This is a genomic window from Pseudomonas sp. Irchel s3b2 (assembly GCF_900187445.1).
Classification (GTDB): Bacteria; Pseudomonadota; Gammaproteobacteria; order Pseudomonadales; family Pseudomonadaceae; genus Aquipseudomonas.
Genome location: NZ_FYEB01000009.1, coordinates 57672 through 171955 on the forward strand (window position 1 = coordinate 57672; position 114284 = coordinate 171955).

Here is a 114284-nt window from a genome sequence, read left to right on the forward strand (position 1 = left end):
TGATGAGTCCGAACAATCCTTCCGTTCGGACGCGGCAAAAGAGCTGAATGAGAAACGCACCGACCTGTCGAAAATAACCGCGACGAGCATCGCCATCGATGACCGCGTGACGCGCACCACCGTGGTGTCGCCGGTTCACGGCATCATCAAAGTGCTGAAGGTCAACACCATCGGCGGCGTGGTCCAGCCGGGCAACGACATGGTGGAAATCGTGCCGCTGGAAGACAACCTGCTGATCGAAGCCAAGGTCCGCCCTCAAGACGTAGCGTTCCTGCACCCGGGCCAGAAAGCCATGGTCAAGTTCAGCGCTTATGACTACACGATTTACGGGGGGCTGAGTGCCAAGCTGGAGCTGATCGGGGCGGACACCATCACCGATGACAAGGGCAACAGTTTTTATCTGATTCAGGTAAGGACCGATAAAAATCACTTGGGCGGGGATGTGAAACCGCTGCTGATCATTCCGGGGATGGTGGCGACGGTGGACATTATTACCGGGGAGAAAACGGTGCTGGATTATTTGCTTAAACCGGTGTTGAAAGCCCGGACCGAGGCGATGCGGGAGCGGTAGTCATTCTCCGAAGGAGTGATCGTTCCCACGCTCCGCGTGGGAATGCCGCCCGGGACGCTCCGCGTCCCTTCCCGGATGTGACGCAGAGCGTCACTGGATTCATTCCCACGCAGAGCATGGGAACGATCATCGCCCGTGATTCTTCTGATAGGTCTCCTCCCCCATCGCCGCAATCTGCCCCTCGATCAACGCCTCGAATGGCTTCAACAACGGCTCAAAACTGGCGGGTGACTCAAGCGTCTGCAACGCCTGCACAATCGCCTCCACCGTCGACAACGCCCCCGGCCCCGGAGCCTTGCGCAAGCGATATCGGGACACCCCGCCCTCGGCCAATGTCACTCTGGGCAACGCCGCCAGCAACGGATTGAGGTGCAACATTTTACGCGCCTTGCGCCAGGTGCCGTCCGGAACCACCAGCAGCAGCGGCTCATCATTCGCGGTGTAGGCCTGCATCGGCTGCGCCTCCTCACCGGGAAACAGCAACCGTGCCTGATAGCCCGGCTGATTCAACAGCGTCGGCAAATCCTCGAACACCTCGCCCACAATCAACTCGGCATTCTTCAACCCCAACGCCGCCAACCGCGCGGTGTTCAGCGCGTGGTTCACTTCGCTTGGATGCTGAAGCAGCAACACTCGAGTGCGGCTGTCGAGGCTCGGAATCAGCGGGCACAGACAATGGGTTTGCGGTCGCAGACAGCGTGGGCATTGGATTCTGGACATTTTCTTAAGCCTGATTGAGCTGCGCTTTGAGCAGGTCGCGGAAAGTCTGGATCAGCGGTTCGCGGCTGCGGCCACGGCGCACGATCATCGAGAACGGTGCCTGATAACCGAACGTCGCTGGCAGCAGCACGCGCAAATCACCTTTGTCGGCCCAGGCCTGGGCGTAGTGTTCCGGCAGGTAACCGATGTAGGCACCGGACAGCACCAGAATCAGCTGAGCTTCCATACTTTCCACCGTCGCCGCGCTGTGTTTGAAACCGTGGCGGGCCAGTTCGGCCTGGCTCCAATAGCCGCGACCGACCATGCGCTGTTGGGTGATGACTTGCTCGGGAATACGCCGCTCGCTAAACAGCGGGTGGCGGCTGCTGCAATACAGCCAGTGCTGCTCGCGGTAGAGCGGCATGTAGACCAGACCGCTCATGCGCGTGGAAAAGGCACCGATGGCCAGGTCGAGGCGGTTGTCCTGCACGCCGAGTTGCAGTTCGTAGGGGCTCATGACCGACAGATGCAAATGCACCGCCGGGTGTTCCTGACTGTAGGCACCGATGGCTTCGGCGAACGGCAAGGCTTTGTCGCTGACGGTGGAGTCGATCACGCCCAGGTTCAAGGTGCCGCGCAACTCGCCTTTGAGGGCGGCGGCGTATTGTTCGAAACCTTCGAGTTCGCCCAATAGACGCAAGGTTTCCTGATGGAACAGCTCGCCCTTGCTGGTCAGGCTGAAACCACCGCGACCGCGATGGCAAAGCACCAGGCCCAGAGCCGCTTCGAGCTGGCTCATGTAAGTGCTGATGGCCGAGGTCGAGAGGTTGAGCTCTTGCTGGGCGTTGGCGAACCCTTGATGGCGGACCACGCTGACGAAAATGCGCAATAGTTTCAGGTCGGGTAAAGCGTTGGCCATGGGGGACTCCAAGCACCTAGATCGTTCCCACGCTCTGCGTGGGAATGCAGCCCGTGACGCTCTGCGTCACATGCAGGAAACAGCTGGACGCGGAGCGTCCGTGGATGCATTCCCACGCAGAGCGTGGGAACGATCACGCGAAAGAGTCTATCGCTGCCCTCGCCATTAGTTTAGAAAAATCTGAACTAAGTATTTGCCCGTAGCGATTCTTCCCGGCCACTACATTTCGCAGAATCGGCCCACAGCGGTGCCCGTCTCTCCCCGAGCGTGCAACCGACATAAATAAAACAACGACGATGAGGCCTTACCCGTGGACAAGATTCTTCACCAACCACTGGGCGGCAACGAAATGCCGCGCTTCGGCGGCATCGCCACCATGCTGCGACTCCCCCATTTGCCATCCGCTGCCGGCCTGGATGCTGCCTTTATCGGCATCCCGCTGGACATCGGCACGTCCCTGCGCCCCGGCACCCGTTTCGGACCACGTGAAATCCGCGCTGAATCAGTGATGATCCGCCCGTACAACATGGCCACCGGCGCCGCGCCGTTCGATTCGCTGTCGGTTGCCGACATCGGTGACGTGGCGATCAACACGTTCAACCTGCTGGACGCCGTGCGGATCATCGAAGAGGCCTACGACAATATCCTCGAACATGATGTGATCCCCCTGACCCTCGGCGGCGATCACACCATCACCCTGCCGATCCTGCGTGCCATCCATAAAAAACACGGCAAGGTCGGCCTGGTGCACATCGATGCTCATGCCGATGTGAACGATCACATGTTCGGCGAGAAAATCGCCCACGGCACCACCTTCCGTCGCGCTGTAGAAGAAGGCCTTCTGGATTGCGACCGCGTGGTGCAAATTGGCCTGCGCGCTCAGGGTTACACCGCCGATGACTTCAACTGGAGCCGCAATCAAGGCTTCCGTGTGGTTCAAGCTGAAGAATGCTGGCACAAATCCCTGGCACCGCTGATGGCCGAAGTTCGCGAGAAAGTCGGCGGCGGTCCGGTGTACCTGAGTTTCGATATCGACGGTATCGACCCGGCTTGGGCACCCGGCACGGGCACCCCGGAAATCGGCGGTCTGACGACCATTCAGGCGATCGAAATCGTGCGCGGCTGCCAAGGCCTCGATCTGGTCGGCTGCGATCTGGTAGAAGTCTCGCCAGCGTACGACACCACCGGTAATACCTCGCTGTTGGGCGCCAACCTGCTGTACGAAATGCTCTGCGTACTGCCAGGCGTGGTCCATCGCTGAGGATCGGTCATGAACGAACGTGATCAGGTACTCAACGCCGCCGCGGAGCTGGTATCGGCCTTTGCCCGTAACGATCGCGAAGCCTACTTCGGTGCATTCAGCGTTGATGCCAGCTTCGTGTTCTACACCCTCGAGCAGCCCCTGCTGTCGCGCGATGCCTATCAGGCGTTGTGGGACACCTGGCGCGCCGAGGACGGCTTCGAGGTGCTGTCGTGTACCTCGAGCAACGCCTTCGTCAGCCTGCAGGGTGACGTGGCGATTTTCATCCATGACGTGGCCACCGAGCTGCGCATGCAAGGGGAGCAACACTTCAGCCAGGAGCGCGAGACGATTGTTTTCAAGAAACAGACGTCTGGCCAAGAACAACAAGGCCTATGGCTGGCCTGCCACGAACATTTGTCCGCAATGCCGGAAGGGCTGCCACCCTCTTAGCCAAACAGGTGACGCTCACGCACGATGAGCGCGCCTTTATGATCGGAGCAGATCATGAATAACAACAACAAAGAAAAAAGCCTTAGCAGCATCGAAACGAACGGGGTCGAACAGATCCCGGACAATGAACGCGACGCCCGGCCCAGCGACCTGTTTCGCCTGATCTTCGGCGGTGCCAATACTTTTGCCACCGCCGTGCTTGGCAGCTTCCCGGTACTGTTCGGCCTGTCCTTTCAGGCAGGCGTCTGGGCAATTGTGCTGGGCGTTGTACTCGGTGCGCTGATCCTGGCACCGATGGGCCTGTTCGGGCCGATCAACGGCACCAACAATGCCGTGTCATCCGGTGCGCACTTCGGCGTGCATGGACGAATCGTCGGCTCATTCCTGTCACTGTTGACCGCTATCGCATTCTTCTCGCTCTCCGTCTGGAGTTCGGGCGATGCGCTGGTGGGTGGCGCCAAACGCCTGATCAATCTACCGGAAACCGATCTCACCCTGGGCCTGGCCTACGGTCTGTTCGCGCTGCTGGTATTGACGGTGTGCATCTACGGCTTCCGCTTCATGCTGTGGGTCAACCGCATTGCGGTGTGGGCCGCCAGCCTGTTGTTTCTGCTCGGTATCTTCGCCTTCGCCCCGGCATTCGACAGTCAATACGCCGGCAGCGTGGCCCTGGGTCAGGCGGGGTTCTGGGCGGCGTTCATCGGCGCCGCGCTGGTGGCCATGAGCAACCCGATTTCCTTCGGCGCGTTCCTCGGCGACTGGTCGCGCTACATCCCGCGTGATACGCCCAAAGGCCGGATCATGCTGTCGGTGATCGCCGCACAACTGGCCACGCTGATTCCGTTCCTGTTCGGCCTCGCCACCGCCACCATCGTGGCGATCAAGGCACCCGATTACATCGCGGCGAACAACTACGTCGGCGGTCTGTTGGCGGTGTCGCCGAGCTGGTTCTTCCTGCCGGTGTGCCTGATTGCGGTGATCGGCGGCATGTCCACCGGCACCACCTCGCTGTATGGCACCGGGCTGGACATGTCCAGCGTGTTCCCACGGGTGCTGTCGCGGGTCAAGGCAACATTGCTGATCGGCGTGATGTCGATTGCCTTCATCTTCATCGGGCGCTTTGCGGCGAATCTGGTGCAGAGCGTGTCGACCTTCGCCGTGCTGATCATCACCTGCACCACCCCTTGGATGGTGATCATGATCATCGGCCTGCTGGTGCGTCGTGGCTTCTACTGCCCGGATGACCTGCAAGTGTTCACCCGTGGCGAGACAGGTGGCCGCTACTGGTTCACCCACGGCTGGAACTGGCGTGGCCTGGGTGCCTGGATCCCAAGCGCGCTGGTGGGTTTGTGCTTCGTGAACCTGCCGGGGCAGTTTGTCGGGCCACTCGGGGATCTGGCGGGAGGGATCGACATCAGCCTGCCGGTGACCCTCGGCCTGGCCTCGCTGGTGTACCTGACGCTGCTGAGCCTGTTCCCGGAACCGGCTACGGTGTTCGGCCCCAGTGATCCACGCAGCAAGGGCACGGATTCGCTCGGTAAACCGGCGATGCGACAAACGGCCTGATTCAACGCATTACCTGTGGTCAACGCATTACCCGTAGGAGCGAGGCTTGCCCGCGAAGAACGATGACGCGGTCTGCCTGCGGACCGCGGTGCTCCCTTCGCGGGCAAGCCTCGCTCCTACGGGGGTCGATTTTCCACAAAGATTGATTTTCGCCTCACCATAAAAAAGACAATCGGAGACACGCCATCATGGCTTTGGATTTATTCGTCGTTCTCATTTACGCCGCCGCGATGCTGGTGCTCGGCTACTACGGCATGCGCAAGGCCAAGACCCACGAAGACTATTTGGTCGCCGGTCGCAACCTCGGTCCGGGTCTCTACATGGGCACCATGGCCGCTACCGTTCTGGGTGGCGCGTCCACCGTTGGCACCGTGCGCCTGGGCTATGTTCATGGCATTTCCGGCTTCTGGCTATGTGCCGCACTGGGCTGCGGGATCGTGGCGCTGAACCTGTTCCTCGCCAAGCCGCTGCTGAAGCTGAAGGTATTCACCGTTACCCAAGTGCTGGAAAAGCGCTATAACCCAATGGCTCGTACGGCGAGCGCGACCATCATGCTCGCCTATGCACTGATGATCGGCGTGACCTCGATCCTGGCGATCGGCACCGTGCTGCAAGTGCTGTTCGGCCTGCCGTTCTGGCTCTCGGTGCTGCTTGGTGGCGGTATAGTGGTGATTTACTCGACCATCGGTGGCATGTGGTCCCTGACCCTGACCGACATCGTCCAGTTCGGTATCCAGACCGTCGGCCTGATGTTCCTGTTGCTGCCGATCTGCCTGTACCGGGTCGGTGGCTGGGATCAACTGGTTGCCCAATTGCCGGCCGCCAGCTTCAACTTCACCAGCATCGGCTGGGACACGATCATCACCTACTTCCTGATCTACTTCTTTGGCATCCTGATCGGTCAAGACATCTGGCAACGGGTATTCACCGCACGAAGCGAGAAAGTCGCCAAATACGCCGGTACGTCTGCCGGGATCTACTGCATTGTCTATGGTCTGGTTTGTGCGCTGATCGGCATGGCCGCTCATGTGCTGATTCCGGATCTGGACAACGTCAACAATGCCTTTGCCGCCATCGTCAAAGTGTCCCTGCCGGACGGTATCCGTGGCCTGGTGATCGCAGCTGCACTGGCGGCCATGATGTCCACCGCCAGCGCCGGCCTGCTCGCCGCATCCACCACCCTGACCGAAGACCTATTGCCGAAACTGCGTGGCGGCAAACAATCGAACGTGAGCGTTAACCGCCTTTTTACCCTGCTGACTGGCATCGCGGTATTGGGCATCGCACTGGTGGTCAATGATGTGATCAGCGCACTGACCCTGGCTTACAACCTGTTGGTGGGCGGCATGCTGATCCCGCTGATGGGGGCCATCTACTGGAAACGCGCCACGACGGCCGGTGCGATCACCAGCATGGCACTGGGCTTCGTCACCGCGCTGGTGTTCATGTTCAAGGACGGTATGGACGCCAACACCCCGATCTACTACAGCCTCGGCGTGGGCCTGGTGAGTTTCGTGGTGGTCAGCTTGCTGTCCCGTCGCCCGGCAGTGGTGGCGAGCGCTGTCTAAGCTGATGTTGTAGCAACAGTTTCTTCGACGGGCGTGGCGTCGGTTGCCACACCCGTTTTTTTTCGTCTGAAGGAAACTGCTATTTACGCACGATGATTGACGAGTGGCAGCGCCGACACGCCTGAAGCCTGCTGTACTCAGCACCAGGGACAACAACAATAACGCCCTCGAAGAACAACCATGACAAGAGCCGACGTTCATACAGCCGTGCATCGCTTCATCCGCCGCCTGCTGGAAAATCAGGATGACTTTGATGACAACACTTGCCTGGCGCAGTTGGGATTGGATAAAGAGGATATTGAAGAGCTGCTCTTCCATCTGGAAGATCAGCTGGGATTGACGGCATTTACCGCCGAAGAAGACCGGATGCTCAAGACCGCGACGACCGTCGACGACTTGAGCCGGTTTTTGATTGAGATTGGGCGGTATTGAGACCGATCGTCAAATACACCCGATGCGACGAATAAACCTCTGTGGCAAGGGAGCTTGCTCCCGCTCGATTGCGCAGCAATCGCAAGCTGGATCCGCGTTCAACCTGCCCTCCCTGATGACGATGAATGGGGCCGCTGCGCGCCCCAGTGGGAGCAAGCTCCCTCGCCACAGGTGATGTGCCAGGCTTACCTGCGGCGCTGCTGTTGGCGGCGACGTTGTTCGTCGTCAGTGCGAACAGGCACGGGTTGCAGAGGCGGTTCGATCAAACCGAGTGCGACACCCAGGTCATGCAGCCAGTTTTGGATTTTCTCTTTCATGATGCCCCCCTTCAGGGTATGCCGAGCGGCCGAAGTTCTGTAGCCCCTTCGCACTGATAATAGTCCGAAGTCCTACGCAATGCTCGCCCAAGATCGCAATGATCTGTTACTGAATTGATCAGATCCCTGACCGTTGGTTTGTTTTGCCGTGGGTTGGCTCAGCGGGCCATTGCTCGCGGCGCTGAGCAGTCACTTCAACGGTGAATTGCAACTCGCGCTGTGATCGTCGGTAACGATTTGCTGCATCCGATCAGGGTTGTCCAAGTGCTTTGCGCAAACGGCGGCGGACCCACTGTTCTGCGCTCACAAAAGTGATCCCGAGCAAAACCAGCACCGCGCCGATCACGAAGTTGAGGCTCAGTTCTTCGCCCAGCAGCACCACGCCGAACGTGACGCCAAACAGTGGCGTCATGAACGAAAATACCGCCAGGTTCGCCGCCAGATAACGACGCAGCAGCCAAAACCAGGTCAGGTAACTGAAGAACGACACCACCAATCCCTGGAACAGCACGCTGGCCACGGCAATAGTGGTCAGGCTGACATGGGTGACCTGCCCGCTGAGGATCGCGATCAACAGCAGGCCGACGAAGCCGACGATCAGTTGATAAAACAGCGTCAGGGTCACCGGCGCCTCCGATAGACGCGAGGCACGCACCACCACGGTGGTCGCGCCCCATGACGCGCCGGCCAGCACGCCCAACGCATCGCCCATCAACATGCGGCGATCGAGGTTGTCCCACGACACACCACCGGCAAACGCAATGGCAATGCCGACGAAGGCGAGAACAATCCCCAGCCACTGCACCGGTCTTAAACGCTCACTCGGCAGCAGCCAATGCACGCCCAACGCGGTGAAGATCGGCGCGGTATAGAGGAACACTGACATGTGCGCCGCCGTGGTCAGTTGCAGGCCTTCGGAAATGAAGTAGAACTCCAGGCCAAACAACGCACCCGCCAGCAAGCCGCCGCGCCAGGTAGTGCCGACCTGATCCCAGCCGCCCTTCCAGCAGATCAACAATCCTACGAGTAACGCAGAAATACCCGACCGCCCCGCCGCCTGCATGACCGGCGCGATGTCGGGCGCGGCCCATTTGATCATCACCTGCTGCACGCCCCAGATCAGGCACAGCCCGACCATCACTTGCAGGGCAAACCCATCGGCACTACGCCGGGTGGCGCTCACCGGAACACCTCGACAACACAATCCATGGCAGTGACTCGACAGTAAAAATAAAGCCCCGGCCTCCTCTTGCTGAACAAAGGGTGCCGGGGCAAAAAATGATGCTGCCGATTATTAACCAGATGGACAGAAAAAGGTGTCTGCAAAAGACCTTTAAATCGCCGCTTGCGTCATAGGGCCAATCAAAAGAGTCACTGCAGCGGCCGGCGTCAGGTCAGCTGAGTTCGATACGATCAGCGTGAATGACGATCTGGCCGTTCTTGTACAGCGCGCCGATGGCCTTTTTGAAGTTGCCCTTGCTGACGCCGAACATACTGCTGATCAGCGTCGGGTCGCTCTTGTCGCTGACGGGCAGCGTGCCGTTATTGTCGCGCAACTTGGCGAGAATCTTCGAGTTCAGACTGGTGGCCGCTTCTTCGCCCACCGGTTGCAGGCTCAGGCTGATCTTGCCGTCGGTGCGGACTTCTTTGATAAAGCCCTTCTCTTCTTTACCGGCGCGCATGAACTTAAAGATTTCGTTCTTGTGGATCAGGCCCCAGTGCTTGTTGTTGATGATTGCCTTGAAGCCCATATCGGTCGCTTCGGCCACCAGCAAATCAACTTCCTGGCCTGGACTGTAGTTAGCCGGAGTCTTGTCCAGGTAGCGGTCCAGACGTGCTGTCGCGGTAATGCGTCGAGTATGCTTGTCGAGATAAACATGCACCACGACATACTCACCGGCCGTCATCTGGCGCTTTTCTTCGGAGTACGGCAACAGCAGATCCTTCGGCAACCCCCAATCCAGGAACACGCCGATGCTGTTGACTTCAACGACTTTCAAACTGGCGAATTCACCGACCTGAACTTTCGGTTTTTCGGTCGTGGCGATAAGTTTGTCATCGCTGTCCAGATAAATAAAAACGTTGAGCCAGTCTTCATCTTCGCTGGGAATATCTTTGGGGATATAACGATTAGGCAGAAGGATTTCGCCATCCGCGCCACCGTCCAGATATAAACCGAAGTTAGTGTGTTTAACCACTTGCAAACTGTTGTAACGCCCGACTAAAGCCATGTCCAATACCCTCATTGCGTGGGCGGCATTCTACCCGGTTTTGCGGACGGTGTTCGGCGGCCAGCCCGGTGGCGCAAGAAAATCCGCGCAAGGCCTTAATTTTCCTGGGTTTGGCCATGGTCATTTGGCCGCTCGTCAGACCGTTCGGGTGTTCCGTTCTCTTGCCAGCCCATCCGAAAAGCGCTTTTTCTCCAGCAGGGTTCTTAGTTAAAACAGCAGCTTAGGGGAACATTGCAAATAATAACTTGCGATAAATTGCGTTTCTCCAAGGTGTATTTCGGGAGGATATTTACCAAGCAATTGTCAAGTATTTCCTGTACGATGCCTGGCCAAGTTAATTTCTACAGGTTAATGGCCGCCATGCGTGTAAAAGCATCCAACAGCAAAGCAAAGCCAGCTCCAGCCGTTGAAACCAGCGAATCGATCAACAACCAGATCGCTGCGTTCCTCAAGTCCGGCGGAGAGATCCAGCAAATTGCCAAAGGCGTCAGCGGCCAGACGTTCGGCCCGTCCAAGCAGATCACGCTAGGCAAGAAGTAATTTCCCCTGCGTTAACTGGTCCATAAGCGCTTTGAGCTTCGAAGCGCTTGGACTGGAACCCTCCCGCAATACCCCATCAAACAAATCAATATTTCAAAAATCGACGAACGGCCCTTGATGCCGAACATTCGCCGGTATGCTTGCACGTGTCTGGATCAAGCGTTTCAGTAGGTTTTCAGGACCTGCACCTCGCTGCTCATGGAGTGACGCATGTTCAAGCCCTCTCTTTTCCTGCTCGGCAGTCTGCTGTGGTGTTCGGACGTCCATGCGCAAGTCTTCCAGCGCGAACTGGGCGACTTCGATCTCAAACTCGCCACCACCCCGAGTCGCAGCATGGCCCAAGGACTGGTCAAACCCTCGACGACCGGCTCGTTCCACGGTGGCCTCGACTTGAGCCACGACAGTGGCTTCTATGTGGGTCAATGGTCCCCCAGCATGGGGCTGAGCCCGTCGAGTAACCTTGAAGTGGATTCCTACATGGGCTTTAAACAGCCTTTCGATCAATCCCTCGGTTACGAAGTGGGCATGATCCGTTACAGCTACCCGAAAATGGAAACCCTCGACAGCCAAGAGCTGTTCGGCGGCCTGACCCTGCTGGGCAGCCGCTTCGGCGCGGCCTTCAGCAACGACCCGGACAAACAGAACAGCACCCTGTTCGCCGACCTCAGTGGCAATCAGCCCTTCGGCATCGGGATCAGCCTGAAATACACCACCCACCAACTCAACACACCGGTGTCCGTTGATGATGGGTATGTAGGCAGCTTTACCGACTGGTCAGTGAAATTGTCCCGGCCGTTCATGGGCATCGATCTGGACTTGATCTACAGTGACTCAAGCCTGAGCGGCAGCAACTGCTCCGCCTATTCCGGCCACAATAGCGAGTGCGACGGCCTGGTTACGCTCAAGGCTGCGCACAGCTTCTATTAATCGGCTGAACTGCCGGGTTAATCCTGCGATCACATAAAAGAACCCTTTAAAGAAACCAGGTCTTCGCAAGGACTCGCCATGTCGCACTGGTGGAAACAGATCAGTGTCATCATCACCCTCAGCCTCACTGTCGCCGCATGCAGCCGCGTGGGCCTGGCTTATCGCAACCTGGACGTGATCATTCCCTGGACGCTCAGCGACTACCTGGAGATGAACCACGAGCAAAAAGACTGGTTCAACGAGCGCCTCAAAGAACACCTGAGCTGGCACTGCACCACGCAATTGCCCGGTTACCTCGACTGGCTGGATCGTTTACAGGCCATGGTCGAGGCCAACCAGATCACCGACGCCGCACTGCAAACCCGTACCCAGGAAGCCAAACAGGCCATCGCCGAAACCGCCCGGGAAATCACTCCATCGGCCATCGAGTTGTTGCAAGGGCTGGATGACAAGCAAGTCGCGGAAATGAACGACGCCTTCGCCAAGGACCAGCGCAAACGCCAAGAGGCCTACCTCAAGCCGTCTCTGGAGCAACAGATCAGAGAGCGGAGCAAGCGCATGGAGAAACGCCTGAATGTCTGGTTCGGCCCGCTAAGCCCGAGCCAACAGCAACGGGTAGTGGCCTGGTCGAATGCCTTGGGTGATCAGAACAAACAATGGATTGCCAACCGCGCCCATTGGCAGCAGCAATTCAGCGCGGCAGTCGCGCAACGGCAGAGTCCAGAATTCCCACAGCGAATCGAGACACTTCTGGTGAATCGCGAGAGTTTGTGGACGTCGGCTTACCGCGAGGCCTACGCCAATACCGAAACCCAGGCTCGGGCGTTGCTGGTGGATATAATGACCGAGAGCACGCCGGTTCAGCGTGAACGGTTGCTGATGAAGATTGAAGGCGTGCGCAAGGATTTCACTGATTTGCAATGCCTGAAAGCGGCGCGACAGGGCTAGGTTCTGGTTCTATAGATAAAAAAGCTTCGCGGGCAAGCCTCGCTCCTACGGGTTTGGTGTTGCTCACAAAATGTGTGAACAACGCTTACCTGTAGGAGCGAGGCTTGCCCGCGAAGCTTTTTACGGTATCAGGCAATCTGCGCCTTCGACGCCACCTCATCAAACGTCAGCTCAGCCAACGCATCCTCCTGTTCATCCAGCACCTGCCGCGGATGCTCATTACCCGGAATGCTGCTGTCGATCAGGCTCAACAATCTCGAGCCCCGGGGCGTCAAAATGTAATTCTCGCCATTACCACCCTGGTCCTCCGGCCGAGGCTCGATATAACCCCGCAGCAGCAGTAACTTTTCGTACTCACCAGCCACGGTTTTCAGTTGATCCAGGTTCTCAAACGGCTCGCCCGCGTTGGCTTTCGCCGCCGCATACTGCTCGGCATAAGGCCGTGGGGTGAAACTGTGGCCGGCGCCGTTCTGCACTTCATGCAGCAAGCGTTCAATCAAATCCCAGTTATAAGTCATCCTGATCAACCTCCAGTGCCCGCGAGTGAGATGGCCTTCATAGGTTGTGACCGACAGGGACGGCGGCCGTTCAGCCGAGGTATTCCGCCCTACCGACCGGCGGTATGTCGAAAAGGGCACAGGCCAAACGACTAGGCTATGTAAGACGGTTTACCCCTCTGCGCGGATCGACTTTCGCCAAAGCATGCAGGAGAAATCACCATGAACATTCAGAATCATCCGGTCGTGTCCCGAGAAGAATGGCTCGCCGCTCGCAAACAACACCTGGCCCACGAAAAAGCCTTCACCAAGGAACGCGACAAACTCAGCGCAGAACGCCGCGCCCTGCCCTGGGTAAAAATCGACAAACCCTATCGCTTCCAAGGCCCAAACGGCGAACTGAGCCTGGCCGATCTGTTCGGCGGCCGTAGCCAATTGATCATTTATCACTTCATGTTCGCCGCTGGCTGGGATGAAGGCTGCCCGGGTTGCTCGTTCCTGTCCGACCACATCGACGGCGCCAACCAACACCTGGCTCACCACGACGTTGCGGTGGTAGCGGTTTCCCACGCACCGTTCGCCGAATTCCAGCCCTTCAAACGCCGTATGGGCTGGAAATTCGACTGGGTCTCGTCAGAAGGCTGCGATTTCAACTATGACTTTGGCGTCTCAGCCCGAGCCGAAGACGTCGCCGCCGGAAAAGCTACTTACAACTACGAAAAATCCGACGGCGCTGAAGAAGAACTTCCCGGTCTCAGCGTGTTTTATCGCAATGAAGCGGGGGAGATTTTCCACACCTATTCCACTTATGCTCGCGGCCTGGATCTGCTGGTCGGCGCCTACAACTACCTTGACCTCACGCCCAAGGGGCGTAATGAAGAGGAAATCATGGATTGGGTGAGGCATCACGATCGGTATGAGGACAAGGCACCGGGCAGTTGCTGCCATGGGGGATAGACCGCAGCCATCGCGGGCATTGGGCCAGGTTGAACACAACATCCATGAACACCACTAATCCCCTGTGGGAACGAGCCTGCTCGCGATGACTGACTGACATTCAACATTGATGTCGACTGATACACCGCTTTCGCGAGCAAGCTCGCTCCTACAAGGTTGCGTGGTGTTCTGTAGATCGCGTGCGTTTACCTGCGCCCTACACCAACCTCGGAATCAGGCGACCTGTGGGTCACCCGTTTCTGTCACTGAACTTTTTCCGCCCTTCAGCCCTCAACCGGATAACTCGCCTTTACCGGAACCGAGGCCCGTCTCCATGAAAAGTCTGCTAAAAGTCACCCTCGCTGCCACTCTCGCCTGCGCCCTCCCCGTATGGGCCTGCCCTCCCGATGAAGCCACCGTCAAGCGCGAACAACTGGCCAGGGAGGTCGCCAAGATCACTGAGCAGAACCCGGCCAAGGCCAAGGAGATCAATGACGAGTTGCAGAAGATGGACCTGGAGACGGCCAGCAAGGATTTGCCGGACAAGTGCCAGTTGATCGATCAGCGTCTCAAGGAGTTGCAGTCGGCGGAGAAGAAAGCCGAGAGCTGAAGGCGAGATCAAAAGATCGCAGCCTTCGGCAGCTCCTACACCGGTTTGAGCGTGCAACTGTAAGAGCTGCTGCGATTTTTAGACGTAAAAAAACCCGGACACTGTCCGGGTTTTTTATTGGATCGCTACCGTGCTTTACTCAGCAGCCGGCGCTTCCGGCTTGCGGCGCTTGAGCGGGGCCATGCCGTCTTTGCTGACCAGCGACAGGGCGTCGGTCTTCGGGCGGTTGGCGATCTTGCGCTTGGTCGGAGCCTTGGCGCCGGTTTTCTTCTTGTCGCCTTTGGCGTCGACCTTTTTCTTCTTCACGCCAACGGCTTTGCCCGAGGCCTTGACCTTTTTCGGTCCGCCGTAGGTGCCTTTGACTTCCTTGATGGTGCGGCGCTCGAAGCTCTGCTTGAGGTAGCGCTCGACGCTCGACATCAGGTTCCAGTCGCCATGGCAGATCAGCGAGATGGCCAGGCCATCGTTGCCGGCGCGGCCGGTGCGACCGATGCGGTGAACGTATTCGTCGCCGCTGCGCGGCATGTCGAAGTTGATCACCAGGTCCAGGCCTTCCACGTCCAGGCCACGGGCAGCGACGTCAGTGGCCACGAGGATCTTCACGCCGCCCTGCTTCAGACGGTCGATAGCCAGTTTGCGGTCTTTCTGGTCTTTGTCACCGTGCAGCACGAACGCTTTGTATTCCTGCGCCACCAGACGGCCGTAAATACGATCGGCCATGGCCCGGGTGTTGGTGAACACGATGGCCTTCTGATAGGTCTCGTTGGCCAGCAGCCAGTTCACGATCTGTTCTTTGTGCTGATTGTGGTCGGCGGTGATGATCTGCTGACGAGTGGTGGCGTTCAGATCGCTGACGTTGTTCAGCTGCAAGTGTTCAGGGTTGTTCAGCACCTTGGCGACCATCTCGCGCAGGCCCGAACCGCCGGTGGTGGCGGAGAACAGCATGGTCTGCTGACGGTTGGTGCACTCTTCCACCAGACGCTGCACGTCTTCGGCGAAGCCCATGTCGAGCATGCGGTCGGCTTCGTCGAGCACCAGCACTTCGACTTCTTTGAGGTCGAGGTTGCCGGCGTTCAGTTGCTCGATCATCCGGCCCGGCGTACCGATCAGGATGTCCGGCACCTTGCGCAGCATGGCGGCCTGGACCTTGAAGTCTTCACCGCCGGTGATCAGGCCGGACTTGATGAAGGTGAACTGAGCGAAGCGCTCGACTTCCTTGATGGTCTGCTGGGCCAGCTCGCGGGTCGGCAGCAGGATCAGGGTCTTGATGCTGACGCGGATTTTGGCCGGGCCGATCAAGCGGTTGAGGATCGGCAAAACGAAGGCGGCGGTTTTGCCGCTACCAGTTTGCGCTGTCACCCGCAGGTCACGCCCCTGGAGCGCCAGCGGGATAGCCGCTGCTTGCACAGGCGTTGGCTCGACAAATTTAAGCTCGGCCACGGCTTTGAGCAGGCGTTCGTGCAGGGCGAATTGGGAAAACACGGGTGCTACCTCGAAGAAATACAAAAAACAGCTGCATAGGGTAACGGTTTCGAGCGCGAAGGCCGAGTTTCTTTATACAAACGGCTGCAAACAGTGGTTTTTTTGTTGCCTGTTTTGTCTCAAAACGTCATCCGGAAGGTCTTAAATGCTCTAATCGCCCCGTCGCGTCCTATAGAAGAACCGTTTTTAACCATGGATATCAAACAGCTCTGGCTCAACGCCCAAGACCTCTGGGGTGCCCTCGATCAGCACCCGCTCCTGCATTCCACGCTCGCACTGATGTTGCTGCTGGTGGTGGCGCTGGTGCTCGGACGAGTGGCGCGTTACCTCATTCTTCATGTGACCAAAATACTCGGCCGCCAGCCGTCGCTGCACTGGATCACCGATTTTCGCCACAACAAAGTGTTTCATCGCCTGGCGCAGATGACGCCCTCGCTGATGATCCAGTTCGGCCTGCACCTGGTGCCGGACTTGAGCAAGACCAGCCTGAACTTCCTCGGCAACGTGGCGCTGTCGTTCACCATTCTGTTCCTGGTGCTGGCTGTCAGCGCACTGCTCAATGCCCTGCTGGACATCTATGCCCGCACCGAACACGCCCGCACCCGCTCGATCAAGGGTTACGTGCAACTGGCGAAAATGGTGTTGTTCGTGTTTGGCGCGATCATCATCGTCGCCACGTTGATCGACCGTTCGCCGCTGTTGCTGCTGTCGGGTCTGGGTGCCATGTCGGCGGTGATTCTGTTGGTCTACAAGGACACCCTGTTGTCATTCGTCGCCAGCGTGCAACTGACCAGCAACGACATGCTGCGGGTCGGCGACTGGATCGAGATGCCGCAAGTCGGTGCCGATGGTGATGTGGTGGACATCACCCTGCATACGGTCAAGGTGCAGAACTTCGACAAGACCATTGTGTCGATCCCGACCTGGCGCCTGATGTCCGAATCGTTCAAGAACTGGCGCGGCATGCAGCAGTCCGGCGGACGACGGATCAAACGCAGCCTGTTTATCGATGCCAGCGGTGTGCGTTTCATCCGCGATGACGAAGAGCAAAAGCTGTCCCAGGTACACCTGCTGACTGACTACATGAGCCGCAAGAAAGCCGAGCTCAAGGCCTGGAACGAAGCCCAGGGCAACGTCGCGGCGATGTCGGCCAACCGTCGACGGATGACCAACATCGGCACCTTCCGCGCCTATGCGCTGGCGTATCTGAAGAGTCACCCGGAGATTCAGCCGAACATGACCTGCATGGTTCGCCAGATGCAGACCACCTCTCAGGGCATTCCGCTGGAAATCTACTGCTTCACCCGCACCACCGTGTGGGCTGATTACGAGCGGATTCAGGGGGATATTTTCGATTACCTGCTGGCGGTGCTGCCGGAGTTTGGCTTGAGCCTGTATCAGCAGCCGAGCGGGGGTGATCTGCGGTCGGGATTACTTCCGGCAGTGCTCGGCGCGAGCCACATTCCCGAGCCCGAAAAACACGTGATGTAGCACCACCTCCTCTTGTAGGAGCGAGGCTTGCCCGCGAAGGCGGTGTATCAGCCAACGTCAATGTTGCCTGACACACCGCCTTCGCGGGCAAGCCTCGCTCCTACGAAGAGCGGATTGCGGTCGGCCTGATACCCAACCGACTAATCCACACCGCCATCAGAATCACCATCCCGCCGAACAACAACCGCCCCAACTCTTCATGCTGATTCCAGATCAGCAGATTGATCAGCAACCCCACCGGCACATGCAGGTTGTTCATCACCGCCAACGTCCCGCCGTTGACCAGGCACGCGCCCTTGTTCCACCAATACAAACCCAGCGCGGTCGAGACCAGGCCGAGGAACAACAACACGCCCCATTGCAGCGGCGCTTCGGGCAGGAAGTTCTGTTTGCCAAACAGCAGAAACGCCGGCAACGCCACCGCCAACGCGCCCAGGTAGAAGTAGCCGAAACGCCGGTAATGCGGCAAATCGCTTGGATGGCGGGCCACCAGATGTTTATAAAGCACCTGTCCGGCGGCGTAGGTGAAATTGGCCAGTTGCAGCAATAGAAAACCCATGAAGAAATCCGGGTTGATCCGATCAAAGCGAATCACTGCCGCGCCCGCCACCGCCACCAATGCCGCGATCAAGGCCCACGGATTGAAACGCCGGTTCAGCGCGTCTTCGATCAGGGTCACGTGCAGCGGCGTGAGTATGGTGAATAGCAACACTTCCGGTACCGTCAACACCCGGAAGCTCAAATACAAACAGACGTAAGTCACGCCGAACTGCAACGCGCCGATCAGCAACATACCCCGCATGAACGCTGGCTCGACCTGACGCCAGCGCGTCAGCGGAATGAACACCAAGCCCGCCAGCAGCACCCGCACCAGCACCGCGAAGTAACTGTCGACATGCCCGGCCAGGTATTCGCCGATCAAACTGAAGGAAAACGCCTGGATCAGCGTGACAAAAAGTAGATAGCCCATGGTCGCCTCGTTTCGAATGGCGGCGACGATAGCGGGTTTTGCCCTTCATCGCGAACAGTCAGCCAATACACAACCCCTGTAGGAGCGGGCTTGCCCGCGAAAGCGGTGTGTCAGTCGACGTCAATGCGCCTGACATACCGCTTTCGCGGGTAGCCCGCTCCTAGAAGGGTTGTGTGCTCATTCACTAAATTCCAGGCAAAAAAAAGCCCGATCTCGCTAATGCGTTCAATCGGGCTAGAGCACTCAGGAGCAACAAGTGCAAAGGGAGGTTCGATGCGCGTACAGGCTTGAAGGGTTGCGCCAGGTCACTAGACCCTCCAGCGATTATCTGGCGATTAACGGCTCAGGCAACCTGAGAAAGTTTGGCGTTGGCCTGGTTCAAGCCTTTCTCCTGGAAGCCGCCGCCCAGGTTCATGCCTTCGGCGTGGATGAACGTCACGTCGTGGATGCCGATGAAAGCCATGACCTGACGCAGGTACGGTTCCTGGTGATCAGAGGCGGCTCCGGCATGGATACCACCGCGCGCTGTCAGCACGTACGCACGCTTGCCGTTGAGCAAACCCTGGGGACCGGTTTCGGTGTACTTGAAGGTCACGCCAGCACGCAGAACGTGGTCGAGCCAGGCTTTAAGGGTGCTCGGAATGGCGAAGTTGTACATCGGTGCAGCCATCACCAGTACGTCGGCGGCCAGCAGTTCGTCGGTCAACTGGTTGGAGCGTTCCAGCGAGGCCTGCTCGATGTCGTTGCGTTGTTCGGCAGGTTTCATCCAGCCGCCCAACAAGTTGATGTCCAGGTGTGGCACCGGGTTGGCGGCTACGTCACGGACAGTGATCTGGTCGTTCGGGTGTGCGGCTTGCCACTGGCTGATGAACGTCTGGGTCAACTGACGGGAAACCGAGTCTTGCTGACGGGCGCTGCTTTCGATGATCAGAACGCGGGACATGGGATGTAGCCTCCATCTGAGAATGCTGTAGGTCGATGGAGTGAAGGTTAAACAGAGTCATATCGATGAAAAAGCGCAAATAACTGCTATAAAGCATCGATAAATTCGTTTATAAGCGGAGCATGCCCAAGCCGGCATGCTCTCCGCTCGATGTCATTTCGGGGTGCAGGTCAGGTTGATACGCATCTTGATAATGGTCCGGGTGAACTTTGCGGTGGCGTTTTTGTGTTTACCGGCAGGCACTTCGATTGTGCGGTTACGCGGCGCTTCTGGACCATTGTTGAAAACCACTTTGCAGATCGCATCGGTGCTGCCGTAGTTGTTCACCTGAATGGAGGCGATATCGGCATCTGTATCAAAGGCGTTGTAGTCGATGCTCAAGCCGTTCAATTGCTTTTGAACGTCGATCGGATAAGCAAATGCAGTCAGCGGCAGCATCGCCAACACCGCACAACCCGCCATCACACAACACAGTTTTTTCATTCGGCAGTCTCCAATAAGGACTGCCAGCTTAGGACAAGAGGAGCTCAACATGAAAGCGCCCCGCGTGACCCTTGATCAATGGCGAACGTTACAGGCCGTGGTCGATCACGGCGGTTTCGCCCAGGCCGCCGAAGCGCTGCACCGCTCGCAATCGTCGGTCAGCTACACCGTAGCGCGCATGCAGGACCAGCTCGGTGTGCCGCTGTTACGTATCGACGGCCGCAAAGCGGTGCTCACCGAAGCCGGCGGCGTGTTGCTGCGCCGTTCCCGGCAACTGGTGAAACAGGCCAGCCAACTGGAAGACCTGGCCCATCACATGGAGCAAGGCTGGGAAGCGGAAGTGCGGCTGGTGGTCGACGCCGCCTACCCCAGCGCCCGCCTCGTTCGCGCCCTGACCGCGTTCATGCCTCAAAGTCGTGGCTGCCGGGTACGTCTGCGCGAAGAAGTGTTGTCGGGTGTCGAGGAAGTGTTGCTTGAAGGCGTGGCCGATCTGGCCATTACCGGTTTCAGCATTCCCGGGTATCTGGGCGCAGAATTGAGCGACGTCGAATTCATCGCGGTCGCCCACCCCGAGCATTCGCTGCATCGCCTGAACCGCGAACTGAACTTCCAGGACCTGGAAAGCCAGATGCAAGTGGTGATCCGCGACTCCGGCCGTCAGCAACCGCGAGACGTCGGTTGGCTCGGCGCCGAACAGCGCTGGACCGTCGGCAGCCTGGCCACCGCCGCGACCTTCGTCAGCAGCGGCCTGGGCTTCGCCTGGCTGCCCCGGCACATGATCGAGCGCGAACTCAAGGAAGGGACGCTCAAAGTGCTACCGTTGGACCAGGGTGGCAGCCGCAACCCTAGCTTCTATCTGTATTCAAACAAGGACAAACCCTTGGGCCCGGCCACGCAGATTCTCATCGAACTGCTGCGCACCTTCGATACCGCGCCGCTGGATGCGCCCTTCGCCGCCCCTGAACAAGCCTGACACGGAGTGTACCCATGGCTTATTTCGAACATGAAGGTTGTAACCTGCACTATGAGGAATATGGCCACGGCACCCCGTTGCTACTGGTTCACGGGTTGGGTTCCAGCACCCTGGACTGGGAAATGCAGATCCCGGCGCTCTCGGCCCACTATCGGGTGATCGTCCCGGATGTGCGCGGCCACGGGCGCTCCGACAAGCCCCGCGAGCGCTACAGCATCGCCGGGTTCAGCGCCGACCTGATCGCGCTGATCGAGCACTTGAACCTCGGCCCTACACATCTTGTCGGACTTTCGATGGGCGGCATGATCGCCTTTCAACTGGCGGTGGATCAGCCGCAACTGCTCAAGAGCCTGTGCATCGTCAACAGCGCGCCCGAGGTCAAACGGCGCAGCCGCAACGATGACTGGCAGTGGTTCAAACGCTGGAGCCTGATGCACGTGCTGAGCATGGGCACCATTGGCAAGGCCCTCGGCGCCAAGCTGTTCCCCAGGCCCGAACAAGCTTCGTTACGACAAAAAATAGCGGCGCGCTGGGCAAAAAACGACAAACATGCTTATCTCGCCAGTTTCAATGCCATCGTTGGCTGGGGGGTTCAGGAACGACTTTCCCGGGTGTCCTGTCCAACCCTCATCGTCAGCGCCGACCGTGACTACACCCCGGTCACGCTGAAAGAAACCTATGTAAAACTGCTGCCCGATGCGCGGCTGGTGGTGATCGCCGACTCGCGCCACGCCACCCCGCTGGATCAACCCGAACGCTTCAACCAAACGCTGCTCGAGTTTCTCACCGCAGTCGACACCACCACTCAGGATCACTGACCCATGCTGAAAAAAATCGCCCTCGTCGCCGGCTCCGTTCTGTTTGCCGCCAACCTGATGGCCGCCACGCCCGCCAAGGCGCCGCACGTGCTGCTGGAAACCACCAATGGCCAGATCGAAATCGAACTGGACCCGGTCAAGGCGCCGATCAGTACCAAGAACTTTCTTGAGTACGTCGACAGCGGCTTCTACAACAACACGATTTTTCACCGTGTGATTCCTGGCTTTATGGTCCAGGGCGGCGGTTTCACTCAACAAATGCAGCAAAAAGAAACCAAGGCGCCGATCAAGAACGAATCCAAAAACGGCCTGCATAACGTGCGTGGCACGCTGTCCATGGCCCGTACTTCCGTCCCGGATTCGGCCACCAGCCAGTTCTTCGTCAACGTCAAAGACAACGACTTCCTCGATCAGGGCGACGGTTACGCGGTGTTTGGCAAAGTGGTCAAGGGCATGGACGTGGTGGACATCATCGTCAATTCGCCAACCACCACCCGTGGTGGCATGAAAGACGTGCCGGCCGACCCTGTGTTCATCAAGTCGGCCAAGCGCATCGACTGAGAGTAAGCTGAACAGGGAGTTTTGAGCGGCCGCCGGTGCTTCCGGCGCCGCTCATATCGTTTAAAGGAGAGCCCGTGCGCGGGCGGAGAACTGATGCTTTATCGCCGTTTTGAAAAACTGATCGATATCTTCCGCGATGCACCGACGGCGGCTCCGCCGGATCGGGTTCTCCCCTTCTATACCTATTACCTGAAGCAGGTCTGGCCGAGTTTCGCGGCCCTCCTGATCATCGGCCTGATCGGTGCGCTGATCGAGGTGGCGCTGTTCAGCTACCTGAGCCGCATCATCGATCTCGCCCAGGGCACGCCCAACGTCAACTTTTTCCAGGATCACGGTCTCGAATTGGCCTGGATGGCGGTGGTTGCGCTGGTCCTGCGCCCCATATTTGTTGGCCTGCATGACTTGCTGGTGCATCAGACCTTGAGCCCCAGCCTGACCAGCCTGATCCGCTGGCAGAACCACAGTTATGTGCTCAAACAGAGCCTCAATTTCTTCCAGAATGACTTCGCCGGGCGCATCGCCCAACGCATCATGCAGACCGGCAACTCGTTGCGCGATTCGGCTGTGCAAGCGGTGGATGCGCTATGGCACGTGCTGATCTACGCGATCAGTTCACTCGTGCTGTTCGCCGAAGCCGACTGGCGCCTGATGATCCCGCTGTTGACCTGGATCGCCGCCTTCATCGGCGCCCTCTACTACTTCGTGCCACGGGTCAAGGAACGCTCGGTGGTGTCTTCCGATGCACGTTCCAAACTCATGGGGCGGATCGTCGATGGCTACACCAACATCACCACCTTGAAGCTGTTCGCCCACACCAACTTCGAGCAGCAATACGCCCGCGAAGCGATCAAGGAGCAAACCGAAAAAGCCCAACTGGCCGGCCGTGTGGTGACCAGCATGGACGTGGCCATCACCAGCATGAACGGCCTGCTGATCGTCAGCACCACTGGCCTCGCGCTGTGGTTGTGGACGCAATCGATGATCTCAGTGGGTGCAATTGCCTTGGCCACGGGCCTGGTGATCCGCATCGTCAATATGTCTGGCTGGATCATGTGGGTGGTCACTGGCATTTTCGAAAACATCGGCATGGTTCAGGACGGTTTGCAGACCATTTCCCAGCCGGTCAGCATCACCGACCGTGAGCAGGCCAAGCCTTTGAATGTGGCGCGTGGCGAGGTGCGTTTCGAGCACGTCGATTTCCACTATGGCAAGAAGAGCGGGATCATCGGCGACCTCAACCTGACCATCAAACCCGGCGAGAAAATCGGCCTGATCGGCCCTTCCGGTGCTGGTAAATCGACGTTGGTCAATCTGCTGCTGCGCCTCTATGACGTGCAGGGCGGGCGGATCCTCATCGACGGCCAGAACATCGCCGAAGTCAGCCAGGAAAGCCTGCGTGAACGCATCGGCATGATCACCCAGGACACCTCGTTGCTGCACCGCTCTATCCGCGACAATTTACTGTATGGCAAACCCGACGCCACCGATGCCGAACTCTGGGAAGCGGTGCACAAGGCTCGCGCCGACGAATTCATCCCGTTGCTGTCGGACTCTGAAGGCCGCACCGGTTTCGATGCTCACGTCGGTGAACGTGGGGTGAAACTCTCCGGTGGTCAGCGTCAGCGGATTGCGATTGCCCGGGTGCTGCTCAAGAACGCGCCGATCTTGATCATGGACGAAGCCACTTCGGCACTGGACTCGGAAGTCGAAGCAGCAATCCAGGAAAGCCTCGAAACCCTGATGGAGGGCAAAACCGTGATCGCCATCGCCCACCGCCTCTCGACCATCGCGCGGATGGATCGCCTGGTGGTGCTGGAAAACGGCAAGATCGCCGAAACCGGCAGCCACGCCGAACTGCTGGCCCGTGGCGGCTTGTATGCGCGGTTGTGGCAGCACCAGACCGGAGGGTTTGTCGGCATCGATTGAGGCTTGTGATCAGCACCGGCCCGCACTGGATCTGGGCCGGCCCGCGGGTTACAGCATCAACACCATCTCATGCCACGCCATCCCGCCATGGTCCGACGCCGAAGGCTTTATGTAGGCAAAACCAAAACCGGCGTAGAGCGCAATGTGCCGCTCTTTGCACATCAGATGGATGCTGGCCTTGTTCAGTGCGCGCATGCGCTGGATGAACTCACCCAGCAAGCGTTTCGCCAGGCCCTGCCCTTGGTAGTCCGGATGCACCACCACCGACATGATCACCACATGCGGGCCGGCCGGATCGTGGCCGATCAGCTCCTTGAACGCCTCGTCCGACATCTCCACCTGAAAGGCCGCACCTGAATTGATGAAACCGGCTACAACGCCATCCACTTCGGCGACGATGAAGCCCTCGGGCCAGGTGGCGATGCGGGTGGCGATTTTCTCGCGGGTCGCGGCTTCGTCGCCTTCGTAGGCAACGGTCTCGATGGCGTAGCAACGGTCCAGGTCAGCGGGGATGACGTGGCGGATGACGGTGTTCATGGCAGCTCGGAATCGGCACGGGAAAGGTTGGGGATCATAAATCAGCATCAACACGACATCGAGAGGCGGATCACCGATCCGCCGCTCGACTCGCTCATTACGCTTTGAGCGGCAGCCAGATTTCCATCGTGCCGGTGTTGAGCTTCGGGTTGAAATCGTCGCTGTAGCGTTCGAACTCCGGAGCGTCCGCAGCTTCATGCCCGGACTTCGGCAACCAGGTTTTCCAGATGTATTGAAAGGTCTGGGGCAAGGTATCCAGCGAGCCCTGGTGTTCGAAAACTGCATACTTCTGAGGCTGAACTTCGATCCAGCGGTACTTCTCGGGCAGGTCGTCGAGCTTGCTGATTTCGACACCGGCGATGTATTCGAAACCACCCTTGCCATCCGGATTACAGCAGATGCCGTAGGTTACTTCGCTTTTCTGACCGGGAATTTTGCCAATCTCGGGAATGAATTTCTCCCAAAGGTCGGGGATTGCCTTGGTCGTATCCGCAGTAAATCGTCCACCAAGCCCCGCTATGAGCATGAAGTGCCCGTTTTCGAAGCGTGGCTCGGCCGTTTCGACGCCTGTTTGCTCATCCATGACTCAACTCCTGGTACTGAAAGGTGGGTTCGGCTGGGAGTATAGAAGCCAAACCCGATTCGCCCAATTACAGTGCGTGCAACTGTTCGATGGTGCTTGGACCGATGAACTCGTTATAACCCGATAGGATCACGTAGACCGCGAAATAGCAGAAGATCGCTGCCGATGCCATGTAGGAGTAACGCAGTAGTTTGTCGCCGAGCAATTTGCCGCCGTGGCTTGCAGCGAAGCACAGACCGACACACCAGAGCACCCCGGCGCACAAGAAACCGCCGAGAAACAACGCCGAGCTGATCGCACCACTGCCGCCGGAACGGGCGATCAGCGTGCCGCCCACCGCAGCAAACCAGAGAATTGCACTGGGCGATGACATGGCGAGAAAAATCCCGCGAAAAAACTCCTTGCGGTGGGAGTTATGACCGACTTCAGCGGTTTGCGCCAACAGCGCTTCATGGTGAATCGCCGAATAAATCATCTTCGCCGCGAAGTACACCAGCAATACCGACCCACCGATCCATAACACCCACCGCACGGTTTCGTACTGCAGCAATACGGTCATGCCGGCCAATGCCAGCACCGCGTAAATCAGGTCGCCGACACACGTCCCCAGGCCCAGGGCAAAGCCTTGAAAGTAGCCGCGCTGCATCGCCAGCGTGATCATCGCGATATTGGCCACGCCGATGTCCAGGCATAGCGAAAGGCTCAACAAGAAGCCACTGGTAAATTCCATCGACCATATCCTTGGGGAAAATTTATTGATGCGCAGGCTAGACAGTTTGCCACGACTGCCCTTACATTCCGCCACAGGCCACCGCAGTGGCCAGCGTCGCTCGGACGGTTCCGGGCGCTTACGTTATCCGAGGCAACAATGGCCGAACAAGGTTCGCCGCGCCGCTTTGCGCGCATAGATCGACTCCCTCCTTACGTTTTCAACATCACTGCCGAGCTGAAGATGGCCGCCCGTCGTCGTGGCGAAGACATCATCGACTTGAGCATGGGCAACCCCGACGGTGCTACGCCGCCGCACATTGTCGAAAAACTGGTCACCGTCGCCCAACGCGAAGACACCCACGGCTACTCCACATCCAAAGGGATTCCGCGCCTGCGCCGGGCGATTTCCAATTGGTACAAGGATCGCTATGAAGTTGATATCGACCCGGAAAGCGAAGCCATCGTCACCATCGGTTCCAAGGAAGGCCTGGCGCATTTGATGCTGGCCACCCTCGACCAGGGCGACACCGTGCTGGTGCCTAACCCGAGCTACCCCATTCACATCTACGGTGCCGTGATTGCCGGCGCCCAAGTGCGGTCGGTGCCGCTGATTCCTGGCGTGGACTTCTTCGCCGAGCTGGAACGGGCGATTCGCGGCTCGATCCCGAAACCGAAGATGATGATCCTCGGCTTCCCGTCCAACCCCACCGCCCAATGCGTGGAGCTGGATTTCTTCGAGCGGGTGATCGCCCTCGCCAAGCAGTACGATGTTTTGGTGGTGCACGACCTGGCCTACGCCGACATCGTCTACGATGGCTGGAAAGCCCCGTCGATCATGCAGGTGCCCGGCGCCAAGGACATCGCTGTGGAGTTTTTCACCTTGTCCAAGAGCTACAACATGGCTGGCTGGCGCATCGGTTTTATGGTCGGCAACCCGGAGCTGGTCAACGCCCTGGCGCGGATCAAGAGCTACCACGACTACGGCACGTTCACCCCGCTGCAAGTCGCGGCCATCGCGGCGCTGGAAGGCGATCAGCAGTGCGTCAAAGACATTGCCGATCAGTATCGGCAGCGGCGCAACGTGCTGGTCAAAGGCCTGCATGAACTGGGCTGGATGGTCGAAAACCCGAAAGCCTCGATGTATGTCTGGGCCAAGATTCCCGAGGCTTACGCACACATGGGCTCGCTGGAATTCGCCAAGAAACTGCTGGCCGAGGCCAAGGTTTGCGTCTCGCCGGGTGTGGGATTTGGCGAGTATGGGGATGATCATGTGCGCTTCGCGCTGATCGAAAACCAGGACCGGATTCGTCAGGCCGTGCGCGGGATTCGCGGGATGTTCCGTGCGGATGGCCTAGTGACCAAAACCAACGCCTGACATGATCGTTCCCACGCTCTGCGTGGGAACGATCATCACCCACAAAAAAACCGCATCGCTGCGGTTTTTTTGTGTTTGCCAATCGTGTCAGACGAACAACGACAACAGCAGGATAAAGCCCAGGCCTACCACCGACAGGATGGTTTCCATCGCGGTCCAGGTCTTGAAGGTTTCCGCCACGGTCATGTTGAAGTACTGCTTCACCAGCCAGAAACCAGCGTCGTTGACGTGAGACAGGATCAACGAACCGGCACCGGTGGCCAGCACCAGCAGCTCACGATTCACGCCCGGAATCATCCCCACCACCGGCACCACGATGCCTGCGCCAGTAATAGTCGCCACGGTTGCCGAACCGGTCGCGATACGGATCACCGCCGCCACCAGCCACGCCAGAAGGATTGGCGAGATCTGCGCTTCCACCGCCATGTTGCCGATGACATTACCCACACCGCTGGTCACCAGCATCTGTTTGAAGCCGCCACCGGCACCGATGATCAGGATGATCGCGGCGGTTGGTGCAAGGCTCGCGTCCAGCCATTTGAGCATCTGTTGCGAACCGATGCCCTGCTTGTAGCCGAAGGTGTACAGCGACAGCAGCAATGCCAGCAGCAGCGCCGAGATCGGGTGACCGATCAGGTCCATGAAGGTGCGGAAGAAGTTGCCGTCCGGCAGCGCCACATCGGCAAAGGTCTTGAGCAGCATCAGGAACACGGGCGACAGCACGGTGACCAAGGTAATGCCGAAGCTAGGCAGATCGCCTGCATCCTCATCGCGCACCAGTTGATCCACCAGTTCCTGATTCGGATGACCAGGAATGTGCTTGGCAATGAACGTACCGAAGATCGGGCCGGCAATAATGGCCGTTGGCAGCGCAACGATCAGGCCGTAAAGGATGGTTTTACCGATGTCGGCACCAAACACGCCGATGGCCAGCAACGGACCCGGGTGCGGCGGAACCAGACCGTGCACGGCGGACAGACCGGCCAGCAGCGGGATACCGATCTTGATGATCGACACGCCGGTGCGACGGGCGACGATGAACACCAGCGGGATCAGCAGCACGAAGCCGATTTCGAAGAACAGCGGGATGCCGACCAGGAAGGCCGCGAACATCATGGCCCACTGCACCTTGTCCTTACCGAAGGCTCGAATCAGGGTCTGGGCGATCTGGTCCGCCCCGCCCGACTCGGCCATCATTTTGCCGAGCATGGTGCCCAGCGCCAGAATGATCCCGACAAAACCGAGCACCCCACCGAAGCCGTCCTGGAACGCCTTGATAATGGTGCCGATCGGCATGCCGGAGGTCAGCCCGAGAAAGGCTGCGGCAATGATCAGGGCGATGAAGGGGTGAAACTTGAACTTGGTGATCAGGACGATAAGTCCGATCACCGTGACCACTGCATCAAGCAGCAGAAAGGTCTCGTGGGACATGCCAAACATAAGGGGGTGTCTCCTGTTTGTTGTTGTTATAAAAGCGATTATTCAAAAGCCGTCAGGACAGCGCTATCTCTTGGAGCAAAACTCAACTGGCGAGTTTCAAGCCATGATCGAGCCACCAACGGTGGGCCAGAGCGGCCAATTCATCGACACTGTGACTTGAAGCATCCAGAGCCAGGGTCAGGGGCTCACCAACGGGCGATTCAAGGGTTGCGAACTGGCTGTCGATCAAGGTCGATGGCATGAAGTGGCCCGGCCGATGAGACACACGATCGGCGGCGACTTCGGGGGTCAGCTCAAGGAAAACGAAGCCCAGGCCCGGCAAGGCACTGCGCAAGCGTTCGCGGTAACTGTGTTTGAGGGCCGAGCACGTCAGCACCGGGCGCTCGCCCTTGGCATCGATGCGGCGCAGTTCATCGCACAGGCTGTCGAGCCAGCCGGCACGGTCTTCATCGTTCAGGGGGATACCCGCGCTCATCTTTTCGATATTGGCAGCGGGGTGAAAAGTGTCGCCTTCAATGGCGGTCGCGCCGCTGAGCTGGCACAGGGCCTGGCTGACGCACGTCTTGCCGCAACCGGCAACGCCCATGATGACCAGGGCGGTGATGGGATGATTCATGTAACACCTCAGCGCGCAGACAGCGCTACCTTTGCTACGTAGGACTCAAGTGCAAAAGCAGAAGTTGCCGACGCCTTCTTGTCATTTTTGTGGGTTGCAGCATGTTCGTTCTCGATGCCAAAAAGCGAGGATCAGGCAAGACCCGCTCATGCATTTGCAGCCGCCTCGAGACAGCGCTACCTTAGTGCCTTGAATTTTGTTTGGCAAGCCGTCCGATGATTACCCCTAAAAACGATAAAAATACTCGCACCACTGGCCGCCCTACCCTCAACGAAGTCGCGCGCCTGGCCGGTGTCAGCCCGATTACCGCCTCCCGCGCCCTGCGCGGCGTGAGCACGGTGGCCACCGAACTGGTGGAAAAAGTCCAGAAGGCCGCCCTCGAACTGAACTACGTGGTCAACCCCGCAGCCCGTGCCCTGGCCTCGGCCCAGAGCCATTCCGTGGTGGTTTTGGTGCCGTCGCTGTCCAACCTGCTGTTCATCGACACGCTGGAAGCCATTCATCAGGTTTTGCGACCAAAGGGCTTCGAAGTGCTGATCGGTAACTTCCATTACTCGCGCGATGAAGAAGAAAACCTGCTGCGCAATTACATGGCCTATCAGCCTCGCGGCTTGTTGCTGACCGGTTTCGACCGCACCGAAAGTTCGCGGCGAATGATTGAGGCCAGCAACATTCCCAGCGTCTACATGATGGAACTGGACAGTGCAGCCGGGCTCAATTGCGTCGGTTTTTCTCAAGTCGCTGCCGGCGAAACCGCGGCTGAGCATTTGCTCTCCCGCGGTCGCAAACGCCTGGCCTACATCGGCGCGCAACTGGACCAGCGCACGCTGCTGCGTGGCGAAGGTTTCCGCCGCGCGCTGCAAAAGGCCGGCTTGTATGATCCAGCCCTGGAAGTGCTGACCCCGCGCGCCTCCTCCGTGGGGTTGGGTGGTGAACTGTTCCTGCAACTGCTCGCCAATCATCCCGACGTCGATGCGATCTTCTTCGGCAACGACGACCTGGCCCAGGGCGCATTGCTCGAAGCCCTGCGCTGTGGCATCAAGATCCCCGAACAGGTGGCGATCCTCGGCTTCAACGACCTGCCGGCCTCGGCCCACATGGTCCCGCGCCTGAGCAGCATCAGTACCCCACGCGAGGCCATTGGCCGTCGCTCCGCGGAACTGATGCTGACGTTGATGGCCGGCAATTCAGTGGCCAAACCGGTGCAGGATATGGGGTTTGAATTGAAGGTGCGCGAGAGCACCTGACGCACGACCATTCCCACGCTCCGCGTGCTAGATTCCCGATACCTGGAACAGCAAACGGAGAAGCTCAATGGGACATGCGCTGAAAATTTTGGGTCGAGCGTCGTCAATCAACGTCAGAAAAGTCCTTTGGGCCTGCGACGAACTGGGCGTTTCCTACGAACGCGAAGACTGGGGCAACGGTTTCGCATCGACCCAGAGCCCGGATTTTCTCCAGCTCAACCCCAACGCACAAGTGCCGGTGCTCATCGATGAAGCCGGCGTGCTGTGGGAGTCCAATACCATTTGCCGCTATCTGGCCGGTAAATATCAAAACACTGACCTGTTGCCCATCGAACCGGCAGCCCGCGCTCGCGTAGAGCAGTGGATGGACTGGCAAGCCACCGAACTCAATCCGTCCTGGGGCTATGCATTTTTTGCCTTGGTCAGGCAATCGCCGGACTTTCAGGATTCGCAACGGATTGCCGATGGCGTTCGTGGCTGGAACGCGAAAATGGGCATCCTCGAACAGCAACTCACGGCGACCGGCGCCTATGTCGCGGGGTCACACTTCACACTGGCCGATATCCTCATCGGGCTATCGGTCAACCGCTGGCGGATGACCCCGATGGAGCGCCCGGACTATCCCGCCGTCGACGCCTATTGCCAACGACTGGCGCTGCGGCCGGGGTTCATGGAACACGCCTGTAATGGCGTGCCTTGATTTAGCAAGTGAGCATACCCAACAACGCCCGTACCGCCGCCGAAGGTTCTTTGTCGGGTGCAACCACCAAGGCAAATTCGCGATTGATACGTGGCGTCACGGGCACTACCCGCAAGCCTTGGCGATGGGTCGGCAGGGTCATTTCCGGCACCAGGGTCACGCCGATGTTTTCCCGCACCAGGGTGAACGCACTGCTCCACTCCCGCACCTCGGCCCGCACATCCAACAGTTGCAGCCCGGCGTCGATGGTCAGGCTGCGGGCATTGGTCGAACAACCGCCCGTGGCCAACACAAAGGGTTGCTCCGCCAGTTCCGCCAGTGAGACGCCCTCCTCATTCGAGCGGCGCGCCAAGGGATGGCCACCGGGCAAAACCGCCACCCAGGCATCATGCCCCAAACGACCGGCACTACGCTCGGGGGTCGGGTTCAGTACCACACCGACATCCACCAGTCCGGCGCCGAGCAGGGTTTCCACTTCATCGTCGCTGACCTCCAGCGCCACCACTTGAATGCCGGGATACAGCCGATTGAACTGGCGCAGCAGCGGCGGCAGAAAGGTCGCCAGTACCATGGGAAAACTCGCCAGGCGAATCGTCCCGCGCTGGATATCCTTGGCGGCATCGACGGTACTGCGAATGTTCTCGAGAGCACCGAGCATGGTTCGCGCCTGTTCGATCACAGGCATGCCGATGGCAGTCGGCAGGGTCTGACGGTTTTCCCGGCTGAACAGCTGAACGCCCAGGGTTTCTTCGATCAGTGCCAGCGCCTGACTGGCACCGGACTGGGTCATTCCAACCCGCTCGGCGGCCCGGGTAATGTTGCCGGTATCGGCCACCGCCACCACCATTCGCCAGTGCATCAAATTCATCATGGCAGTAGCTTTCCTAATGGCAGTTTTCTGAAAGATTAATTTTACCGAGCGTGCTGCGCACTATGACACTGGCGCAAACCCGCAACCAGAGCCCTGCCCATGAAGTTGTATTACGCCCCGCAAGCCTGCTCATTGGCGCCGCACATTGTGCTGCGCGAACTGGATTTGCCGTTCGAGTTGGTCCGCGTCGACAACAGCACCAAACAAACCGTCACTGGCGAGGACTTCCTCGCCATCAACCCCAAAGGCTACGTCGCGGCGTTGCAGCTGGAAAACGGCGATGTGCTGACCGAAGGCCCGGCGATCCTGCAATACCTGGCGGATCTACGTTCAGAGGCGAACCTGGCACCGACAAACGGGACGTTCGAGCGGGTGCGTTTGCAGGAATGGCTGAATTTCGTTTCGACCGAGATTCATGGCGGGCTGGGTTGGCTGTTCAACTCACAGTTTCCGGATGATGTGAAAGCGCTCATCAAAGAGAAGCTGTTCAAGCGATTTGTCGTGTTGAGTCAGACGCTGGAGCGGCAGGATTATTTGATGGCTGGCGGATTCAGTATTGCTGATGCGTATCTGTTTACCGTGTTGCGCTGGACTCAGGTGTTTGGCATCGATTTGAATCAGTGGCCGGCGTTGATGCGGTTTCAGGTACGGATTGATCAGCGGCCAAGCGTGAAAGCGGCGTTGGCTGCGGAGGCATAAAAAAAAAGGAGCCCGAAGACTCGGGCTCCTTTTGACGCGGGATCAGTGGCCGAACACACCCACCTTCTTGGCTTTCTTGTCCGCACGCTTCTCAATCGCGGTTTTCGCCGGCTTTTTCTTCGCCGCTTTCTTTGAATCCATACCTTTGGACATGATACGTACTCCACTCAGACCGGATGTGAGATCAGGTATACACCTATCCCCGCGCGCGTGTTCTTTTATAATCACCCGCTTTGCATACCGACTGTCCGAGCCCATGCCCAACACCCAATACACCTTGCTCGACGAGCCGTTATGGCCGTTGATGAACAAGTTTTACCGCGCCCACCAATCGTCGATGAAAGCTGTGCGCGATGCTCAATTGTGGGTGGCGCGCCGCGAGGAGATTGTCGCCGCACTGTGCCTGCGTCCGGTATCTGGCGGGCATTGGCTGACGGGGCTGTTTGTCGATCCGGCGTGCCGTGAACAGGGTGTCGCTGCAGCGTTGATCGCTGAAGCGGTGAAGCGTTTGGAAGCGCCGGTGTGGTTGTTCTGCCATCCGGATTTACGCGGCTTTTATGAGCGCCGCGGTTTTACGTTCGACCCACCCCTGCCCTACGCCATGGCTGAACGTTTGAGCCGTTATGCGCGCAGCAAGCCGATGATTGCCATGGGGCTGGAACCGCGTTCTGCCTGAACAACAGAGATCCTGTAGGAGCGGGCTTGCCCGCGATAGCAATCTGTCTGACAGCAATGATGCTGGATGTGCCGGCCTCTTCGCGGGCAAGCCCGCTCCCACAGTGTTCGGCGGTGACGCAAAGATCAGTCGTCCACTGTGGGATCGAGGTCCGGAAACATCACCTCGGTAAATCCGAATTTGCTGAAATCATTGATGCGCGACGGGTATAACCGGCCGATCAGGTGATCGCATTCATGCTGCACCACCCGCGCATGGAATCCCGAGGCAATGCGCACGATCGGCTCGCCCTTGGGATCGAAACCTTCATAGCGAATCTGCTGATAGCGATCTACCGCACCACGCAGGCCCGGCACCGACAGGCAGCCTTCAAAACCCTCTTCGAGGGTCGGGCTCAAGGGCGTGATCAGCGGATTGATCAGAATCGTCTGCGGCACCGCTTCGGCGTCCGGATAGCGTTCGCTGTGTTCGAAACCAAAGATCACCAGTTGCAGGTCGACACCGATCTGCGGCGCGGCCAGACCAACTCCGCCGACGCTTTCCATGGTCTGGAACATGTCGTCGATCAGTTGCCACAACTCAGGGCTGTCGAACATTTCTGCCGGCACCGGCGGGGCAATGCGCAGCAGGCGCTCATCGCCCATTTTCAGAATTTCACGGATCATTTTATGGCTTCGTCAGTGGTCGGTTTGATCGAGTGGTCCCGTCCCAGTCCTGAAACGTGGTGTTTGGGTTCTTCGGGCACCTGTTCGCCAGGATGCTTGCCTTCGGATGACATGTGCTCGATCACCGCGTTCATTTCCGCGCCGAGCAACAGCACCGCGGCGGAAATATAGAAGTACAGCAACAACACGATGATCGCGCCGATACTGCCATACATGGCGTTGTAGTTGGCGAAGGCTTTGACATAAAGACCGAAGCCCAGCGAAGCGACGATCCAGACCACCACGGCCAGCACCGAACCCGGGGTGATGAAGCGAAACTCTTGCCTGACGTCGGGCATGACGTAGTAAATCAGCGCCACCGCCATCATCAGCAAAATCACGATCACCGGCCAGCGCACAATGGTCCAGACGGTCACGATGAAATCTTCGAGGCCGACTTGCGCGGCGATCCAGCCCATCACCTGCGGCCCGAGCACCATCAGCGCGGCGGCGATCAGCAGCATGCCGGCGATACCGATGGTGTAGAAAATCGACAGAGGAAAACGCTTCCAGACCGGACGGCCTTCGACCACGTCATATGCGGCATTCATAGCGCTCATCATCAACCGCACACCGGCGGACGCGGTCCACAGGGCGATCACGATACCTACCGACAATAACCCCCCCTTGGATTGCTGGAGCTGGTCGATCACCGGGTTCACCTGCTCCAGCGCTTGGGGCGGCAAAACCAGTTCTGATTGCAGGCGCAGCCAGGAAAAGAAATCCGGCAAGTGCAGAAAGCCGATCAGGGCGATCAGGAACAGAATGAAAGGGAATAGCGAGAACAGCATCTGATAGGCCAGCGCCGAGGCATAGGTCGACATCTCGTCGGCGACAAACTCGGTGACCGTGCGCATCATCACCCGATGCAGGGGCAAACCTTTCATGGTCGGAAAAAACATTAGCGTCTCCTTTCGCCGCAAAAAGGTTGAAGACAAGGCGACTCAGGGGCCGTTTTCTACAACAAAGTAGCCTACTTGGCGACTTTGAAACAATTTCCTTGCTCAAGTTCAAGCTGACACAGAAACGGCCATCCGCGGATGGCCGTTTCTATTACTCGTCAAAGCCCGGGTTACGCCTTGTCGATACCTTTTTTAAGAGCATCCTTGGCTTTGCCGATCGCTTGCTGGGTTTCGCCTTTCCTCTCCTGCGCCACGCCTTCGGAGCGCAGTCTTTCGTTGCCGGTGGCCTTGCCGACGCCTTGCTTGACGTTGCCGGCCGCTTCGTTTGCCATGCCTTTAACTTTATCGCCTGTGCTGCTCATGGTATTTCTCCTGTGAACATTTCAACGGGAAAAGTGGTTACACAAGGATTGACCGAGGGCCTTTGCGCGGAGTTTCATTTATTTATTAACCGGACATTTCGCAGATCAGGCTTTATGTTTGCAGGCTTTGCCCCGAGAATGCGCAACGTATTCAGGCCATGGCGCTGAAGATCCAATCCCGTAGGAACGTTATGAAACTCGATAAAAAGCTGGCCATTGCCCGCAGAAACCAGGAACTCGGCGGTGCTGTGCTTGGCGTCAACAACTGCCATTTCACCGAATTGAACCGCAACCGCAATATCTTCTGGTTCGATATTCCGGTCGCGCGCCTGGCCGTTGGTCAGTACGAATGGATTCACTTGCTGATGCACACCCCGGATACCGACGAACTGCTGCACCTGAAAGTGCCGACGGTGTTCCTGCGCGAGAAACTCGAAGGCCTGGTGGTGCGCAACCAAGGCAAGCGCAAGGCAGCCCTGAGTCTGGAACTGAGCGCCGACAAGGACTCCTACCTGCAGGACATGCGCCCGGCCGGTACCAACGTTGATTTCGCGCAGTTCCGGCAGTAACCCCCCGTTGATCGTTACCACGCAGAGCGTGGGAACGATCAGTCCTGGCAAGAAACCAAAAGCCCCGCATCTGCGGGGCTTTTGTTTGACTAGGCGCTGACTTTCTTCACGCCCAGTTTCTTCAACTCTTCGTCACGCAGTTCGCGGCGCAGGATCTTGCCGACGTTGGTGGTCGGCAGCGCGTTGCGGAACTCCACGGCTTTGGGCACTTTGTAGCCGGTAACGTTGGCGCGCATGTGCTCCATCACCTGTTCCTTGGTCAGGGTCACACCCGGTTTGGCGACGATGAAGATCTTGATCGCCTCGCCGGACTTCTCGTCCGGTATACCGATGGCCGCGCATTGCAGCACGCCCGGCAGGGTCGCCAGCACGTCTTCAAGCTCATTGGGGTACACGTTGAAACCGGAGACCAGGATCATGTCTTTCTTGCGATCGACAATGCGCATGTAACCGTCTGGCTGGATCAGCGCGATGTCACCGGTTTTCAACCAGCCTTCGCTGTTGAGTATTTCATCGGTGGCGTCCTGACGCTGCCAGTAACCCTTCATGACTTGCGGACCTTTCACACACAGTTCACCGATAGCGCCCAACGGCTGTTCAACACCGGCATCATCGATGATTTTGCACAGGGTCGATGGCACTGGAATACCGATGGTGCCGATCTGGATGTTCTGGCTCGGGTTCACCGTGGCCACCGGGCTGGTTTCGGTCATGCCGTAACCTTCGCAGATCGGGCAACCGGTGACCGCTTTCCAGCGCTCGGCCGCGGCCAGTTGCAAGGCCATGCCGCCGGACAGGGTGATTTTCAGACTGGAGAAATCCAGCTTGCGGAACGCTTCGTTGTTGCACAGCGCGACGAACAGCGTGTTCAGGCCGACGAAGCCGCTGAACTTCCACTTCGACAGTTCCTTGACCATCGCCGTCAGGTCGCGCGGGTTGCTGATCAGGATATTGTGGTTGCCGATCAGCATCATCGCCATGCAATGAAAGGTGAAAGCATAGATGTGGTACAGCGGCAGCGGCGTGATCAGAACCTCACAACCTTCGTTAAGGTTGGAGCCCATCAGCGCCTTGCACTGCAGCATGTTCGCCACCAGGTTGCGGTGGGTCAGCATTGCGCCCTTGGCCACGCCGGTAGTGCCGCCGGTGTATTGCAGCACGGCAACGTCGCTGCTGGCGGGGTTGGCTTCAGCCACTGGCTGACCATGGCCCTTGCTCAGCACGTCATTGAATTTGATGGCCTTGGGCAAGTGATACGCCGGGACCATTTTCTTCACGTACTTGATGACACTGTTGACCAGCAGACGCTTGAGCGGCGGCAGCAGGTCGGCCACCTCAGTGACGATCACGTGCTTGACGCCGGTTTTCGGCACGACGGCCTCGGCCAGATGCGCCATGTTGGCCAGGCAGACCAAAGCCTTGGCACCGGAATCGTTGAATTGGTGTTCCATCTCCCGCGCGGTGTACAGCGGGTTGGTGTTGACCACGATCAGCCCGGCGCGGATCGCACCGAAGACGGCGATCGGGTACTGCAACACATTGGGCAGTTGCACGGCGATTCGATCACCGGGTTGCAAATCGGTATGCTGTTGCAGGTAAGCGGCAAAGGCACCGGACAATTCGTACAGCTCACCGTAGGTGATTGTCTTGCCCAGGTTGCTGAATGCCGGTTTGTCAGCGAAGCGTTGGCAGGATTGCTTCAACACTGCCTGAATATTCGGATACTCGTCTGGATTGATCTCGGCAGCAATTCCAGCTGGGTACTTATCCTTCCAAAAGTCTTCGATCATGGAAGCCCACTCCTCAGCAACGCGAATTCAAATACCGCATTTGATGCGATTATTATTGATGTTTGATTATTGGTGAGTCTGGCTTTTTTCAAGGCCGAGAAGTCACAAAGCGCGCCGAGAGTAGCAGCTTTGCCAAGGGGCTACCAGAGCCTAAATCGGCCTCTGCGGTCACATTTATGACTCTTGAATATTCAATAGTCACTTTTAGAGCAAAAATTCTATAGAGCCTTGGAAGCCCCTGGAACCGGGGTTTCTGCCTCTTAAAAGCTTCGCGGGCAAGCCTCGCTCCTACAGGGTTCGCGTCGTTCACTGCTATGTGAACAGCACTGGACCTGTAGGAGCGAGGCTTGCCCGCGAACCGTGCGAAGCGCGGCCATTCAGCGATCAGGCGATCTCTCGCAACTCCCGCCGCAGAATCTTGCCCACAGGCGTCATCGGCAATGACTCACGCAAGACAATGTGCTTGGGCACTTTGTACGCCGTGAAGTTTTCCTTGCAGTAAGCCTTCAGCTCTTCAAGGCTGACCCCGGATTCGCGGGCCACCACAAACAACTTCACCGCCTCCCCCGAACGCTCGTCCGGCACGCCGATCACCGCGCAGTTGGCGACTTTCGGGTGGGCCATCACCACGTCTTCGATTTCGTTCGGGTACACGTTGAAGCCCGAAACGATGATCATGTCTTTTTTACGATCGACGATGCGTACGAAACCGTCCGGGTCGATCACCGCAATGTCGCCCGACTTGAACCAGCCGTCGGCGTCCAGCACTTCGGCGGTGGCTTCGGGCTTCTGCCAGTAGCCCTTCATGATCTGCGGACCCTTGATGCACAGTTCGCCACGCTCGCCCAGCGGCTGCTCGACACCTTCATCGTTGATCACTTTCAGGGTGGTGCCCGGTACCGGCAGGCCGACCGTGCCGATGCGCGACTTGTCGCCATAGGGGTTGGTGCAGGCCACCGGCGAGGTTTCGGTCAGGCCGTAACCCTCGGTGATCCGGCAGCCGGTGAGCTGTTGCCAGCGCTCGGCTGTGGCCTTGACCAGCGCAGTGCCACCGGAGTTGGTGAGTTTGAGACTGGAAAAATCCAGGGTCTTGAAGTCCGGATGGTCCATCAGCGCGACGAACAGTGTGTTGAGCCCCAGAAGCATCGAGAACCGCCAGTTCTTCAGCTCTTTGATGAAGGCGCCAATGTCCCGTGGATTGGTGATCAATACGTTGTGGTTGCCGGTCACCATCATGCACATGCAATTCGCCGTGAATGCATAGATGTGATACAGCGGCAGCGGCGCGATCATCACTTCCTGCCCTTCGCGCAGCAGCGGCTGACCGTCGGGACCAAATTGCCCCAGGCAGGCACGCACTTGCTGCATGTTCGCCACCAGGTTGCCGTGGGTCAGCATGGCGCCCTTGGCCAGCCCGGTGGTGCCGCCGGTGTATTGCAGCACGGCGATGTCATCGAGGCCGACGTTCAATGGTTTGATGCCCAGGCCCCGGCCCAGACGTAGCGCGCTCTTGAAGGAAATAGCCTGCGGCAACGAATACGCCGGGACCATTTTCTTGACCTTGTCGACCACGGTATTGATCAGCCAGCCCTTGGCAGTGGGCATCAGGTCGCCCATCTTCGTTTCGATCAGGTACTGGATGTCGGTATCGGGCAGCACTTCCTGGACCTTCTGTCCGAACACGTTCAGGTAGACCAGCGCCCGGGCACCGGAGTCCTTGAACTGATGACGCATCTCCCGCGCGGTGTACAACGGGTTGGTGTTGACCACGATCAGCCCGGCGCGCAAGGCACCGAACACGGCAATCGGGTAATGCAGGACATTGGGCATCTGCACCGCAATGCGATCCCCCGGCACCAGGTCGGTATGGGCTTGCAGGTAACCGGCGAACGCGGCGCTGTAGCGTTCCAGTTCGGCGTAGGTCAGGGTCACGCCCATGTTGCTGAACGCCGGGCGATCAGCAAATTTCTTGCAGGAACGCTCGAACACCTCGAGCACCGACTTATAAGTTCCAAGGTCAATATCCAGGGGCACGCCGGCCGGGCGTTTGTCATTCCAGAAATCAGGTTGCATTATTCTTGTCCTCTTTACCTGAGCCATCCGGGGCCGCTTTTCTGTTCTTCTCTCTCATTCCATAAAAAGCAGGAAGCGAAAAACGGTGCTTCCCGGACACTAGCAGCTATGGTGAATCAGGCAAATATGCGCACGGGCGTCATAGATCGCGTGAATCTTGCTGCCCCGCCGTGGCCTGATCAGACGGCACGCGAAGGATGCGCTATACAATGCAGCGGGGCTGTTTCCCACCCGGCAGCTCAACGCAAAGGAACCGCCATGATCCACGACACTTTCTGGCTGACCGCGAGTGACCGCAGCCGCCTTTTCGTCAACCAGTGGCTGCCGTCCGCGCCGCTCAAGGCGGTGATCCTGCTGGCCCATGGCATGGCAGAACACAGCGGTCGCTACGCCCGTCTGGCGCAAGCATGCTGTGATCAGGATTACGGCGTTTATGCGCCGGACCTGCGTGGACATGGCAAAACTGCCGAAAACGGTACGCTGGGCCATTTCGCCGATGACGATGGCTGGTGCAAAGTGGTCGGCGACCTGGCCAGCCTTAACCAACACATCGGCCAACAGCATCCCGGCGTGCCGATCGTGTTGCTGGGCCACAGCATGGGCAGCTACATCGCCCAGGCTTATTTGCTGCACCACAGCGCCAGCCTGCACGGGGCGATTCTCAGCGGCTCAAACTTCCAGCCCGTGGCGCTCTATCGCGCCGCGCGACAGATTGCTCGCCTCGAACGCCTGCGTCAGGGCCCCAAGGGGCGCAGCGCGCTGATCGAATGGCTGTCATTCGGCTCGTTCAACAAGAAGTTCAAACCGGCACGCACGCCGTTCGATTGGCTGAGCCGCGACCCGGCCGAAGTCGACAAATACGCCAATGACCCGCTCTGTGGCTTTCGCTGCACCAATCAACTGTGGATCGACTTGCTCGGCGGCTTGCAGCAGATCAGCAAAGCGTCCAATCTCGCCCAGATCGATCCGGGCCTGCCGCTGCTGGTGATTGGCGGCGAATGTGATCCGGTGAGCGAAGGCAAACGTCTGAAAGATCTGGCCCACGCCCTGCGCGACGCTGGCTGCCAGAGCCTGCAGCTGACGATTTACCCGCAGGCTCGGCATGAACTGTTCAACGAGAGCAACCGCGACGAAGTGACGGCCGATGTGCTGAACTGGATCGCTCAGGCCTTGAGCGCTCGCCGGCCACCCAGAACCGAATAGTTTTTTTGTGTGTTTTTTAATTCGTCACAGGAATCGAGACAGATGACCCAGGTTACCAACACCCCTTACGAAGCCCTCGAAATCGGCCAGACCGCCAGCTATAGCAAGACCGTCGAAGAGCGCGACATTCAGTTGTTCGCCGCGATGTCCGGCGACCACAACCCGGTGCACCTGGACGCCGAATTCGCCGCCGCCAGCATGTTCAAGGAGCGTATCGCCCACGGCATGTTCAGCGGCGCGTTGATCAGCGCGGCGGTGGCTTGCGAGTTGCCTGGGCCGGGGACTATTTATATCGGTCAGACGATGAGCTTTCAGAAACCGGTGAAAATTGGCGACACCCTGACCGTACGCCTGGAGATTCTCGAAAAACTGCCGAAGTTTCGTGTGCGTATCGCCACGCGGGTGTTCAACCAGCGCGACGAGTTGGTGGTGGACGGCGAGGCGGAGATTCTGGCGCCGCGCAAGCAACAGACCGTGACATTGCCGACGTTGCCGGCGATCAGCATCGGCTGATTCCAAGCTCCCTCGCCACAGCAAGCCCATCCTGACCACAGTTGGGCAATCCCGAACACAAAAAAAACGCCAGATTAACTGGCGTTTTTGACAGACAACGAACGCTTACGAGCGTGCGCGAGCCTGATTACGTAGCGCTTTCACCTGATCGTGGTTGCGTTGCACGCCGTGATACTGGCGTTCAACGATGTCACGAATGCTCACCAGATTGTTCTTGTTGATTTTTTCCAGTGCTTCCCTGTAAGACTTCAGCGCATGGTCTTCACCGCGTTCGGCCTCGTTCAGCACCGCCTCTTCATCCTTGCCGGTGAACATCGCCTTCACGTCGACCCACCGACGATGCATATCGCCGCTGACACTGGTGGAAGTTTCCGGATCACCGCCCAGGGAACGCACAGTCGCCTGCAGTTCAGCAGCGGCAGAGGCGCAGTCGGCGGAGCGCTGAATGAACAGGGTTTTGATTTCTGGATTTTTGAGGTCTTCAGCGCAAGTCTTGAACCCTTCCTGACCGTCTTTACAGGTTTCAATCAGGTCGTTGAGTACAGAGATCGCTTCTTTATTAATGTCGGTCATTTTTCAATTCCTTGCGGTTGATGAAAGATGCAATGAGTAGTTGCACCCTGCATGCCAGCTTTGAATTGACGTATTTTTACTTATATTTCAATCAGTTGGCGTTTAAGGCGAAATCTGTATCCGCTTTTTTTGCATGATCTGTCATTTGGCCTGCATGCAGAATGCCTGTATTTTCCAGACTGTTTTGAATCAAGACGACCGACGATGAATCCCGAAAAGCTCGAACTGCTGATTACCCGCCAAATGCCCTTCGGCAAATACAAGGGCCGCATCATCGCTGACCTGCCCGGCCAGTACCTGAACTGGTTCGCTCGCGAAGGTTTCCCCCATGGTGAACTCGGCGGTTTGCTGGCCTTGATGCAGGAAATCGACCATAACGGCTTGTCGGAGCTGCTCGAACCGCTGCGCGCCAAACACGGCAAACCCGCCCCTCGCCACTGATCCGCCCTACCTTACCGAGTTGCTCATGCCCGATAACACCCGCCGTTCCCGCGATGAAGCCTTTTGGCTGACCTTTGCCGACCGCTATGCTGTCGAGCCCGGCCCTCTGAACCTGGAGAACGGTTACTTCGGGCGCATGTCGCGCACCGTGGTCGAGGAGTATCAGCGCAACATCGAACTGATCAACCGCGGCAACTCGGTGCATGTGCGCCAGCGCTTCGAACAGGGCGAAAGCGTCAAGATTCGTGGGCAGCTGGCCGAGCTGATCGGTGCCCCCGCCGAAGCCGTCGCCCTCACCCGTAACGCCTCGGACGGCCTGCAATCGCTGATCCGCAACTACAACCGCCTGGAACCGGGCGATCAGGTGCTGATAGGCGATCTGGAGTACGACACGGTCAAGAGCGCGATGCGTTGGCTGACCCGCTATCGAGGCGTGGAAGTGATCGAGATCGAACACCGCCACCCCGCGAGTTTCGATAGTTTACTGGCCACTTACCGCGAAGCTTTCATGCGTTATCCGCGTCTGAAGTTGATGGCCCTGACCCACGTCACCCATCGCACCGGGTTGGTGATGCCAGTACAGGCGATTGCCGCTGCCGCCAGGGAATACGGCATCGACGTGATCCTCGACGGCGCCCATGCCCTCGGCCAGATCGAGTTCAATCTCGATGAGCTGGGCATCGCCTTTGCCGGCTACAACCTGCACAAATGGATCGGTGCGCCGCTGACCCTCGGTTTCATTTACATTGCGCCCGAGCGCTTGGCCGATATCGACCCGGACATGGGCGAGATGCATTTCCCGGTCACCGACATTCGCGCCCGCACGCCCTACAGCACGCCCAATATTCCGGCCCTGCTGACCCTGCCGCTGGTGTTCGAAGAACATCGCGCCATGGGCGGTTCCGTCGCCAAGGGCATGCGGCTCAATTACCTGCGCAACCGATGGGTCAATGCCGTTCGGGCGTTACCGGGGATCGAAGTCATGACCCCGGATGACCCGCGCCTGTATTGCGGCATCACCTCGATGCGCTTTACCCGACATGCCGACCAACAGGCGATGGTCGAGCGACTACTCAACGACTACAACCTGTTTACCGTGACACGCAGCGGCGCAGCGTGTGGCCCGTGCATCCGCATTACGCCGGGGCTCACCACCACCGCAGCGGACATGGATCTGCTGGCCCGGGCGCTGAGCGAACTGTGCTGACGTCACACGGTGTACTTGTCGAAGTCCTCGGGCTTGATTTGCGATGACACCGCAAACGTGTCGACACCGATGGTCATGTGCCCGAAAAAGCCGTCTTCATTCGAGTCTCGACCGATGGCGTGAACGTTCAGGGTCGAGGCTTCACCCCCCATGGTTTCATAGAAAAAATCTTGATCGTTGGTCAGCGGTGAGACGGCTCGACCACTGTACTCACGGGCGTTAAGCACCGACCTTGATGCGATCTCGGGAAAATAAAGCTGCCCGACCCAAGCGACATGTCGCTCTTCCAGATAGTTGTTGCCGGCCGTGATACGGACAGCGACGTGGATGTGCACGGCGCGTCCGGCGTAATACCCCGGATAAATGGTGGTAAAACGCACGATGCCTTTTTTGTCCGTGAATTGCCCGCCGCGCAGGTAAGTGTCGTCATCGGTACGCGGGATCGAGCCGATATCACCGACGTCGACCTCCTTGTCCGGGTCGACCTTGCTCCAGCCCGAATACGCCCCGCGCGCGTTGCAATGCCAGATATCGACCACCGCCCCCGTGACCGGTTGATCGGTCATCGCATCGACGATCGTCAGCCGCAGCACCAAGGGGATGCCATCCATGCCTTCGCTGATGTTTCGCCTGATCAGTTTCGGGTTTCGAAAATACGGGCCGGCGATCTGTTCGGGTGACAGTTGGCACACCGGTGGTGGGGATGTAATTGCAGTGTTGTCGTCCATGACGTTCTCTCTTCCATAAGATGAACGCAGGTTAACGCTGGACGAGCGGCGAGATGCGGTAACTATGTATCGCCTGATGTCGATCTAACCTCTGCAAAAAGGCTGCTTTCGCCAGCTGCTACAAAACGCGAGTCGACAGTCATAAGGGTTTTATTTCAGGCAAAAAAAACGGTGCACCGACCAAGTGCACCGTAAAGCCGTAGAACACACAACGAAGTGTTTGGTAAAAATCCGGTGAATCAGTCCAGCAGGGCCAATGCCTCGGCGGTGCACTCCTGGATGCGGGCCCAGTCGCCGTTCTTGATCCACTCGGGGTCAAGCATCCAGCTACCGCCCACGCACATCACGTTTTTCAACGCCATGTAGCTCTTGATGTTGGCCGGGCTGACGCCGCCGGTCGGGCAGAATTTTACTTCGCCGAACGGGCCGCCCAGCGCCTTGATGGCCGCGACGCCGCCACTGACTTCCGCCGGGAACAGCTTGAAGCGGCGATAACCCAGGCTATAGCCTTCCATGATGCCGGAGGCGTTGCTGATGCCCGGCAACAGCGGGATCGGGCTGCCGACACTGGCTTCAAGCAGGTCACGGGTGATGCCCGGCGTCACGATGAATTGCGAACCGGCCGCTTCAGCCGCGGCCAGCATGCTGCGATCAAGCACGGTGCCGGCACCGGTCACCAGTTCCGGACGCTGCTCGCGCAGGATCTGGATCGCCCTGAGACCGAACTGCGAACGCAGGGTCACTTCCAGCGCCGTCAGGCCACCGGCCGCCAGGGCGTCGGCCAATGGCAGCACGTCCTGTTCACGAGCGATGGTGATCACCGGCAGGATCCGCGCCTTGGCGCAGAGGCTGTCGATCAGGGCAACTTTGTCCGCCATGGAAACGGTCGGGGATGTGTTTGTCATAGCGGCTGATCCTTGGTTCATGGGCACCAGTAAATCTCTAACGTAGGTTGCAGAAACGCCCGAATCGGCATGGCAGCGACATCGTCACCGGCCAGTGCGGCATTCAGGGTAGTCAGCTTGGACTGACCGGAAATCGATAGAACAGTGTGCTTCGCCGAGGCCAGCAACGCGCGACTCATGGTCAGGCGTTGACGGGGCACGGTCGGCGCCAGCATTGGCCAGCAGCGACGGGTACCGTCGACTTTCAAGGCATCGGCCAGGTTCGGGCTGTTGGGGAACAGCGACGCGGTATGACCGTCGTCACCCATGCCCAATACCAGTACGTCGATCGGCGGCAATTCGGCGAGCAAGCGATCAGCCTGTTCGGCGGCCTGCTCCAGATTGGCGGTGGCACTGTAGAGGCTCAGGAACTGAGCTTTGGCCGCCGGGCCTTGCAACAGGTAACGCTTGAGCAAACCGGCATTGCTGTCGGCATGTTCCACCGGCACCCAGCGCTCGTCAGCCAGGCTGACAACCACTTTCGACCAGTCCAGCGCTTGCTTGGCCAGGTGCTGGAAAAACGCCACCGGGCTACGTCCGCCAGACACCACCAGCGTCGCGGCGCCTTGTGCGGCAATCGCGTCGCTCAGTTGTTTGGCCACCGCCAATGCCAGGCCTTCGGCCAGCAGCACCGGGCTTTTGAACTCATGGGCGCTGACGCCCTGAGGCAGTTTCAATTCAGATATCGCCATACCACGACCTCCCGTCCCGCGTAATCAGTGCAATGGAGCTCATCGGCCCCCAGGACCCGGCCGCGTACGGCTTGGGCGCATCACCGGATTTTTTCCACCCGGCGATCAACTGGTCACACCACTTCCACGCGGCTTCGATTTCATCTTTACGGACAAACAAATTCTGATTGCCACGCATTACTTCCAACAACAACCGCTCGTAGGCGTCGGGAATCCGCGCGCTGCGATAAGTGTCGGAAAAATTCAGCTGCAACGGACCGCTACGCAGCTGCATGCCCTTGTCCAGGCCTTGTTCTTTGGTCATCACGCGCAAGGAAATGCCTTCGTCCGGTTGCAGGCGGATGATCAGTTTGTTGCTGATCTGCAAACGCTGCTCGGGGGCGAAGATGTAATGCGACGGCTCCTTGAAGTGGATGACGATCTGCGACAGCTTCTGCGGCATGCGCTTACCGGTGCGCAGATAGAACGGCACACCGGCCCAGCGCCAGTTGCGAATGTCGGCACGCAGGGCGACGAAGGTTTCGGTGTCGCTCTGGGTGTTGGAATTAGGCTCTTCCAGATACCCGGGCACCGATTTGCCTTCGCTGTGGCCGGCGATGTACTGGCCGCGCACCACTTGAGTGGTCAGGCCTTCCGGGCTGATCGGCGCCAGTGCCTTGAGGACTTTGACTTTCTCGTCGCGGATGCTGTCGGCGGACAGGTCGGCCGGCGGGTCCATGGCGATCAGGCAGAGCAATTGCAGCAGGTGATTCTGGATCATGTCCCGCAGCTGCCCGGCCTTGTCGAAATAGCCCCAACGGCCCTCGATCCCGACCTGCTCGGCCACGGTGATTTCCACGTGGGAAATGTAATTCTGGTTCCACTGGGTTTCGAACAGGCTGTTGGCGAAACGCAGGGCGATCAGGTTTTGTACGGTCTCTTTACCCAGGTAGTGGTCGATGCGGTAGGTGCGGTTCTCCGGGAAGAACTGCGCCACGGCGTCGTTGACCTTGCGCGAGGATTCAAGGTCCGAACCGATGGGTTTTTCCAGCACCACGCGGGTGTTTTCGCTCAGGCCGACCTTCGACAGGTTCTCGCAAATAGCGCCATAAACCGCCGCCGGGGTGGCGAAGTAGGCAATCACCCGCTGGGCGCTGCCAGCCTGCTCGGCCAGGGCGACGTAATCGTCAGCCTTGAGGAAGTCGACGTGCAGGTAGCTCAAACGGGCCAGGAAGCGCTCGAGCACGGCGTCATCCAGCTCTTTGGCGCCCACGTAACGGCGCAGCTCAGTGGCGATGAATGCCAGATGCTGTTGCTCGCTGCCGGGTTCACGGGCCAGCGCGATAATGCGCGTATCCTCATGAAGCAGGCCGGCACCATCGAGTTGATAGAGGGCAGGAAACAGCTTGCGCAAGGCCAGATCGCCGAGAGCGCCGAACAAGGCAAAGGTGCAAGGTTCAACCGTAATCGAAGGCATGATGTTTGTTCTTTTATCAAGTTAAGCTACAAATACCTTTTTTCAAGGCATCACTCAAGGGAAAATGTAGTAATAACCACAACATTTTCGCAAAATATAGATTCCGAGTGGTGGTCGGTCGGAGCCATCAGTAGGATAGGCCACCGTTATGGGCCGTATCAAAGGCCCAATTTGCATTAGCCGAACGCTTATTTGCGCTGCTGACCTAAGGAACATGAAATGGACCGCGTGCGAAATTTACTGGAACAGATCCAGAATCGCCTTGAAGACCTGAACAAGGCAGAACGCAAAGTCGCCGAAGTGATCCTGCTCAACCCGCAGCAGGCCACCCGGTTCAGTATCGCCGCCCTCGCCCAGGCCGCTTCGGTCAGCGAACCGACGGTCAACCGTTTTTGCCGCTCGTTCGGTGTCAGCGGCTACCCGGAACTGAAACTGCAGCTGGCCCAGAGTCTGGCCAGTGGCGCGGCGTATGTCAGCCGCGCGGTGGAAGCCGACGACAACCCGGAAGCCTACACTCAGAAAATCTTCGGCAGCGCGATCGCGTCCCTGGACAGCGCCTGCCAGGCATTGGACCCGAACCTGATCAGCCGTGCCGTCGACCTGTTGATTCAGGCCCGGCAGATCCACTTCTTCGGTCTCGGCGCCTCGGCACCGGTGGCGCTGGATGCGCAGCACAAGTTCTTCCGCTTCAACCTGGCAGTGACCGCCCATGCCGACGTGCTGATGCAACGCATGATCGCCTCGGTGGCCCATACCGGTGAGTTGTTCGTGATCATTTCCTACACCGGCCGCACCCGCGAGCTGGTGGAAGTGGCGCGCATCGCCCGGGAAAACGGCGCTTCAGTACTGGGCCTGACGGCCGAGGGTTCGCCGCTGGCCAAGGCGAGTACCTTGAGCCTGAACATTCCACTGCCGGAAGACACCGACATCTACATGCCGATGACGTCGCGGATCATTCAGTTGACCGTGCTCGATGTGCTCGCCACCGGCATGACCCTGCGCCGGGGTGTGGATTTCCAGCCGCATTTGCGCAAGATCAAGGAAAGCCTGAATGCCAGTCGGTATCCGATTGGCGATGAGTTTAGTTAACCCGTACCGATCGTTCCCACGCTCTGCGTGGGAACGATCAAGCGCAGAGCGTGGGAACGATCACCCGCGCCTGTAAACTCAAATGCGCCCGCTCCCCCGGCGGCAGGCACAGGCTATCGGTGCCGCCGCTGGCCGCTTCCACACAGACGAACTCTAAAACCTCGCTCCAGCTCACGCCCAGCAATGGCCGCGAGCCCGGATGCCAGACCACCGTGTCCGCATGGTCACCGGTGTCGATGCACAGTTCCCGCTGCCAGGCGTGGTCCTTGAGCTGCAATTCACCGTCATGCTGAAACACGCGCTGACAACCGCCATCTACCCGCAACTCGCCTTCCTGCTGGCAAACCTGGCGGCTCAACTGATCGTAACCCTGCGCGCCGTCAAGCCCAGACAGCGCTACCTCAGCCACGTCACCAATACGCCAATAGGCGTGCAACGCCTGGCTCAACTGGCACGGCATGTCGTCCTGATGCTCGGTGCTCAGGTGCAAATCCATGCGCTCGCCCAGGTGTGCGTGCAAGTCCACTTGCCAGTCGCACAGCTGTAACTGCCAGTGCAGATGCACGCCTTCGTCATCACTGCTGCTGTCGAGCAATTTCCAGTCGAGCAAACGCGCCCAGCCATGGGACGGCCATGCGTTTTCGCTCGGATGGCGACCGTACCACGGCCAGCACACCGGCACACCGCCGCGAATCGCACCGACATGCGGCCACTTCGCCGCGCACCACAGCCAGGGTTTCTGACCCTTTGGCTGGAAGTGCAGCAACTGCGCGCCCTGACGACTGAACACCGCCTGACACAGCGGATGGTCGATCACCAGCACATCGCGCATCTGATAGCGCTCCCACGCAAACACCGGACGTTCGCGCAAGGATTTGAAGAAGCGTTGTAGCGGATGCTCAAGCATGTGCCACGGTCCTGAAAATCATTTTTCTACCCGATCGTTCCCACGCTCTGCGTGGGAATGCATCCCGTGACGCTCTGCGTCACATACGATGGACGCAGAGCGTCCAGAGCGGCGTTACCACGCAGAGCGTGGGAACGATCTGTCCAAGGGGTGTGCTGCCCCCAAAAAAAAGCGGACAGCCATGGCCGTCCGCAAAAATGCGCACATAGAGAGGAGCTTATCGCAGACGCGTTAGAACACCGACTGAATTTTCAGGCCGGCGACCAGCGCGTTGTCGACTTCATCCACACCACCTGGGTGAGTGATGTATTGCAGGTTAGGACGTACGGTCAGCCAGTTGGTAACGTGGAAACCGTAGTTGATCTCATAGTTGTACTCGGTGGAGCGCAACGGCGAGAACAGTGGATCGTTGTAGTCGCTGACACCATTGGCGGCGTTGACCAATTCGGCGTTTTTCTTCACGTCATCGTTGACATGGATACGGGCAAAACCGATCCCGACGTCATCTTTTGGACGTGCGTCGAATGGGCCCTTGTACACAAACATCAGCGACTGGTAGTTGTCGACGATGTTGGTGTCCTTGTCGTGGAAGGTGGCGTTGGCCGCGATGTTCAGACCGCGTGAAGCATCGCCGTTGTGGGTGGTGAGTTGTTGCTGCGCCACGAACCAGTAGCCGTGCTTGCTGTCATGGCTGCGATAGGCGTTGCCGGTGGTCGCTGCATCATTGCCGTTGTCGTCTTTACGGACGTCATCGGCATTGGCCGTGCTCTTGTAGTAACCGACACGGTATTCGCCCGGCAGGTTGTTGACCTTCGGTGACCAGACCAGTTCGACCGGCAAGACGGTGCCCTCGGTACCACTGCCACTGAGCTTGAAGCCGTTACCGTGCTCCAGTTGCGACGGGTTCTGGTTATACGCGCCGATCTGCGCATAGAACTCAGGCGTGATGTTGTACTTCACGCGAACCGCCGCCTGCATGACCGGCCAGTTGTACCAGATGTTGGTAGCCCAGTTACCCGCTTGGGAACCGCAGAATGCCAGGTTCTGGAACTCGCAAGGGAAGGTGTTGAAGTCTTCGCCTTCGCCGAAGTAACCGGCCTTGACGTCCAGTTTACCGTCGAGGAACTGGTGCTTGATCCACAATTGGGTCAAACGGACCATGTGGCCCCGACCGTAGACTTCCTGAGAAGAACTCAAGGTGCCGGCACGCGGGTCGCCGACACGGTCATTGGAGATGTTCTCACCGTTACGGTTGGTGAGCTGGATCTTGGCCTGGGTGTTATCCCAGCCCCACAGCTTTTCCAGGTCCAGCGCCACGCCCAGACCAAACTGATCGGCGTAACGCGCCGTCTTGTCGTCGTTGTAGCCGCCATGCAGATTCGCGCCCACTTCACCGACGTAGTCGGCCTTGATGTCGATACCTTGTTCGATCAGCCTGGTCCGTGCGCCACCCCAATCCCCGGTCATCCACTGCGAGTCGGCACTGAACGCGTCAGCCGCGTGTGCGCTACCGGCCATAATCATCATCGCAAGAGCTGACAACTGGCAGATAAGCTGAGCGTTGTTGTTCTTCTTCATCCCTACATCCTCGTCTTTATTGTTATTAACTGTTTTTATCTAACGCGGTTTACAACGGTTGTGACGGATGACATATCACCCGCCACAGATTCCCCCTGTAGGAGCCAGCTTGCTGGCGAATGCGGACTGACATTCAACATGTGATGTCGACTGTTAAACCGCATTCGCCGGCAAGCCGGCTCCTACACTCAACGGCCTTTGAATTGGGCGACGTTGGCGCTGTGAGCTTCGGTTTTTGGCAGGCCGGCCACCCCCAGGCGTTCACCGGTCTTGGCATCGAACAGCAGCACTTTCGATGGATCGAATTGCAAAGTCAGGGTCTCGCCCACGGCTGGCGCGACGTCCGGTGCCAGGCGGCAGCAGACTTTGGTGTCGTTGAGATTGACGAATACCAAGGTGTCGGGGCCGGTCGGTTCGGTGACCTGCACTTCGGCGCGAATGGTCGGCAAACCATTCGGCTCGCCGTTCGCCAGCACGATCTGTTCCGGGCGCATGCCGAGGATCACTTCGCGGTCTTCGAGGCCGGCGTCCTGCATAGCCAGCGGCAATTCGCAGCGCGCCTGACCACTGTCGAGCAGCGCTATCAATCGACCTTCCTTACGCTGCAAACGCAGGGGGATGAAGTTCATCGGCGGCGAACCGATGAAGCTCGCCACGAACAGGTTGGCCGGATTGTTGTAGATGTCTTTCGGCGTGCCGAATTGCTGAATGATCCCGTCCTTCATCACCGCCACTTTGTCGCCCAGGGTCATGGCTTCGATCTGGTCGTGAGTCACATAGACCGTGGTGGTTTTCAGGCGCTGGTGCATCAGTTTCATTTCGGTGCGCATCTCGACCCGCAGCTTGGCGTCGAGGTTGGACAGCGGTTCGTCGAACAGGTAAATCTTCGGCCGCCGCGCCAGCGCCCGGCCCATGGCCACGCGTTGTTGCTGACCACCGGAGAGCTGACCCGGTTTGCGGCTGAGCAGGTGTTCGATTTGCAGCAGCTTGGCCACGCGAGCGACTTCTTCGTCGATTTCGGCCGTCGGCATTTTGCGAATTTTCAGGCCGAACGCGATGTTGTCGCGCACGCTCATCGTCGGGTACAGCGCGTAGGACTGAAACACCATGGCGATGTCGCGATCTTTCGGGCTCATGCCGCTGATGTCGGCGTCGTCCACCAGGATCGCCCCGCCGCTGATGTTTTCCAGACCCGCGATGCAGTTCATCAAGGTGGATTTGCCACAGCCCGATGGACCGACCAGGATCAGGAACTCACCGTCATTGATCTTCAGCTCGATGTTTTTCAGGGTGTCCGGCAAGCCGGCGCCGTAGGTCTTGTTGACGTTGCGTAATTCGAGAGTTGCCATGTTCTACCCCTTGACCGCGCCGGACGTCAGCCCACGCAGGAAATACTTGCCAGCGAATATGTAGACCAGCAGTGTCGGCAGCCCGGCGATCATCGCGGCGGCCATATCAACGTTGTATTCCTTGGCCCCGGTGCTGGTGTTGACCAGGTTGTTCAGGGCCACGGTAATCGGCTGGGCATCGCCACTGGCGAAGACCACGCCGAACAGGAAGTCATTCCAGATTTGCGTGAACTGCCAGATCAGGCAGACCATCACGATCGGGATCGACATCGGCAGCAGGATCTTCCAGAAGATCGTGAAGAAGCCCGCGCCATCCAGCCGCGCCGCCTTGACCAGCGCATCCGGAATGCTCACGTAGTAGTTGCGGAAGAACAGCGTGGTGAACGCCAGGCCGTAGACCACGTGCACCAGCACCAGGCCCGTGGTGGTGTTGGCCAGGCCGATCTTGCCGAGGGTGAACGAGGCTGGCAGCAGTACGGTCTGGAACGGCAGGAAGCAGCCGAACAACAACAGGCCGAAGAACAGTTGCGAACCACGGAAGCGCCACATCGACAGCACATAGCCGTTCATGGCACCGATGAAGGTCGAGATCAGTACCGCCGGGACGGTGATTTTCACCGAGTTCCAGAAGTAGCTGCCGACACTGTCCCAGGCCTTGATCCAGCCGATGCCATCAATCACTTGCGGCCAGCTCAACAGGTTGCCGGTGCGGATGTCTTCCGGCGATTTGAAGCTGGTCAGCAGCATCACCACCAGCGGGACCAAATAGATCGCCGCGGCCAGCAACAACGTTGCGTAGATTGCGATACGGCTGAAGCTGATCGCCGGTTTGCCAAGTTGATTACTCATGGCGTTTGCCTCGCAATTCGGAGTACAGGTACGGCACCAGAATCGCCAGGATCGCGCCGAGCATCATCATGGCGCTGGCCGAACCGATGCCCATCTGGCCGCGGCTGAAGGTGAAGGAATACATGAACATCGCCGGCAGGTCGGACGAGTAGCCGGGGCCGCCCGCGGTCATCGCCGCCACCAGGTCGAAGCTCTTGATCGCGATGTGCGCGAGAATCATGAAGGCGCTGAAGAACACCGGGCGCAGGCTCGGCAATACGATCTTCAGGTAAATGGTCGGCAGGCTCGCGCCGTCGACTTGCGCCGCGCGGATGATCGATTGATCAACGCCACGCAGACCGGCCAGGAACATCGCCATCACAAACCCGGAGGCTTGCCATACGGCAGCGATCACCAGGCAATACACCACGCGATCCTGATCCACCAGCCAGTCGAGGCGGAAGCCTTCCCAGCCCCAGTCGCGCAGCATCTTGTCCAGACCCAGGCCTGGGTTGAGCAGCCATTTCCATGCGGTACCGGTAACGATCATCGAGAGCGCCATCGGGTACAGGTAAACGGTGCGGATGAAGCCTTCCTTGCGAATGCGCTGATCCAGCAACACCGCGAGGAATACACCCAGCACCAGGCTGATGCCGATGAACATGCCGCCGAACACCGCGAGGTTTTTGCTCGCGACCCACCAGCGATCGTTGTCCATCAGGCGAATGTATTGCTGCAGGCCGACCCACTTGTAGCTCGGCATGAAGCTGGAATTGGTGAAGGACAGAACAAATGTCCAGATGATGTAACCGTAAAAACCAACCAGGACGATCAGCATGCTAGGCGCCAAAACCAGCTTGGGGAGCCAGCGCTGCAATGCGTCGAACGGTGAGGCTTTGCTAAAAACCGCCACAGAGCTCATCGGGATAATCCAGGTGAAGAAGTGAGAATCACAGAGCGATCCTTTGTAGGAGCGAGGCTTGCCCGCGAAGGCGGTGTAACGGGTGACAAATGTGTTGAATGTCAGATTGCTTTCGCGGGCAAGCCTCGCTCCTACAGGGGAACGCTCTCAGATATGTGCCGGAGATTACTGGGCAGCTTTGACGGCCGACGCCAGTTGCGCGCTGGCCTTGGCCGGGTCAGCGTTCTTGTCGTTCATGAAGTTGGTGACCACATCGAAGATCGCGCCCTGCACGGCCAGGGAAGTGGCCATGTTGTGCGCCATGCTCGGTTGCAGGCCGCCGGTCTTCTCGTCAGCCAGGAAATCTTTGGCGGACGCTTGAGCGCAAGAGTCAAAACCGAGCTTGTCCATTTCATTCAGCATGTCGGTACGCACCGGGATCGAACCCTTGTTGATGCTGAAGACCTTCTGGAAGTCCGTGCCAAGAGCGACCTTGGCCAGGTCTTGCTGCGCGGCGATGTCGCCTTTGCGATCGGCTTTGAGCTTGAACACAGCCATCGAGTCGATGTTGTAGGTGAAGGCTTTTTCGGTGCCCGGGAACGGCACGCACTGGTAGTCCTTGCCTGCAACTTTCTTCGCGGCGGTCCATTCGCTCTTGGCCCAGTCGCCCATCATCTGCATGCCGGCCTTGCCATTGATGACGTCGGCGGCAGCGATGTTCCAGTCACGACCGGCGCGGTTCGGGTCCATGTAACCGGTGACTTTTTTCAGCTCGGTGAAGGCCTTGGCCATCTCAGGCCCGGAGAGGGTTTTCTGATCCAGGTCGACCAGGGCTTTCTTGTAACCGTCGGCGCCCATGACCGAAAGCACCACGTCTTCAAACACGGTGCTGTCCTGCCAAGGCTGGCCACCGTGAGCGAGCGCGATGAAGCCGGCAGCTTTCAGCTTGTCGCCAGCGGCATAGAACTCTTCGAGGGTGGTCGGCGCTTTTTCGATCCCGGCTTTCTTGAAGACTTCCGGGTTGATCCACAGCCAGTTGACGCGGTGGATGTTCACCGGAACGGCGACGTAATCGCCTTCGTATTTCACAGTGTCGGAGACTTTCTTGATCAGCAGGCTGTCCCAGTTTTCCGACTTGGAAACTTCTTTCAACGCATCGGTGCTGAGCAGGCCAGTGCTGCCCCACTCCTGGATGTCCGGACCTTTGATCTGAGCAACGCCCGGCGGGTTACCTGCCACGGCGCGGCTTTTGAGTACGGTCATGGCCGTGGAACCGCCACCACCGGCGACTGCGCCGTCTTTCCAGGTGAAGCCGTCTTTTTCGACTTGGGCCTTGAGCACGTCGACGGCTGCTTTTTCACCACCAGACGTCCACCAGTGAACGACTTCCACCGAACCTTTGGAATCGGCAGCAAGGGCACTGACAGGGAATGCAGCAACGGGAAGCAGCGAAGCGAGAGAAATGACAGTAGCGAGGCGAGAAATCGCATTCATCTAGTAGTACCTTTCTTGTTGTTATGCATGCAAGTCTGGTGCTTGCGCTGCATAGGATTCTAAACAGGGGATGCCCCTTCGCAGGTAACGAAGGGACGCGCGAATGTCACCACATGGTTACATAGCTGGTTACACAGTAACGCTCTGGGACAACTGCGCCAGCGCACTGGCCATGCTCGGCGCCAGCGGCAGGCGCGGGATCAAAACGGCTTGCCAGGCGTGATACAGGTCGGGTTTGCCGGCCCAGATATCGGCGCTCGGACGGTTCAGCGGGTCGAGTTCGTGGTGCCAGCTGCCATCGCATCGATCGATGAAATGATTGTCACAAAACTCCCAGAACAGTCGATACCAACGCTCGTATTGCTCATCACCGGTGCGTTTAAGCAGTGCACTGGCGGCGGCGCTGGCTTCGGCGTGGGTCCAGTGCAGGCGATGACGAACCACCGCGCGATTGTCCCAGTCGAGGGTGTAGACAATGCCCGGCGCACCGTCGACGTCCCAGCCGTGACGGCAATTGTGCTCGAAGAGTTTTTGCGCATCGGTGGCGAGCCAGCCCGGCGTGAGTATCCCGGCCTGCACCCGCGCCGCTTCAAGATGCAGCAACAGCCGCGCCCATTCGAAACCATGGCCCGGCGTGGTGCCGTAAGGGCGGAAACCATCGGCCGGGTTGTCGTGGTTGTAGTCACGCAGCGGCTGCCAGTCGCGATCGAAATGCTCGACCACCAGGTAATCGTTGGCCGCGGCGTGATCATGAATAACGCGCTCGACGATGCGTTGGGCGCGAATCAGCCAGCGGTTGTCCTCGGTGACATCGGCCAGGGCGAGGAAGGCTTCGGTGGCGTGCATGTTGCTGTTCGCGCCGCGATAGGCTTCCTCGCAACTGAAGTCGCGGTTGAAGGATTCGCGCATGGCGCCCTCCTCCTCGCTCCAGAAATGCGTGTCGATGATATGGATCGCATCGTCAAGCAACGCTTGTGCGCCGGGACGTTGGGCGACCACTGCAGAACTCGCGGCCAATGCAACGAAAGCATGCAGGTAAGCGGCTTTGTCGGTATTGCCGTCGCGATGTTCGGGCGTGGCGAACCAGCCTCCGTGTTCGGCGTCATGCAGCGGCCCACGGAGGGCTTTGATGCCGTGATCCACCAGCTCGGCAAAACCCGGCAGGCCCTGGATATGAGCCATGGCGAAGCTGTGGGTCATGCGCGCGGTGTTCATGGTTTCAGCTTGCGCGTTGGCCGGGAGGCGACCCTTTTCATCGAGGTTGCCGAAGCCTTCGGCAATCTTTGAATCCTTGGCAAACGCCAACAGACGCAGGCCTTCGGCGGCGAGCCATTGTTGATGGGCAGGCGCGTTCAGCCAACTGCTGAAGGCGGGTTGGAAGGGGTCCATGGGAGTACCTTTTTTGTTGTTATGACTGGGGGCAGTCTAAACAACGGGCGGTGGCGGGCAGGTAACGAAGGGGGCGAGTTGTGTCACCGAGCTGTGACATTTGCCTCGACTCTGAGGCGAGTGATGTCTTGTGGCGAGGGAGCTTGCTCCCGTTGGACTGCGCAGCAGTCCCATTCTTTTTGGGGATAAGCGGGACCGCTTCGCGCCCCGGCGGGAGCAAGCTCCCTCGCCACAGGGGCGGTGTCAATCCATTGATCGCGGCAACTGCAACGTCACCCGCAACCCGCCTTCACGCAGGTTTTGCAGGCTGACTTCACCGCCGTGGCTGTGGGCAATGTTGCGCGCAATCCCCAACCCCAAGCCATAACCCTGCTGCTGCCCGGCCAAGCGGAAGTGCGGCTCGAACACTTGCTCCAGCCGCTGCTCCGGCACGCCCGGCCCTTCATCGTCGACATGCAAGACAAACGCGCTTTCGTCGTCATCGATGTGCAGATGCGCGTTCTGCCCATATTTCAAGGCGTTGTCGATCAGGTTGCCGATGCAGCGCTTGAGCGCCAACGGCTTGCCGGGATACGGTGCCAACGCCCGGCCATGCTGGGTCACACGGCCATTGCCGTTAGGCGCCAGATACGGCTCCACCAGACAGTCGAGTACATGATTGAGGTCCACCGGCTCGATGTTTTCGTGGATGTCGGTGTCTTTCACGCATTGCAGCGCGCCTTTGACCAACAACTCCAGCTCATCCAGATCACGGCCGAACTTGGCTTGCAGCTTTTCGTCTTCGAGCAATTCCACCCGCAGTCGCAACCGGGTAATTGGCGTGCGCAAGTCATGGGAAATCGCACTGAACAACTGGCTGCGTTCGGTCAGGTAACGGCTGATACGTTCGCGCATCGCATTGAAGGCGCGGCCCACCTCCACCACTTCGCTGCCACCGCCCTCGGCTACCGGCTCGACTTCGGCACCCAGAGACATGTCCCGAGCCGCCCGCGCCAATCGCTTGAGTGGCCGGCTCTGCCAGTGCACCAACAGGCCGATGAACAGCAGCAGGAAACCGCTGGTGAGCACGATGAACCAGACCTGCTGCGCCGGCAGGCCTTGTTCTTCAAGACTGGTGTAGGGCTCGGGCAATAGCGAGGCGATGTACAGCCACTCGCCCGGCGCCATCTGGATTTGCGTGACCAGCACCGGCGGGTTCACCGGTTCCAGGGTCAATGCGTAATGTGCCCAGGAACGAGGCAACTCATCGAGCTTCAGACCGCCGTTGAAAATCCGCAGGTCTTCGGGGCTGACGAACGTCACCGAGATGTCAGTGTCCTGCCCCAGCGACTCGCGCAGCACTTCGTCCACCGCTTTGAGCACCGCCTCTTTGCGCGGGGTGATCGGCAGCACTTCCATGCCCAAGGGTTTGTCGTTGAGGGTCACCACGAAACGGGTGCCGCCCATACTGCGCAATTGATCGAGTACCAACGGCCTGAACGCCACCGGCAACGAGCGGAAATAACTGACGCTGGCCGTCATCGAATGCGCCAGGCTACGGGCACTGGTGACTAACCCTTCGAGCTGCGTGGCGCGCAATTGCGAAACCCAGATCACGCTCGACAGCGCCTGGGCGAACAGCACTGCCAGCAGGGTCAGCAGTAACATGCGCCCAAGCAACGACCGCGGCACGGGAACGCGCCCGGCGAGTTTGCGCAGGAACTCAGTGGCCATTGCTGGCAACCACGTTGGCTGCCAATTGGTAGCCGCTGCCACGCACGGTGCGGATCAACCTCGGTGGTTTTTCCGTATCGCGAAGGCGCTGGCGCAAACGGCTGACTGCCATGTCGACGATGCGATCGAGCGGCATCAAGTCACGACCACGGGTGGCGTTGCCGATGGTGTCGCGGTCGAGGATTTCCTGGGGGTGATCGAGAAACAGTTTCAGCAGCGCGAAATCGGCGCCGGAGAGAATCACTTCTTCACCGTCGATATGGAACAGACGATGGCTGACCATGTCCAGCCGCCAGTCGTCGAAGGCCAGCACTTCGCTGCCGGAACGCTCCTGACCGAACTGCGCGCGGCGCAACAAGGCTTTGATGCGCGCCTGCAATTCACGGGGGCTGAAGGGTTTGCCGAGGTAGTCGTCGGCGCCCAGTTCCAGGCCAATAACGCGATCGGCCTCGTCGGAACTGGCGGTGAGCATGATGATCGGCACATGGGCCTGGCGCGGGTGTTGGCGGATCCAGCGGCAAAGGCTGAAACCGTCTTCGTCCGGCAGCATCACGTCGAGAATCACCAGATCGCTCGGCGCGTCGTTCAAGGCCTGACGAAACCCTGCACCATCAGGCGTGGTGCGGACCTGGAAACCGGCGCGGGTCAGGTAGGTGTCCAGCAACTCGCGTATCTCTTGATCGTCATCGACCAACAAAATCGACTTGTTGACTGAGCTCACGGGGCGGCGTCCTTGTTGTTTGTGTTAGAGAGGATTATGCCTGATCGATCGTGGATCTATGGTGCCTGTTCCGGCCTCTTCGCGGGCAAGCCTCGCTCCTACAGGTATTGCATAACCTTGTAGGAGCGAGGCTTGCCCGCGAATGAGGCAACGCGGTCTAAGCCTGATCGAGTGCCACACCCGCGCCAACAAGGCCGGAATACGGCGCCGTCACCAGCCACACCGGAATGCCTTTGAAGTAATCGCTCATGCAACCTTTGTCGGCGAAGCAGCGGGCGAAACCACTTTCGATGAAGAAATCGGCAAACCGTGGAATCACTCCGCCAACGATGTACACGCCACCCCGAGCACCGGTGGTCAGCACGTTGTTGCCGGCCACGCGACCGAGCCAGCAACAGAACTGCTCAAGCACTTCCAGGGCAATCGGATCGCCCGCCAGCCCGGCCGCCGTAATCGACTCAGGCGTGTCGAGCACAGGCGTGTGACCGTCCACCGCGCAGATCGCCCGGTAGACCCGCGGCAAACCACTGCCGCTCAATGCCGTTTCAGCGCTGACATGGCCGATCTCATTGAAGATGTGTTGCCACAGTTGGGTTTCTCGCGGGCTGCTCAGCGGCAGATCGACGTGACCGCCCTCCCCCGGCAATGGGGCAAAACGGCCCTCGCCCAGATCCAGCAACGTGCCCACGCCCAGCCCCGTACCCGGGCCGATCACCACCGCTGGCCGCAACGGTTCCGGCGTGCCTTCGCAGACCACCCGAAATTCGCCAGGCTGCAAACGGGTCATGCCCAGGGCCATGGCCGAGAAGTCGTTGACCAACAGCAGTTGATCCACCTGCAAGGCCTTGCAGAAACCCTTGCGACTGAGCCGCCAGTGATTGTTGGTGAACTTGAATTCATCGCCGCTCACAGGGCCTGCCACCGACAGGCACACCGAGCCGATCGAACCCGGCGCCAGACCGAGCCCGCTCAGGTAGAGCGCAATAGCCTCTTCCGGGCTGGCGTGGTCTGCCGTCGCCAGCACCTGGACCGATTCCAGCTGCTGGTTTTTCCACAACGCGAAACGTGCGTTGGTGCCACCGATGTCACCGACCAGAGCCAGTTTCAATTAAGCGTCTCCAGGGCAGAAGTAAAGGCGCTGGCGCCTTGCTCTGCGGAGCTGAAGGCCATGCGCATGAAACCAAACAGTTCGCGACCGCTGCCAATGTTGTTGCCCAACAAACCTTTGGCTGGCTCGCGCGCTGCGAATTCTTCGGCGTCCACCTTAAGCTCCAAGGTGCCTTTGACGCCATCGACGCGAATGATATCGCCCTCTTGCACCCGCGCCAAAGCGCCGCCCACATAAGCTTCCGGGCTGACGTGAATCGCCGCCGGGATTTTCCCCGATGCGCCGGACATGCGGCCATCGGTCACCAGTGCAACCTTGAAGCCGCGATCCTGCAGCACGCCGAGGAACGGCGTCATCTTGTGAAGCTCCGGCATACCATTGGAGCGCGGGCCCTGGAAGCGCATCACCGCGACGAAATCTTTCTCCAACAGACCAGCCTTGAACGCATCGGCCAGGTCCTGCTGATCCTGGAACACCATGGCCGGTGCTTCGACGATCTGGTTTTCCAAAGCGACGGCGGATACTTTCATCACGCCACGGCCGAGGTTGCCTTCCATCACTCGCAGGCCACCCTCTGGCGAGAATGCGCGAGCGACCGGACGCAGGATGTTTTCGTCGAGGCTTTCGATCGGACCTTCGCGCCAGACCAGTTCGCCGTTATCGAGGAACGGTTCTTTGGTGTAGCGGCTCAGGCCATGGCCGAGCACGGTGTTAACGTTTTCGTGTAGCAGGCCGGCTTCCAGCAGTTCGCGGATCAGGAACGACATGCCGCCCGCCGCCTGGAAGTGGTTGATGTCGGCTTTACCGTTCGGGTACACGTGGCTCAGGGTCGGCACTACCTCGGAGAGGTCGGCCATGTCCTGCCAGGTCAACTGGATGCCCGCGGCCATGGCGATGGCCGGCATGTGCAGCGTGTGGTTGGTCGAGCCGCCGGTGGCGTGCAACGCGACGATGGAGTTGACCAGCGAACGCTCGTCGACGATTTCGCCGATCGGCATGAAGTCGCCGTTCTGCTTGGTCAGGCGGGTGACCTGGTGCGCCGCTTCGCGGGTCAGGGCATCGCGCAACGGGGTGTTCGGGTTGACGAATGAGGCGCCCGGCAAGTGCAGGCCCATGACTTCCATCAGCAACTGGTTAGTGTTGGCGGTGCCGTAGAAAGTGCAGGTGCCAGGGCTGTGATAGGACTTCATCTCCGATTCCAGCAGCTCTTCGCGAGTCGCCTTGCCCTCGGCGTAGCGCTGACGCACATCGGCTTTCTGCTTGTTGGAAATGCCCGACACCATCGGTCCGCCCGGCACGAAAATCGTCGGCAGATGACCGAAACGCAACGCGCCCATCATCAAGCCCGGCACGATCTTGTCGCAGATGCCGAGCATCAGCGCGCCATCGAACATGTTGTGGGACAGCGCCACAGCGGTGGACAACGCGATCACTTCGCGGCTCGGCAGGCTCAGTTCCATGCCTGGCTCGCCCTGTGTCACACCATCGCACATCGCGGGGGTGCCACCGGCGAACTGGCCGACGGAGCCGATTTCGCGCAGGGCTTTTTTGATCTGTTCCGGAAAGACTTCGTACGGCTGATGCGCCGAGAGCATGTCGTTATATGACGAAACTATTGCGATGTTGGCGGAGTTCATCATCCGCAGGCTGTGCTTGTCGTCGCTGCCACACCCGGCCACGCCATGGGCGAAGTTGGCGCATTGCAGCTTGCCGCGCATCGGACCGTCGCTGGCGGCGCTGCGGATCAATGCAAGGTAAGCCTCACGCGTGGTGCGGCTGCGGGCGATAAGCCGTTCGGTGACCTCAAGGACGCGGGGATGCATGTGTAGAACTCCAGGCTAACGGATGTGGCGACCTGATTGTCTATGCTGACCAAGCACCGCTGTGATCGGGGTGACAGACGGTTTTCTTGATCATTCGGACCAGTTGATTCAGGTCACTCGTTGTAGATAAAACAAAATATTGCCACTAAAAAGGCTTGTTTTCTATTTTTTTGCGAATAATCTTGTAATTCCAACAACAAAACGACGGCGGCGCTGTAAATGACTCTTCGAATCGCAATCAATGGTTTTGGCCGTATCGGCCGTAATGTCCTCCGCGCACTGTATACCCAAGGCTATCGCCAGGACCTGCAGATCGTAGCGATCAACGACCTGGGCGACAGCTCGATGAACGCGCATCTGCTCAAGTACGACACCGTTCACGGCACATTCGATGCCGATGTCCAGCACGATCAGGAAAGCCTGACCGTCAACGGCGACCGTATTTCGGTCAGCGCCATTCGCAACCCGGCTGAATTGCCTTGGGCTGCGGAGAAGGTCGACGTCGTGTTCGAATGCACCGGTCTGTTCACCGACCGTGCCAAAGCCGCCGCGCATATTACGGCGGGCGCGCGCAAAGTGATTATCTCGGCCCCGGCCAAAGGCGCCGACGCCACTGTGGTTTATGGGGTTAACCACGACATTCTGCGCCAATCGCACCAGATCATTTCCAACGCCTCGTGCACCACCAACTGCCTGGCCCCGGTGGCCCAGGTGCTGCACCGCGAACTGGGCATCGAAAGCGGTCTGATGACCACTATCCACGCCTACACCAACGACCAGAACCTGACCGACGTCTACCACACCGACCCGTACCGCGCCCGCTCCGCCACCCAGAACATGATCCCGAGCAAGACCGGCGCCGCTGAAGCGGTAGGCCTGGTGCTGCCGGAACTGGCGGGCAAACTGACTGGCATGGCGGTGCGTGTTCCGGTGATCAACGTGTCGCTGGTGGACCTGACCGTGCAGCTCAAGCGTGAAGCATCGGCCGATGAAGTCAACGCGATGCTTAAACAAGCCAGCCAGCACTCGAAGATTCTGGGTTACAACACCCTGCCGCTGGTTTCCAGCGACTTCAACCACAACCCGCTGTCGTCGATCTTCGACGCCAACCACACCAAGTCCAGCGGCAAGCTGCTCAAAGTGCTGGCCTGGTACGACAACGAATGGGGCTTCTCCAACCGCATGCTCGATAACTGCCTGGCGCTGTGCAACGCGGAATAAGCCCGCGCCGTAGGAGCTGGCTTGCCAGCGAAGGCGCCCTCAAGATCGCCTTCGCCGGCAAGCCGGCTCCTACAGGGCGAAGGCGTCCTCAGATCGCTATCGCCCTATCTGTTGCCCTGGAGCAACCCATGATCGGTATCAGCTTTACGCAAAAAACCCTGGCAGCGCGCAAGCGTATCGCCCTGGTTGCCCACGACCACTGCAAAATATTTTTGCTGGATTGGGCTGAGCGGCAGAAAGACAAACTCGCGCAACATGAACTGGTCGCCACCGGCACGACGGGGTTGTTGTTGCAACAACGCCTCGACCTGCCAGTGGAAAGCATGATCAGCGGCCCCTTGGGTGGCGACCAGCAACTCGGCGCGCAAATCGCCGAGCAGAAAGTCGACATGCTGGTGTTCTTCTGGGATCCGTTCGAACCGCAACCCCACGACCCGGACATCAAAGCGCTGCTGCGGGTCGCTGCGGTGTGGAACATTCCGGTGGCCTGCAACGAATGCAGCGCCGATTACCTGCTCAGCAGCCCGTTGATGGATCAGGCTCACGAACACCGCATCCCGGATTACGCGACCTATCTGTCGGGACGGGGCTAGCACAGGCTTGCGGTCTACCGACAGGTTTTGATCCCGGGAAGTCACTCGCCGCGCAGGCGCTCAAAATGAGCCTGCGCGTACTCTTCAGGCCTCGGATCCCAGTTTTTGATACGGGGCGTGTGCATCTCCCGCAAACGCTCGACAACCAAAAAATGCAGTTGCTCCGGCGTCTGCCATCCCCACCGCTGTGCCAGGTCGAGTTGTTCTATCAGCCAGGCTCTCGGCGACAGGCCTTCCGGCAATCGGGCAAGGTCCTCACTGTGCTCGGCCAACAAGTACTGACCCACATTAGCCAACAGGATCGCCCGCTCCTGGTTGACCGGTGCCGGGATATCCAGCCATTGCGCAGAGTCGGGGACCGGGTATTCGCCCGACGCCGGATTCTCTACTGTCGTCCAGTGCTCGCCCTGCCAGTAACAGGCACTGATGACCGGCCCCAGATATTCGGGGTACGCCGACTCGGGAAGATGAGCCAGCGCTCGCGCCAACACCCGATTATCGTGGAAACGGTACAGCGCCTGTTGCGATCGCTTCCCGATTAACAGACGTTCGCGCCAATGTTTCACCAGCATTCCGATCGAGTGATTTTCGATGCTCGCCAGCCACCCCCAATCCAGGGACTGCCCTTCGAACAACTCATTGAGCGATGACGGGTTCAGACTATCGATTGAAAAAATAAACGGGCCGCCCACGGCCAGCGCGGAGACGGCGGTTTCCCTGTAGACGCTGCGATAGTGTTCAGGTGTCAGCTGGTGCAACAAGCTCTGATGAATCCGCGGCGCCGCCTTCGAGTCAAGTATCAAACACAGACCGCGACCAAGTTGTGATTGCTGCGCCATCCACTGAACAGGCAGGTTGCTCATGCGCAGACTCCTTCGGTTGAACAAACTCCCTCTCGACAGGCTTCGCAGATCGGGCAGAAGTCTGCGGATTGCTCGCCAGCCAGAGCCATCAGCGCCCGTTGGACAAGAGCGATGACCGGCGCTCGTTCGATCGGGGCCGTCAATGCCTGAGTTGCACCCGGTATCAACGGTGCCGCCAGCGTACCCAGCGCGGGGCTGCCCCCCACCTCGATTGCACAACTGCTGTAAATGCCACTCGAACTGATCACAAAGTGCTGATCGCCAGCACACAAGGTCATGTTATCGCCTGCGTCGAGCACCAGTTTCACTCCCCCTTTGAAGTGAATTTCCTGACCCGCCTCAGCGACCAGCACCTCACCCACATAGGTATGGCTGCTTAGCGCGATGTGCAGATGATCATTGGCCATTAGCCGGGTTTTGCGGTCGCCTGTCGTGGTGCGATGTTCTTCGGTCTCGAACACACTGGTGCTGGTGCCCCTGATCGTTTCCCGGCGCTCGCGACCGACTTCCAGCCGACTGTCGTTTTCAATTTTTTGCTCCATGTCGCGCTGCGCCCGAACGTAGATCAACTCTTGCCCGGCGCGATCTTCGATATGCAATTCATTGAACCCTGTGCTCTTGCTCGAACTGCGACTACGAAAGACGCTTCGGGTCTTGTTCTGCGGCAGTTCATAGGGCACCGGGTTGGTACGGTGAGGCAGACAACCGGAAATCACAGGGCGATCGGGGTCGCCATCCATAAAGGTGACCAATACTTCCATGCCGACACGGGGAATGCTGACCATTCCGTAGCCGTCGCCAGCCAAAACGGTCGAGACTCTCAGCCAGCAACTGCTTTTATCGGTTTGCGGGTCGGTACGGTCCCAGTAAAAACAGACTTTGACCCGACCGTATTCATCACAGTGGATTTCCTCTTCTGCCGGCCCGGTGACTTTGGCGGTCTGACTGCCGGAAATGGTCGGTTTGGGGTATTTTTTCGGCGGTCGATACAGAGCCTCCCAAGGCGTCGCGGTGAAGGTGTTTCGATAACCCTGAAAGTCCGCGGCATGGATCTGACTGGGCATCGCCTCTTCCAGCACTTGTAATTGCTGGCCTTCATGGGTCACGCCGGTCAGCAGCCAAAGATCATTCCATTGCGCACGATGATGATCAGTCATGACGAGAAAGTGACCGCTGTGCAGGTTACCGAGGTCGCTGGAGCCTTCCGCCAAGCAGTAGTCGCTGCGATGTTGCTCCAACTGGCGCGTGGCCAGCCGCTTGCCCTCATCACCGTTTTTGAAACGTCCCGGCGCCCGGTAATCCTCCAGGGGCGGAGCGACCGGGCTTGCGCGCTTTTCTTCGAGACGCCGGTTCGGCTTTTCGAAGTCATAGTCCCGAATCGCCACCTGACTGGGACGAGTGGCGAAACGCACGCCGAAAGTGTCAATCACCGGGTGATCGGCAACCTGACCATTTTTTTGTCGAAAGACTGACGGCGCTAACCGGCGAAAATAGGTCTGATCATCGCCAAACACTAATAGGTGCCCTTCTGGGCTGTGCTGAAAATGATAGTGAATACCCGACTCTTCACAGAGGCGCTGAATAAACCCCAGATCGGTTTCATTGAACTGAACACAGTACTCGCGCGGCGGATAGACGCTTGGGCCCAATTGAAAAGCGAACGTATCGCCGAGAATGCCGTGCTTGTTCAAAACTTCGGTAATGATCTGCTCGACGCTGCGATGCTGAAAAATTCGCTGGTCGCTGCAGTGGGCCAGATACGCCAGTTGAGGCACTAACGTCAATTCATAACGCGTCAGTCGTTTACCTGACTCTCGCTGCGCAAAGTTATAAACCAGCCCGTGCAAGCCCTCGCCGGGAGGGCCAAAGCCGAGGAATGCAGGTTTGTGCAGCGGCGTCTCGAGGTCAAGATTCGACTGCTCATTGACCAGTTCCAGCGTCACCTCATAGGGCTGGCTGATCGATTCACTGGCTTTGAAGGCCAGGACCTGAAAGTCATGCTGCAACCCGCTGATATCGAGATAGAAGTGCGGTTTGGAGATTGAGTCATGCATCGGATAGTCCTTTAAAAGGTTGGCCACACTCAGCTGATCGAATCGATATCCAGCGGCTCGCGGGCCAGCAAAAATCCATCATCCAATTGCCTTGGAATCATTGCGTACTGCACCGGGCTCTGGTTTTCAGCGTGTTTTGCCCAGCGCTCCACGCTACCGGTGAACTCCGGTAACCGGGCAGCACTGCCGTACACATCCGCCAGGGTAAGGCGGCGATTGCGCACGGTTTGCAAACGCTTTTGGGTTCTCTCCAGCCGATCTTGCTCTCCGTACAGCGCATCCATCGCGGCCTTTTCCTTCGTCGTCGCACCATCCGGCCCCTCGTTATGGCGCGCCTGGCGGGCATACTCGTAAAGTTTCTCCCTGAGCGTTGCCAAGGCGTATTCGATGACGCGGTACTCGCGGTCGGTGACAATGGTTGCGCCGGTTTCCTGGGCTTGTTGCCAGCGGCGCAAGGTTGCCCAGGCAAAAGGAATGTAACTGGCAACCATCATATGGTCGGTGTAGTTGATCAGTTGCGCGAGCAGGCCGTCGCGGGCCGGCATATCACCCCGTCGCGTCTTTTCCAGCATGGCGGTACAGGCGGCATCGTCGATGGACTCGCAATCCGGGTCCCACAAAATCGACGACCACTCTTTGTCATTAAAGCGCACAGGCATGAAATGCTGCTGTTGCCCGTGATGCTGATAGGGATCACCGCCCACGCGCACCAGACCGGCGCCAAACAGCAACATGCCATAGAGTCCGGAAAAGACCGTCGTCACCAGGCCCGGGACCCAGACCTTCCAGTTAGCGTCCATCCACGGCGCCGGTACGCCGGGCACCGGGTCGTTATGGTTGACCATGCGGTGATGGACGAGGTCGGTGGCGCCTTCAACAAAGGTCGAGTCGCCAGCGCGTGGGGCGCCGTAGGTGTAGAGGAGGATGTTGTAATCCTCATCCGGAAATCGACGGAGTGCTTCGGCCAGCAACAAGGCGATGGCACCACCCAGGCTGTGGCCGCAAATGATGACTTTTTGCCCCGTGTGAAATTTATCCAGATAACGCAAAACGAACGCTTTCATCGCCTGAAACGCACTGTAAAAACCCTGATGGACGCTCCCGACACCTTCCTCGAACGGAACCTGAAGCGCGTGCACGTCACGTAATGCATCTTTCAGGCTGGCTGTGCCGCGCACTGAAATCAGAATGCCTTCATCATGGTGACAAATGAACGCCTGGGTATCGCCGCCATCTTCCTGATCATCGAAGAAATGCTGGTTGGCCGGGTGTTCCTGGTCCTTGCCTTTGTCCTGGTGGTTTTGCTCATACAGCGTCGGGTCGAACGGCAGGATTTCCAGCCGTTTTGAATAGGGCACGTCTTCGTACAACGGGTAAAATCTTTGGGACTGGCTCTTATCAATTCGCCAATTTTCCCGGTAACTGGCCAACGCCTCGCCAAACAGATTGCCGATGCTCGGATCCTCAGGAAAGCGCACTTTATCCAGCGGCTTTTCGCGCGGGTCCTGGGCGAAGTCGGTGTAACTCAAGGTCGCCATCAGGGCCAGTTGATAGAGATTCAGCGCACAGAATTTGTCATCGGTAGACAGCAGGGGCCGCAAGGCGCGCATCGGCCGCACTTCCAGCACATTGTGTTGGTTGGGGCTCAGCGCAATGCCGAACGAGTGCTCGGGGCCGAAACCCAGTTCGCTCATGGCCCGAAGCAGTGTGCTTTGGGGTTGGTAGAAGCGCTGGACCACCGGTGGCAAATGCGCACCATCACGGACCAGGTCCCGCACCTCGACCTGGACGAAGACATCGGCGTCTTTGATGGCCGGGTTGTGTTCACGACGAAATCCGTCTTCGTGGAAGAATCGGGTTTGTTCGGCGCGGTACTGGAGTTCGGTGATGGGGAGGGGGTAATAGTCTCGTTTTATCAAGTTTTCATATTGCTTATCGAGTCCGCTGTACCGCTTGTCCATGCTGAGTACGACAGGCCCACGGTAATGGTTCTCTACTTTGGCAAACCCTTCACCATCCAACCGTCCGCTATACTCTTGGCCGATGCTGTCCATAACGGTGTAATGCAAGCCGCCATAGGGTTTTCCATCGCCCTGTTCGTCAACCAATTGAAAACTTGTCCAGTGCCCCCGTAATGGGCAAGCCAGCATTTTTTTGCTGAAACAAGGAGTGTCACGCTCCTGAAGTGCCATGTCTGATTTCCTTATTCAGTGCAGTTGGGGTAAACGGTACAAGTTCTGCCGTCGGGCATTTTGAAAGGTTTGAAATCGACGGTGTTGCCGCGACAGAAGGCGTATTGATCCTCAAGGCTTTCGCCCAGGCAACGTTTCCAACCTTGGGGGAAACGGATCCAGGTGTCCTGCCCAAAGGGCCGCTCCTCGGCCGCCATGCTGAACACCATCCTCACCGTCCTGCCCGGCAACTGATCGCGCTGCAATACCCCGCCCGCCATGCGTTTCACCATCTGTCCATCCGCGTCAACAGCCCGGCAGTGTAGGATCTTCCGAATATTGCGTTTGGGTCCCAGAGTGCGAAACAACCACTGGCATTGCCCTTGAAACGCCTGAATACCGGAGGCTGGAAAACCTGGACGGTCATCTGCAAGTTCGTCGTAAAAGGACAGGCTGGCAAAGTCACCGCCGATGTCAGACCAGCGCGTTCCCCACTTCGCGTCGAGATTCAGTTTCAAGCTACTCAACACCAACGGACAGCCGCCTGCGCGCGTCGTCAGCGGGATCTGAAACTCCGCCGTGCGCGCAACCTTCTGGTATTCACTGGTGAAAAACTTGCGGTTCGGCGCCACTTTTCCGCGCTGGCGCGGCGGCGCCTCACAGGTTTCGCCGCTGGCCGGCTCGTAATAGGCATCGGCCTTAACCCTGAAATCGGCCGGCACTTCGGCCTGCAAGGTAAAGCTTTCTGCCGGTGCAAAAACACAACCGCCAGCGGCAAGCGCCAGCGCAATGATTGTCAGTACGCGAGCAAATTGCCGATTCGCGAAACTCAACGATGGACCGTTATTGAGAACTGGCTTATCCCGTTCCTGGAGTGCCGTCACTTGATGCTCCTGCCAACTGACCCCGTAGAAAACGAAGTATCAACAGAGGTATAGCCGTCATCCAGAACGGTTTGAGGGGCCAGGAAACGTTTGGGACCGCGCCTACGCCAGTCTCTGAAATATCTGACATTTGCAGCCATGCAATGACTGGGAGGGTTGTCACGCTCCTGAGCGAAACCTCTGGCGCTCGTCATCTCGCCGAACCGGCCGGTGGCCGCGCTGAAGGCTGGAAAGCTTCGTCAAGACGCTCGATGGGCTGGCGCCGAGCGTGCAGGAAGAAGCCTTTAAAGGCGCAATCGATGCGTTCAACCGCTTTACTGTATTGCTCGAACAGGCCTACGCCACCACCCCCAAACCGCCCGATCACCCCGCCCTTGTAGGAGCGAGGCTTGCCCTAGGCTTGCCCGCGAAGAACGATAACGCGGTCTGTCTGAAGTACCGCGTCGTACCATTCGCGGGCAAGCCTCGCTCCTACAGGTGACATTTTGATCTATGCTCGGGCCTCTCGCTCCGGAGGGCCTTCGATGACTGATTTACTCACGTCCATTCAAGCCGCACTCGGCTTGCCGCATACACCAATCCCGTTCACCTCGAGTGGCGCCCTGCCCTCGGCGTTTGCCGTAACTGACCTGGCCTGTGCCAGCATTGCCGCCGCCGGTCAGGCTGTCAGCGAATTGCTGCAACAACACACCGGCCGTTTGCCTACCCTTGAAGTCGATCGCCGCCTTGCGTCGTTCTGGTTCGCCACCTCGATCCGCCCTGTGGGCTGGAGCGTCCCGCCGTTGTGGGACGCGGTTGCCGGTGACTATGCGACCAAGGACGGCTGGATCCGCCTGCACACCAACGCGCCTCATCATCGTGCCGCCGCTGAAAGCGTGCTCGGCGCCTGTGCCGACCGCGCCGTGGCGGCGGGCAAAGTAGCTCAATGGGCCAAAAGCGATTTGGAACAGGCAGTGGTCGAGGCCGGTGGTTGCGCCGCCGAGATGCGAACCTGGACACAATGGCAGGTTCACCCCCAGGGTCAGGCCGTGAACGCCGAACCGCTGATTCAGTTCAGCGTCGACGACAGCCAAAACGCCAAACCGTGGCAGGGTTCGGTGGCCCAACCGCTGGCCGGGATCAAAGTGCTGGACCTGACGCGGGTACTCGCCGGCCCGATCGCCAGCCGCTTCCTCGCAGGGCTCGGCGCCGACGTGCTGCGCATCGACCCGCCGACCTGGAACGAACCGGGCGTGGTGCCGGAAGTTACCTTGGGCAAACGCTGCGCACGCCTGGATCTGCACGACAGGACTGATCGCGCAGTGTTCGAAAGCCTGCTCAAGGACACCGACATTCTGCTCCACGGCTACCGCGCCGATGCATTGGAAAGGTTGGGGTACGGCGTCGCCGTGCGTCAAAAACTGGCGCCGGGCCTGATAGATGTGTGCCTCAACGCCTACGGTTGGAGCGGCCCCTGGCAGAACCGTCGAGGGTTCGACAGTTTGGTACAGATGAGCAGCGGGATTGCCGAAGCGGGGATGCAGTGGAAGAAAGCGAACAAACCGACGCCGCTGCCGGTGCAGGCGCTTGATCACGCCACCGGGTATTTAATGGCAGCGGCGGCGATCAAGTTATTGGGGTGTGGCGGGTCGGCCAGGTTGTCATTGGCGCGGACCGCCAAGTTGCTGATTGAAAATGGAGCGGGGACCGATGAGGCGTTGCGGGCGGAGGATCAAAGCGATCAAGGAATGTTGGTTGAACAGACACCTTGGGGTCCGGCCCACCGGCTTCATGTGCCGCTGAAAATCACCGGGACACCACTGCAGTGGGCACTTCCAGCCGCGGAATTGGGTTCCTATCGCGCGCAGTGGTGGTAACCATCAGATAGCTATCGCGAGCAGGCTCGCTCCCACATTAGGTGATCTCATTCCTCCAAGGAAACTCGTTCACTGTGGGAGCGGGCTTGCCCGCGAAGAGGTCCGGAAAATCACTACACATCTCAGCTCAATCCGGTCGGCTCAGCGATGTCCAAAGCACCTGCGCCGCATACCCTCGCCAGGGCCGCCAAGCCTCGGCCCGTGCCCACAACTCCCGAGCCGTCACTGCTCCACCTTCCAGCGCCGCCAGCGAATTGATCAGGCCCACATCCCCATTCGGAAACGCATCCATCTCCCGCAACTGCCGCAAGGCAATGTATTGCGCCGTCCAGTCACCAATCCCATGCAACGCCAGCAACCGCGCCACACCGCCCTCCCGTTCCGGTTCAAACAACCGGGGATCATCCAGCAACGCCTGCGCCACGCCGGACAAGGTCCGACCGCGACTTTTCGGCATCCCCAACGTTGCCAGATCCGCTGCGGCCAATACGGCAGCATCAGGAAACACATGACTCAACCCCGGCATCGGCGACTGCAATGGCTGTCCATATTGCACTACCAGTTTCCCCGCCAACTTGATCGCCGCGACCACGCTGATCTGCTGCCCCAACACTGCACGAATGGCCAACTCCAGGCCATCCCAAGCCCCGGGCACTCGCAGCCCCGGACGCGCGGCAATCAAGCGCGCCATCAACGGATCAACCGTCAGTTGTCGATGAATGGCTGGCAAATTCGCATCCAGATCAAACATCCGCCGTAGCCGCGTGACAATTTCCGGTACTGCCGCTGAATCAGGAAAATCCAGCGTCACTTCCAGCACATCGCCCGTCCCTGGCCTGACCGAAATCACACCGTGAACACCGTTCAACCCGATGCTGCGCGAGTACACCCCATCGACCACGGTTTCCATCCCGACCACGGCCCGCGCCGACAAGAATCCCAGCATCGCCGACCAGTCATAAGGCGGTTGATACGCCAGCAATAACCTCACAACGACAACAATCCGCTGTACAACCCATACGCCGCCAGCCCCGCCCCGGCGATCACACAGCTGAAAATCCCCTTCTCCATCAACGTGAACAATGGCTCACCCTGTTCCCGCTTGGCCTGGGCAAACAAAATCACCCCCGGTGCATACAACAACGCCGAGAGCAGCAGGTATTTCACCCCGCCGGCGTACAACAACCAAACTGCGTAACACAGGGCAATGCCGCCGATCAGCAAGTCTTTCGTGCGCTCGGCCGAAGCATGCTCATAGGTTTCCCCTCGCCCGCTCAACAACACCGCATACGCCGCCGACCACAGGTACGGCACCAGAATCATCGACGAGGCGAGGTAAATCAGGCTGGTGTAAGTACCGGCGGAAAACAGGGTGATCAGCAGAAAAATCTGGATCATCACGTTGGTCAGCCACAGTGCGTTGACCGGCACATGGTTGGCGTTCTCCTTTTTCAGGAAGGCTGGCATGGTCTTGTCTTTCGCGGTGGCGAAGAGGATTTCGGCGCACAGCAGCGCCCACGACAACAAAGCTCCCAACAGCGAAATAGCCAGGCCTATACTGATCAACAGCGCGCCCCAAGGGCCGACCACGTGTTCCAGCACCGCCGCCAGCGACGGGTTCTGCAACGTGGCCAATTCCGGTTGGCTCATGATCCCGAGGGATAACACGTTCACCAGCACCAACAGCGCCAACACACCGATAAAACCGATGACCGTCGCCCGGCCCACGTCCGACCGTTTCTCCGCCCTCGCCGAATACACACTGGCGCCTTCTATGCCGATGAAGACGAACACGGTGACCAGCATCATGTTGCGCACCTGATCCATCACGCCGCCGAAATTCGGGTTGCTGCGACCCCAGATGTCGCGGGTGAAGATGTCCGCCTTGAAGGCCACGGCGGCGATGACGATGAACATGATCAGCGGCACGATCTTGGCCACGGTGGTCAGTTGATTGATGAACGCCGCCTCCTTGATCCCGCGCAGCACCAGAAAATGCACCGCCCACAGCAGTACCGACGCGCAGCCGATGGCGATGGGTGTGTTGCCCTGGCCGAAGACCGGAAAGAAATAACCGAGGGTGCTGAACAGCAACACGAAATAACCGACATTGCCCAGCCAGGCGCTAATCCAGTATCCCCAGGCAGACGAGAATCCCATGTAATCGCCAAACCCGGCCTTGGCGTAGGCGTACACCCCGGAGTCCAGTTCGGGTTTGCGATTGGCCAGGGTCTGAAAGACGAAGGCCAGGGTCAGCATGCCCACGGCAGTGATCGCCCAACCAATCAATATCGCCCCGGCATCGGCGCGCGCCGCCATGTTTTGCGGTAAGGAAAAAATCCCGCCGCCAATCATCGATCCCACCACCAAAGCGATCAGCGCACTCAGGCGAAGCTTTTGCGTCGGTTGCGACATTCGGGCGCTCCATTTACCCCGCCGCGCTATCGCCGCGAGACCGTCACATAGTCCGTTTTTTAACTAAATAGATAAAGCGTAATAACGTTTATCAATTAACGCCAATTTCTGTTTTTAATTTATAACTGATCACGCTATAGCACCGTCCGGAAATAGCGATTTTGTCGGAAGACCCTAATAAATCAATATCACTAAAAAACCCAATGACCATACTTGCCAAAACAAAAAAACAAACTAGCGTCTAAACTTCAACTGATACGCTTTATTTCTTTAACTTTTATCCGAAGCTTCTGCACAGGGCTTTCCGGGCATTAGCCTTATGCCCGCAAAAGACCCATAAGTCTTTACTTAACAATGGAATGTGCCCATGCATTGATCTAAGTCAGATGATTGAACAGCGAACGAAACTAACCTGTTTTTTCTCTTCTCCTGCACTGGAGTCATGCAATGTCTGAATCCCCCGGAAAACTGAAACTCGGCGCCTTGGTTGCATTGGTTGTCGGCTCAATGATTGGTGGCGGGATCTTCTCTTTGCCCCAGAACATGGCCGCCAGTGCAGACGTCGGTGCCGTTCTTATCGGTTGGGCAATTACCGCAGTGGGCATGTTGACCCTGGCCTTCGTTTTCCAGACCCTCGCTAATCGAAAACCTGATCTGGACGGCGGTGTCTACGCCTACGCCAAAGCCGGTTTCGGCGACTACATGGGTTTCTCGTCCGCTTGGGGTTACTGGATCAGCGCCTGGCTGGGCAACGTTGGTTACTTCGTACTCTTGTTCAGCACCCTCGGCTACTTCTTCCCCATCTTTGGGGAGGGGAATACTGTCGCTGCCGTGATCGGTGCGTCGGTGCTGCTCTGGGGCGTACATTTCCTCGTGCTGCGGGGGATCAAGGAAGCGGCGTTCATCAACCTGGTGACCACCGTCGCCAAAATCGTACCGTTGCTGCTGTTTGTCCTGATCGCGATTTTCGCGTTCAAACTGGACATCTTCACCGCCGACATCTGGGGCGTGAAAAACCCTGACCTGGGCAGCGTGATGAACCAGGTGCGCAAGATGATGCTGGTCACCGTCTGGGTGTTCATCGGCATCGAAGGCGCGAGCATCTTCTCGGCCCGTGCAGAAAAACGCAGCGATGTGGGTAAAGCCACGGTGATTGGTTTCATCACCGTGCTGCTGTTCCTGGTGCTGGTGAACGTGCTGTCGCTGGGCATCATGACCCAACCGGAATTGGCAAAACTGCAGAACCCGTCCATGGCCGCAGTGCTGGAACATGTAGTCGGTCATTGGGGCGCGGTGCTGATCAGCGTCGGCCTGATCATCTCGTTGCTCGGTGCGCTGCTGTCGTGGGTGTTGCTGTGCGCGGAGATCATGTTCGCTGCCGCCAAGGACCACACCATGCCGGCGTTTTTGCGCAAGGAAAACGCCAACCATGTACCGGCCAACGCCTTGTGGCTGACCAACGCCATGGTCCAGTTGTTCCTGATCGTCACGCTGTTCTCGGCCAGCACTTACCTGTCGCTGATCTACCTCGCCACCTCAATGATTCTGGTGCCGTACCTGTGGTCGGCGGCTTACGCACTGCTGCTGGCGGTGCGCGGCGAGAGTTATGAAAACGCTTTGGCCGAGCGCAGGAAAGACCTGTTCATCGGCGCCGTCGCGTTGATCTACGCGGTCTGGCTGATCTATGCCGGCGGCGTCAAATACCTGCTGCTCTCCGCCCTGCTCTATGCGCCCGGCGTGATCCTGTTCGCCAAAGCCAAGCTTGAAGTCAACAAACCGGTTTTCACCAACGTCGAGAAGCTGATTTTCGCAGCAGTCGTCGTGGGCGCCCTGGTGGCAGCTTACGGGCTGTATGACGGCTTCCTGACTCTGTAACACCTGAACCCCTTGTCATCTGGAGGATCACTGTAATGACCACCGAAAAAGTTAAGTACGGCGTCCATTCCGAAGCCGGCAAACTGCGCAAAGTCATGGTTTGCTCCCCCGGCCTGGCCCACCAGCGGCTGACCCCGAACAACTGCGATGAACTGCTTTTCGACGATGTGCTGTGGGTTGCCCAAGCCAAGCGTGACCATTTCGACTTCGTCACCAAAATGCGCGAACGCAACATCGACGTGCTGGAAATGCACAACCTGCTGACCGACATCGTCGCCATTCCAGAAGCACTGGACTGGATTCTGCAACGCAAAATCACCGCCAACTCGGTCGGCCTTGGGCTGGTCAACGAAACCGCTTCCTGGCTGCGTAGCCTGGAGCCGAGAAAGATTGCCGAATTCCTGATTGGCGGCGTCTCCGCCGATGACCTGCCGGACAGCTTCGGCGGCAAGACCATTCAGATGTTCCGCGAATTTCTCGGTCACTCCAGCTTCATTCTGCCGCCGCTGCCCAATACTCAGTTCACCCGCGACACCACCTGCTGGATCTATGGCGGCGTGACGCTCAACCCGATGTACTGGCCGGCGCGTCGTCAGGAAACACTGCTGGCCACCGCCATCTACAAGTTCCATCCGCAATTCACCAACGCCGACTTCCAGATCTGGTACGGCGATCCGGATCAGGACCATGGCAGCGCCACCCTGGAGGGCGGCGACGTGATGCCGATTGGTAATGGCGTGGTGTTGATCGGCATGGGCGAGCGCTCGTCCCGCCAGGCCATCGGCCAATTGGCGGTCAACCTGTTCAAGAACAAAGCGGTCGAGCGGGTGATTGTCGCCGGCCTGCCGAAGTCCCGCGCAGCGATGCACCTGGACACCGTGTTCAGCTTCTGCGACCGGGATCTTGTGACCATTTTCCCGGAAGTGGTGAACCAGATTGTCGCCTTCAGCGTGCGCCCCGATGAAAGCAAACCGGGCGGCGTCGACGTTCGCCGCGAAGAAACCAGCTTCCTCGACACCGTGGCCAAGGCCCTCAACCTCAAAGCGCTGCGCGTCGTCGAAACTGGCGGCAACAGCTTCGCCGCCGAACGCGAGCAATGGGACGACGGCAACAACGTGGTGGCCGTGGAGCCCGGCGTGGTCATCGGTTACGACCGCAACACCTACACCAACACCCTGCTGCGCAAGGCCGGCATCGAGGTCATCACCATCAGCGCCGGTGAACTCGGTCGCGGGCGTGGCGGCGGCCACTGCATGACCTGCCCGATTATTCGTGACCCTATCGACTATTAACTTTCAAACCCTGGCCGCCGCTTATCCAGCGCGGCCCGGGGGATAACCGATACCAAAGGAGATCCAAAAAATGGCTTTCAACATGCGCAACCGCAGCCTGCTGAGTTTGATGCACCACACCACTCGCGAGCTGAATTACCTGCTGGACCTGTCCCGTGACCTCAAACGCGCCAAATACACCGGCACCGAACGTCCACACCTGCAAGGCAAAAACATCGCGCTGATCTTCGAAAAAACCTCGACCCGCACCCGTTGCGCCTTCGAAGTCGCTGCCCATGACCAGGGCGCTCACGTCACCTACATCGACCCGGTGTCGTCGCAGATCGGCCACAAGGAAAGCATGAAAGACACCGCTCGCGTACTGGGGCGGATGTTCGACGCCATCGAGTATCGCGGCTTCGAACAGGAAATCGTCGAAGAGCTGGCGAAGTTCGCTGGCGTGCCGGTGTTCAACGGTCTGACCGCTGAATTCCACCCGACGCAAATGATCGCCGACACCCTGACCATGCGTGAACACAGCGACAAGCCGCTGCACGACATCAGCTACGCCTACCTCGGCGATGCCCGCTACAACATGGGCAATTCGCTGCTGATGATCGGCGCCAAACTCGGCATGGACGTGCGTATCGCCGCACCGAAAGCGCTGTGGCCACATCAGGACTTCATTGATCAGTGCAAAGCCTTCGCCGAGGAAAGCGGTGCGCGCATCACCATCACCGAAGACCCGAAAGAAGCGGTCAAGGGCGTGGACTTCATCCACACCGACATCTGGGTCTCGATGGGTGAGCCGGTTGAGGCGTGGGACGAGCGCATCGAGCAACTGCTGCCGTACCAGGTCAACGCCGACATGATGAAGGCCTCGGGCAACCCGCGCGTGAAATTCATGCACTGCCTGCCGGCGTTCCACAACAGCGAAACCAAGGTCGGCAAAGACATCGCCGCGCGCTATCCGCACCTGGCCAACGGCGTCGAAGTGACAGAAGAAGTCTTCGAGTCGCCGGCCAACATCGCCTTCGAGCAGGCGGAAAACCGCATGCACACCATCAAGGCGATTCTGGTGTCGGCGCTGGCGGATATCTGAACACTTGTTCATGACCAGCCACTGAACCTGTAGGAGCGAGGCTTGCCCGCGAAGGGGCCTTCAAGACCGCTAAAAGCTTCGCGGGCAAGCCTCGCTCCTACAGGGGATCATCGAACTTTGAAAGGACTGCATTATGCGTATCGTCGTTGCTTTGGGCGGTAACGCCCTGCTCCGCCGGGGTGAACCCATGACCGCGGACAATCAACGCGCCAACATCCGCGTCGCCACCGAACAGATCGCCAAGGTCCATCCCGGCAATCAACTGGTGATCGCTCACGGTAATGGTCCGCAGGTCGGCCTGCTGTCGCTGCAAGCGGCGGCCTACACCCAGGTTTCCGCTTACCCGCTGGACGTGCTCGGTGCCGAAACAGAAGGCATGATCGGCTACATCATCGAACAGGAACTGGGCAACCTGCTGGACTTCGAAGTCCCGTTTGCCACCCTGCTGACCCAAGTTGAAGTCGACCCCAACGACCCGGCGTTCCAACACCCGAGCAAACCCATCGGCCCGGTCTACACCAAAGCCGAAGCGGAAAAACTCGCTGCCGAAAAAGGCTGGGCGATTGCTCCGGACGGCGACAAATTCCGCCGTGTGGTGGCCAGCCCGAAACCTAAACGCATCTTCGAAATCCGTCCGATAAAATGGCTGCTGGAAAAAGGCAGCATCGTGATTTGCGCGGGCGGTGGCGGCATCCCGACGATGTACGGCGCCAGCGGCAAGCTGCAGGGCGTGGAAGCAGTGATCGACAAAGACCTGTGCTCGGCGCTGCTGGCCGAACAGCTTGAAAGCGATCTATTGGTGATCGCCACCGACGTCAACGCGGCGTTCATCGATTTCGGCAAACCCACCCAGAAAGCCATCGCCCAGGCCCACCCGGACGACATGGAAAAACTCGGCTTCGCGGCCGGCTCCATGGGACCAAAGGTCCAGGCAGCCTGCGAGTTCGCGCGCCATACTGGAAAAACCGCGGTGATCGGCTCACTCTCGGACATCGAAGCGATCGTCCAGGGCAAGGCCGGCACCCGCATCAGTACGGCGACACCTGGCATAACTTACTTGTAAGGAGAGACGTCAATGGCAACGTTTGAGCCCGGTCATCTGCACATCGAGCGCCACGCGCTGACCCCGGATGATGTCAACTACAACGTGCATCTCGACTATGAGGTCACGCAGGATCCCAAGAAAGGCAAAGGGGTGCTGTTCACCATGCACGGCAGCATGCAGGGAAAGGACATGACGGAGACCTTCTTTCTGCCCAAGGAGGAGGCTTACAACTTCGCCAACAACGTAACGAAAATCGCCGAGAAGTACGGAATCCCGAAGACACATAGCCAGATCGGCTCGGTTCACAAGCATTACGATTTAATGTTTGAAGACATCCGGAAGCAGTTGGATATGAAATCCGGCGACCCGGTAAACCTCGAGAACTTCGAATAACCCACTGACCTTGTGGGAGCGGGCTTGCTCGCGATGACGAGCTTTCATTCGTTATGGATGCCGACTGAAAGACTGCGACACACGACCTGTAGGAGCGAGGCTTGCCCGCGAAGCTTTTAGCGGTCTCGATGGCCTCTTCGCGGGCAAGTCTCGCTCCTACAAATAGAACGCGCATTTCACCTAACACCCGCCCCAAGGCATACTTGCCACCCTCCGCACTTCAGAACCCAACCGCCCCATGCGTATCCACGTCAGTTTCATCGACCGCGTCGGCATCACCCAGGAAGTCCTGGCCCTGCTCGGTGGGCGCAATCTCAATCTGGATGCGGTGGAAATGGTGCCGCCCAACGTCTACATCGACGCCCCGACCTTGAGTCCGGCAGTGCTCGAAGAACTGCGCGACGCGCTGTTCAGCGTGCGCGGCGTGCAAGCGGTGACGGTGGTCGACATCCTTCCCGGCCAGCGCCGTCACTTGCAGCTCGATGCGTTGCTCGCGGCCATGACCGACCCGGTGTTGGCCCTCGACAGTGCTGGCAAGGTGCTGCTGGCCAACCCGGCGCTGATTGCCCTGTACGGCCGCGAACCGGCGGATGAAAGCATCAGCGAGCTGTTTGCCGACCCGGCACTGCTCGACGCCTTGCTGGAAAACGGCTTCCGCCTGCCGCTGAGGGAGATCACCGTCAACGGTCAGACCCTGCTGCTGGACGCCACGCCTATCACCGACGCCGGCGCCCTTCTGACCCTGTATCAACCGAACCGCATCGGCGAACGTCTCTCGGCGCTGCACCACGACCACGCCGAAGGCTTCGATGCGCTGCTCGGTGAATCCCCGGCGATTCGTACGCTCAAGGCTCGCGCCCAGCGAGTCGCCGCCCTCGATGCACCATTGCTGATTCAGGGCGAAACCGGCACCGGTAAAGAACTGGTGGCCCGCGCCTGCCACGCCATCAGCGCCCGCCATAGTTCGCCGTTCCTGGCCTTGAACTGCGCGGCATTGCCGGAAAACCTCGCCGAAAGCGAACTGTTCGGCTACGCCCCCGGTGCCTTTACCGGCGCACAACGGGGCGGTAAACCGGGGCTGATGGAACTGGCCAACCAGGGCACGGTATTTCTCGACGAGATCGGTGAAATGTCGCCGTACTTGCAGGCGAAATTGCTGCGTTTTCTCAACGACGGCAGCTTCCGTCGGGTTGGTGGCGATCGCGAAGTGAAGGTCAATGTGCGGATCCTCAGCGCCACCCACCGCGATCTGGAAAAAATGGTCAGCGAAGGCGCTTTTCGCGAAGACCTGTTCTATCGCCTCAACGTCCTGAATGTCGAAGTCCCGCCCCTGCGCGACCGTGGCCAGGACATTCTGCTGCTGGCGCGCTACTTCATGCAGCAAGCCTGCGCACAGATCCAGCGCCCGGTCTGTCGCCTGGCGCCAGGCACTTATCCGGCGCTGCTAGGCAATCGCTGGCCGGGCAATGTGCGGCAACTGCAGAACGTGATCTTCCGCGCCGCTGCAATTTGCGAAAGCAGCCTGGTGGACATCGGTGACCTCGACATCGCTGGCACTTCCGTGGCGCGTCAGAGCGACAGCGAGGTCGACAGCCTTGAACAGGCCATGGAAGAGTTCGAGAAAACCTTGCTGGAAAAACTCTACGTCAGCTACCCCTCGACCCGCCAACTGGCCAGCCGCCTGCAAACCTCCCACACCGCGATTGCCCATCGGTTGCGTAAGTACGGGATTCCCAATAAGCCGTAAGGCTTCGGTACCGGACTAGCTGTATTGATCGTTCCCACGCTCTGCGTGGGAATGCAGCCCGCGTCACTGGACGCGGAGCGTCCCTAGAGGCATTCCCACGCGGAGCGTGGGAACGATCATTTGCTCAACTCAAAAGCGACCCCTATCTGTACTGAAAGCGCTACAGCGGAACGATATCGCTACACCCTCTCCTGATCACCGCTGTGCAAGGTTTTGATCCCCTTAGGCTTTTTTCCCCACCTTGTGCTGTAGCGATTTCGCTACAGCCAGCAAATTCTTACACTTTGAACAAACATATAAGTTATTGATTTATAACGATTAAACAACATTGGCCGCGTTTTTGCTTAGTAACCACCCATTAAGCAGGGCTTTTTGCCCAAGCATTCAATCGCGTCCACCAGACGAGTCTGGCCCCTTAGGAGTTTCCATGAGCGAGTTGCGTTTTACTGAAGATCACGAATGGCTGCGCACCGAAGCTGACGGCACCGTCACAGTCGGCATCACCGCTTTCGCGCAGAACGCATTGGGCGACGTGGTTTTCGTACAACTGCCTGAGCTGCAGTCCTACGACAAAGGCGCTGAAGCCGCCACCGTGGAATCGGTAAAGGCCGCCAGCGGCGTGTACATGCCACTCGACGGCGAAGTGCTGGAAGTGAACCCGGCGCTGGACAGCAGCCCTGAACTGGTCAACGAAGATCCGCTGGGCGAAGGCTGGTTCTTCCGCTTCCAGCCAACCGACGCCTCGGCTGTCGGCCAACTGCTGGATCAAGACGCTTACGACCGTCTGATCAAAGCCAACGCCGAAGCCTGAGGAGCGCCCTACATGACTCAAGTAAACCTAAGCACTGCCAACGAATTCATCGCGCGCCACATCGGCCCGCGTTCCGGCGACGAGCAAGCCATGCTCAACAGCCTGGGTTTTGACTCCCTGGAAGCTCTGAGCGCCAGCGTCATTCCCGACAGCATCAAAGGCACCAGCGTCCTCGGCCTGGAAGACGGCCTGAGTGAAGCCGATGCCCTGGCGCTGATCAAATCCATCGCCGGCAAAAACCAGCTGTTCAAGACCTACATCGGTCAGGGCTACTACGGCACTCACACGCCGTCGCCGATCCTGCGCAACCTGCTGGAAAACCCGGCCTGGTACACCGCTTACACCCCGTACCAACCAGAAATTTCCCAAGGGCGTCTCGAAGCGCTGCTGAACTTCCAGACCCTGATCAGCGACCTGACCGGCCTGCCGATCGCCAATGCCTCGCTGCTCGACGAAGCCACCGCCGCTGCCGAAGCCATGACTTTCTGCAAACGCCTGAGCAAGAACAAAGGCAGCCACGCCTTCTTCGCGTCGGTTCATTGTCATCCGCAAACCCTCGACGTCCTACGCACTCGTGCCGAGCCGTTGGGCATCGACGTGGTGGTCGGCGACGAGCGCGAACTGACTGACGTGACGCCATTCTTCGGCGCTCTGCTGCAATACCCGGCCAGCAACGGTGACGTGTTCGACTACCGCGAACTGACCGAGCGCTTCCACGCGGCTAATGCACTGGTCGCCGTCGCGGCTGATCTGCTGGCCCTGACCGTGCTGACGCCGCCAGGCGAATTCGGCGCCGACGTAGCCATCGGCAGCGCGCAACGCTTCGGCGTGCCGCTGGGTTTCGGTGGTCCGCACGCGGCCTACTTCTCCACCAAAGACGCGTTCAAGCGTGACATGCCGGGCCGTCTGGTCGGTGTGTCCGTGGACCGTTTCGGCAAGCCGGCCCTGCGCCTGGCCATGCAGACCCGCGAGCAACATATCCGCCGCGAGAAAGCCACCAGCAACATCTGCACCGCCCAGGTTCTGCTGGCCAACATTGCCAGCATGTACGCCGTGTACCATGGCCCGAAAGGCCTGACGCAGATCGCCCAGCGCATTCATCACCTGACCGCGATCCTCGCCCAAGGCTTGAGCGCAGTGGGCCTGACCGTCGAGCAAACCAGCTTCTTCGACACGCTGACAATTAAAACCGGCGTTAATACCGCCAAGCTGCACGACCAGGCGCGTGCCCAGCAGATCAACCTGCGCGTGGTCGATGCTGAACGCCTGGGCCTGTCCCTCGACGAAACCACTTCGCAAGCGGATGTGGAAACCCTGTGGGCCTTGCTGGCCGACGGCCAAACCCTGCCAGACTTCGCCGCATTGGCCGCAAGCGTTGAAAGCACGATCCCGGCCGCGCTGGTTCGCCAATCGCCGATCCTCAGCCACCCGGTGTTCAACCGTTATCACTCGGAAACCGAGCTGATGCGCTACCTGCGCAAGCTCGCCGACAAGGACCTGGCCCTGGATCGCACCATGATCCCGCTGGGTTCGTGCACCATGAAACTCAACGCCGCCAGCGAAATGATCCCGGTGACCTGGGCCGAGTTCGGTGCCCTGCACCCGTTCGCCCCGGCCGAGCAAAGCGCCGGTTATCAGCAGCTGACCGATGAACTGGAAGCGATGCTCTGCGCCGCCACCGGTTACGACTCGATCTCCCTGCAGCCGAACGCCGGTTCGCAAGGTGAATACGCTGGCCTGCTGGCGATCCGTGCCTACCACCAGAGCCGTGGTGAAGACCGTCGCGACATCTGCCTGATCCCGTCGTCCGCCCACGGCACTAACCCAGCCACCGCCAACATGGCTGGCATGCGTGTAGTCGTGACCGCCTGCGATGCCCGCGGCAACGTCGACATTGAAGACCTGCGCGCCAAGGCCATCGAGCACCGCGAACACCTCGCTGCGCTGATGATCACCTACCCGTCGACCCACGGCGTGTTTGAAGAAGGCATCCGCGAAATCTGCGGCATCATTCACGACAACGGCGGTCAGGTGTACATCGACGGCGCCAACATGAACGCCATGGTCGGCCTCTGCGCCCCGGGCAAGTTCGGCGGCGACGTGTCCCACCTGAATCTGCACAAAACCTTCTGCATTCCCCACGGCGGTGGCGGCCCGGGCGTCGGCCCGATTGGCGTCAAGTCGCACCTGACGCCGTTCCTGCCGGGCCACGCGCAGATGGAACGCAAGGAAGGCGCGGTCTGCGCGGCACCGTTCGGCAGCGCGAGCATTCTGCCGATCACCTGGATGTACATTCGAATGATGGGTGGCGCAGGTCTCAAGCGTGCTTCGCAATTGGCGATCCTGAATGCCAACTACATTTCCCGTCGCCTCGAAGAGCATTACCCAGTGTTGTACACCGGCAGCAATGGTCTGGTGGCGCACGAATGCATCCTCGATCTGCGTCCGTTGAAAGACAGCAGCGGCATCAGTGTCGATGACGTCGCCAAGCGCCTGATCGACTTCGGCTTCCACGCCCCGACCATGTCGTTCCCGGTGGCCGGCACGTTGATGATCGAGCCGACCGAAAGCGAATCCAAAGAAGAACTGGACCGCTTCTGCGACGCCATGATCCGCATCCGCGAAGAAATCCGCGCAGTGGAAAACGGCACGCTGGACAAGGACGACAACCCGCTGAAAAACGCACCGCACACCGCCGCGGAAATCGTTGGCGAGTGGACGCATCCGTATAGCCGCGAGCAAGCGGTTTACCCGGTAGCGTCGCTGATCGAAGGCAAGTACTGGCCACCGGTCGGTCGCGTCGACAACGTCTTCGGCGATCGCAACCTGGTCTGCGCCTGCCCGTCGATCGAAAGCTACGCTTGATCTATAGGGGGCGGGTTCGCTCGCCCCCATTTTCAAGAACACCACATTCCCCTGTAGGAGCGAGGCTTGCCCGCGAAGGCGATTTCATATTCAACATTGATGTTGGCTGACACAACGCCTTCGCGGGCAAGCCTCGCTCCTACGGATTCGCGGTGCTTCTCATAACAAGAAACCGGAGAACAACCATGTCGTTAAGCGTGTTCGACCTGTTCAAGATTGGCATCGGTCCCTCCAGCTCCCACACCGTCGGCCCGATGCGTGCAGCTGCGCGTTTCGCCGAAGGTCTGCGCCGTGAAGGGCTGCTGGCCGCAACCACCTGCGTCAAAGTCGAGCTCTATGGCTCGCTCGGTGCCACCGGCAAAGGCCACGGCAGCGACAAGGCTGTATTGCTGGGCCTGGAAGGCGAACACCCGGACACCGTGGATACCGAAACCATCGCCACCCGTTTGCAAGAGATTCGCGGCAGCGGTCGCTTGAACCTGCTTGGCGAACACAGCATTGCGTTCAACGAGAAAGAACACCTGGCGATGATTCGCAAACCGTTGGCCTATCACCCCAATGGCATGATTTTTCGCGCTTTCGACGCCGCTGGCCTGCAAATCCGCAGCCGCGAGTACTACTCGGTCGGCGGTGGCTTCGTGGTCGATGAAGATGCCGCTGGCGCTGACCGCATCGTCGAAGATGCCACACCTCTGACCTTCCCTTTCAAAAGCGCCAAGGACCTGCTCGGTCATTGCAGCACCTATGGTTTATCCATCAGCCAAGTGATGTTGACCAACGAAAGTGCCTGGCGCCCCGAAGCGGAAACCCGTGCCGGTTTGCTGAAGATCTGGCAAGTGATGCAAGACTGCGTCGCCGCCGGTTGCCGCAACGAAGGCATCCTGCCCGGTGGACTGAAGGTCAAACGTCGGGCCGCGGCGCTGCATCGGCAACTGTGCAACAACCCGGAATCGTCGCTGCGCGATCCGTTGTCGGTGCTGGACTGGGTCAACCTGTACGCCTTGGCGGTCAACGAAGAAAACGCCAACGGCGGACGCGTAGTTACGGCGCCCACCAATGGTGCAGCCGGAATCATCCCGGCGGTGCTGCATTACTACATGCGCTTCATCCCTGGCGCCAACGAAGACGGCGTCGTGCGCTTTCTACTGACGGCCGCCGCGATCGGCATTCTGTACAAGGAAAACGCCTCGATCTCCGGCGCCGAAGTCGGCTGTCAGGGTGAGGTTGGCGTCGCCTGCTCAATGGCCGCGGGCGCCTTGTGTGAAGTGCTGGGCGGCACGGTGCAGCAGGTGGAAAACGCCGCTGAAATCGGCATGGAACACAACCTCGGCCTGACCTGCGATCCGATTGGCGGGCTGGTGCAAGTGCCTTGCATCGAGCGTAACGCCATGGGCTCGGTCAAGGCCATCAATGCGGTGCGCATGGCCCTGCGCGGCGACGGTCAGCACTTCGTCTCCCTCGACAAAGTCATCCGCACCATGCGCCAGACCGGCGCCGATATGAAAAGCAAATACAAGGAAACCGCCCGTGGCGGTTTGGCGGTCAACATTATCGAGTGCTGATGCGCGCATCTGCACTATTTTCAGGAGCTGGATATGTCCACCGAACAATTGTTGAAAACCCCGTTGCACGCACTGCACCTCGAGCTCGGCGCCCGCATGGTGCCGTTTGCCGGCTATGACATGCCGGTGCAATACCCGTTGGGCGTGATGAAAGAACACCAGCACACCCGTGATCAGGCCGGGCTGTTCGATGTTTCGCACATGGGCCAGATCCGCCTGACCGGCGCCAACGCGGCTAAAGCCCTGGAAACCCTGGTGCCGGTGGACATCATCGACCTGCCGGTAGGCATGCAGCGCTACGCGATGTTCACCAACGACACCGGTGGCATCCTCGACGACCTGATGGTCGCCAATCTCGGTAATGACGAGTTGTTCCTGGTGGTCAATGCCGCCTGCAAGGACCAGGACCTGGCGCACCTGCGCAAGCACATCGGCGACCAGTGCACGATCGAGCCACTGTTCGAAGAACGCGCACTGCTGGCATTGCAAGGCCCGGCCGCCGTCACCGTGTTAGCACGCCTGGCGCCGGAAGTTGCGAAGATGACCTTCATGCAGTTCGCCCGCGTGAAGCTGTTGGGCGTGGACTGCTTTGTCAGCCGTTCGGGCTACACCGGTGAAGACGGTTTCGAAATCTCCGTACCGGCCGCCAATGCCGAAGCCCTGGCTCGTGCCCTGCTGGCCGAACCGGAAGTGGCGGCCATCGGCCTCGGCGCTCGCGACTCTCTGCGCCTGGAGGCCGGCCTGTGCCTTTACGGCCACGACATGAACACCGAAACCACCCCAATCGAAGCGAGCCTGCTGTGGGCCATCTCCAAGCCTCGTCGTGCCGATGGCGCGCGGGCCGGCGGCTTCCCTGGCGCTGAAACCGTGTTCGCTCAGCAGCAAACGGGTGTCAGCCGCAAGCGCGTTGGCCTGTTGCCGCAGGAACGTACGCCAGTGCGTGAAGGTGCGGAAATCGTCAACGAAGCCGGCGACATCATCGGCAGTGTGTGCAGTGGTGGCTTCGGCCCGACCCTCGGCGGTCCTTTGGCCATGGGTTATCTCGACAGCGCTTATATCGCTCTGGATACGCCGGTTTGGGCAATCGTGCGTGGGAAAAAGGTGCCTTTGCTTGTAAGCAAAATGCCATTTGTTCCACAACGCTACTATCGCGGTTGATTGACTGTTTCTATAAGTAACGCAGCTGCGTTAACAGTGCACTAATCTGTAACGCAGCCGCCATAAAACAGTGCGTCCGCTTCGTTTATGAACGTTACTTATAACGTTCGAAAACAACTGAACAACTCTATCGAATAAGCCTGCGCTAGTGCCCCTCTGATTGTCACCAACCCGAGGAAACACGGGCCTTCGCAGGGCTTGTTTTTTCTGCCGTAGTTGGCGTAGAGTTTGTTCACTGTGTTTGCATGGGTCGCTTGGAATCGTGACCTGGGCAGTAGCCTACAAGTTAGCTACATCCCGTTCGACGTCTTCTTACTCTCCTGCAACCAGCCCCAGTACTCTTTCACGAGAAGGAGACTGTCATTCATTTTTGCGTCAAAGGAAATAAGAAATGTCCCAACGTCAGAGCGGTACCGTCAAGTGGTTTAACGACGAGAAAGGTTTTGGTTTTATCACTCCAGAAAGCGGTCCGGATCTGTTCGTACATTTCCGCGCTATTCAGGGAAACGGCTTCAAGAGCCTGAAAGAAGGCCAGAAAGTGACGTTCGTTGCTGTGCAAGGCCAGAAAGGCATGCAGGCTGACGAAGTACAAGCAGAAGCCTGATCTTCTGTAACGAAAAAGCCCCTGATGCTGACATCAGGGGCTTTTTTGTGCGCGTAAATCCGTAAAATGGCTTCTTTTTCCGTTCAGAGGCTGCCATGTCGAAACACCTGCTCAACCCACAGGGCGACTTCCCCGCCGTCGGCCTGGGTCGTCGCCTGGCAGCGATGTTCTACGACTTCCTGTTGTGCACCGCCCTGCTGATCGTCACCAGCGGCGTTTACAAGATGATCCAGATGGCGATCATCGGCGAAGAAAAAATGCGCGCCCTCACCGAAGCCGGCGCGCTCGACGGCGATCCTCTGCTGTCGACGGTGCTGCTGTTCGTGCTGTTCGGCTTCTTCGCCAAGTTCTGGACCTGGTCGGGCCAAACCCTGGGCATGCAGGTCTGGGGCATCCGCGTACAAAACGCCGATGGCTCATCCATCAGCCTGTGGCAGGCGCTGCTGCGGTTTGTGGTGGCGATCGCGTCTTGGCTATGCCTTGGGCTGGGATTCTTCTGGTCACTGTTCGACAAGCAGAAGCGCAGCTGGCATGACATCTATTCCAACACTCAGTTGGTGCGGATTCCGAAGAAGACTAAGTAACTGTGGCGAGGGAGCTTGCTCCCGCTGGGGTGCGAAGCGCCCCCAAATGCGGCTGCTGCGCAACCGAACGGGAGCAAGCTCCCTCGCCACAACAGCTCTCGCCACAGTAAGTGTTAGGCGTTGCCAGCCAACTTCATCCGCGCCGCCTGAGTGAAATCAAGCATCCGCTTCAACGGCCGCACCGCCTGCGGAATCAACGCCGGATCAACGAAGATCTCGTTGGTGCCCTCGCGCAAGCTCTTCAGCGTGCGCTCAAGCGTATTCATCGCCATCCACGGGCAATGCGCGCAACTGCGGCACGCTGCGCCGTTACCGGCCGTTGGCGCTTCGATAAAGACCTTGTCCGGGCACAGCTGCTGCATCTTGTAGAAGATGCCGCGGTCGGTCGCGACGATCAGGGTCTTGTTCGGCAGACTTTGCGCAGCAGCGATCAGCTGACTGGTGGAACCCACCGCGTCGGCCAACTCGATCACTGCGGTCGGCGACTCCGGATGCACCAGAATGGCCGCCTCCGGGTACAGCGCTTTCATGTCTTCGAGCTGCTTGGCCTTGAACTCTTCGTGAACGATGCAGGCACCGTCCCACAGCAGCATGTCGGCACCGGTCTTGCGCTGGATGTAAGTGCCCAGGTGCTTGTCCGGGGCCCAGATAATAGTTTCGCCGTTATCCATCAGGCTTTCGACGATCTCCAGCGCACAGCTGGAAGTCACCACCCAGTCCGCCCGGGCTTTGACCGCCGCCGAAGTGTTGGCATACACCACCACCGTACGTTCCGGATGCTGATCGCAGAACGCCGAGAACTCGTCCACCGGGCAACCCAGGTCCAGCGAGCAGGTCGCTTCCAGGGTCGGCATCAGCACGCGTTTTTCAGGATTGAGGATTTTGGCGGTCTCGCCCATGAACTTCACGCCGGCGACCACCACGGTCTTGGCCGGATGGGCATTGCCGAAGCGGGCCATCTCCAGAGAATCGGAGACGCAGCCACCGGTTTCTTCGGCCAGGGCCTGAATGACCGGATCGCAATAGAAGTGGGCAACCAGCACCGCGTCCTGAGCCTTGAGCTCGGCAGCGATGGCAGTGCGGTAATAAGCCTCTTCATCGGCGGTCAGCGGCTTGGGCTGCTTGGCGTCGAGGTGGGCTTGAACCAGAAGGCGTTCGGAAATCTGCGTCATGTTCGCAAGACCTGCAGGCGCTTTCGCGCGAAAGTCGAGTATACACCCGGCTCCGGACCCTTCAGGGTACCGCCGGGAGAGTGAGTATCCATCAGGCGTGGACAGCGTTGAAGCTGCGCAAGGCTACAGAATATCGGGTGGATGCAAAAGATGATTCTGACCTGCGTCACCCGGACTGAGCCGACCTCAAATCGCGGGCAAAAAAAAACCCGGAAATCCTCACTTACGTGGGCCTTCCAGATTTTTTAAAATGGTGGGTCGTGTGGGATTCGAACCTACGACCAATTGGTTAAAAGCCAACTGCTCTACCAACTGAGCTAACGACCCGCTGTGTGGTGGCGCGTATAATACTGATTTTTAAGGACTATTCAACACCTAATTTGAAATAAATCAAAAATAAGGTGTTGGGTCAGTCACACCGGCCGCCGCGAAGCCTTCTGCACGCAGGCGGCAGCTGTCGCATTTACCGCAGGCGCGGCCATTATCGTCTGCCTGATAGCAGGAAACGGTCAGCCCATAATCGACGCCAAGCTTCACGCCGGCCTGTACGATCTGTGCCTTGCTCAGGTTCTGCAATGGCGCCTGGATACGGAAGCCCTGCCCTTCTACCCCGGCCTTGGTCGCCAGATTGGCCATGCGCTCGAAGGCTTCGATGAACTCGGGACGGCAATCCGGATAACCGGAGTAATCCACCGCGTTTACACCGATAAAGATGTCACGCGCGCCCAGCACTTCGGCCCAGCCCAGCGCCAGGGAGAGAAACACGGTGTTGCGCGCCGGCACATAAGTCACCGGGATACCTTCACCTGGTGTTTCCGGCACATCGATACTAGTGTCGGTCAACGCCGAGCCGCCGATACCGTTCAGGTTCAGGCCGATCACCTTGTGCTCGACCACACCCAAGTCTTGGGCGACGCGTGCGGCGGCGTGCAATTCGGCGTGAGACCGCTGACCGTAATCGAAGCTCATGGTGTAGCAGCTGTAGCCTTCAGCACGGGCCATGGCCACGACGGTCGCCGAGTCGAGGCCGCCGGACAGCAAGATGACCGCACGTTTTTCCGCAGTGTTCAGTTGCTTAGTCATTTCAGCGCCCCGGCTCGTCATTCCAAAGATATTTATGCAGCTGCAATTGCAGGCGCACCGGCAGATTGTCCGCCACCACCCAGTCTGCCAGATCACGCGCATTCAGGTCATGGTGGCTCGGCGAGAACAGGACTTCGCCGGCACGCAGGTCAAGACCGTACTGAATCAGCTTGGACACGGCCCAGTCGTAATCTTCCCGCGAGCAGATGACAAACTTCACCTGATCGTTAGGCGTGAGCAGTTCGATGTTCTCATAGCGGTTGCGGTGCGCTTCTTTCGAACCCGGGGTTTTCAGGTCGACGACACGACTGACCCGTGGATCGACCGCCGAGATGTCTAGCGCGCCACTGGTTTCCAGCGACACTTCGTAGCCGGCGTCGCACAACTGCTTGAGCAAGGGAATAGCATTCGGTTGCGCCAGGGGTTCGCCACCCGTGACACAGACATAACGTGGGCGAAAACCGGCCACTTGCTCAAGGATGTCGTCGAGCGTGCGAATGGTGCCGCCAGTGAAGGCGTAGGCGCTGTCGCAGTATTGGCAACGCAATGGGCAACCGGTCAGGCGCACAAAAACAGTGGGCAGCCCGGCAGTCCGCGTTTCACCCTGCAACGAGTAGAAAACTTCGGTGATTCTCAATGTGTCTTGCATAGTCGCCACGGGCGTAACAGCTAAACAGGCTGTCCGCCTCCGTCAGGCACTTCAAGGAACCCCGCCAACGCGCAGATCCCAAAAAGCGTATTTCAGAAAAAGGGGGTGAATTCTAACGAAAAAACCCGCGACAAGCGCGGGTTTCTTCGAAACGGTCAAGCAGGCTTACATGCGCTGCAAGTCGCGTTGTGCCAGCTGCGCGGCGGAAGTGCCCGGATATTGGGACACAACCTGTTGCAGAATGCCTTTGACCCGGTCGGTATGACCGAGGCGGCGCTCTACATCAGCGAGCTTGTACAGCGAATCAGGCACTTTGTTGTGCTTTGGATACAGCTGCGAAACCTTGGCAAATGCCTGACCTGCACCTTGCAGATCGCCTTTGGCCAGGTTCACTTCGCCCAACCAGTACTGGGCGTTGCCCGCGTATTGGCTGTTCGGGTATTTGCGCAGGAATGCGGCGAAAGCCTGGCTGGCCTTGTCGAAATCCTTGGCCTTGATCAGGTCGAAGGCTGCATCGTAATACAGCTTTTCCTTCGCCGGATCAGCCGGTTCGCCACCCGCTGCAGGGGCTTGAGCGGCGGCCGCTCCCGCACCTGCGCCGGCTGCTGCACCGGGGGCGTTCAGATCGCCACCGGTGGAAGAATTATCAGGAGTCGCGGCTGGTGCAATGCCGGTTCCTATGCGCCGATCAAGATCCTGATATCGCTCCAGGTTCTCTTGCTTCATGCGCGCTACATCATTTTGCAGTTCTTCGATCACACCCTGTTGACGCGAGATCTGATCCTGCATTTGTTGCAGTTGGTTGAACAGCTGACCCTGTGCCGAGACAGGGGCCGAAACCCCTCCCCCGGCATAGGCGCCGTTCGTACCGTAACCCGCAGGCGGATAACTGCTCCCGCTATTGTTATAGCCGGAGTTGTCCTCGACCACAGGAACCGCAGCCCACACCGCAAGCGGTGCGAGACTGAGAGCCAAAACAGTTACAGCACGACGGCACGTTCGCATGACGAATTACTTACGCAGTTCGACGCGACGGTTTTGAGCCCAGGACTGCTCGTCGTTGCCGGTAGCAACTGGACGCTCTTCGCCGTAGGAAACCAGTTCCAGCTGAGCTGGGGAAACACCTTGCAGTACCAGGTAACGCTGAACGGCTTTCGCACGACGCTCGCCCAGTGCCATGTTGTACTCACGAGTACCACGTTCGTCAGTGTTGCCTTCCAGAACAACGCGAGCGCCGTTTGCTTTCAGGTCTTTGGCGTGAACGTCCAGAGCGCGCATGGCTTCTGGCTTCAGGTCCGAGCTGTCGTATTCGAAGTAGAAGGTGGTGATTGCGCGCAGAGCAGCTTCTTCGCTCAGGGAACCGTCAACAGCACCAGTGTTAGCGCCGTAACCAGCGTTTGGATCAACAGCGCCTTCACCGGCGTTGTCACCGCCTTTGGACGAGCAACCTACAGCTACAGCCATGGCCAGAGCCAGCGCAGCAAATTTACCAAACTTCAGCATTTCCATCGTGAAACTCCTAATGAACCCCAGTGTGTTAAGTACAACGTATAGCGCCGCGTCAGTTCAGGTAAGGGGACCAGGACGGTTCTCTGACTTCGCCTTGTGCGGTAGGAAGCGGGAGCCTCACGCGTCCATTAATGGACACGAGCATCAAGACTCCCCGGCCCTGCTGGCGGGTGGCGTAGATTACCATGGTGCCGTTGGGCGCAACAGTAGGCGACTCGTCCAGAGTGCTATCAGTGAGGATCTTTACACTACCGCGCTGCAAATCCTGGGCCGCCACCTTGAAATTGGTGAAACCTTGCTGACGATGGATCATCACCAGGGTCTTTTCATCGGCCGACAGTTTAGGGTTGGCGTTGTAGTTACCGATGAAAGTCACACGCTCCGCGCCACCACCGCTTGCGCTGGTTTTGTAGATCTGTGGCTTGCCGCCACGGTCGGAGGTGAAGTAAATGGTCGAACCATCTTTACCCCAGAACGGTTCGGTGTTGATGCCTTGACCGTTGGTGACGCGACTGATCTGACGCGAACCCAGGTTCATCACATAAATGTCCGGGTTGCCGTCTTTCGACAGCACGAACGCCAGGCGCTGACCATCCGGCGACCATGCTGGCGCACCATTCAGGCCTTCGAAGTTGGTGATCTGCTCACGGCGACCGGTATCGATGTTCTGCATGAAAATACGCGGACGTTTCTGTTCGAACGAAACATAGGCGATGCGCTTGCCGTCTGGTGCAAAACGCGGCGACAGGATTGGCTCGCGCGATTGCAGCAGGGTCACGGCGCGGGCACCGTCATAGTCCGAACGTTGCAGCGTGTAGCGAGTGTTCTTCTCGGAGAACCGCTCAGCTGTCACGTACAGCAGACGCGTCGAGAACGCACCTTTGATACCGGTGAGTTTCTCGAACGACTGGTCGGAGATGTAGTGCGCCATGTCGCGCAATTGATCGACGCTGCCCGAAACGCTGCCGGTCAGCACTTGCTGCTCGGTGGCGACGTTGAACAATGCGTATTGAACCTGCAGACGACCGCCCGCCGGAACAATGCTGCCGACCATGACGTACTGGGCACCCAGCGCCTTGAAGTCACGGAAGATGATTTCGCTGGCCTGGCTTGGCTGGCTGATCATGTTCTGCTTTGGAATCGGCGAGTAGTAACCCGAGTTGCGCAGGTCGTTACCGATAATTTCAGCCATGTCGTCCGGCAGCACGCTGCCGCCCTGGAAGCCAAACGGTACTACTGCGATCGGGGTGGCCCGATCACTGCCGCTGGTGACCAGAATGTTTTTCTCATCAGCTACCGCCATCCCTGCCAGGCAGCAGATAACGACTAGCATTCCTCGAAGAAGGTTTCTCACAAGGCTAGATCCTCAGGTGTGAATGTCATCTTGAATGAACGATACGGAGCGAAATCACTCGGCTTCATTCCCTGCATTTCTGTCAAACGTCCAATGTTCTTGACCGCCGCTACAGCGGAAGCGTCAAACGGACCATCGCCGCTGGACTTGGCCACGCCAACCGAAGTCACCGTACCATCGGGCAACATGCCGATTTGCAACACGACCGTCATGCCTTTGCGTGCCGAAGGTGGACGAGCCCAGCCTTCCGCTGCACGAGCACGAATCAGATCATCGAAACTGCCGGCGACTTCATCACCCTGCTCATCGGCCAAGGCCTGCTGACGCTGCGGCGTGTCGGAAAGCAAATCTGCCAGGGCCTGGGCCTTTTTGTCTTCGGCGGATTTACGTGCCGCTTCCTGCGATTTTTTCTTCGCAGCATCGGCAGCAGCTTTCTTCTTCGCGTCTTCGGCGACTTTCTTCTTCGCCTCTTCAGCTTCAGATTTCTTCTTGGCGTCTTCGGCGGCTTTCTTCTTCGCGTCTTCGACGATCTTTTTCTTAGCTTCTTCAGCGGCCGCTTTCTTGGCCTCTTCTTCAGCAGCTTTTTTGGCTTCTTCTTCAGATTTCTTCTTGGCTATATCAGCCAATTGTTTCTCTTCGGCCTTCTTGGCTTCGGCGGTCTTCTTCGCTTCATCGGCTTTCTTGGCTTCATCAGCCTTTTTTGCCTCTTCCGCTTTCTTCGTCTCGTCGGCCTTCTTGGATTCTTCGGCTTTTTGAGCCGCATCTTCCTTCTTTTGTTCCGCAGCCTTGATCGCTTCCTGTTCGATCTTCTTCTGTTCCATCTGTTCGACTTCGGTCTGGCGCGCAGCGGATTTCTGCGCCTCACCCGCAATCTTCTGATTAGTCTGGGTGGTCGCCCGACTTTTCGATTTCAGCTGGTACAGGGTCGCCTGGACAATCGGCTTGGCCGGCGGCAATTCCGGTGTGAAGGCGAAACTGACGAACAGCATGCCAAACACCAGCACGTGCAAGACAATCGCCCAGACACTAGGCCAGAAGTAGCTTTCCGAGGCGGACGGCTCTCGCATTTGCTGCATCAGGGTGCCTCGGTAATCAAGCCAACATTACCGACCCCGGCTTTCTGCAACCCACCCATCGCGCCCATGACTGCGCCGTAATCGACGGTCTTGTCGCCGCGAATGAACACCTGGGTACGCTTGCCGCCTTCAGTACCGGCGCGAACGATCTTGGTCACGGCGTCGGTCATTTGCGGCAAGGTCATGGCCTTGTCCTGCTGCTTATCGGTGTCGACTTCGCTGCCAAGGTTCCAGTAGTAGGTCTTGTCAGCCTTGATCGAAATGGTCAGGACCTGAGTGTTGTTGTCCTGCGGCAAGGCTTCGCTGGAAACCTTGGGCAGATCAACTTTCACGCCCTGATTGAGCATCGGAGCGGTCACCATGAAGATGACCAGCAGTACCAGCATCACGTCGATGTAAGGCACCACGTTCATCTCGGCAACCGGCTTGCGCTTTTTGCGAGCTCGAGCGATTAAAGCCATTGGAAATTACCTGCTTATTCTTCGCTGGTGTGCACTTTGCGGTGCAGGATCGCCTGGAATTCATCGGCGAAGGTGTAGTAACGGCCCAGCAGGGTTTCGCTGCGGGCAGCAAAACGGTTGTACGCGATAACGGCCGGAATGGCGGCGAACAGACCGATCGCAGTAGCAATCAGTGCTTCGGCGATACCCGGGGCCACAGTGGCCAGGGTCGCTTGCTGGGCAGTTGCCAGACCACGGAAGGAGTTCATGATGCCCCAGACCGTACCGAACAGACCGATGTACGGGCTGACAGAACCGACGGTGGCGAGGAACGGCAGGCTCTGCTCGAGCTTTTCTTCCTCGCGGGAGATGGCCACGCGCATGGCGCGCGCCACGCCTTCCATGACCGCTTCCGGGTCAACGCCGGACTGCTGACGCAGACGGGAGAACTCCTTGAAACCGGCACGGAAGATCTGCTCGACGCCGGAATCCGGATCAGGGTTGCTGCCGGCCTGACGGTAGAGTTTGGACAGGTCGATACCGGACCAGAAGCGCTCTTCAAAGCTCTCCAGGGCACGTCGACCGGCGCGCAGCAAGTTGCTGCGCTGAAAAATCATGATCCATGAGGTTACCGATGCGGCTACCAGGGTCAGCATTACCAGTTGCACCACAATACTGGCATTGCTGACCAGGCTCCACATGGAGGAATGGTCGACGACGTTAGCTTCCACGCTTTATCTCCTGCGTTGAGTGTGTACCCGCGCCGCTCACGTCGGCAAAGGCCGCACGTAGAGCTTCGGGAATGGCCCGGGGTTTCAAACTGTTGGTGCGCACACAGGCCACCAGAAACTGCCCTTCGCAGAGCAGCACATTATCCGTAGCCCGCCTTACCTGCTGCTTGAAGCGCAGGCTGACCCGGTTCAATTCAATGACTTCAGCGCTTACCAGCAGCTCGTCGTCCAGTCGCGCCGGCGCGTGGTAACGCGCTTCGCTGGAATGCACGACGAACAACAGGTCCTCCCCTGCCAGCGCCGACTGGGCAAAGCCCAGCTCCCGGAGCCGCTCGGTTCGAGCCCGTTCCATAAACTTGAGGTAATTGACGTAATACACGATGCCGCCCGCATCGGTGTCCTCGTAATAAACGCGACAACGATGTGCGAACGGCTCAAGCCCGTTTTGCGCGCGCATACTCTAGTGCTTACTCCTCAGGTTGCCAATCCGGCCAGGCAACTGTTTTTCATTGATTCGCGGCTTTCTGGCGAAAGTACGGTCCTGGGACAGCACAAACCCCGAATAAATCAGCGCGCAAAGGCTATTAATCGTCCACGGCATCGAGGAACTCGTCTACCACAGGCATCTCGCCTAATCGTGACGGAATGTTTAAACCAAAGTGCAGGTACGCATGCCGAGTGACCACCCGCCCCCGGGGAGTGCGCATGATGTAGCCCTGCTGGATCAAATACGGCTCCAGCACATCTTCAATGGTATGGCGCTCTTCGCTGATGGCGGCCGCCAGGTTATCGACCCCCACCGGCCCACCGTCGAACTTCTCGATCATGGTCAGCAGCAGGCGTCGGTCCTGATGGTCGAAGCCACGCTCATCGACATCCAGCAGGTTCAGCGCCAGGTCGGCAACCGGTTTGGTGATATGGCCCTTGGCGCGAACTTCGGCGAAATCACGGACCCGGCGCAGCAAGCGGTTGGCGATTCGTGGCGTGCCACGGGCACGGCGGGCGATTTCGAAGGCACCTTCCGGGTCCAGTGGCAAACCGAGAATGCTCGCCGAACGGCTGACAATCGTTGCCAGATCGGCGGTGCTGTAGAACTCCAGGCGCTGGACGATCCCGAAACGGTCGCGCAACGGGTTGGTCAGCATGCCGGCACGGGTGGTTGCACCGACCAGGGTGAACGGCGGCAGATCGAGTTTGATCGAGCGCGCGGCCGGCCCTTCGCCGATCATGATGTCGAGCTGAAAGTCTTCCATGGCCGGGTACAGCACTTCTTCGACGATCGGCGACAACCGATGGATCTCGTCGATGAACAGCACGTCATGGGGTTCAAGGTTGGTCAGCAGCGCAGCCAAGTCGCCCGGACGCTCGAGGACCGGCCCCGAGGTGCTTTTGATCGACACGCCCATTTCCTGGGCAATGATGTTGGCCAGAGTGGTTTTACCCAGACCCGGGGGGCCAAAAATCAGGGTGTGATCCAGGGATTCATTGCGCCCTCGCGCAGCCTGGATGAACAACTCCATTTGCTCGCGAACGGCCGGCTGGCCAATGTATTCGGCCAGGCTGACGGGACGAATCGCCCGGTCCTGGACTTCCTCGCGGTCACGGGGACCACCCGTGGCGGCGATCAGACGATCAGCTTCAATCACTTAGATCATTCCCTTAAGGGCACGACGAATCATGTCTTCACTGCTCAAACCTTTCTCCTTGATCGCAGAAATCGCCTTGCTGGCCTCTTGCGGTTTGTAGCCCAGGGAAATCAGCGCGCTGACCGCGTCATTTTCGGCGGTGGCGACCGGAGGCGCATCTGGCCCACCCGGCTGGTTTGGCACCAACGCGAACATCGCCGGCACGGTTTCCCACGCCTTGAAGCGGTCCTTGAGTTCCACCAGCAAACGCTCGGCCGTCTTTTTGCCCACGCCCGGCACCTTGGTCAGCGCCGAAGTGTCCTGGGACTGCACGCAACGAACCAGCTCGTCGACCTCCAGGCTCGACATCAAGGCCAGCGCCAGTTTCGGCCCCACACCATTGAGACGGATCAATTCGCGAAAAAAGTCTCGCTCGCGCTTGCCAAAGAAGCCATAGAGTAACTGCGCGTCTTCGCGTACGACCAAATGGGTGTGCAAGGTCAGCGGTTCACCGACCGACGGCAAGCGATAAAGCGTGGTCATGGGCACTTCCAGCTCATAACCCAGACCATTTACATCCAGAATCAGGTGCGGCGGCTGTTTCTCAGCCAAAGTGCCGCGCAAGCGTCCAATCACGTTTCAGATCCTTGAGCCCTGGCCAGATCAGTGCTGGCGACTGACAGAACAAGGGTTTTGCGCCGACAACACAGGCGCAAAACCCTCATTCCATAAAAAATGATTGCTGATGCTATCAGAGACGCAGGCGCCCGCCACGACTGCGTGCCGTGCCCAGACCATGAGGCAACAGGCTGGAACGGGTGTGAGCGTGGCAAATCGCGATGGCCAGAGCATCCGAAGCATCGATTTGCGGCTTGCTGGTCAATTTCAGCATGTGCATGACCATCATTTGAACTTGTTCTTTGTTCGCCCCGCCGGTGCCGGTCACCGCCTGTTTGACTTGGGTTGCGGTGTATTCAGCGATTTCCAGGCTTTCCTCGGCACCGGCCACGATGGCTGCGCCGCGGGCCTGACCGAGTTTGAGGGCGGAATCGGCATTGCGGGCCATGAAGACTTTTTCGATGCCCATGGTCACCGGGCCGTAGGTCTGGATCACTTCACGCACGCCGCGATAGACGATTTGCAGGCGCTCATGCAGCTCGCCGGAGCCGGTGCGAATGCAGCCCGACGCCACGTACACGCAGCCACGCCCGGTATCACGTACCACGCCATAACCGGTGATACGCGAACCGGGGTCGATTCCAAGAATTAAAGTCATAACGCCTGCAGAAAGAGATCGCGGTGGCTTGAGGATAACTGTGTAGGAGCTGCCGAAGGCTGCGATCTTGTAAATAAAAAGCCAAAATCAAAAGATCGCAGGCTTCGCCAGCTCCTACAGGGGCCAGGTGAAGGCTGCGATCTTTATCAATGCATCAACCGAGCTGTGCGGCCACCGACTCTGGAATGTCGGCGTTGGAATACACGTTTTGCACGTCATCCAGGTCTTCAAGCATGTCGATCAGCTTCAGAACCTTCTCGGCGCCTTCCAGGTCCAGTTCGGCACTGGTGGTCGGCAGCATGACAATTTCCGCATCATCGCCCTTGAAGCCGGCAGCCTCCAAAGCGTTGCGCACGGAATAGAAGCCGGCGAACGAGGTGAACACGTCGATCGAGCCGTCTTCGTGGGTTACTACGTCATCGGCGTCGGCCTCCATGGCCGCTTCCATCAATGCATCTTCATCAACGCCAGGCGCGAAGGAAATCTGCCCCTTGCGTTCGAACAGATAAGCCACCGAACCGTCGGTGCCTAGGTTGCCGCCGCACTTGCTGAACGCATGGCGAACAGCGGCTGCGGTGCGGTTACGGTTGTCGGTCATGCATTCGACCATCACCGCCACACCGCCCGGGCCGTAACCTTCGTAGGTCAGTTCGACCATGTCGTCGGTATCGGCAGCACCGGCGCCGCGAGCAACCGCGCGGTCGATGATGTCGCGGCTCATGTTCGCACCCAGCGCTTTATCCAGCGCCAGACGCAAACGCGGGTTGGAGCCCGGATCACCGCCCCCCTGACGAGCAGCAACCGTCAGTTCACGAATCCACTTGGTGAAAATCTTGCCCTTCTTGGCATCCTGACGTTCTTTGCGGTGCTTGATGTTCGCCCACTTGGAATGACCCGCCATAACTCGCTCCGAATTATCTTTGAAACATTGCCCGCCACGCCATGATGCGCCAGCCAGCAAAAAAAAATCTCGACCCTATCTATAAAGAAGGGGCGCATCCGAAGATGCGCCCACAAGGTCAGCCTTACTCAGCCTTTGGCGTTTCGCGCAGACGAATGTGCAGTTCGCGCAATGCCTTGGCATCAACCAGACCCGGTGCCTGAGTCATGACGCAGGCAGCGCTCTGGGTTTTCGGGAAGGCGATCACTTCACGGATCGACTGGGCGCCGGTCATCAGCATCACCAGACGGTCCAGACCGAAGGCCAGACCACCGTGCGGCGGCGCGCCGTATTTCAGGGCGTCGAGCAGGAAGCCGAACTTCTCTTCCTGTTCCGCTTCGCTGATACCCAGCAGACGGAACACCGACTGTTGCATTTCCTTGCGGTGGATACGGATCGAACCGCCACCCAGCTCGGTGCCGTTCAGGACCATGTCGTAGGCACGGGACAGCGCGGCTGCCGGGTTGGCTTCCAATTCTTCCGGCGTGCACTTCGGCGCGGTGAACGGGTGGTGCAACGCGGTGAAGCTGCCGTCGTCGTTTTCTTCGAACATCGGGAAGTCGACGACCCACATTGGGGCCCACTCACAGGTCAGCAGGTTCAAATCATGACCGACCTTGATCCGCAGCGCGCCCAGGGCTTCGCTGACGATCTTGGCTTTGTCGGCACCGAAGAACACGATGTCGCCGTCAACCGCGCCAACGCGATCAAGGATCACATTGAGGTTGGCTTCAGGGATATTTTTGACAATAGGCGATTGCAGCCCCTCGACGCCCTTCGCGCGCTCGTTGACCTTGATGTACGCCAGGCCCTTGGCACCGTAGATGCCGACGAACTTGGTGTAGTCGTCGATCTTGCTGCGCGGCATGCTCGCCGCGCCTGGAACGCGCAGAGCGGCAACGCGGCATTTCGGGTCGTTGGCAGGGCCGCTGAACACCTTGAAGTCGACTTCTTTCAGTTGATCGGCAACGTCAACCAGTTCCAGCGGGTTACGCAGGTCCGGCTTGTCGGAACCGTAACGACGCATGGCCTCTTCGAAGGTCATGTGCGGGAAGTCGCCGAACTCCAGGTCCAGCACTTCCTTGAACAGGTTGCGGATCATTTGTTCGGTGATGCCCATGATCTCTTTTTCATCGAGGAAGCTGGTCTCGATGTCGATCTGGGTGAATTCCGGCTGACGGTCGGCGCGCAGATCTTCGTCGCGGAAGCACTTGGCGATCTGGTAGTAACGGTCGAAGCCGGCGACCATCAGCAGCTGCTTGAACAGCTGTGGCGATTGCGGCAAGGCGAAGAAGCTACCTGCGTGAGTACGGCTCGGCACCAGGTAGTCGCGAGCGCCTTCTGGCGTGGCGCGGGTCAGAATCGGCGTCTCGACATCGAGGAAGCCGTTCTCGTCCAGGAAGCGACGGATGCTGGTGGTCATGCGCGAACGCAGACGCAGCTTCTCGAGCATTTCCGGGCGACGCAGGTCGAGGAAGCGATAACGCAGGCGGGTTTCTTCGCCGACGTCGGAGAACTCGTTGAGCGGGAACGGCGGGGTTTCCGCTTCGTTCAATACTTCCAGCTCGTAGCCCAGCACTTCGATCATGCCCGACGCCATGTTGGCATTGGTAGCACCGGCCGGACGCAGGCGAACCTTGCCGGTGATCTTGACCACGTATTCGCTGCGCACGCGATCGGCGGCGGCGAAGGATTCAGCGCGGTCCGGGTCGAACACCACCTGGGCCAGACCGTCACGATCACGGATATCGAGGAAAATCACCCCACCGTGGTCACGGCGACGGTGAACCCATCCGCAAAGGGTAATTTCCTGGCCTTCCAGGCTTTCGTTCAGTTGGCCGCAATAATGGCTGCGCATCATGGTAGTGGTTTCACTTCTCGTAATTCGAAATTCGGTTGGAGGCCTTGCCGCCCCCCGCACTTAAATAAGGTGCCGGATGATGCAAGAACTCGCGCGTGTCATTCAGCCCGGGCGCTAGACCCTAGTCAGCTTTGTCGCCACCGGCCAGATTTTTCTTGGAACCGGTCTTGAAGTCGGTTTCGTACCAGCCGTTTCCGCTGAGGCGGAAGCCCGGCATGGACAGCATCTTTTTAAGCTCTGGCGCCTGGCAGGCAGGGCAGTCGACCAGCGGTGCTGCGCTGATCTTTTGAATGGCTTCCAACTGATGACCACAGGAAGCACATTGATAGTCGTACATCGGCATGGGGGGTTGTCTCGGCGATCAGATTGCTACCGCGCATGCTGGGCTTTGCGGCAAAGAGCGGGATTATATCCATTAAATGCAGCCTGTGCAGCCGTAAGACTGCACAGACCGACACTCGACACGATCAACCTCCGCTAAGCCATGACGAGGCAACCTCCCTCCTTCAAGCTATGCACGACGCAGACAACCCGCACCAGCCCGGTGAAATTCTTCACCCCGCCATGGCGCAGATGCACTTCGCGATCCACGTGGGACAACAGCGCACTGACCGAGCAGCAATTGACCTTGGCCATATCACCCAAAATATCCCAATAGACCTGCTCAAGCCGCAAACAGGTCGCAAAGCCATTCAAACGCACTGACCGGGATAATGGCTGAGCCAGGCCCATATCGAATTCACTGACTAATGAGTCAATCCTTACATCCCTGAGCGGACCGACCCTCTCTTCGTTTCGCCTGCCTTCATGAACCATACCGTTGACACTCCTTTGCCATCCTTGCTGCTTATAAGAGTCATATTCCGTTTACTTATAAAAGCGCAGGCGCACAGGCATAGCCAGATGACTTTTTGACCATCGACGTAGGATAAGCCAACAACGGAGGGGAGATCATGGAGCACGTCCTAGGCCGGACGATTTCCTACAGAAACTGACGCAACATCACTCACTGAAAAGGTAAAAGTTCCGAGGAACACAGCGCCCAAACAACGCTCAGCAAGCGTCATCCGCATTCCAGCCAGTAAAAGCACCGCTGGACCGCCTGATTTGAGTAGCTGCGGGCTTTGCTGTTAAATAGGCAGTGTGTCGCTACCGCCTATTTTCCGGGGGCTGCGCATAGGCTGATCGCGGGTACGTGTCCAACGCCTCTTATTTTTCTGAAGCGAACCGAACTCCATCAGCTCTTCCTTGTGATCCGTCTTAACGTGAGTTAATCAAAATGTTGAAAATCGTCCACTTGCTAATGGGCGCAGCAGCCCTGCTGCTGTCCTTCATCCCTAGCCTGCGATCCGAAGCAGTACCTTACCTGCAACAACCCGATGCGCTGTACCTGGCCTTTTTCGGCCTGCTCAACCTCACCCTTGCCCCTGTTATCCCTTACTGGAACAAAGGCCCGCGTCATCAACTGCAAAACCTGGTCAGCGCCTTGCTGGTTCTGGCTGTGGTACTGCAAACACTGACATTGTTCGCCCCGATGCCTGTCATCGCCGGTCAACCTGCCGTTCTGTTCAGTCTGGTCGTTGCCCTGATCGCCGTACTTTTGCACCTGGCCGTCAGCTTCTACAAATCTTCACCGGCCGCCGCCTCGCCAAGCTATGACATGAGCAACCGCGATACCGGCACTGTCAAGTGGTTCAACACCTCCAAAGGCTTCGGCTTTATCTCCCGTGATTCCGGCGATGATATTTTCGTGCACTTCCGGGCGATTCGCGGTGAAGGCCACCGCGTTCTGGTCGAAGGCCAGCGCGTGGAGTTCTCTGTCATGAACCGTGACAAAGGCCTGCAAGCCGAAGATGTAATCGCCGCCCTGCCGCGTCGCTGATTCCAAGGCTAAAAAAAACCGCGAACAGCCCTGGCTGTTCGCGGTTTTTTATTGCCTGCAGTTTAGTAATGCGGTGGTGGCGCTTCTTCCTCAAACGTCTCGAACTGGCCGGCCATTTCTTCTTGTCGCTTGAGCAACGCGGCCATTTGCAGTTGCAGGCGCTCGACTGCACGTTGCTGCGTGGCCAGCACATCACTCAATGCCTGGATGGTGTCATCCTGAAACGCCAGTTGGCTCTCCAGATCGGTAACGCGTTCTTCCAGGCTCATGACTCAACCCTCCAGAAACGTGAAATCATCGGTCAACACCAGACGCAGCCGTTCACGAATCGTCGCGATCTGCTCTGGACTGTATGGCTTGGCCGGCTGCTTGCCCCAGACCGGAGCTGGCCAGGCGGCGTCCTCACGCTTGCGCACAATCACATGCATGTGCAACTGACTGACGACATTACCCAAGGCCGCGACGTTCAACTTGTCCGCATCGAATGAATCCTTGAGCATTTCCGCCAGCGCAGTCGTTTCCTGCCACAGCTGCTGTTGATCTGCGACATCTAACTGAAATATCTCACTGATATCCTCGCGGCGCGGCACGAGGATGAACCACGGGTAGCTTGAATCATTGGACAACAGCAACCGACAGAGCGGGAAATCGCCGATCGGCAATGTGTCTTGTTGAAGTCGTGGATCTAAAGCGAACACTGCGCGCACTCCCCTCTGGTCATATTTTTTCAGCTTAGCGCCCATACAGAAAAGACGGCACACCAAGCGACAGGAAGGCAGCATACCTGCGAACGCCACGGGCTTCACGAAAACTGCCGCCTGCTGCGTCCTCCGGGTGCCACAACATGAGCCATTTTGATCCGGCATGCACCACGACAGAACCAGCCGTCACCTGTTTGAATCCACGACACAGCGACAGTGTGTGAATTCAGTACAGGAAATGAAATTTTCTGCACCAAAACCGCACAACGCGTCTACGCTCAGTGCGTCAGCATCCGCCAACTACTCACTGGCGGGGTGAACCGGTAACGTTTTTGGTTGTCACCCCCGCTGGTTCGATGTGGCAACCATGATGCGAAGCATGGCGTCAAGCTCAAGTAAAACGAGCTTGAACCCCCCGGTTTTATGAGGTTTTTACAGCAGCAGGCAAATCTTTGAAAAAAAACAGCAACAGAATTCCGATTTGTGCACGCTTGTTGCATTCACACCCGTATCGTCTATAAGCGCTCCGCTGGAAGTGGAAGCCTTAAGGCCAATAAAAACAGTGGCAGGATTGCCCGATGGAGATTCAAGTGCAGGACCAAGGACTCTTTTTTACCGATGCTCAAGCTCTGGAAAACAGCGCTGAAGTTGTCAATCCGGCTGCATCGGAATTGTGAATTTGCGACATCTACCCAGCCATTTGCGACAGGGTCGTAAAGAAGCTGAAAGGTTAGATGCGCAAGTATCGCTAACAAGGTCGGCGTGATATAAGTTTGCGCCGACACAAAAAGAAAGAGCCGCCCAGATAATAAAACAGGTGGGACGGCAGTAACTCTTCTAAAAACCAAAGGAGCAAATCACGATGCGCGTGATGAAGTGGAGCATGATCGCACTGGCAGTTGCAGCAGCAGCCAGTACTCAAATGGCTACGGCCGCACCTTTCGTAAGTGACCAGGCTGAAGCCAAAGGTTTTGTTGAAGACGCCAAGTTCGACTTGCTGCTTCGCAACTATTACTTCAACCGTGACCGCAGAGACGGCGCAAACGACCAGAAAGACTGGACACAGGGCTTCTGGGGCAATTTCAGCTCCGGTTATACCCAAGGTCCCGTAGGTGTCGGCGTTGATGCATTCGGTTATCTGGGTATCAAACTGGACGGTGGCGACGGCACAACTGGCTCGGGTAACCTGAGCCGCGACTCTCAAGGCCGCAACCACGACGACTTCGGCAAAGCCGGTGCAGCCGTCAAGGTTCGTATCTCCAAAACTGAACTGAAGTTCGGTGAGATGCAGCCAAGCACCTCTCCAGTATTCGCTATCGGCGGTTCCCGTCTGGTGCCTCAAACCGCTACCGGTTTCCAACTGCAGAGCAGCGAAATCAAGAACCTGGACCTGGAAGCCGGTCACTTCTACTCGGGCTCCAGCCAGGATGAGATGAACAGCGATGGCGAACTGTGGGCGAACTACGCCGGCGTTACCGCTAACAACGCAGACTATGCTGGCGGCAAGTACGCATTCACCGACAACCTCAGCGCATCGTTGTACGGCGCCCAGCTGGAAGACATCTGGAACCAGTACTACGCGAACCTGAACTACACCATCCCAATGGGTAGCGATCAGTCGATTAACCTGGACGGTAACATCTACAACACCCAAGATACCGGTTCCGCCAAAGCAGGCGAGATCAGCAACACCACGTTCTCGCTGGCTGCTGCTTACTCGTTCCTGAAAGCACACACCGTTACCGTGGCCTTCCAGAAAGTTAACGGCGACGTCCCGTTCGACTACATCGGCGTGGGTGACAACAACCGCGGCGGCGACTCGATCTTCCTCGCCAACTCCATCCAGTACTCTGACTTCAACGGCCCTAACGAGAAGTCTGCCCAGGTTCGTTATGACCTGAAAATGGCTGAGTACGGCGTTCCAGGTCTGAGCTTCATGACCCGTTACGTAAAAGGTTGGGACATCGACGGCAGCAACACTCCAACAGGCAGTGCTTACGCCGGCCTGTACGGTGAAGATGGCAAGCACAACGAAACCAACCTGGAAGCCAAGTACGTTGTTCAGTCTGGCCCGGCAAAAGATCTTTCCTTCCGCGTTCGTCAAGCATGGCACTTCGCTAATGGCGACCAAGGCGAAGGCGATATCAAAGAGTTCCGTCTGATCGTCGACTACCCGCTGTCGATTTTGTAATTGCCGTTAGCTAGTTCGCGGTAATCAAAAAAAGGCCCATCTTCGGATGGGCCTTTTTTATTGACTACAGCATTTGTTTAACAAATCGGGCTCTTGTAAAACAAGTCTGACCGAAAGGTCAAACATGAATCGAAAGACCGATCCTTACACCGTTGCCGATTCCTGAACCACTCGAATAACCCGCTGCGGAAACGGAATATCGATTCCTGCTGCTTTCAAACGATCACGGGCGTGCTCGTTAAACATGAACAGCACATTCCAGTAATCAGCGGTCTTGACCCACACTCGCAGCGAAACAGTGATCGAGCTTTCGCCCAACATGGAAATGACCGCTTCCGGTGCCGGGTCAGTCAACACCCGCTCATCCCTGGCCAGTTCCAGCAACACTTCACGGGCCTTTTGCAGATCCGCGTGGCAATCCACACCGACATCAAACACTACTTTGCGTGTCGTTTGACGGTTGGTGTTAGTGATGATGCCATTCGACAGATTACCGTTAGGCACGATGATGGTTTTGTTATCGCCGGTGCGCAGTACGGTGTGGAAGATCTGAATGCTGTCGACAGTACCCGCAACACCTTGAGCTTCAATCCAGTCACCGATGCGGAACGGGCGGAACAACAGAATCAGTACGCCGCCGGCGAAGTTCGCCAGGCTGCCCTGCAACGCCAGACCGATCGCCAGGCCGGCCGCACCGATGGCCGCGACGAAGGACGTGGTTTCCACGCCGATCATCGACGCTACGCTGACGATCAGCAGCACCTTGAGGATGATGTTCGCCAAGCTGCTGATGAACCCTTGCAGCGCCAGGTCGGCGTTACGCAGCGCGATCAGGCCGCCGAGTTTTTGCGTGACTTTGTTGATCAGCCACCAGCCGATGGCCAGGGTGATCACCGCCAATAGCACGCGGCTGCCGTATTCCATAATCATCGGAATCCAGGCTTGAGACACCTTGACCAGGTTGTCCACTTCAGCATTCAAATCCATCTTCTTTCTCCTGATTTCCGGCTACCCGGCACGCAAAAAATGAGCGGCAGAAAGACCGACCCCGTGAGGTTCGATCGTTTCTGCCGTTGCTTGGGCCTCGGACGTCGAAAACGCCGAGAGGTTCCCGCTGAAAATCAGTCGCGGAAGTTATTGAATTGCAGCGGCATGTCGAACGTCTTCGCGCGCAGGGCTGCAATCGCCTCCTGCAAATCGTCACGCTTCTTGCCGGTGATACGCACTTGCTCGCCCTGAATGGCCGCCTGGACCTTGAGCTTGGCGTCTTTGACGTGAGCGACGATTTTCTTCGCCAGCTCTTTGTCGATGCCTTCCTTGAGGACCGCTTCCTGCTTCATCAACTTGCCCGACGCGTAGGCGTCCTTGACCTCGAGGCACTGCACGTCGATCTTGCGCTTGACCAGGGCCAGCTTGAGGATCTCGATCATCGCTTCGAGCTGGAAATCGGCTTCCGCGGTCAGGTTGACGGTCAGGTCCTTTTCCTTGAACTCGAAGGTGCCTTTGCCTTTCAGGTCATAGCGACGATCGAGTTCCTTGACGGCGTTCTCGACCGCGTTGGTGACTTCGTGTTTGTCCAGTTCGGATACCACGTCGAACGACGGCATGTAATCTCTCCAGTAAAAAGGCGCGCTCGATAACGATGGAGCGCGCTTGGCTTGCGGTTAAAATCGGGCTCATTATAACGGGTCTTTTCCAACCGATACGGCGAGCCTCACATGCCAGCGATAAACCGAGCAAAAAACTGATGTCCACCCCTTGGCATGTTTTGGGCGGCGGGAGTCTCGGCACCCTTTGGGCCACACGTCTGGCGCGGGCCGATGTGCCGGTCAGGCTGATCGTGCGGGACGCGGCGCGCTTGCTGGCCTATCAGGCGACGGGCGGGCTCACGCTCGTGGAGCACAGCGAAGCAAAAACCTATGCCGTGCCCGCGCAAACGGCTGACAGCGACGAGCCCATCAGCCGTTTGCTGGTGGCCTGCAAAGCCTACGACGCCGAAGAAGCCGTGGTCCGGCTAGCACACCGTCTGACACCCGACGCCGAACTGATACTGTTGCAGAACGGCCTCGGCAGTCAGGACGCGGTTGCCGCACAGGTGCCTCAGGCGCGCTGCATCTTCGCCTCCAGCACTGAAGGCGCGTTTCGCGATGGCGACTGGCGTGTGGTGTTCGCCGGTCATGGCTACACCTGGCTGGGGGATGCTGGCCACCCGGTGGCGCCGATCTGGCTGGAGGACTTGAGCGCCGCCGGCATTCCCCATGAGTGGAGCACCGACATCCTCACAAGGCTGTGGCGAAAACTGGCGCTCAATTGTGCGATCAACCCGCTGACCGTGCTGCACGAATGCCGCAACGGCGGTTTGCAGCAACATCATTGCGAAGTCGCCACCCTGTGCGCCGAGCTCACCGAACTGCTGGAGCGCTGCGGTCAGCCGGCAGCGGCGGAAAACCTCCAGGAGGAAGTCGAACGGGTGATCCAGGCCACCGCGGCCAATTTCTCCTCGATGTATCAGGACGTGGCGAATCAACGCCGCACCGAAATCAGCTACCTGTTGGGTCATGCCTGCAAAGTCGCGTCGCGGCATCAGTTAAACCTGCCCCACCTCGATCAATTGCAGCAGCGCTTGATCGCCCATCTGCACAGCCTTGGATTGCCCAGCGACTGAGCAGCGGCTACGCTGGCCACTTGTTCCTTTTCAGCGATGAACCTGATGCCATTGCGCCAGCGCCTTGAAAATCTTCCAGTCGGCCAGAAATTGCTGGCCGCCCTGCTGGTGCTGTTGACCACCGTTTTGCTGGTCGCCAACCTGACCTTTATCAGCGCCGCCTATTACATTTCCCAGGAAAGCATGGCCCCCCAGGCCCTGCAGACCATCGGTCGACTGATATCCAACCCGAGCCTGATCTCCGAAGCCCTCAAGTCGCCGCAAACCGCCGAACGCCTGCTCAACGAACTCAACAGCTATACACCGCTGCGCGCGGCAGCCCTCTATGACGGTAAAGGTGTGCGTTTGGCGCAGTTGCAGCAGGGAGACAAGCTGAACCTGCCGGAGCACTTCCGACACCTCGACGCCTGGCAAGCCACGGAGTTTCGCAGCAATCAAGTGATTACCCTCCCCCGCCCCGGCACCGCGCCGGGGCACTTGCTGCTGGTGGCCAGCAGCGAATTGCCGATGGCGTTCTACACCGGGACCCTGACCGCCAGCCTGGGGATTCTGATCTTCAGCGTGCTGTTGTGGCTGGTGATCGCGCGGCAGATCAAACGCCTGATTACCCGCCCGATTCATCAGCTCGAAGAGTTGTCCCGGCAAGTCACCCGGGAAGAAAACTACGCCCTGCGCGCCTCTCGCGGCAACCACGACGAAATCGGCAGCCTCGCCGAAGCGTTCAACACCATGCTCTCGCGCATCGAGGCTCGGGAGCAGCAGCTCAAGCGCGCTCGCGACGATTCCCAGGCTGCCTACGACCAGGCTCAGGGGCTGGCCGAAGAAACCCGCCATACCAACCGCAAGCTGGAGCTGGAAGTTCAGGTCCGCAGCAAGATCGAGAAGAAACTCACTGGCTTCCAGAACTACCTCAACAGCATCATCGATTCCATGCCGTCGGCACTGATCGCGCTCGACGAGCAGCTCTACGTGACCCAGTGGAATCAGGAGGCGAGCGCCCTGTCCGGCACGCGTCTCGACGAAGCGTTGAACCAGCCGATCTTCCTCGCCTTCGAACCGCTCAAACCGTTCCTGCCGCAGCTCAGGCAAACCGTCGAGCAACATACCGTGGCCAAAATTGAGCGTGTTACCTGGCTCAAGGACGATGAACCCAAGCATTACGCCCTGACGTTCTACCCGTTGATGGGCGGTGCCGGGCGCGGGGTGGTGATCCGGATCGATGACATCACTCAGCGTCTATCCCTGGAAGAGATGATGGTGCAGTCGGAAAAAATGCTCTCGGTCGGCGGTCTCGCCGCCGGCATGGCCCACGAGATCAATAATCCGCTGGGCGCGATTCTGCACAACGTACAGAATATTCGTCGGCGCCTGTCACCCGATCTGCCGAAAAACCTCGAACAAGCGGAGCAAATCGGCATCGAGCTGGAAATGGTGAATCAGTACCTGCAAGCCCGCGAAGTACCGCAGTTACTCGACGGCATTCAACAGGCCGGCGCCCGGGCGGCGAAAATCGTGACACACATGCTCAGCTTCAGCCGCCGCAGCACCCGGCAGATGGCTCCCTGCGATTTGCCGGCACTGATCGATCAAGCGGTGGAAATCGCTGGCAATGACTTCGACCTGGCCATTGGCTTCGACTTCAAGGGTCAGGCAATCATTCGCCAGTTCGATCCGGCATTGGGCCCGGTGCCCGGCACCGCCAACGAACTGGAGCAGGTGCTACTCAATCTGCTGAAAAATGCCGCGCAAGCGATTCATCAACGTACCGACGACCGCGAGCCGGGGCGGATCATTCTCCGTACGAAACTGAACCCGCCGTGGGCAGAAATTCAGGTCGAGGACAACGGCATCGGCATGAGCGAGAGCGTGCGCAAACGCACGTTCGAGCCGTTCTTCACCACCAAGGAAATCGGCCAGGGCACCGGCCTTGGGCTCTCGGTTTCGTATTTCATCATCACCAACAACCACAAGGGCCAGATGGAAGTGCAATCGACGCCGGGCCAAGGCACTTGCTTCACCTTGCGCCTGCCGTTGTCGGGCACTCCGGTGGTCTCTCAAGAACTCAATCAGCTGTCGAGGTAACCATGGGCTTTCGCTTGTCGAAGATTTACACCCGCACTGGCGACAAAGGCGAAACCGGCCTCGGCGATGGCCGTCGAGTGCCCAAGGACCATCCGCGAATCGAAGCCATTGGCGAAGTCGATACGCTGAACAGCCAGGTGGGCGTGCTATTGGCCGGATTGGCAGAGCAAAGTGATACCTATCCGGGATTGAGCGAAGTGATCGAGGTGTTGGCGCCCTGCCAACATCGGTTGTTCGACCTCGGTGGCGAACTGGCGATGCCGGTGTATCAGGCACTGAACACGGCAGAAATCGAGCGACTGGAAGCAGCGATCGATGTGTGGAATGAAGAGTTGGGGCCACTGGAGAATTTCATTCTACCCGGCGGTTCGGCGCTGATCGCCCAGGCTCACGTATGCCGCTGTCTGGCGCGCAGTGCCGAGCGGCGGTGTCAGCAGTTGAATGCGATCGAGCCGTTGGCCGGGGTTGGCCTGGCTTATATCAATCGGTTGTCGGATTTGTTGTTTGTGGCGGCACGGTTGATTGCCAAGCGCCAGGGGATTGCCGAGATTTTGTGGCAAGCGGCAGCGAAACCCGACGTTCAGTGATCGTTCCCACGCAGAGCGTGGGAACGATCGGGTGCTATGCCTCAGGCCAAAACGCCCGAATCCCCGCCACACCCTGCGCCCCCGCTTCCCAGGCTTTCTGCCGTTCTGTCGGACCAACCCCACCGAGCAAGAACACCGGCTTGCTGAAGCCCTCGATCAAAGTCGAAGCCTGCTCCCAACCCAATGGCAGCGCATCCGGATGCGTCTGGGTCGGCTGTACCGGAGACAGGGTCACAAAATCCACGCCCATCTGCTCGGCCAGCGCCAGCTCTTCAGCGTTGTGGCAAGACGCTGCCAACCATCGCGACGCCGGTAGCGGTCGTCCCGCCGCCGCGTACTTGCGCAGCTGCGCCGAAGTGATATGCCAACCGGCGGACGGGAAGTCCCCCAGCCATTCAAACGGCCCCTTGATCATCAACTGCGCCTTGCCGGCACACAGCCCCGCCGCATCCACCGCCAGATCGCGGTATTGCGGGTCGTAGCCGTTGGGCGCACGTAATTGAATCAGTTTGATGCCGCCAGCGATGGCTTTCTGAATACCGCGCAGCAAGGCCGGGGTTTCCAGACCGTCCGGGGTGATCAGGTATTCGCCGGGCAAGCGTGCGGCGGCGACGATCGGCTGGTTGGCGGCTGGAAATTCGTAGTCCACCAGCTCCCGCGCAGTCACCCAGGCCAAGGGCTGACCTTCGGCGCCATGGGGTTCGCCGGTAAACGCCGAGACTTCCCAGACATCCAGCAACACCTGCTTGTCCGGGTAATCGTGGCGAACTTTG

At 58.7% G+C, this 114284-nt stretch carries 112 protein-coding genes, 1 tRNA gene and 2 pseudogenes (2 of these 115 cut by a window edge); 48 read left to right on the plus strand and 67 right to left on the minus strand.

Annotated elements, in window-relative coordinates; translation table 11 throughout:
• Positions 1 to 571, plus strand: the 3' end of a protein-coding gene (locus CKW20_RS18865; protein ID WP_095054281.1) for an HlyD family type I secretion periplasmic adaptor subunit. Its footprint begins 797 nt before the window's first position; the window shows 571 of its 1368 coding nt (coding positions 798-1368); its start codon lies beyond the left edge, outside the window; its stop codon occupies positions 569 to 571.
• A gap of 126 nt (positions 572 to 697) precedes the next feature.
• Here CKW20_RS18865 and CKW20_RS18870 read toward each other — a convergent pair whose 3' ends face one another.
• Both CKW20_RS18870 and CKW20_RS18875 read right to left on the minus strand, forming a co-directional pair.
• Positions 698 to 1291, minus strand: coding sequence for a tRNA-uridine aminocarboxypropyltransferase (locus tag CKW20_RS18870; RefSeq protein WP_095054282.1), 594 nt, complete (start codon positions 1289 to 1291; stop codon positions 698 to 700).
• Between the two features lie 4 nt (positions 1292 to 1295).
• Positions 1296 to 2189, minus strand: coding sequence for a LysR family transcriptional regulator (locus CKW20_RS18875; protein ID WP_095054283.1), 894 nt, complete (start codon positions 2187 to 2189; stop codon positions 1296 to 1298).
• A 310-nt stretch (positions 2190 to 2499) separates the two neighbouring features.
• Here CKW20_RS18875 and speB point away from each other — a divergent pair, with 310 nt between their 5' ends.
• The 5 genes from speB (at position 2500) to CKW20_RS18900 (ending at position 7448) form a co-directional block, all read left to right on the plus strand.
• A complete protein-coding gene (gene speB / locus CKW20_RS18880; protein ID WP_030131905.1) occupies positions 2500 to 3450 on the plus strand; it encodes an agmatinase in 951 nt (316 codons plus the stop codon).
• A gap of 9 nt (positions 3451 to 3459) precedes the next feature.
• Positions 3460 to 3882 carry a nuclear transport factor 2 family protein gene (locus CKW20_RS18885; protein WP_095054284.1) on the plus strand — a complete coding sequence of 141 codons (423 nt, stop codon included), beginning with the start codon at positions 3460 to 3462 and terminating at the stop codon, positions 3880 to 3882.
• A gap of 54 nt (positions 3883 to 3936) precedes the next feature.
• Positions 3937 to 5448: a cytosine permease gene (locus CKW20_RS18890; RefSeq protein WP_095054285.1), complete on the plus strand. Its 1512-nt coding sequence runs from the start codon at positions 3937 to 3939 to the stop codon at positions 5446 to 5448.
• A gap of 188 nt (positions 5449 to 5636) precedes the next feature.
• Positions 5637 to 7016 (plus strand): sodium:solute symporter, encoded by a 1380-nt coding sequence (locus CKW20_RS18895; protein ID WP_095054286.1) that lies wholly within the window; start codon positions 5637 to 5639, stop codon positions 7014 to 7016.
• Positions 7017 to 7196: 180 nt separating this feature from the next.
• Complete coding sequence (locus tag CKW20_RS18900) at positions 7197 to 7448, plus strand: phosphopantetheine-containing protein (protein ID WP_095054287.1); 252 nt, start codon at positions 7197 to 7199, stop codon at positions 7446 to 7448.
• A gap of 185 nt (positions 7449 to 7633) precedes the next feature.
• Here CKW20_RS18900 and CKW20_RS29940 read toward each other — a convergent pair whose 3' ends face one another.
• From CKW20_RS29940 to CKW20_RS18915, 3 genes are all read right to left on the minus strand, one after another.
• Positions 7634 to 7765, minus strand: a complete 132-nt coding sequence (locus CKW20_RS29940) for a PA1414 family protein (protein WP_256585077.1) — start codon at positions 7763 to 7765, stop codon at positions 7634 to 7636.
• A 250-nt stretch (positions 7766 to 8015) separates the two neighbouring features.
• The gene (locus tag CKW20_RS18910; RefSeq protein ID WP_095054288.1) at positions 8016 to 8948 is read right to left on the minus strand and encodes a DMT family transporter; all 933 of its coding nucleotides are present in this window, start codon (positions 8946 to 8948) and stop codon (positions 8016 to 8018) included.
• A gap of 211 nt (positions 8949 to 9159) precedes the next feature.
• Positions 9160 to 9996, minus strand: coding sequence for a S1 RNA-binding domain-containing protein (locus CKW20_RS18915; protein ID WP_095054289.1), 837 nt, complete (start codon positions 9994 to 9996; stop codon positions 9160 to 9162).
• Positions 9997 to 10347: 351 nt separating this feature from the next.
• Here CKW20_RS18915 and CKW20_RS18920 point away from each other — a divergent pair, with 351 nt between their 5' ends.
• The 3 genes from CKW20_RS18920 to CKW20_RS18930 all read left to right on the plus strand — a co-directional run bounded on the left by CKW20_RS18920 (position 10348) and on the right by CKW20_RS18930 (position 12411).
• On the plus strand, positions 10348 to 10536 hold the full coding sequence (locus tag CKW20_RS18920; RefSeq protein WP_017337097.1) for a hypothetical protein: 189 nt from the start codon (positions 10348 to 10350) through the stop codon (positions 10534 to 10536).
• 210 nt (positions 10537 to 10746) lie between these two features.
• The gene (locus CKW20_RS18925; RefSeq protein WP_095054290.1) at positions 10747 to 11463 is read left to right on the plus strand and encodes a TorF family putative porin; all 717 of its coding nucleotides are present in this window, start codon (positions 10747 to 10749) and stop codon (positions 11461 to 11463) included.
• 78 nt (positions 11464 to 11541) lie between these two features.
• The gene (locus CKW20_RS18930) at positions 11542 to 12411 is read left to right on the plus strand and encodes a DUF6279 family lipoprotein (RefSeq protein WP_095054291.1); all 870 of its coding nucleotides are present in this window, start codon (positions 11542 to 11544) and stop codon (positions 12409 to 12411) included.
• Between the two features lie 128 nt (positions 12412 to 12539).
• Here the strand turns inward: CKW20_RS18930 and CKW20_RS18935 are convergent, their stop codons facing one another.
• The gene (locus CKW20_RS18935; RefSeq protein WP_095054292.1) at positions 12540 to 12929 is read right to left on the minus strand and encodes a transcriptional regulator; all 390 of its coding nucleotides are present in this window, start codon (positions 12927 to 12929) and stop codon (positions 12540 to 12542) included.
• 201 nt (positions 12930 to 13130) lie between these two features.
• Here CKW20_RS18935 and CKW20_RS18940 point away from each other — a divergent pair, with 201 nt between their 5' ends.
• Together CKW20_RS18940 and CKW20_RS18945 are read left to right on the plus strand one after the other, a co-directional pair.
• Entirely contained in the window at positions 13131 to 13865 is a 735-nt protein-coding gene (locus tag CKW20_RS18940) for a thioredoxin family protein (RefSeq protein ID WP_095054293.1), read from the plus strand.
• A gap of 313 nt (positions 13866 to 14178) precedes the next feature.
• Positions 14179 to 14454, plus strand: coding sequence for a hypothetical protein (locus CKW20_RS18945; RefSeq protein ID WP_095054294.1), 276 nt, complete (start codon positions 14179 to 14181; stop codon positions 14452 to 14454).
• A 135-nt stretch (positions 14455 to 14589) separates the two neighbouring features.
• Here the strand turns inward: CKW20_RS18945 and CKW20_RS18950 are convergent, their stop codons facing one another.
• On the minus strand, positions 14590 to 15936 hold the full coding sequence (locus CKW20_RS18950; protein ID WP_095054295.1) for a DEAD/DEAH box helicase: 1347 nt from the start codon (positions 15934 to 15936) through the stop codon (positions 14590 to 14592).
• Positions 15937 to 16128: 192 nt separating this feature from the next.
• Between CKW20_RS18950 and CKW20_RS18955 the strand changes: the two genes are divergently transcribed.
• Positions 16129 to 17427, plus strand: a complete 1299-nt coding sequence (locus CKW20_RS18955) for a mechanosensitive ion channel family protein (protein ID WP_095054296.1) — start codon at positions 16129 to 16131, stop codon at positions 17425 to 17427.
• Between the two features lie 100 nt (positions 17428 to 17527).
• Here CKW20_RS18955 and CKW20_RS18960 read toward each other — a convergent pair whose 3' ends face one another.
• The 3 genes from CKW20_RS18960 to CKW20_RS18970 all read right to left on the minus strand — a co-directional run bounded on the left by CKW20_RS18960 (position 17528) and on the right by CKW20_RS18970 (position 19823).
• A complete protein-coding gene (locus tag CKW20_RS18960) occupies positions 17528 to 18397 on the minus strand; it encodes a carboxylate/amino acid/amine transporter (RefSeq protein WP_095054297.1) in 870 nt (289 codons plus the stop codon).
• A 343-nt stretch (positions 18398 to 18740) separates the two neighbouring features.
• Positions 18741 to 19340 (minus strand): FMN-dependent NADH-azoreductase, encoded by a 600-nt coding sequence (locus CKW20_RS18965; RefSeq protein ID WP_095054298.1) that lies wholly within the window; start codon positions 19338 to 19340, stop codon positions 18741 to 18743.
• A gap of 153 nt (positions 19341 to 19493) precedes the next feature.
• Entirely contained in the window at positions 19494 to 19823 is a 330-nt protein-coding gene (locus CKW20_RS18970; protein WP_007902470.1) for a hypothetical protein, read from the minus strand.
• 49 nt (positions 19824 to 19872) lie between these two features.
• Between CKW20_RS18970 and CKW20_RS18975 the strand changes: the two genes are divergently transcribed.
• The 4 genes from CKW20_RS18975 to CKW20_RS18990 all read left to right on the plus strand — a co-directional run bounded on the left by CKW20_RS18975 (position 19873) and on the right by CKW20_RS18990 (position 24101).
• Positions 19873 to 20796 carry a LysR family transcriptional regulator gene (locus tag CKW20_RS18975; protein ID WP_008069097.1) on the plus strand — a complete coding sequence of 308 codons (924 nt, stop codon included), beginning with the start codon at positions 19873 to 19875 and terminating at the stop codon, positions 20794 to 20796.
• A 14-nt stretch (positions 20797 to 20810) separates the two neighbouring features.
• Positions 20811 to 21614, plus strand: a complete 804-nt coding sequence (locus tag CKW20_RS18980; protein ID WP_095054299.1) for an alpha/beta fold hydrolase — start codon at positions 20811 to 20813, stop codon at positions 21612 to 21614.
• Between the two features lie 3 nt (positions 21615 to 21617).
• A complete protein-coding gene (locus CKW20_RS18985) occupies positions 21618 to 22175 on the plus strand; it encodes a peptidylprolyl isomerase A (protein WP_008013582.1) in 558 nt (185 codons plus the stop codon).
• A gap of 93 nt (positions 22176 to 22268) precedes the next feature.
• Positions 22269 to 24101 (plus strand): ABC transporter ATP-binding protein, encoded by a 1833-nt coding sequence (locus tag CKW20_RS18990; protein WP_095054300.1) that lies wholly within the window; start codon positions 22269 to 22271, stop codon positions 24099 to 24101.
• A gap of 48 nt (positions 24102 to 24149) precedes the next feature.
• On the opposite strand, the gene CKW20_RS18995 is transcribed toward CKW20_RS18990, so the two are convergent.
• From CKW20_RS18995 to CKW20_RS19005, 3 genes are all read right to left on the minus strand, one after another.
• Positions 24150 to 24638, minus strand: a complete 489-nt coding sequence (locus CKW20_RS18995) for a GNAT family N-acetyltransferase (RefSeq protein ID WP_095054301.1) — start codon at positions 24636 to 24638, stop codon at positions 24150 to 24152.
• Between the two features lie 97 nt (positions 24639 to 24735).
• Positions 24736 to 25221, minus strand: a complete 486-nt coding sequence (locus CKW20_RS19000; RefSeq protein ID WP_095054302.1) for a GyrI-like domain-containing protein — start codon at positions 25219 to 25221, stop codon at positions 24736 to 24738.
• A gap of 67 nt (positions 25222 to 25288) precedes the next feature.
• Positions 25289 to 25951, minus strand: a complete 663-nt coding sequence (locus CKW20_RS19005; protein ID WP_095054303.1) for a LysE family translocator — start codon at positions 25949 to 25951, stop codon at positions 25289 to 25291.
• 138 nt (positions 25952 to 26089) lie between these two features.
• Here CKW20_RS19005 and alaC point away from each other — a divergent pair, with 138 nt between their 5' ends.
• Entirely contained in the window at positions 26090 to 27307 is a 1218-nt protein-coding gene (gene alaC / locus CKW20_RS19010) for an alanine transaminase (protein ID WP_052964941.1), read from the plus strand.
• 87 nt (positions 27308 to 27394) lie between these two features.
• Here alaC and CKW20_RS19015 read toward each other — a convergent pair whose 3' ends face one another.
• Positions 27395 to 28747, minus strand: a complete 1353-nt coding sequence (locus tag CKW20_RS19015; protein WP_095054304.1) for a GntP family permease — start codon at positions 28745 to 28747, stop codon at positions 27395 to 27397.
• Positions 28748 to 28829: 82 nt separating this feature from the next.
• Entirely contained in the window at positions 28830 to 29363 is a 534-nt protein-coding gene (locus tag CKW20_RS19020; protein WP_095054305.1) for a gluconokinase, read from the minus strand.
• A 215-nt stretch (positions 29364 to 29578) separates the two neighbouring features.
• Here CKW20_RS19020 and CKW20_RS19025 point away from each other — a divergent pair, with 215 nt between their 5' ends.
• Both CKW20_RS19025 and CKW20_RS19030 read left to right on the plus strand, forming a co-directional pair.
• Complete coding sequence (locus CKW20_RS19025) at positions 29579 to 30610, plus strand: LacI family DNA-binding transcriptional regulator (RefSeq protein ID WP_095054306.1); 1032 nt, start codon at positions 29579 to 29581, stop codon at positions 30608 to 30610.
• A gap of 67 nt (positions 30611 to 30677) precedes the next feature.
• Positions 30678 to 31310 (plus strand): glutathione S-transferase family protein, encoded by a 633-nt coding sequence (locus CKW20_RS19030; protein ID WP_095054307.1) that lies wholly within the window; start codon positions 30678 to 30680, stop codon positions 31308 to 31310.
• 1 nt (position 31311) lies between these two features.
• Here CKW20_RS19030 and CKW20_RS19035 read toward each other — a convergent pair whose 3' ends face one another.
• Positions 31312 to 32181 (minus strand): LysR family transcriptional regulator, encoded by an 870-nt coding sequence (locus CKW20_RS19035; protein ID WP_095054308.1) that lies wholly within the window; start codon positions 32179 to 32181, stop codon positions 31312 to 31314.
• A 99-nt stretch (positions 32182 to 32280) separates the two neighbouring features.
• Between CKW20_RS19035 and gstA the strand changes: the two genes are divergently transcribed.
• Positions 32281 to 32880 carry a glutathione transferase GstA gene (gene gstA, locus CKW20_RS19040; RefSeq protein ID WP_095054309.1) on the plus strand — a complete coding sequence of 200 codons (600 nt, stop codon included), beginning with the start codon at positions 32281 to 32283 and terminating at the stop codon, positions 32878 to 32880.
• 256 nt (positions 32881 to 33136) lie between these two features.
• Positions 33137 to 33556, plus strand: a complete 420-nt coding sequence (locus tag CKW20_RS19045) for a GNAT family N-acetyltransferase (protein ID WP_095054310.1) — start codon at positions 33137 to 33139, stop codon at positions 33554 to 33556.
• 125 nt (positions 33557 to 33681) lie between these two features.
• Here CKW20_RS19045 and def read toward each other — a convergent pair whose 3' ends face one another.
• The 3 genes from def to CKW20_RS19060 all read right to left on the minus strand — a co-directional run bounded on the left by def (position 33682) and on the right by CKW20_RS19060 (position 35524).
• Entirely contained in the window at positions 33682 to 34221 is a 540-nt protein-coding gene (def, locus tag CKW20_RS19050; RefSeq protein WP_095054311.1) for a peptide deformylase, read from the minus strand.
• Entirely contained in the window at positions 34218 to 35162 is a 945-nt protein-coding gene (locus CKW20_RS19055) for a YihY/virulence factor BrkB family protein (protein WP_095054312.1), read from the minus strand. Before CKW20_RS19055 ends, def begins: the two co-directional genes overlap by 4 nt.
• 170 nt (positions 35163 to 35332) lie before the next feature.
• On the minus strand, positions 35333 to 35524 hold the full coding sequence (locus tag CKW20_RS19060) for a CsbD family protein (protein WP_095054313.1): 192 nt from the start codon (positions 35522 to 35524) through the stop codon (positions 35333 to 35335).
• A gap of 191 nt (positions 35525 to 35715) precedes the next feature.
• Between CKW20_RS19060 and CKW20_RS19065 the strand changes: the two genes are divergently transcribed.
• On the plus strand, positions 35716 to 36093 hold the full coding sequence (locus tag CKW20_RS19065) for a hypothetical protein (protein ID WP_095054314.1): 378 nt from the start codon (positions 35716 to 35718) through the stop codon (positions 36091 to 36093).
• 89 nt (positions 36094 to 36182) lie between these two features.
• Here CKW20_RS19065 and fadD1 read toward each other — a convergent pair whose 3' ends face one another.
• Both fadD1 and fadD2 read right to left on the minus strand, forming a co-directional pair.
• Positions 36183 to 37883 carry a long-chain-fatty-acid--CoA ligase FadD1 gene (gene fadD1, locus CKW20_RS19070; protein ID WP_095054315.1) on the minus strand — a complete coding sequence of 567 codons (1701 nt, stop codon included), beginning with the start codon at positions 37881 to 37883 and terminating at the stop codon, positions 36183 to 36185.
• A gap of 384 nt (positions 37884 to 38267) precedes the next feature.
• On the minus strand, positions 38268 to 39956 hold the full coding sequence (gene fadD2, locus CKW20_RS19075) for a long-chain-fatty-acid--CoA ligase FadD2 (RefSeq protein WP_095054316.1): 1689 nt from the start codon (positions 39954 to 39956) through the stop codon (positions 38268 to 38270).
• Positions 39957 to 40214: 258 nt separating this feature from the next.
• Between fadD2 and CKW20_RS19080 the strand changes: the two genes are divergently transcribed.
• Positions 40215 to 41159, plus strand: a complete 945-nt coding sequence (locus CKW20_RS19080) for an alpha/beta hydrolase (protein ID WP_095054317.1) — start codon at positions 40215 to 40217, stop codon at positions 41157 to 41159.
• Positions 41160 to 41201: 42 nt separating this feature from the next.
• The gene (locus CKW20_RS19085) at positions 41202 to 41672 is read left to right on the plus strand and encodes a MaoC family dehydratase (RefSeq protein WP_007934748.1); all 471 of its coding nucleotides are present in this window, start codon (positions 41202 to 41204) and stop codon (positions 41670 to 41672) included.
• 105 nt (positions 41673 to 41777) lie between these two features.
• Here CKW20_RS19085 and CKW20_RS19090 read toward each other — a convergent pair whose 3' ends face one another.
• Entirely contained in the window at positions 41778 to 42245 is a 468-nt protein-coding gene (locus tag CKW20_RS19090; protein WP_095054318.1) for a PA2169 family four-helix-bundle protein, read from the minus strand.
• A gap of 204 nt (positions 42246 to 42449) precedes the next feature.
• Between CKW20_RS19090 and CKW20_RS19095 the strand changes: the two genes are divergently transcribed.
• Entirely contained in the window at positions 42450 to 42686 is a 237-nt protein-coding gene (locus tag CKW20_RS19095) for a DUF3820 family protein (protein ID WP_017340422.1), read from the plus strand.
• A gap of 25 nt (positions 42687 to 42711) precedes the next feature.
• Complete coding sequence (locus tag CKW20_RS19100; protein ID WP_095054319.1) at positions 42712 to 43893, plus strand: aminotransferase class V-fold PLP-dependent enzyme; 1182 nt, start codon at positions 42712 to 42714, stop codon at positions 43891 to 43893.
• Between the two features lie 2 nt (positions 43894 to 43895).
• On the opposite strand, the gene CKW20_RS19105 is transcribed toward CKW20_RS19100, so the two are convergent.
• From CKW20_RS19105 to zwf, 4 genes are all read right to left on the minus strand, one after another.
• Positions 43896 to 44621, minus strand: coding sequence for an intradiol ring-cleavage dioxygenase (locus CKW20_RS19105; protein WP_095054320.1), 726 nt, complete (start codon positions 44619 to 44621; stop codon positions 43896 to 43898).
• A 239-nt stretch (positions 44622 to 44860) separates the two neighbouring features.
• Positions 44861 to 45526 (minus strand): bifunctional 4-hydroxy-2-oxoglutarate aldolase/2-dehydro-3-deoxy-phosphogluconate aldolase, encoded by a 666-nt coding sequence (locus CKW20_RS19110; RefSeq protein ID WP_095054321.1) that lies wholly within the window; start codon positions 45524 to 45526, stop codon positions 44861 to 44863.
• Positions 45527 to 45543: 17 nt separating this feature from the next.
• The gene (gene pgl, locus CKW20_RS19115) at positions 45544 to 46257 is read right to left on the minus strand and encodes a 6-phosphogluconolactonase (RefSeq protein WP_095054322.1); all 714 of its coding nucleotides are present in this window, start codon (positions 46255 to 46257) and stop codon (positions 45544 to 45546) included.
• Complete coding sequence (gene zwf / locus CKW20_RS19120) at positions 46244 to 47713, minus strand: glucose-6-phosphate dehydrogenase (RefSeq protein ID WP_095054323.1); 1470 nt, start codon at positions 47711 to 47713, stop codon at positions 46244 to 46246. Before zwf ends, pgl begins: the two co-directional genes overlap by 14 nt.
• A 228-nt stretch (positions 47714 to 47941) precedes the next feature.
• Here zwf and CKW20_RS19125 point away from each other — a divergent pair, with 228 nt between their 5' ends.
• Positions 47942 to 48802, plus strand: a complete 861-nt coding sequence (locus CKW20_RS19125) for a MurR/RpiR family transcriptional regulator (RefSeq protein WP_176466927.1) — start codon at positions 47942 to 47944, stop codon at positions 48800 to 48802.
• Between the two features lie 37 nt (positions 48803 to 48839).
• Here the strand turns inward: CKW20_RS19125 and CKW20_RS19130 are convergent, their stop codons facing one another.
• The 12 genes and pseudogenes from CKW20_RS19130 to edd form a co-directional block, all read right to left on the minus strand.
• Positions 48840 to 49709 (minus strand): D-hexose-6-phosphate mutarotase, encoded by an 870-nt coding sequence (locus tag CKW20_RS19130; protein WP_095054325.1) that lies wholly within the window; start codon positions 49707 to 49709, stop codon positions 48840 to 48842.
• Between the two features lie 231 nt (positions 49710 to 49940).
• Entirely contained in the window at positions 49941 to 51287 is a 1347-nt protein-coding gene (locus CKW20_RS19135) for a carbohydrate porin (RefSeq protein ID WP_095054326.1), read from the minus strand.
• A gap of 188 nt (positions 51288 to 51475) precedes the next feature.
• Positions 51476 to 52636 carry an ABC transporter ATP-binding protein gene (locus CKW20_RS19140; protein WP_095054327.1) on the minus strand — a complete coding sequence of 387 codons (1161 nt, stop codon included), beginning with the start codon at positions 52634 to 52636 and terminating at the stop codon, positions 51476 to 51478.
• A 3-nt stretch (positions 52637 to 52639) separates the two neighbouring features.
• Positions 52640 to 53485 carry a carbohydrate ABC transporter permease gene (locus CKW20_RS19145; protein WP_030131859.1) on the minus strand — a complete coding sequence of 282 codons (846 nt, stop codon included), beginning with the start codon at positions 53483 to 53485 and terminating at the stop codon, positions 52640 to 52642.
• Positions 53478 to 54386 carry a carbohydrate ABC transporter permease gene (locus CKW20_RS19150; RefSeq protein ID WP_007902369.1) on the minus strand — a complete coding sequence of 303 codons (909 nt, stop codon included), beginning with the start codon at positions 54384 to 54386 and terminating at the stop codon, positions 53478 to 53480. The genes CKW20_RS19145 and CKW20_RS19150 overlap by 8 nt, the downstream gene beginning before the upstream one ends.
• Before the next feature lie 165 nt (positions 54387 to 54551).
• Positions 54552 to 55859, minus strand: coding sequence for an ABC transporter substrate-binding protein (locus tag CKW20_RS19155; RefSeq protein ID WP_095054328.1), 1308 nt, complete (start codon positions 55857 to 55859; stop codon positions 54552 to 54554).
• Between the two features lie 129 nt (positions 55860 to 55988).
• Positions 55989 to 57248: an AGE family epimerase/isomerase gene (locus CKW20_RS19160; protein ID WP_095054329.1), complete on the minus strand. Its 1260-nt coding sequence runs from the start codon at positions 57246 to 57248 to the stop codon at positions 55989 to 55991.
• Positions 57249 to 57375: 127 nt separating this feature from the next.
• Positions 57376 to 57486 (minus strand): annotated as a pseudogene (locus tag CKW20_RS30210) (N-acetyltransferase); the annotation flags it as partial.
• Between the two features lie 5 nt (positions 57487 to 57491).
• Positions 57492 to 58961: an ATP-binding protein gene (locus CKW20_RS19165; RefSeq protein WP_095054330.1), complete on the minus strand. Its 1470-nt coding sequence runs from the start codon at positions 58959 to 58961 to the stop codon at positions 57492 to 57494.
• Entirely contained in the window at positions 58951 to 59682 is a 732-nt protein-coding gene (locus CKW20_RS19170) for a response regulator (protein ID WP_095054331.1), read from the minus strand. Before CKW20_RS19170 ends, CKW20_RS19165 begins: the two co-directional genes overlap by 11 nt.
• Positions 59683 to 59839: 157 nt before the next feature.
• The gene (locus CKW20_RS19175) at positions 59840 to 60790 is read right to left on the minus strand and encodes a glucokinase (protein WP_095054332.1); all 951 of its coding nucleotides are present in this window, start codon (positions 60788 to 60790) and stop codon (positions 59840 to 59842) included.
• Positions 60787 to 62613, minus strand: coding sequence for a phosphogluconate dehydratase (gene edd / locus CKW20_RS19180; protein ID WP_095054333.1), 1827 nt, complete (start codon positions 62611 to 62613; stop codon positions 60787 to 60789). The genes CKW20_RS19175 and edd overlap by 4 nt, the downstream gene beginning before the upstream one ends.
• A gap of 219 nt (positions 62614 to 62832) precedes the next feature.
• Here edd and gap point away from each other — a divergent pair, with 219 nt between their 5' ends.
• Both gap and CKW20_RS19190 read left to right on the plus strand, forming a co-directional pair.
• Positions 62833 to 63834 carry a type I glyceraldehyde-3-phosphate dehydrogenase gene (gene gap, locus CKW20_RS19185; protein WP_008013978.1) on the plus strand — a complete coding sequence of 334 codons (1002 nt, stop codon included), beginning with the start codon at positions 62833 to 62835 and terminating at the stop codon, positions 63832 to 63834.
• Positions 63835 to 63962: 128 nt separating this feature from the next.
• Complete coding sequence (locus CKW20_RS19190; RefSeq protein WP_095054334.1) at positions 63963 to 64427, plus strand: methylglyoxal synthase; 465 nt, start codon at positions 63963 to 63965, stop codon at positions 64425 to 64427.
• Between the two features lie 41 nt (positions 64428 to 64468).
• On the opposite strand, the gene CKW20_RS19195 is transcribed toward CKW20_RS19190, so the two are convergent.
• The 4 genes from CKW20_RS19195 to CKW20_RS19210 are packed head-to-tail and all read right to left on the minus strand — an operon-like array spanning position 64469 to position 70399.
• Entirely contained in the window at positions 64469 to 65290 is an 822-nt protein-coding gene (locus tag CKW20_RS19195) for a DUF4123 domain-containing protein (protein ID WP_095054335.1), read from the minus strand.
• Positions 65287 to 67344: a type VI secretion system tip protein TssI/VgrG gene (tssI, locus tag CKW20_RS19200; RefSeq protein ID WP_095054336.1), complete on the minus strand. Its 2058-nt coding sequence runs from the start codon at positions 67342 to 67344 to the stop codon at positions 65287 to 65289. The genes CKW20_RS19195 and tssI overlap by 4 nt, the downstream gene beginning before the upstream one ends.
• A gap of 29 nt (positions 67345 to 67373) precedes the next feature.
• Positions 67374 to 69536 (minus strand): lipase family protein, encoded by a 2163-nt coding sequence (locus CKW20_RS19205; RefSeq protein WP_095054337.1) that lies wholly within the window; start codon positions 69534 to 69536, stop codon positions 67374 to 67376.
• 11 nt (positions 69537 to 69547) lie between these two features.
• Positions 69548 to 70399, minus strand: a complete 852-nt coding sequence (locus CKW20_RS19210; RefSeq protein WP_256585080.1) for a hypothetical protein — start codon at positions 70397 to 70399, stop codon at positions 69548 to 69550.
• Positions 70400 to 70509: 110 nt separating this feature from the next.
• Between CKW20_RS19210 and CKW20_RS19215 the strand changes: the two are divergent.
• Together CKW20_RS19215 and CKW20_RS19220 are read left to right on the plus strand one after the other, a co-directional pair.
• Positions 70510 to 70754: pseudogene (locus tag CKW20_RS19215) on the plus strand (biliverdin-producing heme oxygenase); the annotation flags it as partial.
• Positions 70755 to 70923: 169 nt separating this feature from the next.
• Entirely contained in the window at positions 70924 to 72255 is a 1332-nt protein-coding gene (locus tag CKW20_RS19220; RefSeq protein WP_095054338.1) for a CoA transferase, read from the plus strand.
• Between the two features lie 127 nt (positions 72256 to 72382).
• Here CKW20_RS19220 and CKW20_RS19225 read toward each other — a convergent pair whose 3' ends face one another.
• Positions 72383 to 73246 (minus strand): DNA-3-methyladenine glycosylase, encoded by an 864-nt coding sequence (locus CKW20_RS19225; RefSeq protein ID WP_095054339.1) that lies wholly within the window; start codon positions 73244 to 73246, stop codon positions 72383 to 72385.
• Positions 73243 to 74670, minus strand: a complete 1428-nt coding sequence (arcD, locus tag CKW20_RS19230; RefSeq protein ID WP_095054340.1) for an arginine-ornithine antiporter — start codon at positions 74668 to 74670, stop codon at positions 73243 to 73245. The genes CKW20_RS19225 and arcD (CKW20_RS19230) overlap by 4 nt, the downstream gene beginning before the upstream one ends.
• Positions 74671 to 75117: 447 nt before the next feature.
• Here arcD (CKW20_RS19230) and arcD (CKW20_RS19235) point away from each other — a divergent pair, with 447 nt between their 5' ends.
• From arcD (CKW20_RS19235) to CKW20_RS19290, 12 genes are all read left to right on the plus strand, one after another.
• Positions 75118 to 76545 (plus strand): arginine-ornithine antiporter, encoded by a 1428-nt coding sequence (gene arcD, locus CKW20_RS19235; RefSeq protein WP_095054341.1) that lies wholly within the window; start codon positions 75118 to 75120, stop codon positions 76543 to 76545.
• A gap of 35 nt (positions 76546 to 76580) precedes the next feature.
• On the plus strand, positions 76581 to 77837 hold the full coding sequence (gene arcA / locus CKW20_RS19240) for an arginine deiminase (protein WP_095054342.1): 1257 nt from the start codon (positions 76581 to 76583) through the stop codon (positions 77835 to 77837).
• 70 nt (positions 77838 to 77907) lie between these two features.
• Positions 77908 to 78918: an ornithine carbamoyltransferase gene (locus CKW20_RS19245; RefSeq protein WP_008005440.1), complete on the plus strand. Its 1011-nt coding sequence runs from the start codon at positions 77908 to 77910 to the stop codon at positions 78916 to 78918.
• Positions 78919 to 79051: 133 nt separating this feature from the next.
• The gene (gene arcC / locus CKW20_RS19250) at positions 79052 to 79981 is read left to right on the plus strand and encodes a carbamate kinase (RefSeq protein ID WP_095054343.1); all 930 of its coding nucleotides are present in this window, start codon (positions 79052 to 79054) and stop codon (positions 79979 to 79981) included.
• A gap of 12 nt (positions 79982 to 79993) precedes the next feature.
• Complete coding sequence (locus CKW20_RS19255) at positions 79994 to 80356, plus strand: DUF5064 family protein (RefSeq protein ID WP_095054344.1); 363 nt, start codon at positions 79994 to 79996, stop codon at positions 80354 to 80356.
• Positions 80357 to 80594: 238 nt separating this feature from the next.
• Complete coding sequence (locus tag CKW20_RS19260; RefSeq protein ID WP_095054345.1) at positions 80595 to 82103, plus strand: sigma-54-dependent transcriptional regulator; 1509 nt, start codon at positions 80595 to 80597, stop codon at positions 82101 to 82103.
• A 427-nt stretch (positions 82104 to 82530) separates the two neighbouring features.
• The gene (gcvH, locus tag CKW20_RS19265; RefSeq protein ID WP_008005432.1) at positions 82531 to 82914 is read left to right on the plus strand and encodes a glycine cleavage system protein GcvH; all 384 of its coding nucleotides are present in this window, start codon (positions 82531 to 82533) and stop codon (positions 82912 to 82914) included.
• A gap of 12 nt (positions 82915 to 82926) precedes the next feature.
• Positions 82927 to 85779, plus strand: coding sequence for an aminomethyl-transferring glycine dehydrogenase (gene gcvP, locus CKW20_RS19270; RefSeq protein WP_095054346.1), 2853 nt, complete (start codon positions 82927 to 82929; stop codon positions 85777 to 85779).
• A gap of 185 nt (positions 85780 to 85964) precedes the next feature.
• Positions 85965 to 87341 (plus strand): L-serine ammonia-lyase, encoded by a 1377-nt coding sequence (locus CKW20_RS19275; RefSeq protein ID WP_095054347.1) that lies wholly within the window; start codon positions 85965 to 85967, stop codon positions 87339 to 87341.
• Between the two features lie 33 nt (positions 87342 to 87374).
• Positions 87375 to 88499 carry a glycine cleavage system aminomethyltransferase GcvT gene (gene gcvT, locus CKW20_RS19280; RefSeq protein ID WP_095054348.1) on the plus strand — a complete coding sequence of 375 codons (1125 nt, stop codon included), beginning with the start codon at positions 87375 to 87377 and terminating at the stop codon, positions 88497 to 88499.
• Between the two features lie 391 nt (positions 88500 to 88890).
• Positions 88891 to 89103 (plus strand): cold-shock protein, encoded by a 213-nt coding sequence (locus tag CKW20_RS19285; RefSeq protein ID WP_003175786.1) that lies wholly within the window; start codon positions 88891 to 88893, stop codon positions 89101 to 89103.
• 95 nt (positions 89104 to 89198) lie between these two features.
• Positions 89199 to 89687 carry an RDD family protein gene (locus CKW20_RS19290; RefSeq protein ID WP_095054349.1) on the plus strand — a complete coding sequence of 163 codons (489 nt, stop codon included), beginning with the start codon at positions 89199 to 89201 and terminating at the stop codon, positions 89685 to 89687.
• 113 nt (positions 89688 to 89800) lie between these two features.
• Here CKW20_RS19290 and nadA read toward each other — a convergent pair whose 3' ends face one another.
• The 18 genes from nadA to CKW20_RS19385 form a co-directional block, all read right to left on the minus strand.
• Positions 89801 to 90859 carry a quinolinate synthase NadA gene (gene nadA / locus CKW20_RS19300; protein WP_095054350.1) on the minus strand — a complete coding sequence of 353 codons (1059 nt, stop codon included), beginning with the start codon at positions 90857 to 90859 and terminating at the stop codon, positions 89801 to 89803.
• A 251-nt stretch (positions 90860 to 91110) separates the two neighbouring features.
• Positions 91111 to 91186, minus strand: a tRNA-Lys gene (locus CKW20_RS19305).
• A 63-nt stretch (positions 91187 to 91249) separates the two neighbouring features.
• Positions 91250 to 91942, minus strand: coding sequence for a 7-cyano-7-deazaguanine synthase QueC (queC, locus tag CKW20_RS19310; RefSeq protein WP_095054351.1), 693 nt, complete (start codon positions 91940 to 91942; stop codon positions 91250 to 91252).
• A 1-nt stretch (position 91943) separates the two neighbouring features.
• Entirely contained in the window at positions 91944 to 92591 is a 648-nt protein-coding gene (queE, locus tag CKW20_RS19315; protein ID WP_095054352.1) for a 7-carboxy-7-deazaguanine synthase QueE, read from the minus strand.
• Positions 92592 to 92756: 165 nt separating this feature from the next.
• Complete coding sequence (gene ybgF, locus CKW20_RS19320) at positions 92757 to 93596, minus strand: tol-pal system protein YbgF (RefSeq protein WP_095054353.1); 840 nt, start codon at positions 93594 to 93596, stop codon at positions 92757 to 92759.
• Between the two features lie 6 nt (positions 93597 to 93602).
• Positions 93603 to 94100 (minus strand): peptidoglycan-associated lipoprotein Pal, encoded by a 498-nt coding sequence (pal, locus tag CKW20_RS19325; RefSeq protein WP_003178634.1) that lies wholly within the window; start codon positions 94098 to 94100, stop codon positions 93603 to 93605.
• A gap of 52 nt (positions 94101 to 94152) precedes the next feature.
• Positions 94153 to 95403 (minus strand): Tol-Pal system beta propeller repeat protein TolB, encoded by a 1251-nt coding sequence (tolB, locus tag CKW20_RS19330; protein WP_371857438.1) that lies wholly within the window; start codon positions 95401 to 95403, stop codon positions 94153 to 94155.
• 47 nt (positions 95404 to 95450) lie between these two features.
• On the minus strand, positions 95451 to 96530 hold the full coding sequence (gene tolA / locus CKW20_RS19335) for a cell envelope integrity protein TolA (protein WP_095054355.1): 1080 nt from the start codon (positions 96528 to 96530) through the stop codon (positions 95451 to 95453).
• On the minus strand, positions 96530 to 96982 hold the full coding sequence (gene tolR / locus CKW20_RS19340) for a protein TolR (protein WP_176466929.1): 453 nt from the start codon (positions 96980 to 96982) through the stop codon (positions 96530 to 96532). Before tolR ends, tolA begins: the two co-directional genes overlap by 1 nt.
• A gap of 23 nt (positions 96983 to 97005) precedes the next feature.
• Positions 97006 to 97701 carry a protein TolQ gene (gene tolQ, locus CKW20_RS19345; protein ID WP_007977321.1) on the minus strand — a complete coding sequence of 232 codons (696 nt, stop codon included), beginning with the start codon at positions 97699 to 97701 and terminating at the stop codon, positions 97006 to 97008.
• The gene (gene ybgC, locus CKW20_RS19350) at positions 97691 to 98158 is read right to left on the minus strand and encodes a tol-pal system-associated acyl-CoA thioesterase (protein ID WP_095054356.1); all 468 of its coding nucleotides are present in this window, start codon (positions 98156 to 98158) and stop codon (positions 97691 to 97693) included. The genes tolQ and ybgC overlap by 11 nt, the downstream gene beginning before the upstream one ends.
• A gap of 127 nt (positions 98159 to 98285) precedes the next feature.
• Positions 98286 to 99347: a Holliday junction branch migration DNA helicase RuvB gene (gene ruvB / locus CKW20_RS19355; protein ID WP_095054357.1), complete on the minus strand. Its 1062-nt coding sequence runs from the start codon at positions 99345 to 99347 to the stop codon at positions 98286 to 98288.
• Positions 99348 to 99962, minus strand: a complete 615-nt coding sequence (gene ruvA, locus CKW20_RS19360; RefSeq protein WP_038981959.1) for a Holliday junction branch migration protein RuvA — start codon at positions 99960 to 99962, stop codon at positions 99348 to 99350. It lies immediately after the preceding gene.
• 115 nt (positions 99963 to 100077) lie between these two features.
• Positions 100078 to 100602 carry a crossover junction endodeoxyribonuclease RuvC gene (gene ruvC, locus CKW20_RS19365; RefSeq protein WP_007897036.1) on the minus strand — a complete coding sequence of 175 codons (525 nt, stop codon included), beginning with the start codon at positions 100600 to 100602 and terminating at the stop codon, positions 100078 to 100080.
• A 154-nt stretch (positions 100603 to 100756) separates the two neighbouring features.
• Entirely contained in the window at positions 100757 to 101503 is a 747-nt protein-coding gene (locus CKW20_RS19370; protein ID WP_008072427.1) for a YebC/PmpR family DNA-binding transcriptional regulator, read from the minus strand.
• A gap of 124 nt (positions 101504 to 101627) precedes the next feature.
• Positions 101628 to 103403: an aspartate--tRNA ligase gene (gene aspS / locus CKW20_RS19375; protein WP_095054358.1), complete on the minus strand. Its 1776-nt coding sequence runs from the start codon at positions 103401 to 103403 to the stop codon at positions 101628 to 101630.
• 121 nt (positions 103404 to 103524) lie between these two features.
• Positions 103525 to 103746: an FmdB family zinc ribbon protein gene (locus CKW20_RS19380; protein ID WP_003209804.1), complete on the minus strand. Its 222-nt coding sequence runs from the start codon at positions 103744 to 103746 to the stop codon at positions 103525 to 103527.
• Between the two features lie 134 nt (positions 103747 to 103880).
• Positions 103881 to 104219 (minus strand): ribbon-helix-helix domain-containing protein, encoded by a 339-nt coding sequence (locus tag CKW20_RS19385; RefSeq protein ID WP_095054359.1) that lies wholly within the window; start codon positions 104217 to 104219, stop codon positions 103881 to 103883.
• A gap of 463 nt (positions 104220 to 104682) precedes the next feature.
• Here CKW20_RS19385 and CKW20_RS30060 point away from each other — a divergent pair, with 463 nt between their 5' ends.
• Entirely contained in the window at positions 104683 to 105285 is a 603-nt protein-coding gene (locus tag CKW20_RS30060; RefSeq protein ID WP_030131825.1) for a cold-shock protein, read from the plus strand.
• A 62-nt stretch (positions 105286 to 105347) separates the two neighbouring features.
• Here the strand turns inward: CKW20_RS30060 and CKW20_RS19395 are convergent, their stop codons facing one another.
• Both CKW20_RS19395 and CKW20_RS19400 read right to left on the minus strand, forming a co-directional pair.
• On the minus strand, positions 105348 to 105554 hold the full coding sequence (locus CKW20_RS19395) for a SlyX family protein (protein ID WP_008029236.1): 207 nt from the start codon (positions 105552 to 105554) through the stop codon (positions 105348 to 105350).
• Positions 105555 to 105557: 3 nt separating this feature from the next.
• Positions 105558 to 105983: an HIT domain-containing protein gene (locus tag CKW20_RS19400; RefSeq protein WP_095054360.1), complete on the minus strand. Its 426-nt coding sequence runs from the start codon at positions 105981 to 105983 to the stop codon at positions 105558 to 105560.
• Positions 105984 to 106848: 865 nt separating this feature from the next.
• Between CKW20_RS19400 and CKW20_RS19405 the strand changes: the two genes are divergently transcribed.
• A complete protein-coding gene (locus CKW20_RS19405; RefSeq protein WP_095054361.1) occupies positions 106849 to 108177 on the plus strand; it encodes an OprD family porin in 1329 nt (442 codons plus the stop codon).
• Positions 108178 to 108321: 144 nt separating this feature from the next.
• Here the strand turns inward: CKW20_RS19405 and CKW20_RS19410 are convergent, their stop codons facing one another.
• Positions 108322 to 109164, minus strand: coding sequence for a mechanosensitive ion channel family protein (locus CKW20_RS19410; RefSeq protein WP_030131822.1), 843 nt, complete (start codon positions 109162 to 109164; stop codon positions 108322 to 108324).
• A 134-nt stretch (positions 109165 to 109298) separates the two neighbouring features.
• The gene (locus CKW20_RS19415; RefSeq protein WP_007906601.1) at positions 109299 to 109784 is read right to left on the minus strand and encodes a YajQ family cyclic di-GMP-binding protein; all 486 of its coding nucleotides are present in this window, start codon (positions 109782 to 109784) and stop codon (positions 109299 to 109301) included.
• A 140-nt stretch (positions 109785 to 109924) separates the two neighbouring features.
• Between CKW20_RS19415 and CKW20_RS19420 the strand changes: the two genes are divergently transcribed.
• From CKW20_RS19420 to CKW20_RS19430, 3 genes are read left to right on the plus strand one after another with little or no spacing between them, the layout of a single operon-like run.
• Positions 109925 to 110842: a putative 2-dehydropantoate 2-reductase gene (locus tag CKW20_RS19420; protein ID WP_095054362.1), complete on the plus strand. Its 918-nt coding sequence runs from the start codon at positions 109925 to 109927 to the stop codon at positions 110840 to 110842.
• A gap of 45 nt (positions 110843 to 110887) precedes the next feature.
• Entirely contained in the window at positions 110888 to 112924 is a 2037-nt protein-coding gene (locus CKW20_RS19425) for a HAMP domain-containing sensor histidine kinase (RefSeq protein ID WP_095054396.1), read from the plus strand.
• Between the two features lie 2 nt (positions 112925 to 112926).
• On the plus strand, positions 112927 to 113511 hold the full coding sequence (locus CKW20_RS19430) for a cob(I)yrinic acid a,c-diamide adenosyltransferase (RefSeq protein ID WP_095054363.1): 585 nt from the start codon (positions 112927 to 112929) through the stop codon (positions 113509 to 113511).
• A gap of 34 nt (positions 113512 to 113545) precedes the next feature.
• Here CKW20_RS19430 and CKW20_RS19435 read toward each other — a convergent pair whose 3' ends face one another.
• Positions 113546 to 114284, minus strand: partial view of a Nudix family hydrolase gene (locus CKW20_RS19435; RefSeq protein ID WP_095054364.1) — the 3' portion only. The gene runs 206 nt beyond the window's last position; 739 of the gene's 945 nt are visible here — the last part of the coding sequence; the start codon falls outside the window, past its right edge; its stop codon occupies positions 113546 to 113548.

Coding starts and splice junctions, on each gene's coding strand:
- CKW20_RS18960 (WP_095054297.1), bottom strand. CDS start 18,397: ATGGGCTATCTACTTTTTGTCACGCTGATCCAGGCGTTTTCCTTCAGT.
- CKW20_RS19165 (WP_095054330.1), bottom strand. CDS start 58,961: ATGGCCACTGAGTTCCTGCGCAAACTCGCCGGGCGCGTTCCCGTGCCG.
- CKW20_RS18990 (WP_095054300.1), top strand. CDS start 22,269: ATGCTTTATCGCCGTTTTGAAAAACTGATCGATATCTTCCGCGATGCA.
- CKW20_RS19030 (WP_095054307.1), top strand. CDS start 30,678: ATGGGACATGCGCTGAAAATTTTGGGTCGAGCGTCGTCAATCAACGTC.
- gcvP (WP_095054346.1), top strand. CDS start 82,927: ATGACTCAAGTAAACCTAAGCACTGCCAACGAATTCATCGCGCGCCAC.
- CKW20_RS19380 (WP_003209804.1), bottom strand. CDS start 103,746: ATGCCGATGTACGACTATCAATGTGCTTCCTGTGGTCATCAGTTGGAA.
- CKW20_RS19275 (WP_095054347.1), top strand. CDS start 85,965: ATGTCGTTAAGCGTGTTCGACCTGTTCAAGATTGGCATCGGTCCCTCC.
- CKW20_RS19005 (WP_095054303.1), bottom strand. CDS start 25,951: ATGGAATTTACCAGTGGCTTCTTGTTGAGCCTTTCGCTATGCCTGGAC.
- CKW20_RS18885 (WP_095054284.1), top strand. CDS start 3,460: ATGAACGAACGTGATCAGGTACTCAACGCCGCCGCGGAGCTGGTATCG.
- arcC (WP_095054343.1), top strand. CDS start 79,052: ATGCGTATCGTCGTTGCTTTGGGCGGTAACGCCCTGCTCCGCCGGGGT.
- alaC (WP_052964941.1), top strand. CDS start 26,090: ATGGCCGAACAAGGTTCGCCGCGCCGCTTTGCGCGCATAGATCGACTC.
- CKW20_RS18900 (WP_095054287.1), top strand. CDS start 7,197: ATGACAAGAGCCGACGTTCATACAGCCGTGCATCGCTTCATCCGCCGC.
- arcD (WP_095054341.1), top strand. CDS start 75,118: ATGTCTGAATCCCCCGGAAAACTGAAACTCGGCGCCTTGGTTGCATTG.
- CKW20_RS18965 (WP_095054298.1), bottom strand. CDS start 19,340: ATGTCCCGCGTTCTGATCATCGAAAGCAGCGCCCGTCAGCAAGACTCG.
- queE (WP_095054352.1), bottom strand. CDS start 92,591: ATGCAAGACACATTGAGAATCACCGAAGTTTTCTACTCGTTGCAGGGT.
- CKW20_RS19430 (WP_095054363.1), top strand. CDS start 112,927: ATGGGCTTTCGCTTGTCGAAGATTTACACCCGCACTGGCGACAAAGGC.
- CKW20_RS19245 (WP_008005440.1), top strand. CDS start 77,908: ATGGCTTTCAACATGCGCAACCGCAGCCTGCTGAGTTTGATGCACCAC.
- CKW20_RS19285 (WP_003175786.1), top strand. CDS start 88,891: ATGTCCCAACGTCAGAGCGGTACCGTCAAGTGGTTTAACGACGAGAAA.
- CKW20_RS30060 (WP_030131825.1), top strand. CDS start 104,683: ATGTTGAAAATCGTCCACTTGCTAATGGGCGCAGCAGCCCTGCTGCTG.
- arcD (WP_095054340.1), bottom strand. CDS start 74,670: ATGTCGCAACCGACGCAAAAGCTTCGCCTGAGTGCGCTGATCGCTTTG.
- ybgC (WP_095054356.1), bottom strand. CDS start 98,158: ATGCGCGCGCAAAACGGGCTTGAGCCGTTCGCACATCGTTGTCGCGTT.
- fadD2 (WP_095054316.1), bottom strand. CDS start 39,956: ATGCAACCTGATTTCTGGAATGACAAACGCCCGGCCGGCGTGCCCCTG.
- CKW20_RS19155 (WP_095054328.1), bottom strand. CDS start 55,859: ATGAATGCGATTTCTCGCCTCGCTACTGTCATTTCTCTCGCTTCGCTG.
- ruvC (WP_007897036.1), bottom strand. CDS start 100,602: ATGACTTTAATTCTTGGAATCGACCCCGGTTCGCGTATCACCGGTTAT.
- def (WP_095054311.1), bottom strand. CDS start 34,221: ATGATCCGTGAAATTCTGAAAATGGGCGATGAGCGCCTGCTGCGCATT.
- CKW20_RS19105 (WP_095054320.1), bottom strand. CDS start 44,621: ATGGACGACAACACTGCAATTACATCCCCACCACCGGTGTGCCAACTG.
- CKW20_RS19020 (WP_095054305.1), bottom strand. CDS start 29,363: ATGAATCATCCCATCACCGCCCTGGTCATCATGGGCGTTGCCGGTTGC.
- CKW20_RS19255 (WP_095054344.1), top strand. CDS start 79,994: ATGGCAACGTTTGAGCCCGGTCATCTGCACATCGAGCGCCACGCGCTG.
- zwf (WP_095054323.1), bottom strand. CDS start 47,713: ATGCCTTCGATTACGGTTGAACCTTGCACCTTTGCCTTGTTCGGCGCT.
- CKW20_RS18870 (WP_095054282.1), bottom strand. CDS start 1,291: ATGTCCAGAATCCAATGCCCACGCTGTCTGCGACCGCAAACCCATTGT.
- CKW20_RS18980 (WP_095054299.1), top strand. CDS start 20,811: ATGGCTTATTTCGAACATGAAGGTTGTAACCTGCACTATGAGGAATAT.
- tssI (WP_095054336.1), bottom strand. CDS start 67,344: ATGCATGACTCAATCTCCAAACCGCACTTCTATCTCGATATCAGCGGG.
- CKW20_RS19150 (WP_007902369.1), bottom strand. CDS start 54,386: ATGAGCTCTGTGGCGGTTTTTAGCAAAGCCTCACCGTTCGACGCATTG.
- CKW20_RS19395 (WP_008029236.1), bottom strand. CDS start 105,554: ATGAGCCTGGAAGAACGCGTTACCGATCTGGAGAGCCAACTGGCGTTT.
- arcA (WP_095054342.1), top strand. CDS start 76,581: ATGACCACCGAAAAAGTTAAGTACGGCGTCCATTCCGAAGCCGGCAAA.
- CKW20_RS18995 (WP_095054301.1), bottom strand. CDS start 24,638: ATGAACACCGTCATCCGCCACGTCATCCCCGCTGACCTGGACCGTTGC.
- CKW20_RS19035 (WP_095054308.1), bottom strand. CDS start 32,181: ATGATGAATTTGATGCACTGGCGAATGGTGGTGGCGGTGGCCGATACC.
- CKW20_RS19080 (WP_095054317.1), top strand. CDS start 40,215: ATGATCCACGACACTTTCTGGCTGACCGCGAGTGACCGCAGCCGCCTT.
- CKW20_RS19145 (WP_030131859.1), bottom strand. CDS start 53,485: ATGAGTAATCAACTTGGCAAACCGGCGATCAGCTTCAGCCGTATCGCA.
- gcvH (WP_008005432.1), top strand. CDS start 82,531: ATGAGCGAGTTGCGTTTTACTGAAGATCACGAATGGCTGCGCACCGAA.
- CKW20_RS18895 (WP_095054286.1), top strand. CDS start 5,637: ATGGCTTTGGATTTATTCGTCGTTCTCATTTACGCCGCCGCGATGCTG.
- CKW20_RS18970 (WP_007902470.1), bottom strand. CDS start 19,823: ATGAAAAAACTGTGTTGTGTGATGGCGGGTTGTGCGGTGTTGGCGATG.
- gap (WP_008013978.1), top strand. CDS start 62,833: ATGACTCTTCGAATCGCAATCAATGGTTTTGGCCGTATCGGCCGTAAT.
- tolB (WP_371857438.1), bottom strand. CDS start 95,403: ATGGCGGTAGCTGATGAGAAAAACATTCTGGTCACCAGCGGCAGTGAT.
- gcvT (WP_095054348.1), top strand. CDS start 87,375: ATGTCCACCGAACAATTGTTGAAAACCCCGTTGCACGCACTGCACCTC.
- CKW20_RS29940 (WP_256585077.1), bottom strand. CDS start 7,765: ATGAAAGAGAAAATCCAAAACTGGCTGCATGACCTGGGTGTCGCACTC.
- CKW20_RS19410 (WP_030131822.1), bottom strand. CDS start 109,164: ATGGATTTGAATGCTGAAGTGGACAACCTGGTCAAGGTGTCTCAAGCC.
- CKW20_RS18975 (WP_008069097.1), top strand. CDS start 19,873: ATGAAAGCGCCCCGCGTGACCCTTGATCAATGGCGAACGTTACAGGCC.
- pal (WP_003178634.1), bottom strand. CDS start 94,100: ATGGAAATGCTGAAGTTTGGTAAATTTGCTGCGCTGGCTCTGGCCATG.
- CKW20_RS19065 (WP_095054314.1), top strand. CDS start 35,716: ATGAAACTCGATAAAAAGCTGGCCATTGCCCGCAGAAACCAGGAACTC.
- CKW20_RS19220 (WP_095054338.1), top strand. CDS start 70,924: ATGACTGATTTACTCACGTCCATTCAAGCCGCACTCGGCTTGCCGCAT.
- CKW20_RS18935 (WP_095054292.1), bottom strand. CDS start 12,929: ATGACTTATAACTGGGATTTGATTGAACGCTTGCTGCATGAAGTGCAG.
- ybgF (WP_095054353.1), bottom strand. CDS start 93,596: ATGCGAACGTGCCGTCGTGCTGTAACTGTTTTGGCTCTCAGTCTCGCA.
- CKW20_RS19085 (WP_007934748.1), top strand. CDS start 41,202: ATGACCCAGGTTACCAACACCCCTTACGAAGCCCTCGAAATCGGCCAG.
- edd (WP_095054333.1), bottom strand. CDS start 62,613: ATGCATCCCCGCGTCCTTGAGGTCACCGAACGGCTTATCGCCCGCAGC.
- CKW20_RS19060 (WP_095054313.1), bottom strand. CDS start 35,524: ATGAGCAGCACAGGCGATAAAGTTAAAGGCATGGCAAACGAAGCGGCC.
- CKW20_RS18920 (WP_017337097.1), top strand. CDS start 10,348: ATGGCCGCCATGCGTGTAAAAGCATCCAACAGCAAAGCAAAGCCAGCT.
- CKW20_RS19045 (WP_095054310.1), top strand. CDS start 33,137: ATGCCCAACACCCAATACACCTTGCTCGACGAGCCGTTATGGCCGTTG.
- CKW20_RS19140 (WP_095054327.1), bottom strand. CDS start 52,636: ATGGCAACTCTCGAATTACGCAACGTCAACAAGACCTACGGCGCCGGC.
- tolA (WP_095054355.1), bottom strand. CDS start 96,530: ATGCAGCAAATGCGAGAGCCGTCCGCCTCGGAAAGCTACTTCTGGCCT.
- CKW20_RS19130 (WP_095054325.1), bottom strand. CDS start 49,709: ATGCTTGAGCATCCGCTACAACGCTTCTTCAAATCCTTGCGCGAACGT.
- aspS (WP_095054358.1), bottom strand. CDS start 103,403: ATGATGCGCAGCCATTATTGCGGCCAACTGAACGAAAGCCTGGAAGGC.
- CKW20_RS19370 (WP_008072427.1), bottom strand. CDS start 101,503: ATGGCGGGTCATTCCAAGTGGGCGAACATCAAGCACCGCAAAGAACGT.
- fadD1 (WP_095054315.1), bottom strand. CDS start 37,883: ATGATCGAAGACTTTTGGAAGGATAAGTACCCAGCTGGAATTGCTGCC.
- CKW20_RS19290 (WP_095054349.1), top strand. CDS start 89,199: ATGTCGAAACACCTGCTCAACCCACAGGGCGACTTCCCCGCCGTCGGC.
- pgl (WP_095054322.1), bottom strand. CDS start 46,257: ATGGCGATATCTGAATTGAAACTGCCTCAGGGCGTCAGCGCCCATGAG.
- CKW20_RS18940 (WP_095054293.1), top strand. CDS start 13,131: ATGAACATTCAGAATCATCCGGTCGTGTCCCGAGAAGAATGGCTCGCC.
- CKW20_RS19260 (WP_095054345.1), top strand. CDS start 80,595: ATGCGTATCCACGTCAGTTTCATCGACCGCGTCGGCATCACCCAGGAA.
- CKW20_RS19190 (WP_095054334.1), top strand. CDS start 63,963: ATGATCGGTATCAGCTTTACGCAAAAAACCCTGGCAGCGCGCAAGCGT.
- CKW20_RS19425 (WP_095054396.1), top strand. CDS start 110,888: ATGCCATTGCGCCAGCGCCTTGAAAATCTTCCAGTCGGCCAGAAATTG.
- CKW20_RS19405 (WP_095054361.1), top strand. CDS start 106,849: ATGCGCGTGATGAAGTGGAGCATGATCGCACTGGCAGTTGCAGCAGCA.
- CKW20_RS19015 (WP_095054304.1), bottom strand. CDS start 28,747: ATGTTTGGCATGTCCCACGAGACCTTTCTGCTGCTTGATGCAGTGGTC.
- CKW20_RS19420 (WP_095054362.1), top strand. CDS start 109,925: ATGTCCACCCCTTGGCATGTTTTGGGCGGCGGGAGTCTCGGCACCCTT.
- CKW20_RS18945 (WP_095054294.1), top strand. CDS start 14,179: ATGAAAAGTCTGCTAAAAGTCACCCTCGCTGCCACTCTCGCCTGCGCC.
- CKW20_RS19000 (WP_095054302.1), bottom strand. CDS start 25,221: ATGGATGAGCAAACAGGCGTCGAAACGGCCGAGCCACGCTTCGAAAAC.
- CKW20_RS19100 (WP_095054319.1), top strand. CDS start 42,712: ATGCCCGATAACACCCGCCGTTCCCGCGATGAAGCCTTTTGGCTGACC.
- CKW20_RS19025 (WP_095054306.1), top strand. CDS start 29,579: ATGATTACCCCTAAAAACGATAAAAATACTCGCACCACTGGCCGCCCT.
- CKW20_RS19090 (WP_095054318.1), bottom strand. CDS start 42,245: ATGACCGACATTAATAAAGAAGCGATCTCTGTACTCAACGACCTGATT.
- CKW20_RS19205 (WP_095054337.1), bottom strand. CDS start 69,536: ATGGCACTTCAGGAGCGTGACACTCCTTGTTTCAGCAAAAAAATGCTG.
- CKW20_RS18915 (WP_095054289.1), bottom strand. CDS start 9,996: ATGGCTTTAGTCGGGCGTTACAACAGTTTGCAAGTGGTTAAACACACT.
- CKW20_RS19160 (WP_095054329.1), bottom strand. CDS start 57,248: ATGGACCCCTTCCAACCCGCCTTCAGCAGTTGGCTGAACGCGCCTGCC.
- nadA (WP_095054350.1), bottom strand. CDS start 90,859: ATGACGCAGATTTCCGAACGCCTTCTGGTTCAAGCCCACCTCGACGCC.
- CKW20_RS19385 (WP_095054359.1), bottom strand. CDS start 104,219: ATGGTTCATGAAGGCAGGCGAAACGAAGAGAGGGTCGGTCCGCTCAGG.
- CKW20_RS18930 (WP_095054291.1), top strand. CDS start 11,542: ATGTCGCACTGGTGGAAACAGATCAGTGTCATCATCACCCTCAGCCTC.
- gstA (WP_095054309.1), top strand. CDS start 32,281: ATGAAGTTGTATTACGCCCCGCAAGCCTGCTCATTGGCGCCGCACATT.
- CKW20_RS19135 (WP_095054326.1), bottom strand. CDS start 51,287: ATGAAGAAGAACAACAACGCTCAGCTTATCTGCCAGTTGTCAGCTCTT.
- CKW20_RS18925 (WP_095054290.1), top strand. CDS start 10,747: ATGTTCAAGCCCTCTCTTTTCCTGCTCGGCAGTCTGCTGTGGTGTTCG.
- CKW20_RS19110 (WP_095054321.1), bottom strand. CDS start 45,526: ATGACAAACACATCCCCGACCGTTTCCATGGCGGACAAAGTTGCCCTG.
- CKW20_RS18985 (WP_008013582.1), top strand. CDS start 21,618: ATGCTGAAAAAAATCGCCCTCGTCGCCGGCTCCGTTCTGTTTGCCGCC.
- queC (WP_095054351.1), bottom strand. CDS start 91,942: ATGACTAAGCAACTGAACACTGCGGAAAAACGTGCGGTCATCTTGCTG.
- CKW20_RS19195 (WP_095054335.1), bottom strand. CDS start 65,290: ATGAGCAACCTGCCTGTTCAGTGGATGGCGCAGCAATCACAACTTGGT.
- CKW20_RS18875 (WP_095054283.1), bottom strand. CDS start 2,189: ATGGCCAACGCTTTACCCGACCTGAAACTATTGCGCATTTTCGTCAGC.
- CKW20_RS18955 (WP_095054296.1), top strand. CDS start 16,129: ATGGATATCAAACAGCTCTGGCTCAACGCCCAAGACCTCTGGGGTGCC.
- CKW20_RS19415 (WP_007906601.1), bottom strand. CDS start 109,784: ATGCCGTCGTTCGACGTGGTATCCGAACTGGACAAACACGAAGTCACC.
- CKW20_RS19055 (WP_095054312.1), bottom strand. CDS start 35,162: ATGTTTTTTCCGACCATGAAAGGTTTGCCCCTGCATCGGGTGATGATG.
- CKW20_RS18890 (WP_095054285.1), top strand. CDS start 3,937: ATGAATAACAACAACAAAGAAAAAAGCCTTAGCAGCATCGAAACGAAC.
- CKW20_RS19095 (WP_017340422.1), top strand. CDS start 42,450: ATGAATCCCGAAAAGCTCGAACTGCTGATTACCCGCCAAATGCCCTTC.